Annotated in this window: 106 protein-coding genes and 4 pseudogenes (1 of these 110 only partly in view); 53 read left to right on the plus strand and 57 right to left on the minus strand. The window is 56.7% G+C overall.

Annotation, left to right across the window (positions count from 1 at the left end; genetic code table 11):
• A pseudogene (locus RUA4292_RS23930) lies at positions 1-617 on the minus strand (IS5 family transposase); the annotation flags it as partial.
• Positions 618-872: 255 nt separating this feature from the next.
• Positions 873-2,132, minus strand: a complete 1,260-nt coding sequence (locus RUA4292_RS06725; RefSeq protein ID WP_058276908.1) for a replication initiation protein — start codon at positions 2,130-2,132, stop codon at positions 873-875.
• 579 nt (positions 2,133-2,711) lie between these two features.
• Between RUA4292_RS06725 and RUA4292_RS06730 the strand changes: the two genes are divergently transcribed.
• From RUA4292_RS06730 to RUA4292_RS06745, 5 genes and pseudogenes are all read left to right on the plus strand, one after another.
• The gene (locus RUA4292_RS06730) at positions 2,712-4,097 is read left to right on the plus strand and encodes an AAA family ATPase (RefSeq protein WP_082637029.1); all 1,386 of its coding nucleotides are present in this window, start codon (positions 2,712-2,714) and stop codon (positions 4,095-4,097) included.
• A complete protein-coding gene (locus RUA4292_RS06735) occupies positions 4,090-5,157 on the plus strand; it encodes a ParB/RepB/Spo0J family partition protein (protein WP_058276909.1) in 1,068 nt (355 codons plus the stop codon). Before RUA4292_RS06730 ends, RUA4292_RS06735 begins: the two co-directional genes overlap by 8 nt.
• 252 nt (positions 5,158-5,409) lie before the next feature.
• Positions 5,410-5,765: pseudogene (locus RUA4292_RS25205) on the plus strand (DDE-type integrase/transposase/recombinase); the annotation flags it as partial.
• Between the two features lie 1,101 nt (positions 5,766-6,866).
• Entirely contained in the window at positions 6,867-7,277 is a 411-nt protein-coding gene (locus RUA4292_RS25630) for a DUF1254 domain-containing protein (protein WP_370737414.1), read from the plus strand.
• A complete protein-coding gene (locus RUA4292_RS06745) occupies positions 7,199-8,218 on the plus strand; it encodes a DUF1214 domain-containing protein (RefSeq protein ID WP_199519992.1) in 1,020 nt (339 codons plus the stop codon). The genes RUA4292_RS25630 and RUA4292_RS06745 overlap by 79 nt, the downstream gene beginning before the upstream one ends.
• A 625-nt stretch (positions 8,219-8,843) precedes the next feature.
• Here RUA4292_RS06745 and RUA4292_RS06750 read toward each other — a convergent pair.
• The 3 genes from RUA4292_RS06750 to RUA4292_RS06760 all read right to left on the minus strand — a co-directional run bounded on the left by RUA4292_RS06750 (position 8,844) and on the right by RUA4292_RS06760 (position 13,140).
• Positions 8,844-11,012, minus strand: coding sequence for a Tex family protein (locus RUA4292_RS06750; RefSeq protein WP_082637030.1), 2,169 nt, complete (start codon positions 11,010-11,012; stop codon positions 8,844-8,846).
• Between the two features lie 81 nt (positions 11,013-11,093).
• Complete coding sequence (locus tag RUA4292_RS06755) at positions 11,094-12,110, minus strand: Ldh family oxidoreductase (protein ID WP_058276911.1); 1,017 nt, start codon at positions 12,108-12,110, stop codon at positions 11,094-11,096.
• Between the two features lie 85 nt (positions 12,111-12,195).
• Positions 12,196-13,140 (minus strand): c-type cytochrome, encoded by a 945-nt coding sequence (locus RUA4292_RS06760; RefSeq protein WP_145974890.1) that lies wholly within the window; start codon positions 13,138-13,140, stop codon positions 12,196-12,198.
• Positions 13,141-13,158: 18 nt separating this feature from the next.
• On the opposite strand from RUA4292_RS06760, the gene RUA4292_RS06765 reads away from it, so the two are divergent.
• From RUA4292_RS06765 to RUA4292_RS06775, 3 genes are read left to right on the plus strand one after another with little or no spacing between them, the layout of a single operon-like run.
• Positions 13,159-13,761, plus strand: coding sequence for an RNA polymerase sigma factor (locus tag RUA4292_RS06765; protein WP_233493375.1), 603 nt, complete (start codon positions 13,159-13,161; stop codon positions 13,759-13,761).
• Positions 13,758-14,504 (plus strand): anti-sigma factor, encoded by a 747-nt coding sequence (locus RUA4292_RS06770; protein WP_058276912.1) that lies wholly within the window; start codon positions 13,758-13,760, stop codon positions 14,502-14,504. Before RUA4292_RS06765 ends, RUA4292_RS06770 begins: the two co-directional genes overlap by 4 nt.
• A gap of 59 nt (positions 14,505-14,563) precedes the next feature.
• Complete coding sequence (locus RUA4292_RS06775; RefSeq protein ID WP_199519993.1) at positions 14,564-15,643, plus strand: helix-turn-helix domain-containing protein; 1,080 nt, start codon at positions 14,564-14,566, stop codon at positions 15,641-15,643.
• Between the two features lie 31 nt (positions 15,644-15,674).
• Here RUA4292_RS06775 and RUA4292_RS24415 read toward each other — a convergent pair.
• Positions 15,675-15,830, minus strand: a pseudogene (locus RUA4292_RS24415) (IS5/IS1182 family transposase); the annotation flags it as partial.
• Between the two features lie 577 nt (positions 15,831-16,407).
• On the opposite strand from RUA4292_RS24415, the gene RUA4292_RS06785 reads away from it, so the two are divergent.
• Positions 16,408-17,088 (plus strand): IS6 family transposase, encoded by a 681-nt coding sequence (locus RUA4292_RS06785; protein ID WP_058276914.1) that lies wholly within the window; start codon positions 16,408-16,410, stop codon positions 17,086-17,088.
• A 130-nt stretch (positions 17,089-17,218) separates the two neighbouring features.
• Here RUA4292_RS06785 and RUA4292_RS06790 read toward each other — a convergent pair whose 3' ends face one another.
• The 9 genes from RUA4292_RS06790 to RUA4292_RS06830 all read right to left on the minus strand — a co-directional run bounded on the left by RUA4292_RS06790 (position 17,219) and on the right by RUA4292_RS06830 (position 27,419).
• Positions 17,219-18,871, minus strand: coding sequence for an NAD-dependent malic enzyme (locus tag RUA4292_RS06790; RefSeq protein ID WP_058277104.1), 1,653 nt, complete (start codon positions 18,869-18,871; stop codon positions 17,219-17,221).
• 405 nt (positions 18,872-19,276) lie between these two features.
• Complete coding sequence (locus RUA4292_RS24735) at positions 19,277-19,438, minus strand: hypothetical protein (RefSeq protein ID WP_158506979.1); 162 nt, start codon at positions 19,436-19,438, stop codon at positions 19,277-19,279.
• Positions 19,439-19,452: 14 nt separating this feature from the next.
• Entirely contained in the window at positions 19,453-19,734 is a 282-nt protein-coding gene (locus RUA4292_RS06795) for a hypothetical protein (protein WP_145974891.1), read from the minus strand.
• Positions 19,735-20,045: 311 nt separating this feature from the next.
• Positions 20,046-20,549 carry a hypothetical protein gene (locus tag RUA4292_RS06805; RefSeq protein WP_058276917.1) on the minus strand — a complete coding sequence of 168 codons (504 nt, stop codon included), beginning with the start codon at positions 20,547-20,549 and terminating at the stop codon, positions 20,046-20,048.
• A 54-nt stretch (positions 20,550-20,603) separates the two neighbouring features.
• The gene (locus RUA4292_RS06810) at positions 20,604-23,003 is read right to left on the minus strand and encodes a trimethylamine N-oxide demethylase (RefSeq protein ID WP_058276918.1); all 2,400 of its coding nucleotides are present in this window, start codon (positions 23,001-23,003) and stop codon (positions 20,604-20,606) included.
• Positions 23,000-23,371 carry a cupin domain-containing protein gene (locus RUA4292_RS06815; RefSeq protein ID WP_058276919.1) on the minus strand — a complete coding sequence of 124 codons (372 nt, stop codon included), beginning with the start codon at positions 23,369-23,371 and terminating at the stop codon, positions 23,000-23,002. Before RUA4292_RS06815 ends, RUA4292_RS06810 begins: the two co-directional genes overlap by 4 nt.
• Position 23,372: 1 nt before the next feature.
• Positions 23,373-25,355 (minus strand): ABC transporter permease, encoded by a 1,983-nt coding sequence (locus RUA4292_RS06820; RefSeq protein WP_058277105.1) that lies wholly within the window; start codon positions 25,353-25,355, stop codon positions 23,373-23,375.
• Positions 25,355-26,383: a quaternary amine ABC transporter ATP-binding protein gene (locus RUA4292_RS06825; protein WP_058277106.1), complete on the minus strand. Its 1,029-nt coding sequence runs from the start codon at positions 26,381-26,383 to the stop codon at positions 25,355-25,357. Before RUA4292_RS06825 ends, RUA4292_RS06820 begins: the two co-directional genes overlap by 1 nt.
• A gap of 82 nt (positions 26,384-26,465) precedes the next feature.
• Positions 26,466-27,419 (minus strand): ABC transporter substrate-binding protein, encoded by a 954-nt coding sequence (locus tag RUA4292_RS06830; RefSeq protein ID WP_058277107.1) that lies wholly within the window; start codon positions 27,417-27,419, stop codon positions 26,466-26,468.
• Between the two features lie 237 nt (positions 27,420-27,656).
• On the opposite strand from RUA4292_RS06830, the gene RUA4292_RS06835 reads away from it, so the two are divergent.
• From RUA4292_RS06835 to RUA4292_RS06855, 5 genes are all read left to right on the plus strand, one after another.
• Positions 27,657-28,592, plus strand: coding sequence for a LysR substrate-binding domain-containing protein (locus RUA4292_RS06835; RefSeq protein ID WP_058277108.1), 936 nt, complete (start codon positions 27,657-27,659; stop codon positions 28,590-28,592).
• Positions 28,593-28,775: 183 nt separating this feature from the next.
• The gene (locus RUA4292_RS06840) at positions 28,776-30,452 is read left to right on the plus strand and encodes a formate--tetrahydrofolate ligase (RefSeq protein WP_058276920.1); all 1,677 of its coding nucleotides are present in this window, start codon (positions 28,776-28,778) and stop codon (positions 30,450-30,452) included.
• A 57-nt stretch (positions 30,453-30,509) separates the two neighbouring features.
• Entirely contained in the window at positions 30,510-30,815 is a 306-nt protein-coding gene (locus tag RUA4292_RS06845; protein ID WP_058276921.1) for a chorismate mutase, read from the plus strand.
• 52 nt (positions 30,816-30,867) lie between these two features.
• Positions 30,868-31,758, plus strand: coding sequence for a bifunctional methylenetetrahydrofolate dehydrogenase/methenyltetrahydrofolate cyclohydrolase FolD (gene folD / locus RUA4292_RS06850; protein ID WP_058272291.1), 891 nt, complete (start codon positions 30,868-30,870; stop codon positions 31,756-31,758).
• A gap of 291 nt (positions 31,759-32,049) precedes the next feature.
• A complete protein-coding gene (locus RUA4292_RS06855; protein ID WP_233493376.1) occupies positions 32,050-32,712 on the plus strand; it encodes a LytTR family DNA-binding domain-containing protein in 663 nt (220 codons plus the stop codon).
• Between the two features lie 2 nt (positions 32,713-32,714).
• On the opposite strand, the gene pdeM is transcribed toward RUA4292_RS06855, so the two are convergent.
• The 15 genes from pdeM to RUA4292_RS06930 all read right to left on the minus strand — a co-directional run bounded on the left by pdeM (position 32,715) and on the right by RUA4292_RS06930 (position 47,995).
• Positions 32,715-33,377, minus strand: a complete 663-nt coding sequence (pdeM, locus tag RUA4292_RS06860; RefSeq protein WP_058276923.1) for a ligase-associated DNA damage response endonuclease PdeM — start codon at positions 33,375-33,377, stop codon at positions 32,715-32,717.
• A gap of 41 nt (positions 33,378-33,418) precedes the next feature.
• Positions 33,419-35,830, minus strand: coding sequence for a ligase-associated DNA damage response DEXH box helicase (locus RUA4292_RS06865; RefSeq protein WP_058276924.1), 2,412 nt, complete (start codon positions 35,828-35,830; stop codon positions 33,419-33,421).
• Between the two features lie 40 nt (positions 35,831-35,870).
• Positions 35,871-37,178, minus strand: a complete 1,308-nt coding sequence (locus tag RUA4292_RS06870) for a DUF8689 domain-containing protein (RefSeq protein ID WP_058276925.1) — start codon at positions 37,176-37,178, stop codon at positions 35,871-35,873.
• Positions 37,179-37,294: 116 nt separating this feature from the next.
• On the minus strand, positions 37,295-37,840 hold the full coding sequence (locus RUA4292_RS06875; RefSeq protein WP_058276926.1) for a prepilin peptidase: 546 nt from the start codon (positions 37,838-37,840) through the stop codon (positions 37,295-37,297).
• 3 nt (positions 37,841-37,843) lie between these two features.
• Positions 37,844-38,695: a tetratricopeptide repeat protein gene (locus tag RUA4292_RS06880; protein ID WP_058276927.1), complete on the minus strand. Its 852-nt coding sequence runs from the start codon at positions 38,693-38,695 to the stop codon at positions 37,844-37,846.
• Between the two features lie 30 nt (positions 38,696-38,725).
• Positions 38,726-39,133, minus strand: a complete 408-nt coding sequence (locus tag RUA4292_RS06885) for a tetratricopeptide repeat protein (RefSeq protein WP_306346060.1) — start codon at positions 39,131-39,133, stop codon at positions 38,726-38,728.
• A gap of 181 nt (positions 39,134-39,314) precedes the next feature.
• Entirely contained in the window at positions 39,315-40,295 is a 981-nt protein-coding gene (locus tag RUA4292_RS06890; protein WP_058276929.1) for a type II secretion system F family protein, read from the minus strand.
• 10 nt (positions 40,296-40,305) lie between these two features.
• On the minus strand, positions 40,306-41,274 hold the full coding sequence (locus RUA4292_RS06895) for a type II secretion system F family protein (RefSeq protein ID WP_058276930.1): 969 nt from the start codon (positions 41,272-41,274) through the stop codon (positions 40,306-40,308).
• A gap of 12 nt (positions 41,275-41,286) precedes the next feature.
• Entirely contained in the window at positions 41,287-42,732 is a 1,446-nt protein-coding gene (locus RUA4292_RS06900) for a TadA family conjugal transfer-associated ATPase (protein WP_058272282.1), read from the minus strand.
• Positions 42,733-42,756: 24 nt separating this feature from the next.
• The gene (locus tag RUA4292_RS06905) at positions 42,757-43,989 is read right to left on the minus strand and encodes a CpaE/TadZ family protein (RefSeq protein WP_058276931.1); all 1,233 of its coding nucleotides are present in this window, start codon (positions 43,987-43,989) and stop codon (positions 42,757-42,759) included.
• Positions 43,990-44,188: 199 nt separating this feature from the next.
• Positions 44,189-44,815 carry an OmpA family protein gene (locus RUA4292_RS06910; RefSeq protein ID WP_058276932.1) on the minus strand — a complete coding sequence of 209 codons (627 nt, stop codon included), beginning with the start codon at positions 44,813-44,815 and terminating at the stop codon, positions 44,189-44,191.
• Positions 44,816-44,832: 17 nt separating this feature from the next.
• Positions 44,833-46,239, minus strand: coding sequence for a type II and III secretion system protein family protein (locus RUA4292_RS06915; protein ID WP_058277109.1), 1,407 nt, complete (start codon positions 46,237-46,239; stop codon positions 44,833-44,835).
• 191 nt (positions 46,240-46,430) lie between these two features.
• Entirely contained in the window at positions 46,431-47,306 is an 876-nt protein-coding gene (cpaB, locus tag RUA4292_RS06920) for a Flp pilus assembly protein CpaB (protein ID WP_058276933.1), read from the minus strand.
• Between the two features lie 156 nt (positions 47,307-47,462).
• Complete coding sequence (locus RUA4292_RS06925; RefSeq protein ID WP_199519998.1) at positions 47,463-47,612, minus strand: hypothetical protein; 150 nt, start codon at positions 47,610-47,612, stop codon at positions 47,463-47,465.
• A gap of 152 nt (positions 47,613-47,764) precedes the next feature.
• Positions 47,765-47,995 (minus strand): Flp family type IVb pilin, encoded by a 231-nt coding sequence (locus tag RUA4292_RS06930; RefSeq protein ID WP_058276935.1) that lies wholly within the window; start codon positions 47,993-47,995, stop codon positions 47,765-47,767.
• A gap of 352 nt (positions 47,996-48,347) precedes the next feature.
• Here RUA4292_RS06930 and RUA4292_RS06935 point away from each other — a divergent pair, with 352 nt between their 5' ends.
• Positions 48,348-49,208: a lytic transglycosylase domain-containing protein gene (locus tag RUA4292_RS06935; protein ID WP_058276936.1), complete on the plus strand. Its 861-nt coding sequence runs from the start codon at positions 48,348-48,350 to the stop codon at positions 49,206-49,208.
• A 42-nt stretch (positions 49,209-49,250) separates the two neighbouring features.
• Here the strand turns inward: RUA4292_RS06935 and RUA4292_RS06940 are convergent, their stop codons facing one another.
• The 5 genes from RUA4292_RS06940 to tldD all read right to left on the minus strand — a co-directional run bounded on the left by RUA4292_RS06940 (position 49,251) and on the right by tldD (position 56,294).
• The gene (locus RUA4292_RS06940) at positions 49,251-49,877 is read right to left on the minus strand and encodes a CoA transferase subunit B (protein WP_058276937.1); all 627 of its coding nucleotides are present in this window, start codon (positions 49,875-49,877) and stop codon (positions 49,251-49,253) included.
• Entirely contained in the window at positions 49,877-50,581 is a 705-nt protein-coding gene (locus tag RUA4292_RS06945; protein WP_058276938.1) for a CoA transferase subunit A, read from the minus strand. Before RUA4292_RS06945 ends, RUA4292_RS06940 begins: the two co-directional genes overlap by 1 nt.
• A 103-nt stretch (positions 50,582-50,684) precedes the next feature.
• Positions 50,685-53,324: a type I DNA topoisomerase gene (gene topA, locus RUA4292_RS06950; protein ID WP_058276939.1), complete on the minus strand. Its 2,640-nt coding sequence runs from the start codon at positions 53,322-53,324 to the stop codon at positions 50,685-50,687.
• A 174-nt stretch (positions 53,325-53,498) separates the two neighbouring features.
• Positions 53,499-54,632, minus strand: a complete 1,134-nt coding sequence (dprA, locus tag RUA4292_RS06955) for a DNA-processing protein DprA (protein ID WP_058276940.1) — start codon at positions 54,630-54,632, stop codon at positions 53,499-53,501.
• A 240-nt stretch (positions 54,633-54,872) separates the two neighbouring features.
• Positions 54,873-56,294 carry a metalloprotease TldD gene (tldD, locus tag RUA4292_RS06960; protein ID WP_058276941.1) on the minus strand — a complete coding sequence of 474 codons (1,422 nt, stop codon included), beginning with the start codon at positions 56,292-56,294 and terminating at the stop codon, positions 54,873-54,875.
• A gap of 176 nt (positions 56,295-56,470) precedes the next feature.
• Here tldD and coxB point away from each other — a divergent pair, with 176 nt between their 5' ends.
• The 11 genes from coxB (at position 56,471) to RUA4292_RS07010 (ending at position 66,466) form a co-directional block, all read left to right on the plus strand.
• Positions 56,471-57,382, plus strand: coding sequence for a cytochrome c oxidase subunit II (gene coxB, locus RUA4292_RS06965; protein WP_058277110.1), 912 nt, complete (start codon positions 56,471-56,473; stop codon positions 57,380-57,382).
• A gap of 85 nt (positions 57,383-57,467) precedes the next feature.
• Positions 57,468-58,424 carry a heme o synthase gene (cyoE, locus tag RUA4292_RS06970; protein WP_058276942.1) on the plus strand — a complete coding sequence of 319 codons (957 nt, stop codon included), beginning with the start codon at positions 57,468-57,470 and terminating at the stop codon, positions 58,422-58,424.
• Positions 58,421-58,582 (plus strand): cytochrome c oxidase system small membrane protein, encoded by a 162-nt coding sequence (locus tag RUA4292_RS24925; protein WP_170561014.1) that lies wholly within the window; start codon positions 58,421-58,423, stop codon positions 58,580-58,582. Before cyoE ends, RUA4292_RS24925 begins: the two co-directional genes overlap by 4 nt.
• Positions 58,582-59,157: a cytochrome c oxidase assembly protein gene (locus tag RUA4292_RS06975; protein WP_058276943.1), complete on the plus strand. Its 576-nt coding sequence runs from the start codon at positions 58,582-58,584 to the stop codon at positions 59,155-59,157. The genes RUA4292_RS24925 and RUA4292_RS06975 overlap by 1 nt, the downstream gene beginning before the upstream one ends.
• A 22-nt stretch (positions 59,158-59,179) precedes the next feature.
• On the plus strand, positions 59,180-59,995 hold the full coding sequence (locus RUA4292_RS06980) for a cytochrome c oxidase subunit 3 (RefSeq protein ID WP_058272267.1): 816 nt from the start codon (positions 59,180-59,182) through the stop codon (positions 59,993-59,995).
• 170 nt (positions 59,996-60,165) lie between these two features.
• A complete protein-coding gene (locus RUA4292_RS06985; RefSeq protein ID WP_058276944.1) occupies positions 60,166-60,843 on the plus strand; it encodes an SURF1 family protein in 678 nt (225 codons plus the stop codon).
• On the plus strand, positions 60,840-62,228 hold the full coding sequence (gene thrC / locus RUA4292_RS06990; RefSeq protein WP_058276945.1) for a threonine synthase: 1,389 nt from the start codon (positions 60,840-60,842) through the stop codon (positions 62,226-62,228). The genes RUA4292_RS06985 and thrC overlap by 4 nt, the downstream gene beginning before the upstream one ends.
• On the plus strand, positions 62,225-63,487 hold the full coding sequence (locus tag RUA4292_RS06995) for a M16 family metallopeptidase (protein WP_058276946.1): 1,263 nt from the start codon (positions 62,225-62,227) through the stop codon (positions 63,485-63,487). Before thrC ends, RUA4292_RS06995 begins: the two co-directional genes overlap by 4 nt.
• Positions 63,487-64,071 (plus strand): GNAT family N-acetyltransferase, encoded by a 585-nt coding sequence (locus RUA4292_RS07000; RefSeq protein WP_058276947.1) that lies wholly within the window; start codon positions 63,487-63,489, stop codon positions 64,069-64,071. The genes RUA4292_RS06995 and RUA4292_RS07000 overlap by 1 nt, the downstream gene beginning before the upstream one ends.
• 122 nt (positions 64,072-64,193) lie before the next feature.
• Entirely contained in the window at positions 64,194-65,012 is an 819-nt protein-coding gene (locus tag RUA4292_RS07005; RefSeq protein ID WP_058276948.1) for an MBL fold metallo-hydrolase, read from the plus strand.
• Between the two features lie 38 nt (positions 65,013-65,050).
• Positions 65,051-66,466 carry an FAD-binding oxidoreductase gene (locus RUA4292_RS07010; protein ID WP_058276949.1) on the plus strand — a complete coding sequence of 472 codons (1,416 nt, stop codon included), beginning with the start codon at positions 65,051-65,053 and terminating at the stop codon, positions 66,464-66,466.
• Positions 66,467-66,500: 34 nt separating this feature from the next.
• On the opposite strand, the gene RUA4292_RS07015 is transcribed toward RUA4292_RS07010, so the two are convergent.
• Positions 66,501-66,983 (minus strand): fasciclin domain-containing protein, encoded by a 483-nt coding sequence (locus RUA4292_RS07015; RefSeq protein ID WP_058272260.1) that lies wholly within the window; start codon positions 66,981-66,983, stop codon positions 66,501-66,503.
• Between the two features lie 170 nt (positions 66,984-67,153).
• Positions 67,154-67,693, minus strand: a complete 540-nt coding sequence (locus RUA4292_RS07020; RefSeq protein WP_058277111.1) for an adenine phosphoribosyltransferase — start codon at positions 67,691-67,693, stop codon at positions 67,154-67,156.
• A gap of 56 nt (positions 67,694-67,749) precedes the next feature.
• Here RUA4292_RS07020 and RUA4292_RS24420 point away from each other — a divergent pair, with 56 nt between their 5' ends.
• Complete coding sequence (locus RUA4292_RS24420) at positions 67,750-67,941, plus strand: hypothetical protein (protein ID WP_145974892.1); 192 nt, start codon at positions 67,750-67,752, stop codon at positions 67,939-67,941.
• A gap of 73 nt (positions 67,942-68,014) precedes the next feature.
• Entirely contained in the window at positions 68,015-68,188 is a 174-nt protein-coding gene (locus RUA4292_RS24930) for a hypothetical protein (protein WP_199519995.1), read from the plus strand.
• 4 nt (positions 68,189-68,192) lie between these two features.
• Here the strand turns inward: RUA4292_RS24930 and RUA4292_RS07030 are convergent, their stop codons facing one another.
• Positions 68,193-68,822: a LysE family translocator gene (locus RUA4292_RS07030; protein ID WP_058276951.1), complete on the minus strand. Its 630-nt coding sequence runs from the start codon at positions 68,820-68,822 to the stop codon at positions 68,193-68,195.
• A 52-nt stretch (positions 68,823-68,874) separates the two neighbouring features.
• The gene (locus tag RUA4292_RS07035; RefSeq protein ID WP_058277112.1) at positions 68,875-69,891 is read right to left on the minus strand and encodes a DUF418 domain-containing protein; all 1,017 of its coding nucleotides are present in this window, start codon (positions 69,889-69,891) and stop codon (positions 68,875-68,877) included.
• Between the two features lie 211 nt (positions 69,892-70,102).
• On the opposite strand from RUA4292_RS07035, the gene RUA4292_RS07040 reads away from it, so the two are divergent.
• Positions 70,103-70,960, plus strand: a complete 858-nt coding sequence (locus RUA4292_RS07040) for an alpha/beta hydrolase (protein ID WP_058276952.1) — start codon at positions 70,103-70,105, stop codon at positions 70,958-70,960.
• A 9-nt stretch (positions 70,961-70,969) separates the two neighbouring features.
• Here the strand turns inward: RUA4292_RS07040 and RUA4292_RS07045 are convergent, their stop codons facing one another.
• Positions 70,970-71,842, minus strand: coding sequence for an S-methyl-5'-thioadenosine phosphorylase (locus RUA4292_RS07045; protein WP_058276953.1), 873 nt, complete (start codon positions 71,840-71,842; stop codon positions 70,970-70,972).
• A gap of 204 nt (positions 71,843-72,046) precedes the next feature.
• Here RUA4292_RS07045 and RUA4292_RS07050 point away from each other — a divergent pair, with 204 nt between their 5' ends.
• Positions 72,047-73,681, plus strand: a complete 1,635-nt coding sequence (locus RUA4292_RS07050; protein ID WP_058276954.1) for a SulP family inorganic anion transporter — start codon at positions 72,047-72,049, stop codon at positions 73,679-73,681.
• A gap of 29 nt (positions 73,682-73,710) precedes the next feature.
• Here RUA4292_RS07050 and RUA4292_RS07055 read toward each other — a convergent pair whose 3' ends face one another.
• Together RUA4292_RS07055 and RUA4292_RS07060 are read right to left on the minus strand one after the other, a co-directional pair.
• Positions 73,711-74,352 (minus strand): CatB-related O-acetyltransferase, encoded by a 642-nt coding sequence (locus RUA4292_RS07055; protein WP_058276955.1) that lies wholly within the window; start codon positions 74,350-74,352, stop codon positions 73,711-73,713.
• Positions 74,352-74,957, minus strand: a complete 606-nt coding sequence (locus RUA4292_RS07060; RefSeq protein WP_058276956.1) for a flavin reductase family protein — start codon at positions 74,955-74,957, stop codon at positions 74,352-74,354. The genes RUA4292_RS07055 and RUA4292_RS07060 overlap by 1 nt, the downstream gene beginning before the upstream one ends.
• Before the next feature lie 71 nt (positions 74,958-75,028).
• Between RUA4292_RS07060 and RUA4292_RS07065 the strand changes: the two genes are divergently transcribed.
• From RUA4292_RS07065 to RUA4292_RS07085, 5 genes are all read left to right on the plus strand, one after another.
• Positions 75,029-75,523, plus strand: a complete 495-nt coding sequence (locus RUA4292_RS07065; RefSeq protein ID WP_058276957.1) for a GNAT family N-acetyltransferase — start codon at positions 75,029-75,031, stop codon at positions 75,521-75,523.
• Positions 75,524-75,575: 52 nt separating this feature from the next.
• The gene (locus RUA4292_RS07070) at positions 75,576-76,319 is read left to right on the plus strand and encodes an EcsC family protein (protein WP_058272251.1); all 744 of its coding nucleotides are present in this window, start codon (positions 75,576-75,578) and stop codon (positions 76,317-76,319) included.
• A 124-nt stretch (positions 76,320-76,443) separates the two neighbouring features.
• The gene (locus tag RUA4292_RS07075; RefSeq protein ID WP_058276958.1) at positions 76,444-76,908 is read left to right on the plus strand and encodes an NUDIX hydrolase; all 465 of its coding nucleotides are present in this window, start codon (positions 76,444-76,446) and stop codon (positions 76,906-76,908) included.
• 71 nt (positions 76,909-76,979) lie between these two features.
• On the plus strand, positions 76,980-77,423 hold the full coding sequence (locus RUA4292_RS07080; RefSeq protein ID WP_058276959.1) for a DUF1178 family protein: 444 nt from the start codon (positions 76,980-76,982) through the stop codon (positions 77,421-77,423).
• A gap of 3 nt (positions 77,424-77,426) precedes the next feature.
• Positions 77,427-78,065 (plus strand): SDR family NAD(P)-dependent oxidoreductase, encoded by a 639-nt coding sequence (locus tag RUA4292_RS07085; protein WP_058276960.1) that lies wholly within the window; start codon positions 77,427-77,429, stop codon positions 78,063-78,065.
• Here RUA4292_RS07085 and RUA4292_RS07090 read toward each other — a convergent pair.
• Positions 78,059-78,412, minus strand: a complete 354-nt coding sequence (locus tag RUA4292_RS07090) for a hypothetical protein (protein WP_058276961.1) — start codon at positions 78,410-78,412, stop codon at positions 78,059-78,061. The genes RUA4292_RS07085 and RUA4292_RS07090 overlap by 7 nt on opposite strands.
• A gap of 165 nt (positions 78,413-78,577) precedes the next feature.
• Here RUA4292_RS07090 and RUA4292_RS07095 point away from each other — a divergent pair, with 165 nt between their 5' ends.
• The 6 genes from RUA4292_RS07095 (at position 78,578) to RUA4292_RS07120 (ending at position 87,361) form a co-directional block, all read left to right on the plus strand.
• Positions 78,578-79,816, plus strand: a complete 1,239-nt coding sequence (locus RUA4292_RS07095) for an aspartate kinase (protein WP_058272246.1) — start codon at positions 78,578-78,580, stop codon at positions 79,814-79,816.
• 46 nt (positions 79,817-79,862) lie between these two features.
• Positions 79,863-82,106 (plus strand): phosphoenolpyruvate--protein phosphotransferase, encoded by a 2,244-nt coding sequence (gene ptsP, locus RUA4292_RS07100; protein ID WP_058276962.1) that lies wholly within the window; start codon positions 79,863-79,865, stop codon positions 82,104-82,106.
• Between the two features lie 117 nt (positions 82,107-82,223).
• The gene (gene zwf / locus RUA4292_RS07105) at positions 82,224-83,669 is read left to right on the plus strand and encodes a glucose-6-phosphate dehydrogenase (RefSeq protein ID WP_058276963.1); all 1,446 of its coding nucleotides are present in this window, start codon (positions 82,224-82,226) and stop codon (positions 83,667-83,669) included.
• Between the two features lie 2 nt (positions 83,670-83,671).
• The gene (gene edd, locus RUA4292_RS07110) at positions 83,672-85,477 is read left to right on the plus strand and encodes a phosphogluconate dehydratase (protein WP_233493377.1); all 1,806 of its coding nucleotides are present in this window, start codon (positions 83,672-83,674) and stop codon (positions 85,475-85,477) included.
• Between the two features lie 3 nt (positions 85,478-85,480).
• The gene (gene eda / locus RUA4292_RS07115) at positions 85,481-86,113 is read left to right on the plus strand and encodes a bifunctional 4-hydroxy-2-oxoglutarate aldolase/2-dehydro-3-deoxy-phosphogluconate aldolase (RefSeq protein WP_058276965.1); all 633 of its coding nucleotides are present in this window, start codon (positions 85,481-85,483) and stop codon (positions 86,111-86,113) included.
• Positions 86,114-86,164: 51 nt separating this feature from the next.
• Positions 86,165-87,361 carry a pyridoxal-phosphate-dependent aminotransferase family protein gene (locus tag RUA4292_RS07120; RefSeq protein ID WP_058276966.1) on the plus strand — a complete coding sequence of 399 codons (1,197 nt, stop codon included), beginning with the start codon at positions 86,165-86,167 and terminating at the stop codon, positions 87,359-87,361.
• Here the strand turns inward: RUA4292_RS07120 and RUA4292_RS07125 are convergent.
• Positions 87,358-88,458, minus strand: coding sequence for a pyridoxal phosphate-dependent aminotransferase (locus tag RUA4292_RS07125; protein WP_058276967.1), 1,101 nt, complete (start codon positions 88,456-88,458; stop codon positions 87,358-87,360). The genes RUA4292_RS07120 and RUA4292_RS07125 overlap by 4 nt on opposite strands.
• Positions 88,459-88,553: 95 nt before the next feature.
• Here RUA4292_RS07125 and RUA4292_RS07130 point away from each other — a divergent pair, with 95 nt between their 5' ends.
• The 3 genes from RUA4292_RS07130 to RUA4292_RS07140 all read left to right on the plus strand — a co-directional run bounded on the left by RUA4292_RS07130 (position 88,554) and on the right by RUA4292_RS07140 (position 90,840).
• The gene (locus tag RUA4292_RS07130) at positions 88,554-89,624 is read left to right on the plus strand and encodes an SMP-30/gluconolactonase/LRE family protein (RefSeq protein WP_058276968.1); all 1,071 of its coding nucleotides are present in this window, start codon (positions 88,554-88,556) and stop codon (positions 89,622-89,624) included.
• Positions 89,625-89,689: 65 nt separating this feature from the next.
• Positions 89,690-90,472 (plus strand): crotonase/enoyl-CoA hydratase family protein, encoded by a 783-nt coding sequence (locus RUA4292_RS07135; RefSeq protein WP_058276969.1) that lies wholly within the window; start codon positions 89,690-89,692, stop codon positions 90,470-90,472.
• Positions 90,469-90,840, plus strand: coding sequence for a VOC family protein (locus RUA4292_RS07140; RefSeq protein WP_058276970.1), 372 nt, complete (start codon positions 90,469-90,471; stop codon positions 90,838-90,840). Before RUA4292_RS07135 ends, RUA4292_RS07140 begins: the two co-directional genes overlap by 4 nt.
• On the opposite strand, the pseudogene RUA4292_RS07145 reads toward RUA4292_RS07140, so the two are convergent.
• The 4 genes and pseudogenes from RUA4292_RS07145 to RUA4292_RS07160 all read right to left on the minus strand — a co-directional run bounded on the left by RUA4292_RS07145 (position 90,837) and on the right by RUA4292_RS07160 (position 96,077).
• Positions 90,837-91,169 (minus strand): annotated as a pseudogene (locus RUA4292_RS07145) (DnaJ family domain-containing protein). The gene RUA4292_RS07140 and the pseudogene RUA4292_RS07145 overlap by 4 nt on opposite strands.
• A 39-nt stretch (positions 91,170-91,208) precedes the next feature.
• Positions 91,209-92,372 (minus strand): benzoate/H(+) symporter BenE family transporter, encoded by a 1,164-nt coding sequence (locus tag RUA4292_RS07150; RefSeq protein WP_058276971.1) that lies wholly within the window; start codon positions 92,370-92,372, stop codon positions 91,209-91,211.
• Between the two features lie 137 nt (positions 92,373-92,509).
• Entirely contained in the window at positions 92,510-95,665 is a 3,156-nt protein-coding gene (locus RUA4292_RS07155) for a valine--tRNA ligase (protein WP_058276972.1), read from the minus strand.
• 151 nt (positions 95,666-95,816) lie between these two features.
• Positions 95,817-96,077, minus strand: a complete 261-nt coding sequence (locus RUA4292_RS07160) for a hypothetical protein (RefSeq protein WP_058276973.1) — start codon at positions 96,075-96,077, stop codon at positions 95,817-95,819.
• Positions 96,078-96,167: 90 nt separating this feature from the next.
• Here RUA4292_RS07160 and RUA4292_RS07165 point away from each other — a divergent pair, with 90 nt between their 5' ends.
• Positions 96,168-98,459, plus strand: a complete 2,292-nt coding sequence (locus RUA4292_RS07165) for a xanthine dehydrogenase family protein molybdopterin-binding subunit (RefSeq protein ID WP_058276974.1) — start codon at positions 96,168-96,170, stop codon at positions 98,457-98,459.
• Positions 98,437-99,513, plus strand: coding sequence for a T6SS phospholipase effector Tle1-like catalytic domain-containing protein (locus RUA4292_RS07170; protein ID WP_058276975.1), 1,077 nt, complete (start codon positions 98,437-98,439; stop codon positions 99,511-99,513). The genes RUA4292_RS07165 and RUA4292_RS07170 overlap by 23 nt, the downstream gene beginning before the upstream one ends.
• Positions 99,514-99,516: 3 nt before the next feature.
• Here the strand turns inward: RUA4292_RS07170 and RUA4292_RS07175 are convergent, their stop codons facing one another.
• Positions 99,517-100,227: a hypothetical protein gene (locus tag RUA4292_RS07175; protein WP_145974893.1), complete on the minus strand. Its 711-nt coding sequence runs from the start codon at positions 100,225-100,227 to the stop codon at positions 99,517-99,519.
• A gap of 158 nt (positions 100,228-100,385) precedes the next feature.
• A complete protein-coding gene (locus tag RUA4292_RS07180; protein ID WP_058277113.1) occupies positions 100,386-100,961 on the minus strand; it encodes a GcrA family cell cycle regulator in 576 nt (191 codons plus the stop codon).
• Positions 100,962-101,087: 126 nt separating this feature from the next.
• On the opposite strand from RUA4292_RS07180, the gene RUA4292_RS07185 reads away from it, so the two are divergent.
• Positions 101,088-101,891 (plus strand): ABC transporter permease, encoded by an 804-nt coding sequence (locus RUA4292_RS07185; RefSeq protein ID WP_058276977.1) that lies wholly within the window; start codon positions 101,088-101,090, stop codon positions 101,889-101,891.
• On the opposite strand, the gene RUA4292_RS07190 is transcribed toward RUA4292_RS07185, so the two are convergent.
• Positions 101,888-103,123, minus strand: a complete 1,236-nt coding sequence (locus RUA4292_RS07190; protein ID WP_058276978.1) for an MFS transporter — start codon at positions 103,121-103,123, stop codon at positions 101,888-101,890. The two genes, RUA4292_RS07185 and RUA4292_RS07190, sit on opposite strands and share 4 nt — an antisense overlap.
• Positions 103,124-103,235: 112 nt before the next feature.
• Complete coding sequence (locus RUA4292_RS07195; RefSeq protein WP_058276979.1) at positions 103,236-104,120, minus strand: DMT family transporter; 885 nt, start codon at positions 104,118-104,120, stop codon at positions 103,236-103,238.
• 286 nt (positions 104,121-104,406) lie between these two features.
• Between RUA4292_RS07195 and RUA4292_RS07200 the strand changes: the two genes are divergently transcribed.
• The 3 genes from RUA4292_RS07200 to RUA4292_RS07210 are packed head-to-tail and all read left to right on the plus strand — an operon-like array spanning position 104,407 to position 106,909.
• The gene (locus tag RUA4292_RS07200) at positions 104,407-105,609 is read left to right on the plus strand and encodes an aspartate aminotransferase family protein (protein ID WP_058276980.1); all 1,203 of its coding nucleotides are present in this window, start codon (positions 104,407-104,409) and stop codon (positions 105,607-105,609) included.
• Positions 105,610-105,622: 13 nt separating this feature from the next.
• The gene (argF, locus tag RUA4292_RS07205; protein WP_058276981.1) at positions 105,623-106,549 is read left to right on the plus strand and encodes an ornithine carbamoyltransferase; all 927 of its coding nucleotides are present in this window, start codon (positions 105,623-105,625) and stop codon (positions 106,547-106,549) included.
• 12 nt (positions 106,550-106,561) lie between these two features.
• Complete coding sequence (locus RUA4292_RS07210; RefSeq protein ID WP_058276982.1) at positions 106,562-106,909, plus strand: 5-carboxymethyl-2-hydroxymuconate Delta-isomerase; 348 nt, start codon at positions 106,562-106,564, stop codon at positions 106,907-106,909.
• 32 nt (positions 106,910-106,941) lie between these two features.
• Here the strand turns inward: RUA4292_RS07210 and RUA4292_RS07215 are convergent, their stop codons facing one another.
• Positions 106,942-107,499 carry a ferric reductase-like transmembrane domain-containing protein gene (locus tag RUA4292_RS07215; protein ID WP_058276983.1) on the minus strand — a complete coding sequence of 186 codons (558 nt, stop codon included), beginning with the start codon at positions 107,497-107,499 and terminating at the stop codon, positions 106,942-106,944.
• Positions 107,500-107,546: 47 nt separating this feature from the next.
• Positions 107,547-108,035, minus strand: a complete 489-nt coding sequence (locus tag RUA4292_RS07220) for a peptidase associated/transthyretin-like domain-containing protein (RefSeq protein ID WP_058276984.1) — start codon at positions 108,033-108,035, stop codon at positions 107,547-107,549.
• A gap of 187 nt (positions 108,036-108,222) precedes the next feature.
• On the opposite strand from RUA4292_RS07220, the gene RUA4292_RS07225 reads away from it, so the two are divergent.
• The 3 genes from RUA4292_RS07225 (at position 108,223) to RUA4292_RS07235 (ending at position 111,166) form a co-directional block, all read left to right on the plus strand.
• Entirely contained in the window at positions 108,223-109,062 is an 840-nt protein-coding gene (locus RUA4292_RS07225; RefSeq protein ID WP_058276985.1) for a phytanoyl-CoA dioxygenase family protein, read from the plus strand.
• Positions 109,063-109,173: 111 nt separating this feature from the next.
• A complete protein-coding gene (locus tag RUA4292_RS07230) occupies positions 109,174-110,124 on the plus strand; it encodes a pirin family protein (protein ID WP_058276986.1) in 951 nt (316 codons plus the stop codon).
• Between the two features lie 67 nt (positions 110,125-110,191).
• A complete protein-coding gene (locus RUA4292_RS07235) occupies positions 110,192-111,166 on the plus strand; it encodes a 2-dehydropantoate 2-reductase (RefSeq protein ID WP_058276987.1) in 975 nt (324 codons plus the stop codon).
• A gap of 11 nt (positions 111,167-111,177) precedes the next feature.
• On the opposite strand, the gene RUA4292_RS07240 is transcribed toward RUA4292_RS07235, so the two are convergent.
• The 3 genes from RUA4292_RS07240 to hrpB form a co-directional block, all read right to left on the minus strand.
• Complete coding sequence (locus RUA4292_RS07240; RefSeq protein ID WP_058276988.1) at positions 111,178-112,656, minus strand: inorganic phosphate transporter; 1,479 nt, start codon at positions 112,654-112,656, stop codon at positions 111,178-111,180.
• Positions 112,657-112,748: 92 nt separating this feature from the next.
• On the minus strand, positions 112,749-113,207 hold the full coding sequence (locus RUA4292_RS07245) for an NUDIX hydrolase (RefSeq protein WP_058276989.1): 459 nt from the start codon (positions 113,205-113,207) through the stop codon (positions 112,749-112,751).
• A 110-nt stretch (positions 113,208-113,317) separates the two neighbouring features.
• A protein-coding gene (hrpB, locus tag RUA4292_RS07250) for an ATP-dependent helicase HrpB (protein WP_058276990.1) crosses the window boundary here: on the minus strand, positions 113,318-114,387 show its 3' end. The gene runs 1,366 nt beyond the window's last position; only the last 1,070 of its 2,436 coding nucleotides appear in the window; its start codon lies beyond the right edge, outside the window — the gene reads right to left on this strand; the stop codon is at positions 113,318-113,320.

The following is a 114,387-nucleotide window of genomic DNA, read 5'->3' on the forward strand; positions in this document are numbered from 1 at the left end:
GCGTTTGTCATATTTGACGGCCTTGCTGCGTGACTTTCGCCCGGGGATGCAAGGCGTTATTCCCATATCTACAAGGGCTTCACGGAACCAATCCGCATCATAGCCACGATCCCCAAGCAGCCAGTCGGCTGCTGGCAGGCTACTGACAAGAGCTCTCGCCCCAGTGTAGTCGCTTACTTGACCGGCGGTCATGAAGAACCGAATGGGCCGCCCAACCGTGTCAGCCACTGCATGCAACTTTGTGTTCATGCCGCCTTTGGTACGCCCGATCAGGCGTCTGCGCCCCCCTTTTTGACCGACAAGCTGGAAGCTGTCCGGTGGGCCTTGAGGTAAGTCGCATCGATTGAAATCGTTTTATGGTCAGGGGCTTCAGCGGCAAGGCCCTCCATAATTCGGGCAAACACACCCATATCGCTCCACCGCTTCCAACGATTATAAAGCGTCTTAGGTGGACCATACTCCTTTGGTGCGTCGAACCAACGTAAGCCGTTGCGATTAATAAAGATAATACCACTCAATACCCGCCTATCATCGACGCGTGGCACACCGTGGCTCTTCGGAAAACAGGGCCGAAGCCGTGCCATTTGATCTTCGTTCAGCCAGTAAAGATTGCTCATATAACCCCCGCAGTTTGGGAGCTTGAATCACGCCGAACCGACAACCTCAATCAGATTAATAGGTCCTGAGCCTACAAAGCCTTCAGCGCGTCAAGGACAGGACGCCAAGGGTTAAAACCAATACTCATACCGCTCCAACAGAAATCAGGATCAATGCTCAAAAAAAGAGCGTAATGCGCACCACAACGCACTTGGTAAATCCTTTTAATCTGCGTTAAATGGCAATAGCATTAGTGCAAGCTTTTGGACAAACGCTCATGTGAATACCTCTGGTTCGAGCTCTTCCCAGAATTCGAAAATCTTTGTGGCGTTCAACCCTGATCGCCATCCATGAGCTCTGAAATGTTCTCGGTCGAGATCACTATCAAGGCCGGACAGAAAGAGCCTCTTATCCGCATCGCGTTGTGTTGGGTTTCGCCGCGAAACCAGGTCCTCAACAATTGCCAACCGCCGCGCACGTTCGGTTCGCTCTGCAGTCCTTGTTTCGTATTCCTTGTCCTGTTGCTCTTGTTCGGAAGTCCTGCGCTGTGCAACTTCACCCACTGATGGGTCTGGCACTGCCGACGTCTTACTTTCTGGCGCTTGATAGTTGTCCCGCAAGGCAGCGGACAGAAAACCAAGAGTCGATTTAACTCCATCCCTGCCCTTGGCATATTCGAGCTTCTCCCGAACATAGTCTTCGCCATGTTCAGAAATCCATTGTCGCGCCAACCTGTCGGACACACCTTGCTGGCGCAGCGTCTTGTAGATTGTCAGATTGCGAACGCCATCTTCATCATCAATCTCAAACATCGCTTTCTGCGGGTTACCCTTTATCAGGAACCGGATATCTGTAACTGTGCGGCCTTTCTTTTGGAATTCAGGCTCAATGAGAATATCAGAGCTTTTGTTAACTTCGGCGACAGCTGGTTTAATGATCTTGGCATTTAGGTGCTTGAAGCTGCCATAGTAATCGCTTCCGTCGACCCCCATGAGCTTTCTGAAGACTTCCAACGCCCACCAACCCGTCGATCCTGTCCGGACAAATCGATAGCAATTTTCATAAAGCGCTAAACCGTGTCCCGAACTAAAATTCCTCTGAATCTGGACATTTATTAACGCGTAGATCTTCGGATCATAGAGTTTCTGCGCCAATGCTGGTGAATATGCATATTCACAGATTCCATTCTTCAACTTTGCAAAACTCAGCAAAGATGAAACACCCCATTCCTGGCGTCCCTGCTCATCCAACATATCCCATTCAGCTACCGTTTCAGCCAGAGCGCGCAAGCTAGCTCGCAACGTGTCAAAGTCGTTTGAGTTATATCCAACCATCATCGCCAACGTCCGGGCGTCAACTGTATGGGTCGGGGCGGACGTCAGCGCGTCATATGCATTCAACAACAAAACATTCGACAACTTGCGTTGCAACAGCGTCAACTTCCCGCTGATGTGAATCGCGGCGACGTTTTTCTTAACTGTCTCCCGACGCAGCGCGCCTGAGAGGTTGTCCATGTTAACTTGTGTATCCGGCATGATTCTGCCTGGCTGCTCGTTTGCTCATTATTTGCATGATAGGTACCTAAGTTGCAATCTATTTTGGGTGCCTAAATACAGGATGACGCCAATCCCGTGGATGGGTACCTTTCGACGTAAGCCCGAAAGTTATCCACAGAAACGCATAGGAAAGATTCGCACGAAGCAAAAAACATGCAAAAATCTCGTGCCCTGAACCCCAATTTAGAGCCTTTTTTGGGGAAAATACTAGCGCCCTGAGAATCGGGACCCTTCTAACCGTATCTTGGTGCCAGACGTCCTGTACTTGGGTACTCAAAATCCCGTATGGGGGTCCCCTTGACCCTGTAAATGGTTACTCATCAATATGTAATCTGTTGTAATAAATACGTTTTTCTACCCTAAAGATTCCAAATTATACAAAATAACTAAACGATTTGTTGCGTTCTGCTTTATTGATTATTTAAGTTTCGTGGCGAAACCTAGTAGGAACTACAACTTCAGTGGAAAAAACGAAGAGGAAGGATAGCCTCTCATCTAAATGTTCGCTACATTGCGCTATATACGCCGCCAAGGCGAACATTACCTGAGGTACCGACAGTGAATAAGACCAACCAACCTCCCCTGCCCCCTTATCTCAATCTCGATCCGGAAAAAGCAGCGGCAAAGTTACCTGATCCTATTGGAACTTCACGATTCGCTAAAGCAGCCACTTTCTGTGCAAAAGGACGCGAGGATTTAGCCCGGAGAGGCTACGCACCCGACGGTGAAAAACGGTTACGTCGTTTCTCTATCTGGGAGATCACCAAATACTTAATTCCCGTAGCGCCAGCTCACCTAAGACGTGTTCTCAAATCAAATACTGAGCTACCACAAGGAGAGGGAGAAGCAGGGTCAAAGTGGTTTACTCTTGAAGAGGTTCTGACACTTAGAAAGCACTTTGCTGCGGAAGGTGTCAGTACCAAGGAATACTTGCCATACCGACCAGACGGCCTGCCAGCCAAAGTCGTATCAGTGGCGAACTTCAAAGGCGGCGTTGGCAAAACTTCAACTGCGGCTCACCTCGCTATGTCTGCAGCATTGGATGGGTACAAAGTTCTTGTAATCGATTTGGATAGCCAGGGATCGATGACGTCAATTCTTGGCGGAACAGTTGCGGACGAATGGCAAACGGTATTTCCGCTGATAGCCAAAGATTACGCAAGGGCCGTTCAAGAAGAGAACCGCGTCAGACAGGTTGGCGGGCAGGCCGAAATCCCTTTGGACGAAACACTGCAAGAGGCGCTAAATACAACCCCAACCGATGTTATTCAGAAAACCCATTGGCCCAATATTGACCTTATTGGTGCCCAACTGAATTTGTATTGGGCAGAGTTCCAGATTCCGGTGTGGCGTATGGGATTAAGAAGTTGGACATTGTGGGATGGCCTCACCAATTTCCTCGAGAATGAGGGTGTTCTCAACGATTACGACGTCGTCTTCATTGATACTCCTCCTGCACTTGGGTACCTAACTATCAACGCACTGGCTGCGGCTGACATCCTTTTGGTGCCGCTTGGAGCTTCGTTCCTGGAGTTCGATTCAACCGGCCGGTTCTTTGACATGCTCTATACGACATTCGCAAGTATTGAAGATGGGGAAAACACCGCCCAACGAGCAGCCGGATTGCCTGAGTTGAAATTCGAATGGGATGTCGTTCGGGCAATCATTACCCGATTTGATGCCAGTCAACAGACAGATATGGCGAACGTGATCCAGGCGTACTTTGGCGACTTCATGAACGCATACCGACAGGATTTCACCGCTTTGGTCGGGCAGGCGGGTGAACAGGTTAACGGGATTTATGAGGCTGACTACCGAGATTTTAACCGTGAAACCTATGTCCGTGGGCGTGAAACTTTTGATCGTACCTACGCGGAATTCAAAGAAGTTCTAATAGGTTGCTGGTGGCGAGATGCCCAGTTGAGAGGTGAAAATAATGGCTAAACGTAGAAGGCTTGCTGTTCCAAACACAGCGGAGTTGGAAGAGTTGGAGGCGGGTTTCGCGGCGAAACCTTCTTTGAATCCGTTTGAAGGTACAACGTCTACACCTCCGATCGCGCAAGTTGCAGCTGAAGCTGCTTCCTTAAGTGGGATGACAACTGTCACAGATCGTGTCGAATTGGCCAAGGATCAAAGCGACGCAGCAAGGTGGCGAAACGCAAAGGATGCTGGTTTGGTGGCTGAAATGCTGCCGATAGAGTTGATTGATGCCGAATATATTCGTCGAGATCGGATGGTCGAAGACGAAGAGGCTATGGCGGAACTCTTGGAATCTTTGAAAACAAATGGGCTGCGTACACCTATTGAAGTGACGCGTGAAGGCGAGAGCTTTGGTCTAATTTCGGGGTTCAGGCGCTTAGACGCGTTTAGACGATTGTCCAAAACTGATAATCTGTTTGCAACCATTCCTGCCTTCGTGAGAGGCGCCGGATCGGGGCAGGGGGTTTACGTATCGATGGTCGAGGAAAATGAGCTACGCTCTAACCTAAGCCCATACGAGCGTGGACGTATCGCAGTTCTGGCTGTTGGGCAGGGGATATTCGAGTCGACTGAGGCCGCGGTAGAAGTACTATTTGCGACTGCCTCCAAAGCCAAGAGATCGAAGGTTCGCAGCTTTGCCATGGTCCACGAAGCGCTCGGCGACCTACTGATGCATCCTGTGGCAATTTCGGAAAAAGCGGGTTTGAAACTCGCGGCGGCGCTGAGAGAGGGTGCCCAAAGCAAACTTCGCCAGGCTCTTGCAGAAGCTGAGGTTATTGACCCAAAATCCGAATGGGATGTTCTCGAAAGCGCAATGAATTCTTCTCGTTCACCCAAGGCCAAGAAGGCTCGTGGGGGACGCCCGCAGCTAGTGAAACCATTAACGCCGATTAAGTTGGCTGGAGGAGGGACACTACAGGCCGAGCTGTCACCAGACGAAGTTCGTATTAGGGTACGGTCGCCGGGAGTGTCAGAGGAAGATGCTCAGGAACTAATAGAACAGATTGCACGCCACTTGGGTTAGTTTCGTGCCGAAACCGGGAAAAACGCTTGTTTTTCTCTTTTCAGATTCAGGGCCAACATTGAAAAATTCATGCGACCGCCGGATTCTCGTTGTAGTAAGCATAAAGTGAGCATAATGATCACTAAATGAATTAGTTCTGCGTAATATAAATATATTTGGGACTACGGTGACACAGTAGCAAATTTTGACCATTGACCTTTGTGGCATAAGTACCTGCGCGGCGACCGGCGTTACCCAGTTGAAGGTTGATCCATGATTGCTTTCATAGGTGCGCAGTATCCAAAAGCAGTGATCCCGTTGGCAGTGTGTTTCCATGTTAGATACGGTGTCTGCTATCGAGATCTGGAAGAAATCATGGCCGAGCGCGGTGTTTCGGTGGACTGCACCGCGCTGAAACGATGGGTAACACGGTATTCTGGTGCATCGCTGAGGCAGCCCGTCGCCGCATAGCGCCATGTGACCGTTCTTGGAAAATGAGCACAACCTACATCAAAGTTAAAGGTGCGTGGGTTTACCCCTATCAGGCACACGTCTAATACGGCTAGACCCTAGAATTCATGCTTTCACGACGTCGAAACAAACCGGCCGCGACAAAATTAGTCACCCGGATGGTGGGGGGCAAGTTTTTCCCTGCACCGGCGACGCTAAACGGGATCGAAGTTGCGCATGAAATCCGCCAAGGCCAACTCATGTCTGGGCTCTGTCCGTTTCGGCAGCCCGCCGAGGGAGCTGTCTAACTTCGGTGTTATCTCAAGAACAACTGTGCACGTTCAGAACTTTGCAACAAAGCCTCATTGGCACATTTTCTTGTCTGGATTGAATATCACGCAGGATCTAACGATTGTTCTCTGGCGTGCTTCAGCATGATCTCTTCGAAATGCCGCGACTGTCCTAGGGGTGTCGTTTTGTATGTCGTGTATTTCTTCTTGTGATACGCAGTTTCCTCTCGAGATTTGGAGGAGATCCTAACCGAGAGCGGCGTCACCGTTGATCATGCGACGCTCCGCATTTGGGTGGTTAAACTCGCCCCGTTTGGTCGATTTCGAAGCGCACAAGCGAAAGAAAGCCTGCTCGGCTTCCTGACGCATGGGTGAAACCCATGTCAAAATGCTCGGCCAGTGGACGTGACTTTACCGCGCAGTCGTTCGCGATCTAGGAGCCGATATTCGCGCCGCAGGCGGCAAAATTGTGGTCTGAGCCCATCTCGATTGTACCGTATATTGAACGAACTAGTACATTGAACCCCTATACTTTCGCTCGCTTAGATTGAACTATTGGGCCATGATTTTTAATTAATACTTTGGCAAATTTGAATGCCCATTCTTGGGCAACTAATTTCGCCATAAAAGTTGTAGTATGTCCTACAGATCGTCGCGTATTGGGCGGATCCAGGTTCAGCTATAGGCAGGCAGCGAACCCTTCAAGAGCAGGTCATTTTGGGGCGTACTCGACTGGCGCAAGATTGGCAACCTTTCAACTGGAAAACAATTGTGATCGCTAGGGTAAGTTCCCCCTAAAAATTCATAGGCGAATGTAAAAACGGACTGAGTAACTGTCGTATTCTCTTCCAACGGACTAAGTGTAGAAAAACGTTTCGGAAATTCACAATCGTCGTTTCATTAGTAATACTCTGAGATGCACCCAAAGCCAGCGCGCAGGACACAATCGAAAACCAAATCCGGGAGTATCCAAGCCAAGAACAAACCCAAATGGTGAATCTCTGGTTGGAAAACAACGAAAAGGGAAGGCTCCAGTTTACAAGTCTTTTTGATCCCACCGATGACACTGTGATTGCACCACAGGCAACAGTGAATTATGGCTACAACTGGTTCAGCGTGTCTGATGGCCCAGCTATCATTCACGCGCCGACCTATGACAGGTTCTTCTCTATTTCGATCTTTGATTTGAACCACAACACCACTGCGGTCATTGTGAATCCCGACCTGCCTATTCTGATCACACGTCCGGGCAACCCGTTCCCAAGGGCTCATATGGCCACATCGTCAACCTCGAAACGGATCAGGGCCTCGTGTTTACCTGTATGTCGGTCTACGAAAACCTCGGCGAAGTACCGGGCCTTGGCAAATCCATCACAATGGACGGCGGTAAGGGGAACATGATTCGCAATGTTCAAAGGTTCTCGTCCGAAATTGAATGGCAAGCTTTGGAAATTATCTATGCGATTGTGTTGAATGGCGGCAGACCGAGTGTTTCTTTTGGCAAGAGATATGGAGACGTTGGGGAGTTGTCGCTCGCTGCCGGGGTCCAGCAAAGGCAGTTGGGCACGCCACCTGACGCCGTTGGTTACAATGCGCTCTTCACGGACATCCAAGGTGAACTGTTCAATGGAGAGGGCACGCACAAAGTAACGGTTCCGGCAGGAATAGTGCATGACGACGGATATCGTTCGATTACGGTCTACGGGTCCGACGACAAGCTTTTGATACCCAATGATCAAAACGGGTACGATCGGACGACCTTTTTGTCTGGAACCAACGAAGACGAAACCCACACCGTGACGCACAGCCCGGATGGCAGCGGCCAAAACGGCATCCCGACCAGGACGCCGATTTACGTTCTTCTGCGCGCCTATTTGCCTGTCGCCGGAGCAGTCATAGAAACTGTTGTGGAGAAGCAATATATGATCATGCATTTAAAACTATTTGCCTTGTCAGCAATTTGCAGCACTGTATTTTCCGGCGCTTGCATTGGCGGACAAATGCCCGTCACCCTCGACAACTACAAGGTTGCGGAAGCCGGTCTGAGTTTTTCTGATGCCGCCAAAATTGCTGGTGAATACAATGTTTGCTACCATCCCGATGGCTTGGTTGCGTTTGATGAGCAAGCGGTTGATCGGATGAACTGTGACACCGTTCGCTCAGCCTACGTCGCCGACGTCAGCAATGGTGGGACAATCACTTTGCGGGATGCTAGAGATCGCTATCTCTCGGCCATGGTTGTACAAATGATCACTATATCGATCAGGTTCTTTTGGAACCGGGCACCCACGAGATCAAATCCGAAACCGATTTTGCCCTCATTGTTGTCCACATCCAGATAGATGCCAACGACCCGTCTGATATTGAGAATGCCTGGAAACCGCAGCAACAGCTTGTTACAGAGACTGGAAGTCAGAACGATCCTGTCATTCCGGATTAAGATTTGGATGAGTTACTGGCTCTTCGTACCGAACTGCTCAAAGAAGGCTCGGTGCTTGGTTAGCTTGATGGGATGCAGTGCCCACGGGGGAGGTTGATGAGCAAAAGCATATTCTTGGCACCACAATGACCTGGGGATTGCTGCCACCTGAGAACGATCAGTATCTATCGTACTTTAGTAAGGAATACGTCTCTGAGCCGAACAATTGTTCGACGGCAACCTATGCACGACCACCAATGCTCGAAGGCGGCTTTTTTAAATCACTGTATGTCGTGAGGACGGCTATACCAACACTGAGAACGCCATACTGAATAGATATACTACTATGTTCAACGACGACGATACATTCACCGGCTCGATAGGAGACACCGTATCGAACAAAAAAACACATTGCGAACGGGTTCACCTCTTTTTGATACTGCGCACCTATGAAAGCAATCAAGGACCAACCTTCAACTGGTTAACACCGGTCGCCAAGCAGGAACTAATGCCGCAAAGGTCAATGGTCAAAAGTATGCTATGGAGTCCTAGCGTTCTGCTCCGCCATCCCTTCGCATGGTCAGAGCAATACGTTTGCGTTGCACGTCAACCTCGACCACGGTGACTTTGACTACCTGGCCCGTTTTCACCACCTCATGCGGGTCTTTGACAAACCTGTCCGCAAGCTGACTGACATGGACCAAACCGTCCTGATGCACGCCCACGTCGACGAAAGCGCCAAACGCGGCCACATTGGTGACTGTCCCTTCCAGCACCATTCCAGGTTTCAGATCGGTAATCTCTTCGACCCCATCAGTAAACGAAGCGGTCACGAAACTAGGGCGGGGATCACGACCTGGCTTTTCCAGCTCTGAGAAAATGTCTTGCACAGTCGGAAGGCCAAAATCTTCATTCACGAACTGTTCTACGCGCAGCCCTTTCAAGGCACCGTCATGCCCCATGATTTGGCGAATATCACGACCACAGGCAGATACGATCCGTTTCGCAAGTTTGTACGCTTCTGGATGCACCGAGGACGCGTCCAAGGGTTCCACGCCATCCCGTATCCGCAAAAAACCTGCGCACTGCTCATAGGCGCGCGGCCCAAGACGCGCGACGCGCAGCAACTCCTTGCGGGATTGGAACGCGCCGTTGAGATCACGATGCATAACAATAGCCTCCGCAAGGCCGGGTCCAAGACCAGAAACGTGTGAGAGTAGGGGGGCAGAGGCCGTATTCAGATCCACACCCACAGCATTCACAACGTCTTCGATTACGGAAGCCAGCGATTGTGACAGGCGATGTTGATCAACGTCGTGCTGGTATTGACCGACGCCAATGGATTTTGGTTCGATTTTTACCAGTTCCGCCAGCGGATCCTGCAAGCGGCGGGCAATCGAAACAGCGCCACGCAGCGATACATCCAGGTCTGGAAATTCACGCGCGGCCAATTCTGATGCCGAATAGACCGAAGCTCCGGCTTCTGAAACGACAACCTTGGTTGGGGCTTTGACGCCCTTCGGCAGCAGTTTTAACGTGTCAGCAACCATCTTTTCGGTCTCGCGGCTCGCTGTACCGTTGCCGATAGCGATGAGGTCGATCTTATGGGTTGAGATCAAGCGCAGGATCGCCGCCTGCGATCCGCGCAAATCATTCTTGGGTTGGAATGGGTGCAAGGTTTCCGTCGCAACCACCTTGCCTGTTGCATCAACGACTGCGGCTTTGACGCCGGTTCGGATTCCAGGGTCCAACCCCAAGGTAGCCCGCGCGCCGGCAGGCGCGGAGAACAATAAGTCTTTGAGATTGCGTGAAAAAACATGAATTGCTTCGTCTTGTGCACGGCTGCGTAAATCGGCCATCAACTCGACCATCATCGAAAGGGACAGTTTTACCCGCCACGTCCAGCCGGCAACTTTCCGCAGCCATTTATCACCGGGTGCATCGCTGCGTGTCTGCAGATGAGCAGCCACCATAGCTTCGGCTCGCGCGGCGCCAGCCTCGGGCTCGGGGGCGATGTCCAGCGTCACGATCCCCTCTTTCGACGCTCGTAACATTGCCAGGGCGCGGTGCGATGGGGTCTTGGCCCAAAGCTCCGAATGATCGAAGTAGTCGCTGAACTTGGCACCTTCTTGCTGTTTACCGTCGATCACTTTCGAGGTCAGCAAGGCCTCTCGTTGCATGAAATTTCGCAATTCACCCAGAAGGGCGGCGTTTTCAGTCAACCGTTCAGTGATTATGTCCCGAGCGCCATTCAATGCGTCCTTTGTCGTGGGAACCGCTTCACTAATGTAACCCTTTGCCAGCCCTTCGGGATCTGCGGAACGGTTCGATAGGATTGCATCGGCAAGCGGTTCCAGCCCGTTTTCGCGCGCAATCATCGCCTTGGTGCGGCGCTTGGGTTTATAGGGCAGGTAGATGTCTTCCAGTTGGGCTTTGGTGTCTGCCTGCGCGATGGATTTCGCCAACTCGTCAGTCAACTTGTCCTGATCCTTGATTGAACTCAGGATGGTTGCGCGCCGCGCCTCTAGTTCGCGCAGATAGGTCAAACGGTCCGACAAAGTTCGAAGTTGCGTGTCATCCAACCCGCCAGTCACCTCTTTGCGGTAACGCGCCACGAATGGAACCGTGGCCCCTTCGTCCAGCAATTTTACCGCTGCACCGACCTGTTCGGCGCGGGCGTTGATTTCGGTGGCGATGGTGCGGGCGATGCGGTCCAAGGGGGCCTCCTGAATTCAATTGGGAGGAACTTCTTAGCCAGCCGCACCGCTAAGGGAAAGAGAAGATCGCGGGCCTTACACCTATTCGGCCAAAACCAGCAAATCTTCGTACAGGGTTTTCGCGATCTCAACGTGTCCACGGGCGGTGTTGCGTGCGCGAGCAGCGAAACGTCTTTGCGACGGCAGGCGCGCACCCTGATCGACGATGTCGGCAAACAAGCGTTCGGCGCGCTCATCATTTGCTGCGGCACGACCACCGCTGAACTGGGCGGGGTCAAAAGCCAGAATGATCTCGCCGTGATAGGGCGCGCCGCCTTGGCCCTCGGCAAACTCCATGCTTTCCAGGCTGGTCAGGTCGTCGATCAACGGACCGGCCAACAGCTCGATCATGATTGACAGTGCAGACCCCTTGTAGCTGCCGAAGGTCAGCATCGCCCCCTCCATCGCAGTTTGCGGATCGGTGGTCGGATTGCCGTCCTTGTCTATCGCCACACCTTCGGGCAGGGGCTTACCCGCCCTGTGATAAAGCTCAATCTCACCACGGGCAAAGGCGCTGGTGGCAAAATCAAACGTGAATGGGTCTTTGCCCTGACGCGGCCAGCTGAAAGCCAGCGGGTTCGTACCCAGACTGCCACGAGTGCCCCCAGCCGGTGCGACCCAGCTGTGGCTGGGCACCATCGCCATCGCGGCCAGACCTTCTGAAGACAGGCTTTCCACTTCGGGCCAAAGGGCCGAGAAGTGAAAACAGCGGTTGATTGCCATTGCAGCGATGCCGTGGGTGCGGGTCTTTTCGATCAGCACAGGCAATGCTTCGCGAAAAGCCAGCAAAGACATGCCTCCGCGCGCATCGACACGAACAATGGCATTATCCGAAGGCGCAACAGCCGGGGCCACATGCCCGTCAATCTTGCCGGTTTTCATGGTGTCATTGCACATGAACAGGCGGAACAACCCATGAGATTGGCAATCGTCGACCTGGCAGGTCGTCAATACATTGGCAATGGCGGCCGCGTGTTCCGGGCCAAACCCCGACTTGATCAGGATGGACAGGCTGAGGTTCCGGATCTCGTCCAGTGTCAGTTTGACCGTGTCGCTCATGCCGCGTCTCCCTTGTCTGAGGTCAGGCAAGGGATAGCGCGGCGGTGCGTGTAAAGGGAACCCGCTTTATTGGATTGGTTCAGGTTTAACCCTGTGCTTCGGCTTGCAAATAGGCGATCACATTCACGATATCAGATTCCTTTTTCAGGCCGCGAAACTGCATCTTGTTGCCCGGAACTGTGCCTTTGGGATCCGCTAGAAAGGCGGTCAGGGTGTCAGTTGTCCAGACGATACCCGACCCCTTTAGAGGTTCCGAGAACTTAAATCCGTCAGCCTGACCCGCCGTAGCGCCGATAATGCGGTGAAGCGATGGGCCCACCGTATGGCGGTTTTCCTCCAACTTGTGGCAAGCGCTGCATTTGCGGAACACCTTCTTACCTGCTTTGACGTCACCTTCGATAACAACCACAGCAGTTACGGCGATGGCGGAAGGTTCCGCTTGGGCTTTCTTTTCATCCAGGTTGAATATCAGACGCGCTGTAATGGGTACGGTCCGGGTGATGCCGGACAGGTCGGCCAATTCCATCAACTTTTCCACACCAGCATCGACGCCTGCATCTTCTGTACTGATGAACACCATGTCATTTGTTGAAACCATGACTGATGTTTCAGACAGGCGCGCCACAAACATCTCGGCATCAAACGCTACATCTGTGCCTGCCAGCGAAAGCATCGCATCGACATCGACAATCGTGGTTTCGCCAACGCTCAGGGCCTTTACGTCTGCCATGTCGAACTGCGCCGTCAGCGATGCGCTGCCAGCTTTGCGGAACACGTAATCAACCATTCGTTCGTTGCGAATGTCGATATTGGTTTCCACCGATGACAGGTCAATTTCAATATCGGCTTTCCCGTCGGGTCCAACCTGACCGGAGAGACCTGTGAAAGAGTTTACCTCACCCACGGTGTCTTTTTTGATCGACCCATAGGCCAGATGCGAGCCTTCGGGGGCCAACGTCCAAGTTTGGGACAAAACAGGGGTTGCAACAATCGCCGACGCGATTGTGACTGCCTTCAACAGAAGTTTCATTTCTTTCCTCCTCGGGTTATGTCAGTCCTGGCCCCGCGGGCCCAGTCCGTGAAAAGCAAACACACACAGGTCGAGATTTATTCGATGAGTCCCGATATTTCCTCCGAACAGGCCGTGCGCGGCGCAATCCAGACGCATTCCAAACGGGTCTGGCGGTTTGGTCTTGCACTATCGGGGGCGTCGGATGTTGCCGATGATTTATTGCAATCGACGTGTCTGCGTGCGTTGGAGCGTCATCATCAGGTTACGTCGTATGATCGGCTGGACAGTTGGCTGATGACGATCTGCCGCTCGATCTGGCTGAATGAGGTGCGCGCACGCTCGGTGCGTAAGGCCCAGGCGCTGTCCGTAACGCCCGAGGCCGAATTGGTTGCGACCGGACCGGATTCAGAAACGAATATTTTCGCCGCTGAGGTGTTTACACAAGTAATGGAGTTGCCAGAAGCGCAGCGGGAGACAGTCATGCTTGTGTTTGTTGAAGGATACAGCTACCGCGAAGCCGCCGCGTTGCTGGAGGTGCCAATAGGCACTATCATGAGCCGGTTGTCCAACGCCCGGCAGAAACTGAAAAACGTGATGCAGCATGATGCGGCAGACACCGTTCGACGGAGTGGCAAATGAAGTTTTCCGACGAGACGCTGAGGGCGTATCTGGAGGGCAATGCGGATGCGGCCGAGGCCGCCGCAATCGAAGCGGCGATCGAAACCGATCTTGCGCTGGAACAACGCCTGATGACACTGGACCCGCTGGCACCTGTGGTGCAATCAGTGTTCGAAAACATTCCTGCGGATGCGCCGCAGCTTGAATTGCCGCAGCCAATGCAGGTCAGTACGGCAGACGCATCAGGCGGTCTCTGGCGCTTGATGGCAGTTGCCGCGTCAGTTGCTGTCGTGGCCGTGTCCGCAACTTTCTGGGCGACACGCCCAGAGCCAATGGGTTGGGCCGAACAGGCAGCAATCTATCAGTCGCTTTATTCGCCGGACACGATTGAATCGTTGGACAGTTCTCCGGTTGCGCTGGATGCGCAATTTGCGCGGGCTGAGGCACAGTTGGGCCGGTCGCTTAACCGGGACACACTTGAGACGCTGCCCGGGCTGGAATTGAAGCGCGCTCAGGTACTGTCCTTCAAGGGAAAACCTTTGATCCAGGTGGTTTTTGCGGATGATCAGGGCCAGCCGCTGGCCTTCTGCGTGATCCGCCAGGGTGAAGGTGCGCCGGCAAAGGATGTCAAACTTGCGGCGATAAGTGGTGTTGCCACTGCGACATGGGCGCAGGATGGATATGGCTATATGCTAATCGGCAGCAGCGAGCAGACCGATCTTGACCAGCAACTGAACATTCTGACCACAACATTCGCCGGTTGACCGGGGGCAGGGCGGAATACGTCTTGTGAACCGCACGAAATGTCCGAAATATAGTGGGCATGACGATGAAACCTGTGATGCCGGACCCGGATGAGGACGACGACGCGATCGGTCCTCCCAGCATCTATGACACCGACCCGGCTGAGGAAGACGATCTTTGGTTCCTCCCTCCCGATGAAGGTATGGCACAGGACGTATTTCTGCCCCCCGGTCCGGCGGTCGATCGCCGCCTTCTGTTTGACCCAAGGGATTGGCGCGCGGCGCAGGCCGAGCTGTCTTATGAACTGGCGGAACTGGCGGCCACGTTTGGGGCGTTGGACGAACGTTTGCGCGCAGGGCCGACAGGGTGGGGACACCGGCTGGCGCTGATGGATGTGTCTGATCTGGGTTGGTGGACAGGGGATAGGATCGGTGTCGACCGGCTTGCATTGTGGGTCGGATTACGGATTGGCGCAACCGGCGATGATGTCCAGGCGATGTTCCGGGCAGGCTGGGCCGTGCGCCGTCTGACGGCGGGGGCTGGCCCGGCAGAGGACGGCTGGGCCACTGGCCTGACCGCATTCCTTGATCGCATGTCACAGGGCATCGAAGACATGCCAGAGGCCATCGCCGATTTGGCTGAGATTATGCAGAAAGCAGAAGGCTTGCATCCCGTCACGCAGGCCGCAATCGGGTTTCATGCCTGGCGCGTCCTGTCAGAAGGCGTAGGTCAGGACACTGAGGCAGCAATTATTGCAGCTCGACATGCTGCTTCGATGGGGCGGGGTGGGGCGATCTTCATGCCGCTGGCGCTGTCAGGACCGGGGGCGTTGCGCGGGGTTGGCGAGCCGCAGGAGAAACTCTCGGCGTGGATCAGAGGGGCAGGGCAGTCGATTTTGGCGGCCTTGTTGCACCTGGATCGGGTCAGCGCCTGGGATCAGCGTGCCCGCGAGGCGACAAGTGACCTGAGCGGTCGCACGCCACCGCGCCTGATCGACGCGCTGACCGCATGGCCCATGGTGTCGGCGCCGCTTGCCGAGGACCTGACGCAGGCTTCGCGCGCTGCGGTGCAACGCAATATCGACCGTTTTATGGGGCGCGGTTTGATCCGAGAGGTAACGGGGCAGGGGCGTTACCGGGTCTGGACTGCTGCACTGTAATCTTTGAACAGCCTGCGAAATGCCCGGGCGGCAGGAAGACCTTTGGTAAACCGTCGTACCGTGTTGCGACGCGCCGCCAACTCGTCCGGTGTCCGAACATAAACTGGATGCGGTTTCGGCGTTTGGAACGCCGCTTGTCATATCGGACAGGCTTGTCGTGTGATTTTCGACCCCGGATACAGGACTTTTTAAAAAATTAGGTCGAAGGCGCGCTATCTGCTCGTTGGCCAACCGGAATAGATTGCTCATGGTACACCTTTGGAACTATGGGGCTTGAACTACGTAGACGAAATGGCGGCAACTAAATTCATGGGACCAGAACCTAGCCACTCTTATGTGCCTTTCCGTCAATATTACCGAGTTGACCTGCCCGCATTTGTTTGGCGCCGGGTGAAATGCTACAAAATAGGTGTTCTGGTGTATCCGCCCAGGGCTGTTCTGGGAAGAACAACACCTGATTGGTCACGTTGACCGGCCAGCTTGAGAGCGTGACCTGCGGATGGTCAAATTTACATGGCGCATATGCAGTCAGGAATCCCCTTGATCAGTGCAATTCCCCAGGAAAATCAAGCTCATGACCGGTCTAAGATCTCGATCATCTTGTGTTCGCAGGATACGGTAGTACGGCACAAATTGGTCGCCGCCAGGGCAAAGCGGCGTTATTGTAAGGAGGAAGCAATGGATCTGTTGCAAACTTTTGTGATTGACGCTTATGGAGATTGCGAGTGAATGGCTGCCGGTAAAATTAAGTCGAAAGCCAATTCATGATCTCTTTCAAAGGTGCTCAGTATCCGAAGGATGTTATCTTGTTCGCCGTGTTCTTCTATGTTCGATACGGAGTGTCATACCGGGATCTGGAAGAAATCATGGCAGAACGCGGCGTATCGGTTGATCATACGACACTGAACCGTTGGGTGACACGATACTCAGGCGAAATTGCTGATGTAGCGCGCCGCAGGAAAGGGCCATGTGATCGCTCCTGGAGAATGGATGAGACATACATCAAGGTGAAGGGTATGTGGGTCTATCTCTATCGGGCCGTCGATAAATACGGCAAGACGCTTGATTTCATGTTATCACCACGTCGAAACAAGCCTGCCGCGACAAACTTCTTCGCTCGGATGCTGGAGGTCAATGGTTTGCCACGGAAAATTGTCATCGACAAAAGCGGAGCTTACACGGCTGGCATCAAGGCCATAAACAAGATGCTGAAGGGCTTTGGTTGCCCGATCCCGATTGAGATGGTGAGGCGGAAATACCTGAACAACATCGTGGAACAGGACCATCGTTTCATCAAGAGACGCATCCGGCCAATGCTAGCGTTCAAGGCGTTTTCATCAGCGGCGGCAACCCTCGACGGAATCGAAGTGGCGCACATGATCCGCAAAGGTCAACTCATGCCCGGACTCTGTCCATTTCTACAGTTTGCAGAACTGGCGGCCTAACCCATCGGCACAAAAGCGGGTTTCCGGACAACCGCAAACTTTGCAACGGAACCGATTCATTCTCTATTTGGACGCGGTGGGTTCTGAATTCGCAATGTGAGACCTTCCGGTCACTCCAGCCTGATCTGCTTTAGGCAAGCTTCTCATAATGCGGGGTCCAGAACTTCGCATCTATTACCGCTTTCAAGTCATTCCCCGTGGATTTAGGCGCAACCCCATCCAACTGCGCCTGTTGACCAACGGCAAATGCGATAGCCTTGCTGACCTCGCGAATGTCCCCCACATCGGGCAGCAAGCTGGCTGTGCGATCGGACTTCGCAGGTGACACCGTGGCGAGCGCCTCGGCGGCGGCCATGAACATTCCGTCCGTGACGCGGCGCGCGCCTGACGCCAGCACGCCCAACCCCATACCGGGGAAAATGTAGGAGTTGTTGCACTGCGCGACATGATGCGTTTTGCCGTTGTAGACAACAGGATCAAACGGGCTTCCGGTGGCAACCAATGCATGACCATCTGACCAGCGGATAATATCCGCAGGCACAGCCTCAATTCGCGATGTCGGGTTCGACAGCGGCAATACGACAGGATGTTCTGTGTGAGCCGCCATCGCCCGAATGATCTCTTCAGAGAACAAGCCTGCCTGACCGCTGACACCAACCAATATGTTGGGTTTGGCCTGGTTAATCACGTCCAGCAGTGAAATATTACCATCGGACCAACTCTCCACTTTGGTGAGGGGTTGGACGATTTGCGTTTGGAACGGCAGGAGGTCTTTCATCGCATCGGTTAACAACCCATTCCGGTCCACCATGTAGATGCGGTCACGCGCCTCGGCCTCGGGTAATCCTTGGCGGACCATGAGTTGAACAAGTTGCTCGGCGATACCCACTCCCGCTGATCCCGCTCCAAGAAACGCGATGGTAGCGTCCTTTAGCGTTATGCCAGTGACATTCGAGGCAGCCAGCAAACTGCCCGCCGTTACCGCTGCGGTGCCCTGAATATCATCATTGAATGTACAGAGCTGATCACGATACCGCGCAAGCAGGGGTGCCGCATGTTGCTGTGCAAAATCCTCGAATTGCAGCAAAACATCCGGCCACTTGCGCTTTACCGCCTGTACAAAAAGATCGACAAAGTCAAAGTACTCATCCCCGCTGACGCGTTCATTCCGCCATCCGATATAGAGGGGATCTTCCAGCCGTTCTTTATTGTTGGTGCCGATGTCCAGTACCACCGGGAGCGTTACAGACGGGCTTATTCCGCCCGCAGCGGTATAAAGCGAGAGCTTTCCGATCGGAATTCCCATGCCGCCCGCGCCTTGATCGCCCAAACCCAAAATCCGCTCACCATCGGTGACGACTATGGCCTCGACAGAGGGCAGGACGGCATTCTCAAGCATGTCATCGATCCGGTCACGCTCGGGGTACGAAATGATTAATCCGCGCGGGTGATCGTAGATCTCACTGAACCTCTTGCAGGCGTCACCCACAACGGGTGTGTAAATTGTCGGCATCATCTCGGTTAGATGTCGCACCAATAGAGCGTAAAACAGAACCTCGTTGTCATCCTGCAGGCCACGCAGATAGACATGCTTATCCAGCGGCGTCTCCTCACGTTCAAAGGCGGCATAGACATGGTCAACCTGCGTTTCGAGCGTTTCGATGTGTGGCGGAAGAAGACCCAGCAATCCAAGCTTTTCTCGTTCGTGCAGAGAAAAGGCAGTACCTTTGTTCAGGAGCGGGTTTGTCACATAGTGCAAATTTGCAGGATCAGTATCGGCCATTGGATGCCCTTTCGGATCGGCACGCAAAGGTTGCACGCATCTATCCGGCAAGGTCAGCATTATACGACAACAAATGCAACGAGCTTGCGACTGGAACTTTTCCGCATTGGGCCAACACACTCGCGTGATGGCGTGCGCGAATAATTCGCGGCCCAAAGTCGCCATTCGTCTCAGTTGCTCACGCTGCTGTGCAGATTCCCCGAAGCGGACTTTGGCTGGGAATCTCATCCAACAGATAGGTCGCAAGCAGTTCGGAGTACTGCCAGTCTCTGGAGCCAGGGATAGTCAAAAGAGCCGTGTCCCAAATACGAAAATGTTAATCGGTCTGCCGCTTCCATTGTGCCCGCACTCGATACTGTGGAACGACGGACACCCACAATCAATTCGCACGGAAGATGCTAACCTTTAGGCTTTTTCCAACCGTTGCATTGACCAGCTAATGACCCCGCCCACCCAGATAAATCCGAGCAAAACACCAAGATAGACATTCATTGTTCCACCCGGTGCAATGAACCCGGAATGCCCGAAATTCGAGATGGTTTCGATGGTCTGTTCAACACCAAACACTATACAGAGCCAGGTCAACCAGGGTGGAATAATTTTGTTCTCACCAAATCCCAGCACTGCAACTGCGCTGCCCCTTCTGACAGGCCGTTTGGATCATAAGCCAGGCCAGCCCAAGTCCACGCCTGAACTTTTGCCGTCAGAGTGAAACCAAAGACGCCGGCAATAAAAACATAGCGATGAGGCACAGGAAGAAGGGCTGAGAACTGGCCAGCAAAAATCATCAGACCGAGGGAGACAAATGTTGGAGACCAATGCGTTGCCGAAGAAGATTGTGATCGACAAAACGGTGCCAACATTGCGAGCCTCAAGGCTACCAACAAATGCTGAAGAGCTTCGGTTGTACGATACCAATAGAGATGGTGAGCCGTTTCATGAAAGGATGATCTTGCTCAATGATGCTCTTCATGGATTTCCGCGGCTAGCTTTCGTCTATATCCGTAACACCTTTTACACGATGGCCTCGCCTCAGTGAGAGGGTAAAAAGCTTGCAACAAAGTCATTAAAGATCACGGCTTCTGACGCCGGACAGAACCCTTTTCACATTCAAGTTGGTTGTAGCAAACGCAGTTTTCAACGATCCCAATGGAACTGACGTCAAACAGTCGTCTCAGTTGTAGTTCTCGATGCTCAAGAAAACCAGTGTGCGCTTCTCTTGGCTCTTGTCTTTAATGGCAACCCGATAGACACGGATTCCGGCGTCCAATTCTCTAAGTTTATAGCTGTCGGGATGATTGACATGCGGATCGTTTGGAGCAGGAGTACCGTCTCGACAATGGGTTATTTCAGCCCATGTGTCGTCAAAGTAGCTTGCGGCCTCATCGCTTCTAAACTGAAATTCCCAATAGCACGAAACGCCGCGGGAATTACCTAAACCATCGAATGCCAGACATACCGACCCAAATGGCGCAACCCCGGTGTCATTATAGCTCTCAAGTGCAGACATTCGTGCGCATTCGGTAGCCAGTCCAATGGTCGGATGAACGAGTATAACCGTTAAAAGTGAAAGCCAAAAACACAACGAGACGCTATTGCGAGGTTCGATATCGGATGCTGGAGCGGGGCAGACAAAACTTTTGCTGTCGCGCAGTTTCAGCACGGCAATCAAACGCATACGATGCACCCTGACGGGAGACTCTTTGTGACCAACGGGTTTGTTAAGGACTCGTCATTCTGCTGCATCAGGAACATCAACAATTGAATAGTTGGCCTTTACGCGTTCCTTTGTCGGGTCAAAATGAGGGAAAGGCACTATTTTGGCTTTCAGACGCTTTTGTTGGCCGTCCAGTTGCCCGATTTCAATGTCAGCTCCGACGACGGCATGAGTGACCGAAACCCGGCCTAACGCAATAACCTTGCCCAGAACGGGTGATTTCATCGCGCTGGTAATCTCTCCAACCTGCGCCTTTCCTAAACGCACACAGTCGCCGGGCGAGGGGACCGTGCCGCCCTCAATCTCGAAACCGACCAGTTTGCGATGAGGATGGGTCTTGCGTTCTTCAATCGCTGCCCGCCCGATAAAATCGTCGGGCTTTGACTTCAGTGGAACGGTGAAGCCGATGCCAGCCTCGAAGGGATCGGTTTGATCGTCGAATTCGGATCCGGCAAAGATCAAGCCACCTTCGATCCGCACCATATCCAGTGCCGCAAGTCCAAGCGGAGCTATGCCATATTCCTGGCCAACCTCCCAGACGCGATCAAAGATCTCGACGGCATCTTTGGGATGGCAGAAGATTTCATATCCCAGCTCACCTGAATACCCGGTCCGAGAAATTACGACAGATGTCCCCTGCACATCACCAACCCGAGCCACGGTAAGCCGGAACCATGGCAGTTCTTCGATCGTCGGTTGCTGAGGCGGTGTCCAAAAGATCTTGGAAAGGATGTCGCGACTGTACCGCCCTTGAACCGCAATGTTGTGCAATTGATCAGTCGAATTGCGCACCCAGACATTCATATTGCGTTTGAGGGCCTGTTCCTGCAGCCACAATCCGCTGGTATCATTCCCGCCGATCCAGCGGAAATTCGTCTCACCCAAACGATAGACGGTGCCGTCGTCGATCATGCCGCCGTGCTCATAGCACATAGCCGTATAGACGACCTGACCAACGCTCAGCTTTTTCATGTTGCGGGTTACGCAAAGCTGCATCAGCTCTTCTGCGTCGGGTCCGACAACTTCGTATTTCCGCAAGGGGCTGAGGTCCATAACCGCCACCTTGTCGCGGCAGGCCCAGTATTCGGCAATCGCGCCGTGATTGGTCATCGTGTTGGGCAGCCAATAGCCGTTATATTCGACGAAATCACGGGTGTGCCGTGCAAAGCAGTCGTGAAATGCAGTTTTCTTGGTTTCTTCCACATCCGCCTCCGCAGATTTTCTATAGCCGTAGGATCTTTTGAAATCCTCGGTCGCCTTGTAGGTTCGCACCTGAATATCGGTTGGATTCCAGCCATTTGCTGGATCAATGTCGCAGGGACAGCCGGTGCTGACGCAGACCAGATCGGTCAGCGCGCGCAACAAGACGAAGTCACCGGGGCGCGACCAGGGGTCGTCCATGCCAATGGCGTTGGTGTCGTCCAGCATCGTGTTGAAAAAGAAGTTGATTGCAGGCCAACCACCACGTGGTTTGATGCCATACTGATCCAAGTCTTTATTGATATTGTCCGAGCAATTCACGTGGCCGGGGTAACCGAGATCTTCATAATACCGCGCCGTACAGGCAAGGCCAAACGTGTCATGGCGTCCGCACGTATCCTGAACGATCTCTATCAGCGGTTCCTGATCAACTGACCAATACTTCGAAAAAATCCCCGGTTTCGGATACAAGCTGCCCATCAGGCTACGCGTTGTTGTGGGATCAATCTCGCGTTCGATCCCCTGATCCAGTGCCCGTCGGCTGAAGGCCTGAAAATCCGAGCACTCACGCCCGCGAACATCGACAATCTGAATGAACTCACCGGCCCTGACCTCGTACGAGTGGGCATTGCCCGGCTGAATATTGAAGTCCCTGAGCGGATCGGCCAGCGGTTCGGGTGGTCCCACATCGGGTTTTTCCAAACCGGGTGCAGAGCGCTGAATGTACAGGATGATATCCGTGGGAGGGTTGTTATCTTCGGGGCGCATCGCCTTGCCGGGTGCAGCCACGATCAGAAGGCCCTCACATTCGGCGACGAAATGCACCATGTCACCGGGGCGCGACCCGTCGGTAAACGCCCGGATCGCGTCACCTTTTCCGATGTCAAATCCGGCAACTTCCAGAGCGCGCAGCACTTTCTTGCCAGACGGCGATCCATTGGCCAGCGTCGCAATCAATCCCTCCGGACGTCCATGTCCCAAAGCACCCAGCATGGCCGCATCAGAACTTCGGTCAGGGGCAAAGAAGACCATCTCGGCCTGTTGCATCCCGTCGCGGTCCAACAAGGTTATCGTATCACCTTTGGAAACCGGAACAGCGCGCGACCCCATTCCGGGGACCGGGTGGCGTTCCGTTCCATGTGGCAGGATCGGAAGGCCGGGGGCCAGAACTCCGCTGCGTTCGAACGGAACTTCGAATACCGGCTTCACATTCATAGTGCATCTTCCTGAATGATCTCGGTTGCACCGCGGTGGGTGACAACCAATAGGCATCCCGCCTCGGTTCGCGAATAGTGGCTGGACCCAGAAGCAAGACTGACAAAGTCGCCGCTGCGATAGCAAAATCCATCGTGATCTGTCAGATCGCCTTCGAGGATGAAGAACTCTTCTGGCCCATGGTGGATATGCGGGCTTGAACGCGTGCCCGCTGCCATCTTCATCAGATAACTGCCTTGCCCGGTTCCCTCATCAAAGCTGACATTCTTCCACCAGACTTGCTCGTCGGGTCGGCCTTCCATACGCATCCGGACAAATCCGGGATCGTCGAAACGGGTAACGGTGCGTGGGATTTGATACTGTGCCATCTCAATCAAGCCCCAACCGTTTTTTGCGTTTTTCAGCCCAACTGCTGATCGCCATGTCAAAGGTCAGCGCCATCAGGGACACGTTCAGGCCCAGCACAAAGTTCTTGCCCAGTTCGGTGCCCGCCAGTGTTCGCTGCAGCTCCTGCCCCAGATCCTGCGTGCCGATGAAAGCGGCAATGATAACCATGAAGAAGGCGAACATGATTGCCTGATTAAACCCGACCGCCATTGTCGGCAGTGCCAGCGGAAATTGCACCGACATCAGCTTTTGCCGACGGGTCGAGCCGGACATGTCTGCCGCCTCGGTCATTTCCGGCGGTACATTACTGAGGCCAATAATCGTGTACCGGATCAGCGGCACGGCGGCGAAGATCAGGATTGAGAACACAACTGCCACATCATTGACCCCAAACAGCATGATCGCGGGGATCAGGTAGATGAAGCTTGGGAAGGTTTGCGCGGTGTCGCAGGCCAGCAGGATGCTCTTGGACCAGCGGTTGGACCGGGCTGCAACAACGCCCAAGGGGATTCCGATCATAGTCGCCAGCGCGACTGCTGAAATCACAGTATAAAGCGTGATGACCGACCGATCCCACCAGCCCGAAAAGGCGACAATCGTAAAGAAGATCGCGGCGTAGATGCCGGGCTTTCGGCCACCGACCCAATACGCAAAGGACACAACCAGCAGGATAAAAGCAGGAGTCGGAATGGCAAGTAGCGTATTCCGGAACGGGATCAAAACCTTGACATTTAGGAACCAGCGCAGCCATTCGGTTGTGCCCTTGATCGCGTCTATGGCCAGGAACGACTTGATCACCACGTCGATTTCCTTGCCCTGGCTGAGATGCTGCTTGCGACCAACTTCAGCAAGGATTGGGAACGCCTGTGCCAGCAGAGTAAACCCAACAAACAGACCCAGCGCGACCAGCGAAATCTGGTGCCGTTTCCACCACGGTGTCCCGCGTTCGAAGTGCACCGGCTGCTTGACGACCCAAGCCTTTGACATCCGATCCAACGTGACAGCCAGAAGGACGATGGTTACGCCAATCTCGAAAGAACGGCCCAGTTTGAAACTACCCATCATCGCCAGCAGTTTCGCGCCAAGACCGGGCATTCCGATAAAAGCCGTCAGAACAACCATCGCAAGACACAGCATGATCACCTGATTGACGCCGACCAGAACCTCGGTGCGCGCGGCTGGAACGTAGACGTGGCGCAACATCTGCCAGCGTGTGCAGCCAGACATCTGGCCTGCTTCGATCACTTCCGGGCTGACCTTTTTCAGACCCAGAGTGGTCATCAGGATCATCGGTGGGATGGCAAAGGTAATTGTTGCGACGGCCCCAGCTGTCGGTCCGACCTTAAAGAAGATCACTGCTGGCAGGAGATACGTAAAGAAGGGCAGGGTTTGCAGTACGGACAGGATGGGTTTCAGCAACCGCTCGAACCAGCCGTATTTCCAGGCCGCGATGCCTAGTACCAGACCCAGCAAGAAAGCCAATGGTGCCGCAACCACGATGACGGACATCGTCTGCATGGCGATTTTCCACTGTCCGATTGCCGCGGTCCAGATGAAGGTGCCCGCGCCCAAGGCAGCCAACCGCCATCCACCAACGGCATAGCCGACGACGGCTGCCACAGCGGCAATCGCGGACCATGGGATCGGGCCCAGATAGGGCCAGCGACGCTTGCCCTCCAATAGGTTGGCCGAGGTATCCAGCAGAAACTCTAGCGGGCCTTCTGCAATAAAGCGGGTGACATAGATCAAACCGAGGTCATTTTGGATGAAGTTGAAAATCGCGTCCAAAACCTGTGCCGTTGGCGGGATTGCAGCCTCAGGAATGCGATTCAGCCACTCGGGCAGAATGCCAATTGCCTTAGCCAGGATCAGTGCAAGAGCGGTGACCAGCAGCGCGGTTAGGACTTTGGTTTGCCCCCACGGGCCGTCCCTTGTGTCCGATATGTCGGTGGACAGTGTCGCCATCATTCCGCCCCAAGCAGAACATTCAACGCGGTGTCACGTTCCAGAACCCCGGTGACAACGCCTTTGTCATTCGCGACCGGCAACAGGATGCGCTTGTCATTTACCAGTACCCGCGCCAATTCGTGAATAGTCGAGCCGCCATTGATCGGCGCGCCTTCCAAAGCATGACCATTCACGGGCTTTGCAAGCCCCTTCGCATGTACGACCCGGGCCTTGTCGACATCTTCGGTAAATTTGGCCACATATTCGGTGGCAGGGTTCATCACGATCTGGTCGGGGGTGTCACACTGTTCGACCGCGCCGTTGCGCATTATGGCAATCCGGTCGGCCAGGCGCAGCGCCTCATCGAAGTCATGCGTGATGAAGACGATGGTTTTGCCCAGCATTTCTTGCAGACGGAGGAATTCATCCTGCATTTCACGGCGGATCAATGGATCTAGCGCCGAGAAGGGCTCATCCAGAAACCAGATATCCGGCTCAATCGCCAGTGATCGGGCGATGCCGACCCTTTGCTGTTGACCGCCGCTGAGTTCACGCGGGAAATATTCTTCCCGACCTTCAAGGCCCACCAACTTGATGACCTCCAGCGCGCGTTCGCGCCGGTCGTAGCGATCTTGTCCGCGCATTTCCAACGGGAAGGCGACGTTGTCCAATACCGTGCGATGTGGCAACAGACCGAAGGATTGGAACACCATCCCCATCTTGTTGCGGCGCAGCTCAATCAGCTCGCGTTCAGTCAGGCTCATGATGTCCTGACCGTCAACTTCAATCGTTCCGCCTGTAATATCGTGTAGGCGTGAAAAACACCGCACTAGCGTGGACTTGCCTGATCCTGACAGGCCCATAATGACCAGCATCTCGCCACGAGCGACCTCAATCGAGACGTCCTTAACACCGGCGATGTACCCATCCGCGCGGATCTCATCGAAACTGCGGCCAGCGGCCAGAGATTTCAGATAGCTCTCTGGCGAGGGCCCAAACAGTTTCCAGACGTTTTTGGCTGAGATGACAGGCGCTGAGGCGGACATGGCTGCCTTTCTTTCGTGTTGAGCGCGGCCTTGCATCGCTGAGATGTTCAAGGCCGCGCCAGTTTCGGTGGATGCAACCGGATTATGTACTGCAGGCACTGATCCAAGGATCAATGACGGCGCGGTTGGCGTCCAGCCATTCTTCGGCTGCCTCTTCCGGCTCAAGCTCATCAGTGTCGACCAGCTTCGCCATCTCAGCAATCTGCGGGTTGGTGAAAGAAATCTCGGTCAGGGCGCAATACGCGGCCGGCCACTTGTCTTTCATGCCATCCCAAGCCGCCTTTTTCAGGTAACCCTCGGCAGGGTTGCCACAATCATACAGCGCTTCCGGGTTGGGACCCTTGGCTGGATCCTTGTCGCACCCATCTTCCCATGCCGGGAATTCAACGAACTCACCTGGCCAAACAGCTTCGGCGAAGTTTGGCGTCCAGTTAAAGACCAAAACCGGCGTTTTGTCGGCCTCTGCCGCGCCAATCTCAGCCCAAAGGGCTGCGGCTGAACCCGCATTGATCACCGTAAAGTTCAGATCCAGTGCTTCGGCGCGTTCTTTACCATGCTTCAACCAGTCGACCGGCCCATCCAGATAACGGCCCTTGTCACCGGTTTCGGCTGTGGCGAACAGGTGCGCACAGTCGTTCAGTGCCTGCCAGTCAGGCAGGCCCGGGCAGGATTCCTTGGTCCACATCGGATACCACCAATCCTCGCGCGTGACCGCATCGTGATCGCCAGCGTCATGCAGACCGCCTTTTTCCAGCGCCGCGCGGTAGGATGCACCAAACGCACCTTCCCAGACTTCCATCTCCAGCGCGACATCGCCCAAACGTACCGATTCATAGACGGCCTGACTGTCGGTGGTGACATATTCTACGTTGTTGCCCATCTCTTCGAAGATCAGGCCTACAACGTTCGACATCACGATCTGGCTGGACCAGTTGTGAATGGGGATTACGATCGGGTCGCTGCTGTCTTCGGCAGCCGCGCCAGTTCCCGCTACTGCTGCCAAGGTTGCAGCAGAAAGTAGGTTTGTAAGTTTCATGTTTGCTCCCTGAGTGACATTCATTTTTGAGTTGAGGACTCTTCCGGCCCCGAATTCATGCATTCTGCCCAAGATCGTCTAATGTGCAGAACAGAAATTTGAGGGGCTTTGACCATAATTTCTTGAGGCTAATCCGACTTTTTGCTATCTTAACAGACAGTTGCCTGATCGAATGTTGCCAGATGCGGGCAAATGTTTTTGATCGCGCCGTCGTCCAGCTCGGGAAAAGGCCCCCAAATGCCAAAAAAAGCGCCAGTCACCGGGAAAGTCTTGCCGCCGCTAGACTATTTGTTGGCATTTGAAGCCGCTGCCAAGGCACAGAGTTTTGCGCAAGCCAGCAAGGTGCTGAACATCTCAGAGACCGCAATCAGCCGCAAAGTACGCTTGCTGGAACAGCACTATGACGTGCCCTTATTCGTAAGGGGTCATCGTTCTGTTTCCCTTACTCAACAGGGTGCCATCCTGTTGGCGACCGTGGAAAAATCACTGGACCTGATGCGGGATGTCAGCCGAGACATGCTGGCCAAGCATCAGGCAAATACGGTTTCGATCTCGGCGACCAATTCTGTTGCGTCTCTTTGGCTGATGCCGCAACTTCGCAAGTTCAACAAATCCAATGGCCGAATACGTATCTCTTTAGTGTCTTCTGACAGTGACGCAGAATGCCTGTCAGATTCTATGGACCTGACAATTCTGCGGGGGGATGGCGACTGGCCGGGGTACGAGGCAAAGCTTCTGTTCGGAGAAACCGTTTTTCCGGTTTGCAGCCCCGAGTACCTCAAAAGTAATCCCAATGCCGCGGATATTTCTGCGTTACCGGAACTTGACCTTATTGAGGTCACCAGCGCGCATGCAGAATGGATGACGTGGCGAGCGTGGTTCAGCGGCAATGGTGTATCAACATCATCAATGGAACAGGCAGTCGCGTTCAACACTTACCCATTGTCAGTACAGGCAGCGGTTGATGGATTGGGCATTGCGTTGGGCTGGGCCCATCTTGTTGACCCATTGCTTGAAAGCGGCGCTTTGGTCAGGCCAGTCCAGGGCGCATCGGTGCGAACTGAGTCGGGATATTACCTGCTGAAAAGGCCTTTCAACAGTGCTTTTCCAGAGCAGTTGATAGTCGAAGATTGGCTGCTGGGTCTTAGTGAAGGTCGGAAAAGATACGCCTGAATTGGGTTGTTGGTGGCTGGGCATTGATGGTGAGTTTGGCTGTGGGCTGTTTGGCAACTACAACTCGCGTATTGACCCAGGGGAATAATTATTTACCTTAAAGAAAAATAAACGAATCTGGGTTGGTGCGCTGCCGATCCGGCCAAGACGTTGTCAGACTTTTCCAACCGGGGGTTTTGCCCAATGAGCTATAAATCGGACATTGAAATTGCGCGCGAGGCGCAGAAGAAGCCTATTCAGGAAATTGGCGCTAAGATCGGCATCGATTCTGCTGATCTGCTGCCCTATGGCCATGACAAGGCGAAGGTGAGCCAGGAGTTCATCAACTCGGTTCAGGGTCGAGAAGACGGCAAGCTGGTGCTGGTCACCGCGATCAACCCGACGCCTGCGGGTGAGGGTAAGACGACCACGACCGTTGGTCTGGGTGATGGTCTGAACCGCATCGGCAAGAATGCGATGATCTGCATTCGCGAAGCCTCGCTGGGCCCGAACTTCGGCATGAAGGGCGGCGCTGCAGGGGGCGGTTACGCGCAGGTTGTTCCGATGGAGGAAATGAACCTGCACTTTACCGGGGATTTCCACGCGATCACCTCGGCGCATTCGCTGCTGTCGGCGATGATCGACAACCACATCTACTGGGGCAATGAAGCCGAGATCGATGTACGCCGCGTCGCATGGCGTCGCGTGGTCGATATGAATGACCGTGCCCTGCGTCAGATCACGGCGTCCCTGGGTGGTGTGTCGAACGGCTTCCCGCGCGAAACCGGCTTTGACATCACCGTGGCGTCCGAGGTCATGGCGATCCTGTGCCTGTCCAACGACCTGAAGGATCTGGAAAAGCGTCTGGGTGACATCATCGTGGCCTACCGCCGCGACAAGACCGCTGTTTACTGCCGCGACATCAAGGCCGAAGGCGCGATGACCGTGCTGCTGAAAGACGCGATGCAGCCGAACCTGGTGCAGACGCTGGAAAACAACCCGGCCTTTGTCCACGGCGGCCCCTTCGCGAATATCGCGCATGGCTGTAACTCGGTCATTGCCACCAAGACTGCTTTGAAAGTGGCTGACTACGTTGTGACTGAGGCCGGTTTTGGTGCCGATCTGGGCGCCGAGAAGTTCATGAACATCAAGTGCCGTAAGGCGGGCATCGCGCCGTCTGCAGTGGTGCTGGTTGCCACCGTGCGTGCGATGAAGATGAACGGCGGCGTTGCCAAGGCCGATCTGGGCGCGGAAAACGTCGACGCGGTCAACTCGGGCTGTGCCAACCTGGGCCGTCACATCGAGAACGTGAAATCCTTTGGCGTGCCGGTTGTGGTTGCCATCAACCACTTCGTCACCGACACCGATGCCGAAGTGCAGGCGGTCAGCGACTATTGCGCCGAGCATGGGGTTGAGGCGGTTCTTTCGCGTCACTGGGAGCTGGGCTCGGAGGGCTCTGCGCCGCTGGCCGAGAAGGTTGTCGAGATCGTCGAAGGCGGCAGTGCCAACTTCGCACCGATCTACCCCGATGACATGCCGCTGTTCGAGAAGATCGAAACCATCGCCAAGCGCATCTACCGCGCCGACGAGGTTCTGGCCGACAACAAGATCCGCAACCAGCTGCGTGAATGGGAAGAGGCCGGATACGGCAATCTGCCGGTCTGCATGGCCAAGACGCAGTATTCGTTCTCGACCGATCCGACCTTGCGCGGCGCGCCCACCGGCCATTCGGTTCCGGTGCGTGAGGTGCGCCTGAGCGCGGGGGCCGGCTTTATCGTGGTTGTCTGCGGTGAGATCATGACCATGCCCGGTCTGCCACGCAAACCGGCTGCGGAAACCATCTGCCTCAATGACGCAGGTGAGATCGAGGGCTTGTTCTAAGCCGCCGAATAGGACATCTCGTGGTCCGGGGTTTTCCCGGGCCATGAGGAGATCGCGATGCCCACTCTGACACCGCCGCAAGACTGTGCAACGATGCAGGATCTGCGGGTTCAGATCGACAAGCTGGACCGCCAACTGATCGAAATGTTGGTGGCGCGCGCAGGCTACATTGACCGCGCGTCCGAGCTGAAGCCGGGCGAGGGCCTGCCTGCCCGTATCCCGGACCGTGTCGAAGACGTGGTGCACCGCGTGCGCGCAAGCTCGGCCGAGCTGGGAATGGATCCGGATTTGGCCGAAGGAATGTGGCGCATGTTGATTGACTGGTCGATTGCACGTGAGGAACGTGTTCTCGGCCCGGACTGAATGACCGGGCGCTTCACGCGCCCGATCCGTTTTTGAAAGAAGGGATCAAAGGATGGTAGCGCAGGTTATCGACGGCAAGGCCTTTGCGGCCAAGGTCCGTGCGCAAGTGGCCGATCAGGTTGCAAAGCTGAAAGAGGAAAACGGCATCACCCCCGGCCTGGCCGTGGTTCTGGTCGGCGAAGACCCGGCCAGCCAGGTCTATGTCCGCTCCAAGGGCAAGATGACCGTCGAGGTCGGCATGAACTCGTACGAGCACAAGCTGGATGTCGATACCTCGGAAGAGGACCTGCTGGCGCTGGTCGAAAAGCTGAACAACGATCCGGCTGTGCACGGAATCCTGGTTCAACTGCCGCTGCCCAAGCATCTGAACGAGGACCTGGTGATCAATTCGATCGACCCGGCCAAGGATGTGGACGGGTTCCATATCTCCAACGTGGGCCTCTTGGGCACCGGTCAGAAATCGATGGTGCCCTGCACCCCGCTGGGCTGTCTGATGATGCTGCGTGACCACCATGGCTCATTGTCGGGCATGGATGCGGTTGTGATCGGACGCTCGAACATCGTTGGCAAGCCGATGGCGCAGCTGCTGCTGGGCGACAGCTGCACCGTGACCATCGCGCACAGCCGCACCAAGGATCTGCCCGACGTGGTCCGCCGCGCCGACATCGTTGTGGCCGCCGTTGGCCGCCCCGAAATGGTGCCGGGCGACTGGATCAAGGAAGGGGCGACCGTCATCGACGTGGGCATCAACCGCATTGAACGCGACGGCAAGAACAAACTGGTCGGCGACGTCGATTATGCCAGCGCCGCAGCACGCGCCGGCGCCATCACCCCGGTCCCCGGCGGCGTCGGCCCCATGACCATCGCCTGCCTGCTGGCCAACACCCTCACCGCCTGCTGCCGCGCCAACAAACTGCCAGAACCAGAAGGCCTCACAGCCTGACCTGTTTCGCTGGGGCGCAAAAAATGCGCCCCAACGCACCAATAAACTGTCCAAGCGGCAAATTTGACCATGATGTCAACGGGCTAAATTCCCCCCTTTAAGGTTTGAATGTCTGAATGGGGCGTGGTAGCCGGGATATCCCAGCCGTTTACAGTGTGTGAATGTTAGCTTTCCGGGGCTTTTGGCTGCGTCCCTGAAAGTGGTTTTTGATATGGTATCACTTCAAAGCTAAGACCCATCTTAAGCCTGTGCAGCCCACAACGTGTGGTGGCCGGAGCGTTCTTCCTTCCTATGCTGGCTTACGCTTTTCCGCCGTTCCAGATGTCTGATTTGCCGTTTGCCATAAGGTTCTTGTTTTGGTTCGGAGTGATGGGCATCGCTGTTACTTCGACCTGGATGGCACGAAAGCTGATCCGCGAAACCGGGACTGTTCTGAACCTGCCAGTGCGTGACCTGGCAATCGCCCTGTTTGTTTTGCTGTTGTTTATCCCGTCCCTTTGGGTGCTGGCCGTGGTTCTGTTTTCCATTGGGGGCCACTCCGCACCCGGCATCCCGCGGGTTATTGGGTATAGCGCCTTGTTTACCGCTGGCCTGATTCTGACCAGCCGGGCGGAACCCAAAAGCGCTCCACCACCATCCCCGGCACCGCGGCTTGCGCGACGGTTGCCTGCGTCTTTTCAGGGGCAGATTTATCGCCTGAGCTCGCGCAATCACTATGTGGATGTGGTCACATCAGAGGGTACCTTTGCGATCCGGTTACGACTCTCTGATACGGTTGGGGAAATGGAGCCCTTGCGCGGGCATTGTGCGCACCGGTCCCATTGGATCGTGGATGACGCAGTCATAGGCACTGAGAAGGTGGCCGACAGAATCTATTTGAAGCTGGTGAATGGTGACCTGATACCGGTCAGCCGGAAGTACAAGCCGATGCTTGAAGACGACGGGTTGATATGATCTCAGCGTGGCATTGGGATGAATTGTGGATGAAGGCCGGTCAGGATGGCCATTGCCCGGTCGCTCATCAAGTCACTTAGAGCTTTCTCGGAACTTCGTAGCCCGCCTGTATAGGTGCCATAGGCCGGTAGGATAAGCCGTGCATTATCCATCAAAAACGCCGGGCGTGTGATCGTCCGACCGCGTGCCCTAATGCACGTCTTGGGATGATAGTGCCCCGAGATTTCGCCGTGATCACCGGGTTGGGCGATATGCCGAAAAACCAGCGGACCTACCGCGTATTCAGCCAGATGTGTTCCGCCCAGGTCTATTGGACCCGGGTCGTGGTTTCCTTCGATCCAAATCCATTGTCGGCCTGCTTGCAGGGCCGTCAACGAAAGCTTCTCGGCGGTGCCCAACGCCGTCAAAGTATCCAAATCGTCAAAGCTGTCGCCCAGGCAGATGACAGTTTGCGCGCGGGTTCTGTCGATGTCGGCTGCCAGCCGGGTCAGGGTGTCCTGACTGTCATAGGGCGGCAAAGAGGGACCACCGCGCCGCGCCATACGTTCGGATTTGCCAAGATGCAGATCGCTGACGCATAACAGTTTCCGGCTTGGCCACCACAACGCACCAGATCCAAATGCGCGCAGGTCTTGTTCAGCAAAGGAAAACGCCAACTCGTTCATGGTACGTTCTTTGCCTGTTTTGGCCGCTGGCGCAAGCTGAATTACTTTGCGTCTAGTCCCGCAGCCTGTAGCAACCGGGCGCTTTCCTCGGCCAACAGGCGTTCTTCGGCGGCACCTTTGACCGGTACTTTGCCAACCTCCAGAAACAACGGCGCGGCGAGGGGAGAGACCCGATCCAGCCGAACCAGATCTATCCGGTCACCAATTCGTTCAATCATTGTCTCGATACGTCCGAAATCTACTAGTCCGCGCATTGCTTCCTCGCGGGTGATCTGCATCAGAAGGTGGTTGGGGTCATATTTCAGCAGAGTGTCGTAAAGAATATCCGAAGAAAACGTAGCCTGACGCCCGCTTTTGCGTTGCCCGCCCGTATTGCGCTCGATCAGGCCTGCGATGGTGGCCGAAGCGCGAAAGGTGCGTTTCATGACAGCGTTACCCGCCAGCCATGTCTCAAGCCCGTCACGCAGTTTGTCCAATTGGAGCAATGGGCTTGGGTCGGTTACAGCATCCAAGCCCCAAATCAGCGTCGCATAGTCGGTGGCGACAAAACCAAGCGGCGCCAACCCGGTTTCCTCCATCCGTTTGGTCAATAAAAGCCCAAGGGTCTGTTGCGCATTGCGCCCAGCGAAGCCGTAAACACACAGGTGTTCACGACCGTCATTGGGAAAACTTTCGATCAGCAAGCGATCCCGTTGAGGCAATCGGGACATATCCCGCTGCAACGCTAACCATTCGGCCGTGTGGGCAGGTAGTTGTGGCCACTCCGGCTGAGCGAACATGCGCAGGATACGGTCGCTGAGTTGGGTCGAGGTCGCGAACTTGCTGCCCGAAAATGTAGCGATCTTGGGCTTCTTGTCCGCCCGGCGGCTGACTTCGACCACCATTTCTCGCAGTCCCTCGTACCGTACGATCTGTCCGCCGATCAGAAACGTATCTCCGGGCGTCAGAGAGGCTGCAAATGCCTCCTCGACCTCACCCAGCGGTTTGCCCCCGCGATTGCGCTTTAAGCGGACTTTCAGCGTGTCTGTGTCCTGTATCGTGCCCAGGTTCATACGAATACGCTGTGTTGCCCGTGGGTCTCTTAGCTGCCATTTCCCGTCTGGCCGCTGCAAAAGCCGCTGCCAGCGATCATAGGCGCGCAGCGCGTAGCCGCCGGTTGCACAGAAATCCAAACAGGCGTCGAACTCAGCGCGGCTGAGATCGGAATATGGCCCTGCTGCCGTCAATTCGGTGAACAGGTCATCTGTATCGAACGGGCCTGCCGCAGCGGCGATGAGTACATGCTGGCACAAGACGTCCCTTGGGCCCGGTCCGCGCGGTTCGCCATCCAGATCATGGGCCTTTGCCGCCGCCAACGCGGCGACGCACTCGACCACTTCAAACCGGTTCGCTGGCACTAATAGGGCTTTGGACGGGGCGTTGTAACGGTGGTTGGCACGACCAATGCGCTGAACCAGACGTTTGACGTTCTTGGGCGCGCCAATCTGGATCACCAGATCCACATCGCCCCAGTCGATGCCCAGATCCAGACTGCCGGTGCAAACAATGGCGCGTAGGTCACCACGGACCATTGCAGCCTCGACCCGTTCGCGTTGTTGCCGATCCAGGCTGCCATGGTGAATGCCAATGGGCAGCCCGTCATCATTGGCAAGCCAAATGTTGTGAAAGAATATTTCGGCCTGCGCGCGGGTGTTGTGAAAGATCAGCGTGGTTTTGTGTTGTTTGATCTGATCCAGCACCGCAGGGATCGAATAGGCCGCCCCTCCACCGGACCAGGGCGGCATCTCTTGCGTCTCAAGCATTTGGATATCGGGGTCGGGGCCGGGATCAGCCTGAATGATCTTGCAAGGATCGGGGTGGCGGGCCAAAAACTGCGCGATGGCATCAGGGTCTTCGACTGTGGCCGACAGGCCGACGCGTCGCAGGTCAGGGCACAAGCTCTGCAAACGGGCCAGCGCCAACATCAACTGATCGCCTCGTTTGCTTTCGGCCAAGGCGTGGATTTCGTCCACGATCACGCGTTGGACGCCTGCAAACATCCGCGGGGCGTCTTCGTACGACGTCAGTAAGGCCAGGCTTTCAGGCGTGGTCAGCAGGATGTGCGGAGGGTCCACGCGCTGACGTTTCTTTTGCGTGGCCGATGTATCGCCTGTTCGGTCTTCGATGCGGATGGGCAGGCCAATATCGTCCGCCGGGCCGCGCAGGTTGCGGCGGATATCGGCGGCCAAAGCCTTGAGTGGGGAAACATAGAGCGTGTGCAGGCCGGGGCGATCATTTTCCGCCAGCTCGGCCAGTGTCGGCAGGAAACCGGCCATCGTTTTGCCACCGCCGGTCGGCGCAATAAGCAAAGTGGCCGGGTCCGCAGCCCGGTCAAACATCTCTTGCTGATGTGGATGGATGGACCAGCCTTTGGCGTCAAACCAATCCGTGATCCGGAGGGGAATCTGCGTCATGAACGCAGACTACCCGGCCTGTCCCGGAAATGGCACGGCGTTAATTTACGATTACCTCGTCTTTGACGAACATGTTGGCCCAGGCCCTGTCGATCAGGTCGGGGCTCATCTGATAGGGGATGCCCTCGAATTCGCAGATCGAGATCATTTGGTCGATCAGGAAGATCGGCTGATAGTTGGCATAAACGTTGTTGATGGTCGGGTACTTGACCTTCAGCAAGTGCACCAGAGCGGATTCATCCAGCGGCATGCCGCGTTTCCGCGCCACCATTGCAAAGATTTTTAGGAAGTCTTCTTGAACGGGACCACCGATCTTGATCTTGAAGAAGATCCGGCGCAGGGCCGCTTGGTCGAATATCTCATTTGGGTGGAAGTTGGTCGAGAAGATAACCAGTGTGTCAAAAGGCACTTCGAACTTTTCGCCAGACTGCAGGCCAAGAATGTCCTTGTTCTCTTCCAAAGGAACAATCCAGCGGTTGATCAGCGCCTGTGGCGGTTCCTGCTGACGACCAAGGTCGTCCACGATGAAGATGCCACCGGTTGATTTCAGCTGCAGGGGCGCCTGATAGGTACGTGCAGTCGGGTTGTAGACCAGATCCAGCATTGAAAGCGAAAGTTCACCGCCCGTTACCACGGTCGGGCGTTCGCACTGAACATAGCGTGTGTCGAACCGCTTGCGACGGCGCAGGCTGTTGGGGTCATCCGCCTCTTGCTCGATCGCAGTGTGGACGATCGGATCATAGACCGTGATGACCTGACCTGCATACTCGATGGCACTGGGAACATAGACGTTGTCCCCCAGCGCGTCGCGAATACCGTTCGAGATTGAGGATTTACCGTTACCCGGAGGGCCATACATCAGAATTGACCGGCCGGCGCTGACTGCGGGGCCCAGATGGTCCAGTAGGCTGTCGGGCAGAACAAGATGTCCCATCGCACCAGTTAGCTGATCGCGGGTCACCTGAATGTTTCGGATTGACTGACGCTTGACCTGTTCCCGGTATACGTCCAGCGGAACCGGCATAGCGCCGAAGTATTCAGATTGGCTCAGCGCGTCCAGTGCACGGGCTTTGCCGGCATCGGTAAGCTGATAGCCCATCTCGTTGCCACTGTTGGCGTTCAGTGTGCCCGTCGCTTCGAGCAGTTTCTGTTCGCGTGCGATGTCTACAAGTTCTTGCGTGACGGCACCCGGCAAGCAGATCGCTTCCGCGATTTCCGTGACCGTATCCACGTTCTTTCGGAATATCGTCTTAAGCAGAATGTCCCGCATCATCACGATGGGCAGTTTCATTTCGGCCATACCCTTGGGGGCAGGGGGGGCCATAACTGAGGTCGTCTGCATATTCATGAGCGTTGCCCGTCTATCCACTAATCACGCCAAAAGCCCCATAAGGGCTGCTTGGATAAAATCTTAACCTGATTTGTGTCAGCACAAAGGCATTGAAGAGGCGGGCTGATGATAGTTTATGAGCCGGAAACAGTTCCGAAAATCAAATAGATCGCCAAACTGGCCCCTAACGGAAAACCCATCGGAAATTTCTTGCCCCGATCCCAGCTCTCCCAGTCCGGGGCGATCGCCCGAAGGCGTGTGTGCTTGGCCAGCCTGTGCGTCACATATGCACCAAGCATGGCGCAAGTGGCGATCAGCGTCATAAGCAGATAGTCACCGGCCCAGACAAAGGCTGAGGCGGCAGCCAGAAACTTGGCATCACCAGCCCCCATGACGCCGGCCGCGTTCAACAGGATGCCGAAAAACAAAACGACCACGATGTGCAGCAATTGCCATAGATAGGGCGGAAGTGTCAGGGCAATCGGACCCACGCCGCCGGTCGTCCACTCGGTGGCCCAGGGTGGCAGTACAATCAACCCGACAACAGCAAAAACCGCGGCCAAAGCGATCACGGCATGATTCTTGATCAGCATGCTACGCAGATCGGTGAAGGCCACGTAAAAGCAGATCGGCAACACAAATGGTAAAAACCATGCGGCTGCCGTCGCAGGGATATTCATGAATCAGGCCTCTTCAAGCGCGCGAAGCGATCGAACGGCTTCCTCATAGTGCTGCGGGTGGGTTGCGATGGCTTCGCGGAACAGGTTCTTGGCCGTTGTGATGTCGCCTTGTTTGATCGCAGAAATACCCATTGTATTCAGCAGCATGGCCCGCTCAACCTGCGTCAGAGGAACAACCGGCATGTTATAGTTGCCCTGCGCGGCCCTGGCCAACACGAGGTTGTTCTTAGCGGTGAACAGCGACTTGTCCTGACGGATTGCTTCGGAAAACAATCTTTCAGCATCGGCGTAGTCACCGCGCGACAGCTTTGAGTAGCCCCAGTTGTTCATTACGCTGCCAGGGCGCGTGGTCAGACCGACGGCTGTTTCGTAAAAGTGATCCGCGCGTTTCCAGTCTTTACTGGAGTCTGCAACGACCGCCTCAAGACGGTAACGTTGGAACGTTTCATAGGTTGGTGGAACAGAATCCAGCGTCGACTTGGCTGTTGGCCAGTCACCTGCGCGGACCGAAGCGGCGGCGTATTCGACCCGGTCGACGTTGCTTGCGCCCTTCATCGAGGTCACTTTTTTCCACGCCGAAGCGGCCTCGGTTGTGCGCTTGGCACGGGTAAGAGAAATAGCAAGACCCCGCTGCAGGTCGATCCGACCAGGGTTTTTCGCGGCGGCCCCTTTGAAGTAGGTCACAGCCTCGTTCGGATCAGCCGCGGTCAGAAGAACCTCGTTCAGGTTGGTTTCGTCTATGACGTTCACTTCCTGATAGGTGCGTTCGACCTTTTCTTCTTCGGTTTCCTTTTCGCAGGCGGACAGAACCATCCCGCAGATCACCATCGTCGGAATCAAGAATTGTTGGCGCATTTTTTGCGTCCCTTACTGCTCTTGCCAATGTTACGGGAGCTTGCGCAGCATGAATTGCCCGTCGCCTTGCTGCTCCAGTGTATATTCCTGTTTTTCCGGGGTAGTATTAACAGGATTTTCCATTTTTGCGAGTGCTAAGCGCAGATTGTCCAAGATTGCGTCACTTTCGCCATTGTCCAAAGCAAAGGCGCGCCTGAACATCTGCTCAGCCTCTGGGTATTCCGCCTTTTCCATTAGCACAACACCCAGATTATTCCACGCAATGGGCCAAGCGGATTCATCCTCTATCGCTCGGCGCAGCAGTTCTTCTGCTTGCCCCAAACGCCTGAGACCCAGGTTTGCAGTTCCCATTGAGGTCAGGAGTTCCGTTGTCATCCCTTGATCCAGCGCGGCGCGGGAAAAGGAAGTCAGCGCCAGCTCATATTCGCCCGATGCCATCAGTCGGTTCCCGACCGTAATCGGATCAACAGCTTCGGCTTTGGAGTCAACGCCCGGAGCGTCCAGACCGTTTGAAAGGCCCGTTTCTGTACAAGAGGCCACCATGGCAAGAACCAAAGTGGCCTGAAACATGTGGCGTAGCCTGAACCGGATACACCTGAAGTTTAATGCCATCGGGATGCTATCCCCCACTTGCAAAGTCCGCGATGCCTTTCGCCGAGGGTCCGACCAAAATGACCAGCAATGGCGGCACAGTCAGCATCATTGTGGCAAGTGTCATTTTGGTTGGCAACTTGTTCGCAGCCTCTTCGGCGCGCATTACCCGCTTATCACGCATTTCACCGGCATAAACCCGCAGGGCTTCGGCGATTGACGTACCAAACGCGGCCGACTGGATCATAACAGTCACGAACGAGCTGACATCCTGAACACCGCACCGCGTGCCAAAGTCTCTGAGAACACTGTCCCTGTCCTTACCTGCTTTCAGTTCGTGCGCGACGACTTCGAACTCCAAGGCGATATCCGGGTATGAGACCTTCATCTCTGCCGCGACCCGAACGATTGCCTGATCCAGTGACTGACCCGCTTCTACGCAGACCAGCATCAAGTCCAGAGTATCGGGAAACCCTGCGACGATGGCTTCTTCTCGCTCGGCTACGCGCCGCGTGATCCAATAGCGGGGTAGGAAGTAGAACGCACATGCCGGGATCAAGACGCGGGTGGCCGTTTGGGTCGGTGTAAATTCCTGACCAGCGGAAAAAACCGTGACTAACAGAACACCAATCGCCACACCGACCAAACCAAGGGCAAATTGGGCAAAGTGGAAAAAGCGGACTGCGTCCTTGGACTGATATCCCGCCTGGCGCAGTTTGAGTTCCATCGCGGAAAGCTCTTCCTGATTCTGCGGTTCCAGGAAATTCGCGAATTTCTGAAGTTGCTCGTTGCGACTGGCTTGTCGCAGTTTGTCTTTCTTGCCCTTTTTGCTGTCCTTGGGCGCCGCATTTGAACGCTGCAGTTTCTTGAGAGGGTCCTCTGGCTGGTTCAGTATCAGTGGCAAAGCCACCAGGATCATAAACAACCCCAGAACACCAACTACGATAAGTGGTCCGAAAGGCCCCAAATGCTCGGTTAGGACTGCATTGATTTGGGTCAAAAATTCCATACTCAAGCCCTCAGACTTTGATATTCGTAAGAATGCGCATGACGATCAGGTTCAGTGTCAGCATGATGCCAACAAAGAAACACATGGGAATGAACAACTCGTGGTCAACAACGTCGTCGTAGTAACCCGGATCTTTCACCAAAATGAACAACAGGCAGAATAGGGGGAAGCCAGACAGGAACTTGCCGGACCATTTGGCTTCGGCCGTGATCGCCTTAACGCGGCGGAACAGACGGAACCGAGCACGAATAACCTGGGCCAGGCCCGCCAAAATCTCGGCCAGGTTACCACCGGCCTGTTGCTGGATGCCGACAGCGACAGACAAAAAGCGCAGATCCTGCATTCCCAAGCGTTCGGCCATGTCCTTCAGGGCGTCACCCACGTCACGACCATAGGCGCATTCGTCAGCAATCACGCCAAATTCCGTTCCAAGAGGATCCTGCACCTCATTTGCAACAATTTGAATTGTCGAGACAAATGGGTTGCCAACGCGAAGAGAGCGCACCATCAACTCAACCGCGTCGGGCAGTTGTTCTTCCATCAAACCCATGCGTTTCGAAGCTTTATGGTTCACCCAAGCATATACGCCACCGACGCCAATTCCGATCGAAAGCGCAATCCGCAACACGACCTCCGTTCCTGTGCCGATGCTCAAGCCCACATAGGCAAATCCAGAAACCAGCATCATGATCATGATCAATTGGCGAGGTGAAAAGGCGATAGCAGCTTTTTGTGCCTTGTCGGCCAAAAGCGAATAGAGCGGGATGCTCTGGGATTTCATATGCTGCTGCATTTCCTTGCGCAGCTGTTCCAGAACCTGTTCGCGTCCGACGCCTTTTTCCAGCATATCCAGACGCCGGTTCACACGGCTGTTCAGGCTGATGGACTTGCCAAATGCCACAAGATAGATGCCCTCGACCAGGAGAAGAACTCCGACGAAGATCACAACATAGATAAGAGCCTCTACGGGCAGTTGCATTTCCGGATCTCCTTAGACGGTCGTAGGTTCGTAGATGGATGACGGTAGATCAAAGCCCCACAGACGGAAGCGTTCGGAATAGTGGCTGCGCACTCCGGTCGCGGTGAAATGGCCAATGATCTTGTTGTCCGGCGTTAGTCCAACGCGTTGAAACTTGAAAATTTCCTGCATGGAAATCACGTCACCTTCCATCCCCGTAATCTCAGTGATCGAGGTCATCCGACGTGAGCCGTCCTGCAGGCGGCTGGCCTGTACAATCAGGTTCACAGCGGATGAGACTTGGCTGCGTACCGCTTTGATAGGCATCTCGATCCCGGCCATCGCAATCATGTTCTCGAGACGCGAAATCCCGTCACGCGCCGAGTTGGCGTGGATCGTGGTCATCGAACCGTCGTGGCCGGTGTTCATGGCTTGCAGCATGTCGATCACCTCGGCGCCACGCGTCTCGCCCACGATGATGCGGTCAGGACGCATACGAAGAGCGTTTTTCAGACAGTCGCGCGGGCTGACTTCGCCTTTGCCTTCGACGTTGGGGGGGCGGCTTTCCATCCGTCCCACATGGGTCTGCTGCAGCTGAAGTTCCGCAGTATCCTCGATGGTCAGGATGCGTTCGGCGTCATCAATAAAGCTGGACAAGGCATTCAGCGTCGTCGTTTTACCCGAGCCAGTACCGCCCGAGACAATGATATTCAGGCGCGTTGAAACAGCTGCCTGCAAATAGGCGGCCATTTCCTCTGTGAAAGCGCCGAAATTGACCAGATCGTCGATGGCAAGCTTGTCTTTTTTGAACTTACGAATGGAAACCAGTGACCCGTCAACGGCGATAGGTGGCACCATTGCGTTGAAACGCGATCCGTCAGCCAGGCGGGCGTCAACATAGGGGTTGGATTCATCGACCCGGCGACCCACGGCGGATACGATCTTGTCGATGATCCGCATCAGGTGCTTTTCGTCCTTAAACGTGACGTCGCTGATTTCAAGCTTGCCGAACCGTTCGACAAAAATCTGCTGAGGACCGTTTACCAAGATATCGTTGACACTGTCATCTTGAAGCAGCGTCTCAAGGGGCCCCAGACCAGTGACTTCGTCATACAGCTCTTTGTTAAGCTGTGACCGGTCTTCGCGGTTCAGAACGATATCGCGGGATTCGAGGATTTCGCTCGAGATCGCGCTGATTTCCGCCCGCAGTTCAGATTCTCCGGCCTTTTCAAGGGCCGCAAGATTCAGGTTTTCCAGCAGTTCCCGGTGCATCTCGATCTTGATCTCACCCAAGCGCTCTTTGCGCTTGCGATCCCGGTCCGATCCGACCGGTTCAGCAGCCTTCTTTTGAATTGGGCGGCGTGCGACGGCGTTGTCAGTGGATGCTTTTTTCGGAGCAGGCGTTTGCGCCGCAGCTTCAGGCGCTGGAGCAGCCTCGACCGGCTGCGCTGCTGGCTGCTTCTTGTATCTTGAAAACACGGCGACTACCCCTCTGAAATACGGTTACGCGGCCTCGGCGCTGCTGCTGCCCAAGCTGTGAAGCGATTTTGCAAGTTTTGCGATTTCCCGCCGCAGCGGGTTCTTGGCGGCGGATTTGGCCAGCGGCAATCCGTGATCACCGCTTTGCATGACGGGTTTGCCGCCATCCGGCAATTGCAGGTCAATTGAAATGCCTAGGCTTTCGCCCATGCGCTTGACCCGGCCTTTGCCATTCAAGTCAGTGAATTTCGGGGCTCGGTTCAGAGCGAACCGGAGTTTGTTGAACGGCAGTTCCTCGGCCTGGAGGGCGCGTTTCAACCGCAGCGCATTCTGAGCGGATCGCATGTCCAGCTCGATCATGGCAAAGTACACATGCGCAGCCTGAAGAACCGTTTCCGACCAATGAACAAGGGTCGTCGGCATGTCGACGACCACGTAGTCGAATTTCCTGCGGGCAATTTCGATGACGCGCTCGATGTCATCGGGTGTGATCAGGTCCAACGGAACCATATCGGACGGTGCAGTCAGAACCTCAAGCTTTTCCTCATAGGTTTGTAAGGCCTGCGAGAAGACATCGTCATCCATCAAAGTAGTGTCTGACAGCATCTCAAATATGGTTTCGCGTCGGGGAAGGTCCAGATATGTCGACACGCTGCCATATTGCAGATCCAGGTCGATGACGCACACAGACGGCGCCTCTTTGTCTGACGCTGTTGCCAGCTCCCAGGCGAGGTTAACCGCCATGGTCGTTGATCCCACACCGCCTGCCAGCCCATGGACCACAAACAGCGCGCCTTCTTTCGAATCACCCTGGGCGACCTGAGCGGCCACTGCAGTCGCCGCCACCGGTTCAGGTTTGTTCATGCGCTCGATGGCTTCCTGCAACTCTCCTTCGGGAAGAGGGTAGGGGACAAACTCGTCCGCGCCCTTGCGAAGCAGTTGGTGCAGAGACGCAGGTGTGACGTCTTCGGCAATCAGAACGATCTTGATCTTTTTCTGTTTGGCCTGGGAGATGATTTCGCCCATCAGCGAAAGGTTGTCCTCATCTTCTCCGTCAATAGCAAGCGCAACGAATTCAAGGCTTTCCGCCTCTGCCTGGCTGAAAAAAGCCAGAGCTTCGGCAAAACCAAGGTCGCCCCAACGTTCACCCAAAATGGTTTCCATGTCCTCGATCAGAAGATCAAAATTTTGGACGTCACGGCTGATCGTGCAGGCCAGAATGGCAGTTCCGTCATCATGCGTTTTGGCGCTGGTCATTCACACAATCCTCGTCGTCTGGGCCTGCTCGCTGCCCGAACATGTTTGGTTCGGTTCAGTTCGCTGTTGCCCGGTCGCGGCCAATTCGGACCGCACTTCACCTAATTGTTGAAAAGATGGCTTGGAACTTAGGCAAGATTTTGGCGCAAAAGAACCAATTGTAGGGAAATGGGCGACGATGCCGCCCATTTCTTATGGATTATTCAGAATCGCTGCCGCCAACATCGTCACGCTGGATGTAGCTCTCTCTCGTAGCGCTGGCGACGTATTCGCGATAGATGATAGCAGCGTACTTGCCATCCAGCACCAGCGGGTTACGCTCCATGAAACCGGACACTTCAGTCACCGTACGCCTGTTGCGACGATCTCGGTTCGGAGTGTCGATTAGAGGCTGTGTTTTCCCAAAGGAAACAACGGCTTCCAAGCGTGAACGCGAGACTCCCTGCTGCGTCAGGAATGCAACAGCGGCGTTTGCGCGGCGTTGCCCAAGCGACTGGTTATACCCGGTAGAGCCTACAGCATCGGTATGGCCGTAAACGCGGAACCTAACTTCGGGGAACTGCTTGATCCACGCCGCTTGCCGCAACAAAACTCGCTGTGCCTGAGCGTCCAGCTGAGAACTGTTAAACGCAAAATTAATCTGCGTCGGCACCTCTGCGGCAAACCGCCGGCCCAGGATTTGGGCGTATGTCAGCTCACCGTTCATGACCTGAACGTTGTTTAGCGTTGCGTTGCCAAAAGCGCCTTGGTCGATTTCGTACCCCGCTTCACGCGTACACGCGGCAACGGCTACCGACAGACCCAGTGTTATGATCCACTTCTGCATTGGTCCTATCCTCTCAATCATTCCAGGATGTAGCCGTATGAGCTGCCAAAGTCTTGTTTGGCGACTTCAGACGCGCCCCCCGAACCTACCCGTGTGGTTCGGGCCGTTTTCCCGTTCAGGAACAAGTCAAACTCGGTAGGCGGTTTGACGCGGTCTGTCGGCAGAGCAAGAGCTTCACCGCGTGTGGGTGATACCAGATGTGCTGTGACGATGACGACCAGTTCAGATTGCTCACGCTGGTATTCCGCGCTGCGGAATAAAGCACCCAGCACAGGAATGTCGCCGACCCATGGGATTTGGCTATTCAGGTCCGCGAAGTTGTCCTGAATCAACCCTGCAATCGCAAAGCTCTCTCCGTCTCGCAATTCAACTGTCGTCTTTGTTTGACGCGAGATAAAAGTGGGCACGTTGTTGCCTGCAATTGAAAAGTTGGAGTTCGGGTCAATAGTTGAAACTGATGTACCTAACTCAAGGTTAATCAGATCACCATCCACCACGCGGGGGGTAAAGAGAACCTGCACACCAAAATTCCGATATTCGATTGCAATGTTGCCGTCGTCCGCAGGAACAGGAATCGGGACTTGGCCACCCGCCAGGAATTCAGCTTCCTGACCCGACAGCGCTGACAGGTTGGGCTCCGCAAGCGTTCGGGCAAGCCCTTTAGTTTCAAGCGCTTCTAGCAGCAAGCGTACTTGCGTGGAACCAGCACCAAAGCCAAACAGAATAGCACCTGTGTTTGTCTGTTGGATGGGAATGTTGTTGTTCAGTGCATTGGCCAAAGCGCCTGCGCTGTTCAATGTGTTGAAACCACCTGTCGTGTCGCCGCCACCAAAGCCCAACGATGCGGTCAAGCTTTTGGCAACCGACCGGTTCATTTCTGCAAAGCGAACTTTCAGCATGACCTGCTGAACACCGCCAACGGACATCAGGTTCGACACCCTCTCGGGCGCGTACCGTTCTGCAAGTTCCAGAGCGCGGGCCAATTTGGCCGAACTGGAAATCGTGCCAGAAAGAACGATGCCGTCGTTGGCAGTGCGCACTTCGATTGGCTCGCTCGGCAGAATCTGTCGCAACCTTTCTTTGAACTCAGACACATCCGGCGATACACGGACCCGAACATTTGCCAGCAGGTTGCCGGCTCCGTCGAACAAAGTCAGCGTGGTCAGGCCAGGTGCCTTACCCAATACATAGATGGTACGATCAGAAAGCGACGAAATGTCAGCGATGCCTGCGTTGGCGATGCTTAATTCCGCAAATGGTGTTTCGCTTTCAACGACAATTGCGCGGTTCATCGGAACGTCCAGCGTTTCCGCCGTACCGTTCTTAACCACGCGAAGTGTTTCAGCCTGGACAGCAGTGCTGGCCGAACTGATAACTAACGCCAACCCCAGAAGGGTTGCGTTGAACCAAGATTTTATTTTCATGTGACCTGCCTCTCCGATCACGCCTCGTTTTAGGTCTAACGCCTTATGTGTGACAACACTGCGCGAATTACGATTTTATTGCAATAATCAATGGTTTCTGTAATTTTCCTTATGTGGGCAATGCGCAACAATCGAAACGAAACAAGCCGCGCTGATGGCGCGGCTTGTGGCTTTAACATTTTGATTTTACGCTAGTTTGTGCAGGGTGTAACTATTCCTGTATCGACGATCTCGCCGCCGCGACGCGCTTTGACTGTACAAACCCTTTTCTGGACTTTGACTGGCGCGGGTGCTGCTTCTTCGATTCCCAGCAGTTTTCTTTGGTCGACTTCAATTGCTGTTGCTATGGTCTCATCCTGGACACCAACCAATGCCAATGACAACCTACCCGTATTCTGGGCTTGGGCAAGAGCTGCGACCTGTTCAGGAGTTATAGCCACTGTAACCGTTCTGGCGATAGTTGTTCCAGTCAAGTCTGAACCTGCGGTCTGGTCGACAGCAATCAATTCAATATTGTTCTGGATAAGCCGCGTGATCTCACCTTCACCACCAGTACCCCTCAGAGATCCGGTCCAGTAAACGTCAATGTTATCGCCTGGGCGTAAGAAGCCCGATACACCAGATGCAACATCTACACTGATTGCGAAGGCGCGCATGCCTTTCTCAAGGCGAGACGTCAGCCCGGCAGATTCCCCGGGCTGAGTGATTTTGACAGTCAGAAGGGCCTCGTCTTTTTCCATTGCGCGCAGGACAAAGCGGTCGCCTCTTGCATTCTCTGGGAACAGTACGGCCATATCGGAAAAAGTTCCTTCGGGAATCGCGTCCTCAGGCCACTGCACGACGCGTACATCTTCCTGCGCAAGACGCTCTCCATATTTCATGACCCGGTTTGCGACCATCACTGGGACAGTCGGAATGGTCTTAACATTTGCGAGCGCATTTTGAGTCGCTAGCCTTTCTCTCTCAAGTTTTGCTTGGGTTTGACTGATGTAGTCCTTTGCCAAGTAGACGGCCCCACCGGCCAAAGCGACCCCAACAATCAGGACAAGTCCAAATACTAGCCGCATTCGCGTCCCCTCTTAGTTATTCTATCTAGGTTTGTTCGCCAAAGATTTACGACGAAGATCAACTTTGATTAAAGGGAGATTGTGTCGAAAAGGGGGACAATATCTGAACTATTGTGCGTCCATTAGGTTTTTTTGGACATATAGGCAATTGCGAGTTTACGAGTCTGGCGCGTCGAAACGCACAGAAATCTCGTCCGCAACATCAATCCCACTCAGGGCTGCACCTGATTTGGCATCCAGGTCTCGGACCGGTTGGTGAAATACAACGAAAACACCGGCGGCAATTCCCACGATTGCGGCTGTCAAAACAACCCAGTCAACCGTCACGGCCCCGTCTTCAAACTTGCTGAATACGCATATTCTTTTGAGCATATCGTTTCCAATTTTGGGCCATGAATGATTTCGGGGCCGGGTCAAACAACCCGGCCCCGAAAAAGAAAGTCAAAGTGACAATTTGTTTAGCCGCCGGATGTGGTTGTGCCGCCCGGGGTGACTGGGATGACGTCTGCTGTAGCTGTCGCTGCGCCTTGCAGGGCTGCGCCAACTTCGTTCGAAACTGCCTGAGTGCCGTTACCAATTTGTGTGTAGGCGACTGATGCCAGGCCAACGATTGCTGCGGTCAGAACGACCCAGTCTACTGTTACGGCGCCGTCTTCATCTTTGCGGAAGTTCTTGATGAACTTGATCATGTTACGTCCCTCCTAAAGGATCAAAAAAGTCAATTAAACCTCGGCGTCTATCAGAGCATTCTCTCTCAGTCCGCTCCCGATCGTCTCGGTATGGCACTATGATTGACCGCTGTGCATGGCAGGAATTGGGCCAAACCCCATTTTTTTTTGGTGAAGTTTAACTTTTTGGTGGTTATTTTCATAAGTTATTGAAAAAAATAAACAAAAAAGAAAATCTAACAGAGGTTGTCCGTTCGCCCCGATGCAAATTTGCGGCAAATGAGGCGAATTTGCCCCATTTCGCATTGTTTTTCTGGCCTTGCGGGCAGATTCGAGGTTCAACTCAACCAAAAGAAAAACATGAGGCAGGCAAATGAATCTCCGGCTCGCAATGACTTGCGCCGGTTTGGCGGCGTTGATGTTGTCTGGCCCAGTGCCAGTCGTGGCGAACGAGGTTGAGCCAAGAGGCGTCTACAAACGGGTCAAGGCCCCACAGCCTGGCACGCGGCCGCGCGTCACGGTCCAGATTACGCCCGATGAGCATGCGCAGACCCCTTCTGCCCCTAGTACAGGCGTAGAATTAGTCGAACCTGAAATCATCGCGCGCACGCGTGTCGTACCGCCAACTCTTCCCGGTGCGAGCAAAAAACCGGTTGGTTCGTACAAGGCTTTCTGGGAAAGGGTGTCGCCGTCATTGAACGAGGCCGGGTCCGGGCGGCTGCACGATGCCATGAATGCACTGGCTGCGATCAATGTCGCGGCACCCCGTTTACAGACCCTGCAAAACATCGCCCAACAGCGTCGCGTGGATATTCTGCGCTCGACCGTTGGAACAAATGTCTCTCCGGCATTGGTTCTGGCGGTCATTTCCGTTGAGTCCGCTGGGCGCACCGACGCTGTAAGCTCGGCAGGGGCACAAGGATTGATGCAGCTGATGCCTGCAACCGCCAAACGTTTTGGGGTTCAGGACAGTACGCAGCCGTCGCAAAACATCGCGGGAGGTGTGAAGTACCTGAACTGGCTGATGGAAGAATTCGGTAACGACCCGATCCTCGTCCTTGCAGGGTATAACGCTGGGGAAGGGGCCGTACGTAAGCACGAGGGCGTCCCACCTTACGCAGAGACCCGTGATTACGTACCCAAGGTTCTTGCAGCGTTTCAGGTGGCGCGGGCGTTGTGTTCGACACCGCCTCAGCTGATTACGGATGGGTGTGTATTCCAATCGTTGAACTGAAAATGGCCCACCCGAAACGGTGGGCCTTTTCATTGGTGTGAATTAGTTGACGATGTTGGCTTCGGTCGCAGCGCGGATCTCGTCTTCGGTCACGCCTTCGGCGATCTCGATGATCTTCAGGCCGCCATCAACCACGTCCAGAACGCCAAGGTTGGTGATGATGCGGTTCACCACCTTCTTGCCAGTCAGGGGCAGGGTGCACTTCTTCAGCAGCTTGGACTTGCCGTGCTTGTTGGTGTGGTCCATCACGACGATCACGCGACGAACACCTGCAACCAGGTCCATCGCGCCGCCCATGCCCTTCACCAGCACGCCTGGAATCATCCAGTTGGCCAGATCGCCTTCTTCATCGACCTCCATCGCGCCCAGAACGGCGGCCGCGATCTTACCGCCGCGGATCATGGCAAACGATGTGGCACTGTCGAAATAGGCGGTGCGGGACAGCTCCGTGATCGTCTGCTTGCCAGCGTTGATCAGATCCGGGTCTTCTTCGCCTTCAAAGGGGAAGGGGCCCATGCCCAGCATACCGTTCTCGGATTGGAGGGTGATGTCCTTGTCACCAACATAGTTTGCCACCAGCGTCGGAATACCGATGCCGAGGTTTACATACATGCCGTCTTCCAGCTCTTGCGCCGCACGTGCGGCCATCTGATTGCGATCCCAGGGCATTATGCTTCCTCCTTCTTACGGGTGGTGCGTTGTTCGATGCGCTTTTCGTGCTGACCCTGAATGATGCGATGCACGTAGATGCCGGGCAGGTGGATCATATCGGGGTCCAGCGAACCACGCGGCACGATTTCCTCGACCTCGGCGATGCAGATTTTGCCACAGGTCGCAGCAGGTACGTTAAAGTTGCGCGCGGTCTTGCGGAAGATCAGGTTGCCGGTGTCATCGGCCTTCCAGGCTTTGACAATGGCCAGATCGGCAAAGATGCCTTCTTCCAAGATGTAAGTCTCGCCATTGAAGTCTTTGTGCTCTTTACCATCGGCGATCACTGTGCCCACACCGGTCTTGGTATAGAACCCGGGGATGCCTGCACCACCAGCGCGCATGCGTTCGGCAAGGGTTCCTTGCGGGTTGAATTCCAGCTCCAGCTCTCCTGCTAGGTACTGACGCATGAACTCGGCGTTTTCACCGACGTAAGAGCTGATCATCTTTTTGACCTGCTTGGTCTGCAACAGGATGCCGATGCCGAAATCGTCAACGCCGGCGTTGTTCGAGGCAAACGTCAGATCTTGAGCGCCCGAGTCCTTGATGGCCTCAAGCAGCAATTCGGGAATACCGCATAGGCCGAAACCGCCCGCCGCGATCATCATGCCGTCCGAAATCACTCCATCGAGCGCTTCGGTGGCATTGGCATAGACTTTCTTCATGGAAAACTCCCCCAATGACATGGTGATGGCGCAGGTTGTGCCGCCACGTCACGGGGAAGTCAATGAAACCAAGGGGTAGGTGGTATTTCTACCTAGCCAGTCGTCAGGTGGCCGCCTTTTTGGTCGTCTTCTTGGCAGCAGCTTTCTTTTTCGGAGCCGCTTTTTTCTTGGTGCCCTTTTTGGCTGCGCGTTCGTTGACCAGTTCAATGGCCATTTCCTGTGTCACATCCTCGGGCTTGATATCTTTTGGAATGGTCGCGTTGACCTTTTCCCATTTCACGTATGGCCCATAGCGCCCATCCAGAACCTGCATCGCGCCGCCATCTGGGTGCTCGCCCAATTCCTTCAACGCTTTGGCCGCTGCGCGACGGCCCCGCCCGGGGTTGGCGCGCTTTTCAGCCAGCAACTCGACAGCGCGGTTCATGCCGATCTCAAACACGTCGTTGGGGTCTTTGAGGTTGGCGTAGACCGGCTTGGCCTCATCCGCCAACTGATGCATCAGATAGGGACCAAACCGCCCAAAGTTCGAGCTGATCATGCCACCCTCTGGGTGTTCGCCAATCTGGCGGGGCAGGGACAACAGCGTCAGCGCCTTGTCCAGATCCATGTCATCCTTGCGCCAGCCACGCGGCAGTGAGGCGCGCGGTGGTTTCTTGTTCTCAGGCGTTGGTTCGCCGCGCTGAACATAGGGGCCAAAGCGGCCGGACTTCAGCCAGATATCTTCCCCTGCATCTTCGCCCAGAAGACGTTCCTCGCCTTCGGCACCTTCGCCGGCGATGGGGCGGGTATAGGTGCATTCAGGATAGTTTCCACACCCAACGAACCCGCCGGTTCGCGACGTTTTCAGGTGCAATTGACCCATTCCGCATTTCGGACAGACACGCGGGTCCGAGCCGTCTTCACGCGGCGGATAAAGCTGCGGCGCCAGGGCTTCGTCGAGTTTGTCCAGAACCTCGGAGATCCGCAATTCGGACGTCTCGCCGATAGCAGCCGAGAAATCGCGCCAGAACTTGCTCAGCAACTCCTTGTAGTCTCGCCCACCGGCGCTGACGTCGTCCAATTGTTCTTCCAGATTGGCGGTGAACTCATACCCCACGTACTGCCGGAAGAAATTCAGCAGGAAGATCGTAACGATCCGGCCCTTCTCCTCGGGGATCAGCCGGTTCTTGTCTTTGCGCACATATTCCCGGTCCTGAATCGTGGTCACGATCGAGGCATAGGTCGACGGTCGCCCGATCCCCAGTTCTTCCATCCGCTTGACCAGCGTAGCCTCGGTGTAGCGCGGTGGCGGTTGCGTGTGGTGCTGCAGGGCCAGTACAGATTCGTTCTCGGACAGAATGGCCTCTTTCGCGGCCTTTTCAGTGCCCTCGCTGGTCGCTTTGGTGAACTGATCGCGCATGGATGTTTTGGCAAACCGAGCTGGATCGCCCTGCATGATTTGCGGTAGGCGCTTTTCATCATCATCGGCCACGTCGTCGCGGCCTTCTTCATAAACGCGCATGAACCCGTCGAACAGAACAACCTGACCGGTGGCGCGCAGGCCGACCTGGCCGTCATCGCTGCCAATCTCGACCGCCGTGCGCTCCAGCCGGGCCGCAGCCATCTGGCAGGCAATGGTACGTTTCCAGATCAGGTCATACAGTTTGCGCTGATCCTCATCTGTGACCTTCAGCGCCTTGGTATCGCAGGACATATCCGTCGGGCGGATACACTCGTGCGCTTCCTGGGCGTTCTTGGCCTTGTTTTTATAGATACGCGGGCTGTCTGGCACGTATTCTGCACCGTAACGGTCTGCGATGGTATCGCGAGTGGCCGCCACGGCCTCGGGCGCCATGTCAATGCCATCGGTCCGCATATATGTGATGTAGCCCGCCTCGTAGAGGCGCTGCGCCACTTGCATCGCGTGGCGCGCACCCATGCCAAACTTGCGGCTTGCTTCCTGCTGCAAGGTAGAGGTCATGAAGGGCGCACTGGGGTTGCGCGCCGCAGGCTTAGCCTCGACCGAAGTAACGCTCAGCGCGCGGCTGGTGATGGCCTGCACCGCCAGTTCGGCCTGCGTGGCGTTGGCCAGATCATGTTTGTCCAGTTTTTTACCGGTCAGCGTGACCAGGCGCGCCTCGTAAGCCTGGCCGCGCGGTGTTTCGAACACTGCCTTCACAGACCAATATTCGACTGGTTTGAACGCTTCGATTTCCATCTCGCGTTCAACGATCAGGCGCAGACAGACTGACTGAACGCGACCGGCAGACTTCGCGCCGGGCAGCTTGCGCCACAGAACCGGTGACAAGTTGAAACCCACCAGATAGTCCAGCGCGCGGCGGGCCAGATAGGCCTCTACCAACGGCATGTCGACCTGACGCGGGTTCTGCATCGCCTCGGTCACTGCATCCTTGGTGATCGCGTTGAAGGTCACGCGGCTGACAGGCGTATCTTTCTTGATCGAGCGGCGCTTGGTCAGGGCTTCTTGCAGGTGCCAGCTGATGGCCTCACCCTCACGATCAGGGTCAGTCGCGAGAATCAGAGCGTTGTCTTCTTTCAGCGCATCGGCGATGGCTTTGACATGTTTGCGGCTGTCGTTGCCGACCTCCCATTTCATCTCAAATTCATGCTCGGTATCGACTGATCCGTCCTTGGGCGGCAGGTCCCGGACATGGCCATATGAGGCCAGCACCGTGTAGTCGGGGCCAAGATATTTGTTGATTGTTTTGGCCTTGGCAGGGGATTCTACAACAACTACAGGCATTTAAGGGAAAACCTCGCTCGACGGAATTGGCGCCTTCTATGATCGTGCAAGATGTGGAGGGCAAGGGCGAATTGTCAATGCGTTCCTTTGAACACAGGAATTATGTGGTAATTTCAATCACGTAACCTGTGCATAAAAAGGACTTGGGCAGAAACCAGGCCTCAGCGATGCAGATTATGGTGACAGCGACAGGAGGCCGCCGGGCTGGCGCTGGATCTGTCCCTCGAGTTCCAGATCAATCAACGCCGGCCCGATTTCTCCGGCCGTTGCGGCAATGTCGCGGATCAACTGATCCTCTGCAATCGGGGAGGGGCCCAGTCGCGACAGGATTTCACGATGCAGTGCGGTACCTGCGATCACCGGTTTGGCTACAACGTCGGGCACGGCGGGGGTCTCGACTTGACCTGTAGGTGCCCGTTTTGGAAGCGCCTCAATGACGTCTTCGGCGGCTCGCACCAATATCGCGCCGTCCCGGATCAGCATGTTGCACCCGGCAGCGCGTGCATCGAAAGGGTGCCCGGGTACGGCCAGAACCTCGCGCCCCTGATCCAAGGCGTCCCGCGCAGTAATCAGACTGCCGGATTTTGCGGCAGCTTCGACGACGACAACCGCCTGCGCCAGACCTGAGATAATCCTGTTTCTGCGCGGGAAGTGCCGGGCCTGCGGTGTGATGCCCATGGGCTGTTCCGAGACACGCAACCCGGTTTGGCCAATCTTTTCCGCCAAAACAGTGTTTTCGGTGGGATAAACGACATCCACGCCGCCTCCCATTACAGCGACGGTGCCTGTTTCAAGCGCGGCCATATGGGCCGCTGTATCAATGCCGCGTGCCAGGCCGGACACAACGACATAGCCTTGCATGCCGAGATCTGTGGCAAGCCCCCGCGCCATCCGCGCCCCCAGGGACGAACAATTCCGCGCGCCGACCAGTGCAATCGACCGGCGCTGAAGCAGAGAGCTATCTCCAATCGCCCAAAGCATTGGTGGGGCGTCGGAAAGATCATGCAAGGCATCTGGATAATCGGCGGAGCCAAGGCACAAAAGGTGCGCGTTCGCGGCTTTTGCGGCCTTGAGTTCCGCCTCAATCACGCCGGGGGGGCAAACTTCGTACCCATCAATTCCGGCAGCGCGTGCCATTTCCGGCAGCGCGGCCAGCGCGTTCTGCGCCGAGCCATGTTCCCGTAGCAACCGACGAAATGTCGCCGGACCAACCTTGCGAGAACGCAACAGACGAAGCCAAGAAAACCGATCCTCTTCCGTGGTGCGTGGGAGTGTGGGGTGATAGGAAGAATGCTGCTCTTCGGTCATCCGATGCTCCGCCTGATTGCAGAACTGGTTTACGATTGCTGGGGTTAACAGCTCGTGAATCTCTTCAAATTATCCGGATAATTTTCGGCGTTTGTAATTGAGAGTTATCTAGTGCGTTTAAATGTATGGAATAAAAAAAACTGCCTTCAACGCGCTCGCCTGACAGGATGTTAAGGCGCCGGCGGGCTGGAAGCGCAGCGTTAACCCTGCGCTCTCGATTTCCCGCCAAGCGATTCCCGGCTATGCGGCCGATCCGCCGACTGTCAGGCCATCCATCAGAACGGTAGGCTGGCCAACGCCGACCGGCACCCACTGGCCGTCTTTGCCACAGGTTCCCATGCCCGGATCCAGCGCCATGTCGTTACCCAATCCCCGAATGCGTTTGAGGGCGGATGGGCCGTCGCCGATCAGGGTCGCGCCTTTGACGGGTGCCCCTATTTTACCGTTTTCAACGCGGTACGCCTCGGTGCACGAAAACACGAATTTGCCGTTGGTGATATCCACCTGACCGCCGCCGAAACCAACGGCCCAGATACCGTCCTGGATGTCCGCAACCAAAGAGGCCGGATCAGCCTCACCACCCAGCATCACAGTGTTCGTCATCCGCGGCATGGGTTTGTGCGCATAGCTTTGACGCCGCCCGTTTCCGGTGGAGGCCACGCCCATCAGGCGCGCGTTTTGGCGATCCTGCATATAGCCGGTCAGGACGCCATCTTCGATCAAAACTGTCCTTGAACTGGGTGTGCCTTCGTCATCCAGAGAGATCGAGCCGCGACTATCCGGGATTGTGCCGTCATCAACAACGGTCACGCCTTTGGATGCGATCTGCTGTCCCATCAAACCGGCAAAGGCCGAGCTTCCCTTGCGGTTAAAGTCCCCCTCCAAACCGTGTCCGATTGCCTCGTGCAAGAGGATGCCCGGCCAACCGGGGCCAAGCGCGACCTCCATCACGCCGGCAGGGGCCGGGATCGCGTCGAGATTGACCAAGGCGATCCGCAACGCCTCGCGCGCTTTGTCCTGCCAATCCGACGGATCGATCAGACCATCTAGCCCGACGCGCCCGCCACCCCCGGCCGAGCCACTTTCGCGGCGACCGTTCTGTTCGACGATGACCGAGATATTGAGGCGGGTCATTGGCCGCACGTCTCGCATCAGTACGCCTTCAGGGCGCAAAATCTCTACTTCTTGCACGGCTGCGGCGATTGTCGCGCTAACCTGCACGACGCGGGGATCCATGTCGCGGGCATAGGCGTCGATCTCGCGCAGTGTTTCGATCTTGACCGGGAAATCAGCGGATTCAATCGGGTCTTCGTCCGTATAAAGGCGGGTATTGGTAGCGCGGGGACCATCGGCCAGCGTGCCGCCGCCGTCGCCAACAGCCAGGCGCGCGGTCTCAGCTGCCCGCTTCAGCGCCGGAATTGAGACGTCGGTGGAATGCGCATACCCAGCAACTTCGCCCTGCACCGCCCGCAGGCCAAACCCTTCGGAGGCGTCATAAGATGCTGTCTTCAAGCGCCCGTCATCAAAAACCAAAGCCTCGGATTTCCGCCGCTCGACAAACAGCTCACCGTCTTCTGCTCCGGAAGTGGCGGATTGCAAAACCGCAAGCGCTTCGTCATGCGGAATAGCGCTATCAAATGGGCGAAACGGGTCGTTGGACATCTGTTGGGACCTTCCGAGTTTGATCCAGATCAAAAATAGCGTCTGTTTGACGCAAGCATTTTGCTTTATCTACCCGACGGAATATGGTTTTTAACTCGGCCAAAGACAACGGGAGAGGTGCGACTGATTCACACCTTTTCGCCAGAGAAGCAAAGATCAGACGATCAGGACAGAAAATGAAGAATGCTTTGATGCTTTCGGGGTTGATGACAGCCCTCTCCAGCCTTCCCGCAATGGCTCAGGAGCTTGAGATTATTGGTAAGCCGGTTGATGGCGGCCTTGGGTTCCAGCCTGCTGCCACCAGCCTGGCCTTGGGGATTCAGCGGCTGGATGATATGATTCTGGTGATCATCACCGCGATCTGCCTGTTTGTTGCGGGTCTGCTGATCTACTGCATCATTCGCTACAATTCGCGTAACAACCCTGAACCGGCGCGATTCTCGCACTACACCCCGGTTGAGATTGCCTGGACCCTTGGCCCGATCCTGATTCTGGTCTTCATCGGTGCCTTCTCGCTGCCAGTTCTGTTCAATCAGCAGGAAATCCCCGAAGGCGACATCACCATCAAAGTCGTTGGGAACCAGTGGTACTGGACCTACGAATACGTTGATCACGATTTCGCCTTCGACAGTTATCTGCTGGGCCATCCGGCCACATTGGATGAAGGCGCACGCCCGGCTGATGCGGATGTGACCCCATTTGTTCTGAATGATGCCATGCGTGCCAAACTGGCGGATGCGGGCTACAGCGATGACGAATGGCTGCTGGCCACTGATACCGCCGTTGTGGTTCCGGTTGGCAAGGTCATCGTCATGCAGGTTACCGCTTCGGACGTGATCCACTCGTGGACTATCCCGTCCTTCGGCGTAAAGCAGGACGGTGTTCCGGGTCGACTGGCCGAACTGTGGTTCGAGGCCGAAAAGGAAGGCATCTATTTCGGTCAATGTTCCGAACTGTGCGGCAAGGACCACGCTTACATGCCAATCACCGTCAAAGTGGTCAGCGAAGAAGCATATGAGCAGTGGCTGCAAGGCGCGCTGGAAGATTATGCAGGTCAGCCCGCAGCCTATCAGGTTGCATCCAAGTAATGACCCGCGCGGGCTGAAAAGCTCGCGCCAAAGGTAATGCAGGCTGCGCGGTATCCGCGCAGCTTTCGCCCCAGAAGGACCGGAAATGAGCGACGCAAGCATCAATGCCAGCACAGTAAGCGCCCAATCCCACGCGGATGAGGCCAGCTTTGGCGATTTCTTTGCCTTGCTGAAGCCGCGCGTGATGTCGCTGGTCGTGTTCACCGCTTTGGTCGGCCTTCTTGCGGCACCGGTCCCTGTTCATCCATTCGTTGGCTTTTGCGCCATCCTGTTCATCGCCATTGGCGGCGGCGCATCCGGCGCTTTGAACATGTGGTGGGACGCCGATATCGACCGCGTGATGAAGCGGACCAAAGGCCGCCCGATCCCGTCTGGCAAGGTCCAGGAGGGTGAGGCGATGGCAATCGGGCTGGCCCTGTCCGGGCTGTCCGTTATTATGCTGGGTCTGGCAACCAATTGGTTTGCCGGCGCTTTCCTGGCCTTCACGATCTTTTTCTACGTTGTCGTCTATACGATGTGGTTGAAACGCTCGACGCCGCAAAACATCGTGATCGGCGGCGCGGCAGGGGCATTCCCGCCGGTCATCGGCTGGGTTGCCGCAACGGGGTCTATGTCCATCGAGCCGTGGTTGATGTTTGCCCTGACCTTCATGTGGACCCCACCGCATTTCTGGGCGCTGGCGCTGTTCATGCGATCGGATTACGACGATGCGGGTGTTCCGATGCTGACCGTCACACATGGTCGCCGCGCCACGCGCTGGCACATTCTGGTCTATACCGGGCTGCTGGCCATGCTGGCTGTTGGAACCGCATTCTCGGGTATTGGCGGTCCGATCTACCTGGCCGTCGCTGTGGTGTTGAACGCGCTGTTCCTGCGCGGCGCGTGGCAGATTTCGCGCCGGAACGAGGATGACTCCGAGGCCGACAATTTCAAGGTCGAACGCGCGTTCTTCAAGCTGTCGTTGCTGTATCTGTTCCTGCATTTCGGTGCTATCTTGGTCGAAGCACTGCTGAAACCCTATGGGTTAGGAGGTTGGTCATGAGCCTGCGCAAGAGCCACGAACTTCACCAACGCCGGTTCAGCCGTAACCTTGGGGTCGGCCTGACGCTGGCCGCCTTTATCGTGATCATATTTGGTCTGACGGTCGTAAAGGTTTCAGGAACAGATTTCAGCTTGGCGACGCAAGAGGTACAGAACTGATGGCGCTGACAGGTCCTCAGAAAACTGTTGCGCAGACAGTTGGCGTGGTTGTCCTAATGGGCAGCCTGGCGTGGGCATCAGTCCCGTTTTACGATTGGTTCTGCCGCGTCACCGGTTTTGGTGGCACCACCGGTGTTGCTGCGACTGCGCCCGAGGATATTCTGGATCGCAAGGTCACCGTCCGCTTTGACGCCTCGAAGGCAAAAGGCATGGAATGGGAATTCAAGCCGGTCGCTCGCGAGATGGAAGTGCGTATTGGTGAAACCGGGCTGGCCTTTTATGAAGCCTACAACCCGACCGACCGCCCCATTGCCGGGCAGGCGTCCTACAACGTGACACCGTATTCGGCCGGCGGGTACTTTCAGAAAATCGCCTGTTTCTGCTTTGAAGAGCAGGTGCTGCAACCCGGTGAGCGTGTTGAGATGCCGGTCACCTTTTTCATCGACCCTGAAATGGTCGAAGATCTTGAAGCTAAGTATGTTCATACGATTACACTGTCGTATACATTCTACGAAATTGACCTGCCCGAGGGCTTTGCCGCCCTTGAGACGCAGGCTGATATAACAACGAACTAACGCCTGTAGGTGAGGGACGCTGATGGCACACGCAAAAAACCATGATTATCACATTCTGGCCCCGTCGATCTGGCCTCTGATCGGCGCGATCGGCGGCTTTGTGATGCTGTTCGGAGCCGTCCTGTGGATGCACGGGGTTACCTCGTGGATGTTCTGGGCCGGTCTGGTGGCCGTTCTTTACACCATGTTCGCATGGTGGTCCGAGGTTGTGGTCGAAAGCCGCCAGGGAGATCACACACCGGTTGTCCGCATCGGCCTGCGCTATGGCTTCATCCTGTTCGTAATGTCCGAGGTGATGTTCTTCTTTGCCTGGTTCTGGTCGTTCTTCAAACATCGCATGTACCCGATGTACGACTATGCCGGTACCGAATACATCCAACCTGACATTCATGCTGTTGACCCGTTCCACCTGCCGCTGATCAACACACTGGTCCTGCTGCTGTCGGGCTGTGCAATCACCTGGGCGCACCACGCGCTGGTGCACGGCAATGATCGCAAGGCGCTGGTGCAGGGGTTGGCTATCGGTATCGCTCTGGGCGTCGCATTCACAGGTCTGCAGGCATTTGAATACTATGAGCTGCTGGCGCATGAAGGCTGGAAATTCGGCGGTGATCAGTTCTATTCGAACTTCTTCATGGCAACCGGCTTTCATGGGTTCCACGTTCTTATCGGTACCATCTTCTTGTCAGTGTGCTTAATCAGGGCGCTCAAGGGTGACTTCACGCCTGAGAAACACGTCGGGTTTGAGGCGGCTGCCTGGTACTGGCACTTCGTTGACGTTGTCTGGCTGTTCCTGTTCTTCGCAGTATACATCTGGGGCCAGGCGCCGTTGATGTAGCGCCAGACGGGCGAACAAACTGCAAAAGCCGCCCTTTCGGGGCGGCTTTTTCTCTATTCTGGGCGCAAGATTGCGCCCCATACAATTGCAAGGTTGCCTTTCTGCGGCTGCAGCCCTTAACAAGACGCCGGCTCTTGCAGAGCCTTCGAACAACACAACCTGGTCCTGACATGCGCCGCATTCTCTTTCTGATGATCTTTGGCATTGCCGGTCTGGCGATCCTTGTGTCGCTGGGTGTCTGGCAAATGCAGCGGTTGGCGTGGAAACAAGGCGTTTTAGCCGAAATCGAAAATCGGATTTCAGCCGACCCGGTTGATTTGCCTGACACCGTGTCGCCTGATGCTGATAAGTATCTGCCGGTCACGATTGCGGGCGAGATCGAGCCGGGCGAGATCCACGTCCTTGTCTCGGTCAAACAGGTTGGGGCGGGCTATCGCATCATCCAATCTTTCAGCACAAATGACCGGACAATTCTTGTGGACCGGGGCTTTGTTCCTGTGACCGCGAAGCACGATCAAAGGCTGAATGGACCGATGGAGATCACTGGAAATCTGCACTGGCCGGACGAAATTGACGGCTACACGCCTGAGCCGGATATTGACGACAATATATGGTTTGCCCGCGATGTACCGAACCTGGCCGCCGCACTTGGGGCTGAGCCTGTTCTGCTAATCGCGCGGTCGCAAACCGACCCCAACATCACACCCTTGCCTGTTTCGGTGACGGGTATCCCGAATGATCACTTGCAATATGCAATAACATGGTTTGGCCTGGCTTTGGTTTGGGCCGCGATGACCGGATATTTTCTGTGGCGCAGCCGCGCCCCTTCTGAGAGTGACGCGACATGAAATACATCTCGACCCGCGGGCAGGCGCCCGAACTGACGTTTGAAGAGGCGATGCTGACCGGATTGGCTCGTGACGGTGGTCTGTACCTGCCTGCCGAGATCCCGGTGATGACGCAGGATGAGATCGCAGCACTGGCCGGACTGTCCTTTGAGGAAATCGCGTTCCGGGTGATGTGGCCCTATGTCAGCGGATCTTTCGGTGAGAGTGAGTTCAAGGAGATCATCGGCCGCGCCTACGAAGGCTTCGGCCATGACGCCCGCGCGCCATTGAAGCAGTTGAACGAAAACCACTTCCTGTTGGAGCTGTTCCACGGGCCGACCTTGGCCTTCAAAGACTTCGCCATGCAACTGATCGGTCAACTATTTCAGGTGGCGCTGAAGCGCCGTGGCGACCGTGTGACCATCGTTGGCGCGACCAGCGGTGACACCGGATCGGCTGCGATTGAAGCGTTCCGGGGGCTCGACGCCGTGGACGTGTTCATCCTGTTCCCGCATGGCCGAGTTTCGGAAGTGCAGCGTCGGCAGATGACGACACCTTCGGACAGCAACGTGCATGCGTTGGCCGTGGACGGCGATTTTGACGATTGTCAGGCCGCGCTGAAGGACATGTTCAACGATTTCGACTTCCGCGACGGCGTGAAGCTGGCAGGCGTGAATTCGATTAACTTTGCCCGTGTTCTGGCGCAGATCGTCTACTTCTTCTCCGCTGCTGTCAGCCTCGGCGCGCCACATCGCAAAGTCAGCTTTACGGTGCCGACCGGCAATTTCGGTGACATCTTCGCGGGCTACCTTGCAAAGCGTATGGGCCTGCCAATTGACCGTCTGGTTGTCGCCACCAACCAAAACGACATCCTGCATCGTTGCCTGTCGGGCGAGGGGTACTTCAAGGGCGACACCATCCCCTCGATCAGCCCGTCGATGGACATTCAGGTCAGTTCGAACTTTGAGCGTGCGCTCTACTATGCGTATGGCGAGGATGGCGGCGCCGTCGCGCAGTTGATGGATGAATTGAAGAACGGCGGCTTCAATGTCAGCCAGGGCGCAATGGAAGCGCTGCGCGAAAGCTTTGACTCGGGCCGTGTATCCGAGGATGAGACGCTGGCGACAATCAAGTCCACTCTGACCCATAGTGCGGAACTGGTTTGCCCGCATACCGCCGTGGGCATCAAGGTTGCAGAAGAGCATCGCTCGACCGACGTTCCGATGATCACACTGGCCACCGCACATCCCGCAAAATTCCCGGCAGCGGTCGAGAAGGCGAGCGATGTACATCCGCCCCTTCCATCCCGCATGTCTGATCTGTATGAACGTCCGGAACGGGTGACCCGTATTGCAAACGATTTGGGTGCCCTCGAGGATCATATCAAAAGGCATATTGCTGAGTGACTGTCAGACAAGACCAACTGAAGAACGGATTTCGTATCGTCAGTGAACATATGCCGGGGTTGCAATCGGCGGCCATCGGCATCTGGGTGACCGCCGGTGGGCGGCACGAGCGGATTGAACAAAACGGTATCGCGCATTTCCTTGAGCATATGGCTTTCAAGGGAACCAAGCGCCGTTCGGCTTTGCAAATCGCCGAGGCGATCGAGGACGTGGGCGGGTATATCAACGCCTACACGTCGCGCGAGGTGACGGCTTATTACGCGCGTGTTCTCAAAGACAATGTGGCGCTGGCGATGGATGTCATCGGTGACATTGTTCTGAACCCGATCTTCGACCCGCGTGAGATCGAAGTTGAACGCGGTGTGATCCTACAGGAAATCGGTCAGGCCTATGACACGCCCGACGATGTGATCTTTGATTGGTTGCAAGAGCAGAGCTATCACGATCAACCGCTGGGTCGAACCATTCTGGGTCCGACCGAACGAGTCAGTGCGTTTTCGCGCGAAGATTTGTCCGGGTTTGTGGCTGAACACTATGGTCCCGAACAGATGATCCTGTCTGCTGCTGGTGCCGTTGATCATGATGCGTTGATGAAAACCGCTGAAGCGTTGTTTGGCCATCTTAAACCCCGCAAAGGGCTGATCCCAGAAACCGCCCGTTTCACCGGCGGCGAAGCCCGGCAGGAGAAAGAGCTGGAACAGGCCCATTTCGCGCTGGCGCTGGAAAGCCCCGGCTATCGCGACGATGCGATCTATACCGCACAGATTTATTCGACGGCGCTGGGCGGCGGCATGTCCTCTCGCCTGTTCCAGGAAGTGCGCGAAACACGCGGGTTGTGCTACACGATCTTTGCGCAGACCGGAGCTTATGCCGATACCGGCACGACGACGATTTACGCCGGAACGTCAGCAGATCAGGTCGCAGAGCTGGCCAGCATAACGATTGATGAGATGAAGCGCGCTGCCGAAGACATGAGCGCCGAAGAGGTCGCTCGCGCCCGCGCGCAGATGAAAGCCGGTATGCTGATGGGGCTGGAAAGCCCGTCGAACCGGGCGGAACGTCTGGCGCGTTTGGTGCAGATCTGGGACCGGGTTCCCTCGCTTGAGGATGCCGTGGCCAAGATCGACGCCGTCAGCACCGAAGATGTGCGTGCCTTCGCCGAACAGATGGCAGTGCAGGCCCCAGCCGCGCTGGCGCTTTACGGTCCTGTCTCGGGCGCACCCACGCTGGCGCAATTGCAGGAGAGGCGTGCGGCGTGATGCTGTTGGGCAGACGCAAGCTGAAACTTGAAACCGAGCGCCTGAGCTTGCGCCCGCCCGCGCATTCCGACTTTAACGACTGGGCGGCGCTACGGCGCGCGTCACAGGAATACCTAACGCCGTGGGAGCCGATCTGGGCCAAGGATCACCTAAGCCGCAAGTCCTTTACCAACAGGGTTTATTGGGCGCAGCGCTCCGTGGCCGGTGGGACGGCGATCCCAATGTTTTTGTTCCGTCGCACGGATGATGTGCTTTTGGGGGCCATCACGCTGGACAATGTCCGTCGCGGCCCGGCGCATGCAGGAACCTTGGGATATTGGACGGGCCAGTCTTTTGCCCGTCAGGGTTACATGCGCGAGGCCATTGGTGCGATCGTTCATCACGCCTTTACCCGACTGGACCTGAGTAGGATTGAGGCTGCCTGCCTGCCCGAGAACAAACCATCACGTGGGTTGCTGGAAAGTTCGGGGTTCAAATACGAGGGCGTGGCGCAGTCGTATCTGCAGATCAACGGGCGGTGGCGGACGCATGTGCTGTATGCCAGCTTGCGCTCGGACCGGCGCGGAAAGACCGACGCGGGGTAGGCGCCGTTGCGGTGTCCTTGGGGGCTCTGCCCCCGTCGCGGCATGCCGCGTCTTCCCCGGGGTATTTTTAGCCAGATGAACAAGGGGCATGACTTAGCGAGCGCTTGCGCTACAGTCCGGGCATGCGGTGGATTGTTGTAGGGCTGATGATGATTGCGGGCGGGGCTGTGGCGCAGGAGCGGCGGCCGAGCCATTGTATTGCCATCGCGGATGCCGCACCGGGGATTGAGTATATTCACAAAGCCGCCTGGCAGGATCCGGTGCCGGAGTTTTCGGTTCGGATCAGCTATATCGCTCATGCGTCGTTTATGATTCAGACGCAGGGCGGGTTGAACGCGGTGACGGACTTCACCGGCTTTATCGGCAGTGCCGATCTTATCCCGGACGTGGTGACGATGAACCATGCCCACGGCACCCATTGGACCGCCCATCCGGATCCTGCCATCCCGAATGTGTTGCCGGGGTGGGGCGAGTTCGGGCAGGGGATCGAACACTATCTTGATCTGGGAGAGATGCTGATACGCAATGTCTCGACCGATATTCGATCCTCTTATGGCGGTGTGGAAGAGCGCGGGAATTCGATCTTTGTGTTCGAAGTTGAAGGGCTGTGCATAGGCCATCTGGGTCATCTGCATCATGTGCCGTCGGATGAACAATTTGCCGCCTTGGGGCGTTTGGATGTTGTGATGGCTGCGGTGGATGGTGGAACGACAATGCCGTTGCCGGAAATGATCACGGTTTTGAAGCGGCTGAAAAGCTCGGTCATTATTCCGATGCACTGGTTTTCCAGCTTTTCGCTGGACCGGTTTCTGGTCGATATCCGCGAAGATTTTCCGGTTGAGCGCAAGGGCGTGTCCGAGATCACAGTGTCCTTGCGCACGTTGCCCGATCGCCCGACTGTTGTTGTGCTTGAGCCTCAATACCTCATTGAACTGGAATAGGGCTTGTGGGATCGCGGTTGCTTGGGCAAGGAAAGGGTATGAAACTAAACCCTGCCGATGACAATTTTGCCCAATCAATCCGCACTGTGCTGGGCGATGATATTCTGCACCCTGTCGAGGAACGATACCTGGAAGAGCCGCGCCGCAGGTTCGCAGGCCATGTCGGCGTTTTGGCGCTGCCGAAGTCGGTAGAACAGGTTTCGACGCTCGTTCGGCTCGCTTCAGATGCTTCGGTTCCCGTCGTGCCTTACGGCGGCGGCACCGGATTGGTCGGCGGGCAGGTGATGACCGACGGCCCGGCTCCGTTGCTTGTTTCGCTGGAGCGGATGTCAGCCATCCGGGCGGTTTATCCGACCGAGAACATTCTAATCGCCGAGGCCGGTGCCATTCTGACCGATGTTCAAGCTGCTGCAGAAGAAGCTGATCGATTGTTCCCGTTAGCATTGGCGGCGCAAGGATCTTGCCGGATCGGTGGAAATCTTGCGACGAATGCGGGTGGGGTCAATGTATTGCGCTATGGGAATGCGCGCGATCTGTGTCTTGGGTTGGAAGCAGTTCTTCCGAATGGTGAAATCTGGCACGGCCTCAGCCGTTTGCGCAAGGACAACACTGGGTATGATCTGCGCAACCTGCTGATCGGGGCGGAAGGTACACTGGGGATCATCACAGCTGCGTCGTTGAAGCTGTACCCGCGTCCGGCCGAGACCGGCACCGCGATGTTCCAGGTGGCCTCTCCGGATGCTGCCATTGAATTGCTGGCGCTGGCACGCGATCAGGTGGGCGAGGGGGTCAGCACCTTTGAGCTGATCCACAAGCAAGGTCTGCAATTCTTGTCCGAGGTTTTGCCCGATATCCGCCAGCCCTTTGACGTCCAGCCTGAATGGATGGTGCTTATTGAATTGGGCCTTTCTGGCGGTGCGTCACCGTCAAATGCGCTGATGGCGCTGTTCGAGGCTGCAGAAGTGCGCGGGTTTGTAGCTGATGCGGTCGTAGCTCAAAGCGAAGCGCAACGAATGGAACTTTGGGCGGTGCGTGAGCTCATTCCCGAAGCCAACCGGTTGATCGGTTCGGTCTCGAGCCATGATATCTCGGTCCCGATCTCGCAAATCCCCGAGTTCATACTGCGAGGGTCCGAAATCGTGCGCGGGTTTGGGGATTTCCGGATTAACTGTTTTGGGCATCTTGGTGACGGCAACCTTCACTACAACGTATTCCCGCCGCAGGGGCATAGCCGTTCAGAGTATGACGCACAGCGGCATACGGTAAAGCGCGTGGTGCATAATTTGGTGCACGAGTTCGGCGGATCGATTAGCGCTGAACACGGCATAGGGCGTTTGAAAACGGATGATCTTAGCCGCTATGGCGATCCGGTAAAGCTGTCGGCGATGCGCGCGATCAAGACCGCAATCGATCCAAAAGGGATCATGAATCCGGGTGCCGTTCTAAAGGCGTAGGCGCGGCCCATTCAATACAGGCCGCGCGTTGAGTTCACGATGCGGGCAGAATAACTTTGTCAATCACGTGGATGACACCGTTCGATGTTTCGATGTCTGCCTGAACAACGTTCGCATCGTTGACCATTACGCCGTTATCAAGGTCAATTTTGACTTCTCCGCCTTGTACGGTCGCGGCTGTCATGTCATCGGACAGATCGCCTGACATCACTTTCCCGGGCACCACATGGTAGGTCAGGATGGCAACCAGTTGATCCTTGTTCTCGGGCTTCAGAAGGGTTTCAACCGTGCCTTCGGGCAGAGCGGCAAAGGCGTCATCAGTGGGGGCAAAGACGGTAAATGGGCCTTCACCTTTCAGTGTATCGACAAGCTCTGCGGCCTGAACGGCGGCGACGAGAGTTTCAAAGCTGCCTGCACCGACTGCGGTGTCGACAATATCCTTGGAGTGACCATCAGCATATGCGGCCGTTCCTACTAGAAAGCTTGCGACACCGGCAATTGCGAGTTTGCGAAACATGGTATGATATCCCTTGTTGGAATGCCCTTGGTGGCATCATTCGAGATACGGGGCGGCATCAAAGGGAGATCACTGAATATGTCGAAAAGTTCGGGTTGATCCAATGAAAAACCGCGCTAAGCCAGCGCGGTTTCAGGTTTCCACTCACGATCTTGTGAACACGCAGCCTGTCAAAGGCCTTCGAATTCGCACAGGACGTGGACGTCCATGCCCATATCTTCCAAAGCCTTGCGCCCACCCAATTCGGGCAAGTCGATAATGAACGAGCATGCGACGATCTCGCCGCCCAGTCGTTCGATCAGTTTGATTCCGGCAGCTGCGGTGCCACCTGTTGCCAGCAGATCATCGACCACGAGGATTTTTTCGCCCGGTTGAATGGCGTCATCATGAATCTCTACAATCGCCTCGCCGTATTCCAGCTTGTAGTCTTGGCTGATGGTAGTACCCGGCAGCTTGCCTTTTTTGCGGATCGGCACAAAGCCGACACTCAACTGGTGCGCGATGGCGCCGCCAAGGATGAAGCCGCGCGCCTCGAGGCCTACAACCATGTCGATCCTTTCACCGGCGTAAGGGTGCAGCATCTGATCTATCGCCATGCGGAAGCCGCGCGGATCCTCGAATAAGGTCGTAACGTCCCGGAACATGATCCCTTCATGTGGGAAATCCACGATAGTGCGAATGTAATCCTTGACCGACTTGTTCCTGGACATGGCCATCCCCTCTGGCGTCAAAACACGCTGGGGTGTTTGGCTCATCGGTGCCAGTCATGCAAGGAAAGATTGCTGTCGAGCTTCTTGTGATGCTTCAGCGTTGCCTTCGGCAGCCTGCAGCAGCGGCACAGCAGGGCAAGCCATCACGGCGGAAGTGGATTGCGCCCTTTGTGGTGCTCTTTCCGAAGAAACGTCATGGCGGCATGAAGGTACATTGCCATAACCTTCTTTTATTGCTAGTTGCTTGAGAATTACAAACTCTATGCAATGTATATTCAAGGGCTAGCCGATGGACCAAAAATCTTGTTGAGAACAGGGCGCGTGGAAGCAAAAGACGGCAGGGTTTCGACCAAGAAAAACAGCCAGTTGGTCTTGCGTCTGGATAAGGATGAGCGGGACGCGTTCGTTCAGCTATGCAAAGAGCTGGACACGTCAGCTGCACGAGAAATTCGTCGGTTCATTCGCGCTTTCATGAAAGAACACTCCGAGGACTGAGCCATCAGGCCGGGCAGCGCAGGACAGCCGTGGCCACACCCATCCCGATCAACGTCACCCCTCCGAACCGTGTCATAGCAGTGATGACGCCCGAACGACCTATCATCTGTCGCAAGCGGTCTGCCAAAAAGGCATATGCCAACGCATTCAACCATGCCAGACCCACGAAAGTTGCGATCAGGATGAAGAATTGCGGCCCAAGTGGGTCAGCCGGGCGCAGAAACTGGGGGACGAAGGCGATAAAGAATGCAATGGATTTTGGGTTCAGTGCGGTGACCGCGGCGGCATGGCCAAATACGCTGTGGGCGGTGACATCGCGTCCGGTCTCCACAGTCTCCAGACCACCCGATGGCGCGCTGCGCAACAATTTGATCCCCAGCCAGACCAAATAGGCCGCCCCGACCCATTTAAGGGCCGTGAACATCGTAGCTGATGCTAGAACCAATGCGCCCAGTCCCAATAGCGAGGCCGTCATGGCCACCAGATCGCCAACAGCCACGCCCGTGGCCGAGGCCACGGCCACGCTGCGCCCTTTGGACAAAGCATAGCTGAGCACCAGCAAGACGGTCGGGCCCGGGATTAGCAGGAGGGCGGTGGAAGCAGCGACAAAAGCGAGCCAAAGATCAAGGGACATTGGAAATCCTGTGAATGCGTTTTTCGCAGCAAGCCCGGACCGGCGCGCAAGGTCAAGCCCGGCGCGTCTGTGTGGTCAAACGCATCAAAGCTTCTAGCGGGCCGCTTTTGAACTTTCGAGACCACAAAATCGCAAAGCCCGAGGATGCCGCGCAAAACGCAAACGCGCAGCCCACGATTTGAGGGGCGTTCAGTGATCCGTTCAGCAAACCCGCCTCTTCTAATATGCCCATGCCGATCAGGATGTGCGCCATATAGAGCGTCAGGCTATGCCGACCGGGCGCAGTCAGGGCGGGGCCGATGCGCAGCTTTTCGATCTTTGGCCACAGCTTCAGCAGCAGTCCGATCACAACACAAGCCGACCCTGTACCGGCAATGATGTAGAACGGCCCCGGCGGGATGGATGCAGTCCCCAAATAGGCGGCCAGATCAGGGTCCGTGACCAGCATTTGCGGGAAATGGGCAAAAACAGCAGCTCCGAACCCCCACATGATCAGCCTGTGTCGAATGCAAATCGTGTGCAACTCTGACCGCCCGATGGCCATGCCGATCAACAGGAAAGCTGCCCAAGGCAGGACAGGGTGCCAGCCGTTGAAGAAAAGGTTGCGCAAGAAGCCGGGCAGGGTCCAAAGGTCGGTGTATGTCAACGTGTCCCAATCCCAGCCAAGGTCATAGTTGAATATCATAACCGCCAGAACCGCCAATGCCATCACACTGACAGAACCCAGCCACAAGCCGCCAGTTGGGGCCGCCAGGAAAGCTGCGCCGACGACAAAGTACATCGCATAAAAATGCAGGATGTCGGCGTCAAATACGGTCATGTTAATCAGACCGAGTACGAACAGAAACGCCGCCCTCCGCAGCAGTATCGAGGCCGAAATTGAAGACAATCCAATTCCGATTCCGGCCAGAATCACAAACAACGCGGCCGCACGGCCTTCGAGCGCATCGATCAAGATCGAAGCCCAGTCATTACCAGGTGCGACCTGAGCTGCGATGCGGAAATTCACCAAAACCATTCCGCAGAATGCCAGAAACCGGGCCGCGTCCAATGCCTCAAGTCGCTTCATGCCATTTCTCTGTTTTGTCAGTGTTCTGGTGGTGTGTCCGAACCACAGATCGGTGCAATGCATGCGCAGTTTCAAGATGTTGCGCCAAAAAGAACCTTGGTCTTGCAACGCGGCAACAAGTTTTAAGATTGAATTAAGTGTGCACCGTTCCGCTTGAAACAAGTTCGTGCGCCACCAACGTTGGACCGGACGCAATGCTTCGGAGAGACTGATGATTCAAGCAGATCAAACCAGCGCACCTGAAACCAACCACTCGCGGCTTGCTCGTGTAAAGGGCGTGCTGATCCTTTTGGTGCCGGTCTTTGCAGTAATCTACGCGGGCATCGTGGGGTACATGTATGTGAACCAGCAATCGCTGTTGTTCAAACCCGAGGGCGAATTGCCCGCGCCCAATTCCGTGGGGTTGGCCGATGTTGATCCTGTCTCCCTAACGATGTCCGATGGTGTCACGTTGACTGCGTGGTCCGCCCCGCCTGCGACCGATGGCGCGCCGACGGTTTTGTTCTTTCACGGCCAAACCGGTAATCTGGGAGATCGGGCCGACCGGATGAGAGAGATCCTCAACAGTGGATTTGGCCTGTTGGCCCCCAGCTATCGCGGCTACCCGGGCAGCGAGGGTGAACCGTCCGAGATGGCGCTGATTTCCGACGGAATCCAGATGTATGACCAGCTGGACCGCCAAGGCGCGGACGTTGTGTTGCACGGCCAAAGTCTTGGAACAGCCGTTGCGACCGCGGTGGCTGAACAACGCCCAAATGCACGGCTGCTGGTGCTTGAGGCACCCTTTACTGCCACAGTGGACGTTGCGGCGGAAAGATATCCCTGGCTTCCTGTACATGCCCTGATGCGGGATCAGTTCGCGACCCGTGATTTGATCGGGAACGTCACCGTTCCGACTTTGATCTTCCACGGGACCGAGGATGAAACGGTTCCATTGCATCACGGCGAAGCTTTGGCCGCGATGGCCGGGGAGACGGCGCAGATCTATGTCATCCCGGACGGCACACACAACGACCTCTGGTCGCACGGATTGTGGGATCAGGTTCAACAGTCTTTGCCAGCCAACTAAAGTTGCCGGTCAGAGAATCCGACCAGCAACAGCATCCAATTTTGCCAACACGGTGGGATCACGTTTCTCCGGTGCGGTCAGGATGGCATATTCCAGTGCCCGGTCGCAGCCATGAGGGCAGGGCGCGCGATCAGCGCCCAGCAGATCGGGCAGACCTTTGACAAGCGCACGGCCTTTCTCGGCATTGCCGGTTAGTGTGGCGATGATGGCGCTGACGTCCACCTCGCCGTGGTCCGGATGCCAGCTGTCGTAATCGGTGACCATCGAGATCGAGGCATAGCAAAGCTCGGCCTCGCGGGCTAGTTTGGCCTCGGGCATGTTGGTCATGCCGATTACGTCGCAGCCCCAGTGTTCGCGGTACATCTTGGATTCCGCCAGTGTCGAGAATTGCGGCCCCTCCATCGCAAGATAGGTGCCGCCGCGATGGGTGGTTATTCCTGCCGCGCGACCGGCAGTCTCACACGCGGCCGACAGGCGCGGGCAGGTGGGGTGCGCAACACTGACATGGGCGACGCAGCCGGTGCCAAAAAAGCTCTTCTCGCGCGCAAACGTCCGGTCGATGAACTGATCGACGATCACGAAATCGCCCGGCGCCATGTGCTCGCGAAACGATCCGCAGGCCGAAACCGAGATCACATCCGTCACGCCCAGTCGCTTCAGCGCGTCGATATTTGAGCGGTAAGGCACTTCAGTAGGGGAATGCACGTGGCCGCGCCCGTGACGAGGCAGAAAGGCCATCTCAACGCCATTCAGTGATCCCGTCAGGATCTGATCCGAAGGATCGCCCCATGGGGTTTCGACCGTGACCCATTCCGCATTTTCCAAACCGTCGATGTCGTAAATGCCTGATCCGCCGATGATGGCGATTTTGGTTTGGGTCATGGCTGCTCTCCACAAGAAAAAAACTGTCTGGGAATTTCTGCGTGGCCGTTGCGGGTTTGGCAAGTGGGTTCAAGGGTTTGTGTAACTTGCTTGCCAGCTATGCGGTTTGCGCATATCAGGGTCCCGGTGGGTGCAGTATCTAATGTCAGATATGACAGGTAAAAGGCATCTTTCGCGCGAACAAACAACCCCACAGGACGTCTCATGCCCCGAGCCATGCTGGCAAGCTTTGCCAATCGTATAGCCAAACCTGATCTCCGCTGGATGCCGGATGAGGGGCTGACCGTCTCGCGCCTGCGGATTGAGCTGTTGTCTGGTCTGACCGTTGCGCTGGCGCTGGTCCCTGAGGCGGTGGCGTTTGCCTTTGTCGCAGGTGTGCACCCGTTGGTCGGACTGTATGCCGCGTTTATGGTGGGCTTGATTACGGCGCTGATCGGTGGTCGGCCGGGCATGATCTCCGGCGCAACCGGCGCTCTGGCTGTTGTGATGGTGGCGTTGGTGGCTGAACACGGGGTGGAATACCTGTTCGCAACCGTGGTTCTGATGGGTATTTTGCAGGTCATTGCAGGCGCGATGCATTGGGGCCGGTTCATACGACTGGTGCCGCATCCGGTGATGCTGGGGTTTGTGAATGGTCTGGCCATCGTGATTTTTCTGGCCCAGATGGGTCAGTTCAAGGTTCCGGGCACCATGGAAAACACCGGCCACGGCCTAAGCGGTGGCGAATGGCTGTCGGGCCTGCAGCTTTACACGATGTTGGGTCTGGTTGCCCTGACGATGGCCGTTATCTGGGTCATGCCGCGTATCACGCGTATCGTGCCCGCACCATTGGCCGGGATTTTTGTTGTGGCTGCGCTGGTGATTGGTTTTGGACTTGATGTGCCGCGTGTTGGTGATCTGGCCTCAATTGAGGGCGGCCTGCCGGCGTTTCACATCCCGATGGTGCCGCTGAACTGGGAAACCTTTGAGATCATCCTGCCTTACGCTGTCATTCTGGCCGCCATCGGCTTGATTGAATCCCTGCTGACCCTGAACCTCGTTGGTGAAATCACCGGCAAGCGCGGAGGGGCCTCGCAAGAATGCATTGCGCAGGGTGTGTCCAATGTAGCTACTGGATTCTTCGGCGGCATGGGCGGTTGTGCGATGATCGGTCAGTCGATGATCAATGTAAAATCCGGCGGTCGTACCCGCATCGCCGGGATTGCTGCGGCCCTGTTCTTGTTGGTGTTCATCTTGTTCGCGGCACCGCTGATTGAGCAGATTCCGCTGGCCGCGCTGGTTGGTGTGATGTTCATGGTGGTGATTGGGACCTTTGCCTGGAATTCGTTCAAGATCATGCGCAAGGTGCCCCTGATGGATGCGTTCGTCATTGTTCTGGTGACTGTTGTGACCGTGATGGAAGACCTTGCGGTTGCCGTGGTTGTCGGTGTGATTGTCTCGGCGCTGGCCTATGCCTGGAACAATGCTAAACGCATTCACGCAGTCACGCGGGACTCGGCCACGGAAGAGGGCGCAAAAGTCTATGAGATTCAGGGGCCTTTGTTCTTTGGTTCGTCCGACGGATTCATTGAACTGTTTGATATTCAGAACGACCCTGACACTGTAATCGTGGACTTTGCCGAAAGCCGCGTCGTGGATCAATCCGCGCTGCAAGCCATCGAGAACATCGCTGGAAAATACGAGGCTGCGGGCAAACGCGTCATGCTGCGCCACCTCAGCCGGGATTGCCACAAACTGCTGAACAAGGCCGGCCACCTTATGGTCGATAGCGACGATGACCCGGACTACGAACTGGCCGTCGATTACTCGGTCCGCACGGGTGTGCTGGGCGGGCATTGATTGCAAAAGGCGGCCACTTCGGCCGCCTTTTACTTTGGAGCAATCCGTTCCAATTCTTCAATATTACCGGACATAAGCGCCTCTTCGGCTTCGGCGATCTTCTCGGCGGGCCAATCCCACCAGTTCAATGCTAAAAGCCGGTCGATGGTGTCCTTTTCGAACCGGAACCGCCGCACTTCGGCAGGGTTTCCGGTGATGATCGCATAGGGCGGTACGTTTCCGCGAACAACAGACCCGGCACCAATAATTGCCCCCGAACCGATCTGCGCACCGGGCAGGATCATTGCGCCATAGCCAATCCAGACATCGTGGCCGATGAGAGTGTCGCGCGTGTCCGGCTGAAACCCGGTCATTCCGTCCGGGTCAAACACTGGAAACGGAAAGCACGTCAATCCATCCATTGAATGATTGGCCGATGATGTGAGGAAACGTACGCCATGGGCGATCTGACAGAACTTCCCCAGCACCAGCTTTTCTTGCGAAAACGGAAACAGGTAGGGGGCAAGTCGTTGCGCCCAATCGTCTGACGGCTCAAAATCCGATGCGTAGCTGTATTCTCCGGCCTGAAACCTGGGATGGTCAATCGCTTCAGACAGGAAAACCGTGCCCTTGTGATCAGAGCCATCAGGGAACGTGATCGGGTATCTGCGCAAGGGGTCAGGAAGCGGCATTAGTCATCCGGTCTTGAAAGGCTGAACAGCTCGGTGACCACTGAATAGTCCCGGTACCCAAGCCTTGCCAGTGGTTGGAATGTCGTGACGTCGAACATGCCGTCTTTCAGGCAATCGTCGCGCAGATGTACGCCGGTTACTTCTCCGAACACCACCCGATTGGCCTCGCCTGGAAGGGACACGATCTGGGTTAGCTTGCATTCCAGCGCTGCCGGAGCCCCATCGATCCGGGCGCAGGGGATGGTTTCGCATTCTACCGGCGAAAGCCCGGCATGACCGAATTCGTCCACGTCCTTGGGAAGACCAGCTGAGCTTGCGTTCATCGCATCCCGATGTGCATGGGCCACAACGTTGACGCAGAACGCCCCGGTGGCCTCGATATTGGCGAGGCTGTCTTTTGTGCCGTCCTGATCGTGTTTGGTTCCGGTTGAGGCGAACATGACCTGCGGCGGCGTATATGCAACCCCGTTGAAAAACGAATAGGGCGCCAGATTGTTGACGCCATCCTTGTCACGTGTCGAGATCCAGCCAATCGGCCGCGGCGTGATAATGGCGTTGAATGGGTTGTGCGGCAGGCCGTGGCCGTCTTCGGGGCGATAGAACATAAGATCTCCAAGCGTTTGCCCAAGGCGTACCGAAGTGCTAGGGCGATTGCCAGCTAGGAAAAGAGGGCAGGGTGCAGCAGTTCGTGATCAGGCCGGAAGAGCCGGATGATTGGTGGGAGGTCGAGGCACTTTACGACCTGTGCTTTGCGCCGGGGCGTGAGGCGCTGTCCTCGTATCGTCTGCGCGATGATGTTCCACCCGTGTCGGGCCTTTCGCTTGTTGCGCGCGACGGGCAGGGCATTCTGGCCGGGGCGATCCGTTTCTGGCCCGTGCATGTGGGCGATCACGACGCTTTGTTGCTGGGCCCCGTGGCGGTGCACCCGACCCATCAAGGCGAAGGTTTGGGGGGATTCCTGATCCATCAGGGGCTTGAGGCCGGTCGCGAAATAGGCTGGCAAAGGGCGATGCTGGTGGGCGATGCGCCTTATTATGCGCGTTTCGGGTTCACACGACTTTCCGGTGTGGAAATGCCCCCGCCAACAAACCCAGACCGGGTCTTAGGCGCGGAATTGAGCCCCGGTGAATGGTTGAATGTGCGTGGCGAGGTGACCCGCTGGACGCGCTGAGCTATTGAAACCCTGCCGTTCAGCCCCGATGTTTAACGTCAGGAGGGCTTATATGCAGGACGTGCTTCTAGTCGAAAAGCTGGATACCGATGCCGAATTGGATCGGTTGGCCAAGTATTACAGAACCGCCGGAGGTCCCGGCGTTAAACTGTTGAACAGTTTGGGGGGGTCGGCGGAATCGCTACTGGAACAACTTCCTGTATCTGTGCGGGAGGGGCTGACAGGGGCCACAGAGCAGGCGCTTTGGCTAGCGATGCACGCAGCCGAGGGTTCGCGTCGCGCCGTTCCGGATCAAAAACCATGGGTGAACACGGCTGTCGCAACGGCGATGGGGGCGGCCGGTGGCATGGGTGGCGTGTCGACTGCCCTGATGGAATTGCCTGCAACAACGGCCATGCTATTGCGTGCCATTCAGGGTGCGGCGTTCCGCGAAGGATTCGATCCGTCCGAGGAAGGCGTCAAATTTGATTGCGTTCGGGTCCTGTCTGCAGCCGGACCACTGTCTTTTGACGATGGCGCAGATCTGGGCTTCTTTTCGGTCCGCCTGACGTTGACTGGCCCAGCGATGCAAAAGCTAATTTCAGCGGTAGCGCCGCGTCTGTCCATTGTACTGGGCCAGAAGCTGGCGGCGCAATCGATACCAGTTCTGGGTGCGATCGCAGGTGGTGGTACGAACTACGTCTACACCCGGTACTATCAGCAGGTGGCCCGAGTTCACTTTGGGCTGCGGCGACTGGCAATCGATGCCGATATCCCGCATGAAGATCTGGTTCGGAAGCTGGCTGCCCGCGTTTGAAACCGGCCTAAATGCTTGGAAGAAACCGCACCATATGGTATTCTGACCCCAGCCGGCCGCTAAATGTATAAAAACCTCAAAGGTCGGCGATTGAGGATGAAAGCAGTTTGAAAGGTGGTGAGGCGTGATCGGTGCGAGGCAACCGACGTGTCTGCGGGGAAGCGAACAGCACCTGCGGCTTAAGCATCAATCGGCAGCCCTGTGCTATCGCATCAAACACGGAAAGCTCAGGGTTTTGCTGATAACAACGCGCAAATCCAAGCGCTGGATCATACCGAAGGGCTGGCTGATCGAGGATATGACACCGTCGCAAACCGCCAGACGAGAAGCTTGGGAAGAGGCTGGGGTTAAAGGCAATTGCGCAAACAATCCGATGGGTCGTTTCTCATATTTGAAACCCCGCTCCAGTACGAACCCCGTATTGTGTCTGGTGGATGTCTTTCCCCTCTGTGTTACGTCGATTGCGACTGAATTTCCTGAACAGGCCCAACGAAAGCGAAAGTGGGTTTCGCCTAAAAAAGCGGCCTCTCTGGTGAAATCGCGGGAACTGTCCCTTTTGTTACGCCGTCTTGGCCCGATTCTACACTGACTCGCCTTGCGAAGGGCTTGATCTTGCCATGTCTGTCGGTATCTATTTGCCTACCGGAAAATGGACGGACCATGATTCAATATTCGCTGAAATGCAGCCGCGACCATACATTTGACAGTTGGTTTCAATCGGCCGCCGCTTACGACAAACTCGCCTCCGCAGGTATGGTGAGCTGCGTTGTGTGTGGTGACGCGCAAGTAGATAAGGCTATCATGACCCCTCGCGTTCGTCCGGCTCGCAATGCTCAGACAACTGAACCACAAAGCAAACAGGTGGATGTCGCGACCCAGTCGCCAGATATCGAGAAGGTGCTGGCCGATCTGCGCCGCAAGGTCGAGGAAAACTCGGACTATGTCGGTAAGGATTTTGCCAAAGAAGCGCGTAAGATCCATTTGGGCGATGCGCCCGAACGCGCGATTTATGGCGAAGCCAAGCCCGATGAAGCCAAAGCGCTGATCGAAGACGGCGTGCCGGTTTCGCCGCTTCCATTTCTTCCCACCCGTAAAACGAACTGACCCATGCATATCGTTATCACCGGGGCTAATCGCGGAATTGGGCAAGCTCTGGCAGATCGTTATCGCGCCCAGGGCCAGGACGTTACCGGAACCGCACGGGATTCCAGTGCGCAGCTTGTACTGGATGTGACTGATCCGAAACAGCAGGCCGCCATGGCACAAGGGCTTACGGGTCGTCCGGTTGATCTGTTGATCTGCAACGCCGGGGTCTATTTGGACAAAGGCCACGGCATAGACGGCTATCCGGCCGACATGTGGGCGCAGAGTTTTGCGACCAACGTCACGGGCGTGTTTTTAACCGTGCAGGCGCTTTTGCCCAATCTTCAGGTAGCGCAAGGCAAAGTTGTGATCCTGTCGTCGCAGATGGCGTCGCACACACGCGCGCCCGGTGGCAGCTATATCTATCGCGCGTCCAAGGCGGCGGCCCTGAATCTGGGGCGCAATCTGGCGACGGATCTGCGCGCGGATGGCGTCGCCGTGGGTATCTATCATCCGGGTTGGGTACAGACGGATATGGGGGGCATTCAGGCTGCGATCACTGTTGATCAGGCTGCCGACGGGCTGCTTGACCGCTTTGGGGCATTGTCACTTGCCACAACCGGGTGTTTTGAAACCTGGGACGGTCAGCCGCACGCTTATTGACGTTTCAAAGCTGCCGTGGGGATTTCGTAAACTTCATCCGGATCGATGAAGACCACCGTCAAGTCTCCCCGCGTTTCATGGCTGATCCGGGCAGGTGAGCTGCTGGAGGTCGGTACGCCATCGGTGAAATAGATGCTGCGTACTTCGGCGCCGCCCAGTCCCACTGCCAGGGTCGTGGTCCCGTCGTCATGGTGTCGCAGCTCGGCGTGGCAGTTGCTTAGCGCTGCACCGGCCTTGGCACAGGGCACCGTGCCCAAAGCATTCTTGCCGTCGGTTGCAGCCAGCGTAGAGACCTGCGCAACGGCGGATGAAGACAAAAGGGCGAGGGTTGCGGCAACGCGGAACATGGATAACCTCTGGGAATAATTTCGGGATGCAGGCTGACAGCCTCTGTGTCGGTTGTAAAGCGGTCAGATGCGGCCATCCGACCGGTTTTGAACTCTTGCCCTAGCGGCCCCCCTCGCATAAGACGCACGAGACCAGAAATCCAAGGCGCGGAGACACTTGCCCCCATGCCCTTACTCGTGATGAAATTTGGCGGCACTTCGGTTGCCAACCTTGACCGTATCCGCCGCGCAGCCAAGCGCATCGGCGTCGAAGTGGCGAAGGGCTATGACGTGATCGTCATCGTCTCGGCCATGTCCGGCAAGACAAACGAGCTTGTGGGCTGGGTCGATGAAACATCACCGTTGTACGATGCGCGGGAATATGATGCCGTCGTGTCCTCGGGTGAGAATATTACCGCTGGCCTGATGGCGTTGACGTTGCAGGAAATGGATGTCCCGGCCCGGAGCTGGCAGGGCTGGCAGGTTCCGCTGATGACCACCAGCGCCCACAGCCAGGCCCGGATCGAAGAAATTCCGACCGATAACCTGAACCAGAAGTTTGGCGAGGGCATGAAGGTTGCCGTCGTCGCCGGGTTTCAGGGCATCAGCCCAGAAGGCCGTATCACGACCTTGGGCCGGGGTGGGTCAGACACCACCGCCGTCGCGTTTGCCGCCGCCTTCGGTGCCGAGCGGTGCGACATCTACACGGACGTTGATGGTGTCTATACCACGGACCCGCGCATCTGCGAGAAGGCACGCAAGCTGGACCGCATTTCGTTCGAGGAAATGCTGGAATTGGCCTCGCTGGGGGCAAAGGTGCTGCAGACCCGCTCAGTCGAATTGGCGATGCGCTACAAGGTAAAACTGCGCGTTCTTTCAAGCTTTGAGGAACAATCCGACGAGGCCGGTACGCTGGTCTGCGATGAGGAGGATATCATGGAATCCAATGTTGTGGCCGGTGTGGCCTATTCCCGCGACGAAGCCAAGATGACTGTTGTCTCGGTGGCTGACCGCCCGGGCATCGCGTCGATCATCTTTACCGCGCTCAGCGACGCGGGCGTGAATGTCGATATGATCGTGCAGAACATCTCGGACGAAGGGCGCACGGACATGACCTTTTCCTGCCCCACCGATCAGGTGGCCCGCGCCGAACAGGCCTTGCTGGCAATCAAGGACGCGGGCGAGCTGAACTACGCCGAACTGGTCGCGGATCAGGATGTCTGCAAGGTCTCGGTTGTGGGGATCGGTATGCGCTCGCAGTCGGGCGTGGCGGCCAAGATGTTCAAGATACTCTCGGATGAGGGGATCAACATCAAGGTCATTACAACCTCTGAGATAAAAATTTCCGTCCTCGTCGACAGGAAATACATGGAACTTGCTGTTCAGGCACTGCATGATGCCTTTGAATTGGACAAGGCGGCCTGAGCATTTCAGCTAAAGGTCTCGCCTGATTCCGTAATTTGGGTGGGATATGGCGGAAGGCACCGAAACTGAATCCCGCAAGCTGCTGGGGCGGCTGCGCGAAGAGATGGCGAGCGAAGCCGCCGGTCAGGAACGCCTTGACCGGATCACGCATCTTATTGCCGACAGTATTCGAGCCGAGGTGTGCTCGGTCTACCTGTTCCGGGATGCCGACACCCTTGAGCTTTGCGCGACTGAAGGGTTGTCGCCAGAGGCGGTTCACAAAACACGTATGCGGTTGGGTGAAGGCCTTGTGGGTCATGTCGCGCAATCCGGCAAGGTCGTGAATACTGCAGACGCGCCTTCGACCAAAGGGTTTCGGTACATGCCAGAAACCGGCGAAGAGAGGTTCTCGTCCTTCATCGGGGTGCCGATCCAGCGTTTGGGTGAAAAGCTGGGCGTACTGGTCGTGCAATCCCGTGAAGCGCGCGTGTATTCTGCTGACGAGGTCTATGCGTTGGAAGTGGTCGCCATGGTTCTGGCCGAGATGACCGAGCTTGGTGCCTTTGTGGGCGAGGGCGCAGCGCTTTCACCCCGGCACCAGCAATCGGTGCAATTTGAGGGGGGACCGGCACAGGAAGGATCTGCCGAAGGGCATGTCTGGTTGCATGAACCCCGTGTTGTCGTCACCAACCCGATTGCTGACGATCCCCACCGCGAACGTGAACGTCTGAACGAGGCCGTGGATGAGCTGCGCGTGGGCGTCGACAAGATGCTTGAGATTTCGCAGGGCGGTGACAAGGAACAATTGCAGGTTCTGGAAGCCTATCGGATGTTTGCCAACTCGAAAGGTTGGATGCGTCGGATGGAAGAGGACATTGCCCTAGGCCTTAGCGCCGAAGCGGCAGTTGAGAAAGAGCAATCGCAGGCGCGGGCGCGCATGGGGCAGGTTACCGACCCCTATCTGCGGGAACGGCTGGCAGATCTGGATGACCTCAGCAACCGGCTGCTGCGCATTCTGACCGGGCAGGGGGGCACCAACGGGGCCGACCTGCCACCGGATCCGATCCTGGTTGCCCGAAATATCGGGCCTGGGGATCTGTTGGAATATGGTCGTTCGTTGAAAGGGATCGTTCTTGAGGAAGGCTCGGTCGGTAGCCACGCAACGATTGTGGCTCGCGCCCTGGCAATTCCACTGGTGGTTCACGTTGGGCACATCACGACCGAGGCGTTGAACGGAGATCATATTCTGGTCGATGGCGATCAGGGTATGGTCCAACTGCGTCCGGAAGATACAGTTGTCTCCGCGTTTCGCGATAAAATCGCAATGCAGGCCAAAGCGCAGGAACGCTATGCCTCGATCCGCGATACTCCGACAGTGACGCGCGATGGTGAACGGATCAATCTGGTTATGAACGCGGGCCTGATGGCGGATCTGCCGTCGCTGGGCAATTCTGGGGCCGAGGGTGTGGGCTTATTCCGCACCGAGCTTCAGTTCCTGATCCGCAATCAGATGCCCAAGCGGTCCGAGCTTGTGACACAATATCAGCGCGTCATGGATGCTGCTGGCGACATGCGCGTGGTGTTCCGCACACTGGATATCGGGTCGGACAAAGTTCTGCCCTACATGAAGCACGTCGAAGAGCCCAACCCGGCTTTGGGCTGGCGCGCTATTCGCGTTGGTCTGGACAAGCGCGGCGTTATGCGGATGCAGTTGCAGGCGTTGATGCGTGCGGCCAATGGGCGGCCTTTGACAATCATGTTCCCGTTTGTGGCGCAGGCCGAAGAATACCGGGAGGCACGTTGGGAAGTGAACAAGACCATCGAACGCGAAAAGCGCCTTGGTCATGTGCTGCCAGAATCGATCGAAGTTGGCGCAATGCTGGAAACGCCGTCTCTCGCCTTTGCCCCGCAGAAGTTCTTTGACGAGGTTGATTTCGTCTCGATCGGGGGCAACGACCTGAAACAGTTCTTTTTTGCCGCTGACCGCGAAAACGAGCTGGTTCGCCGACGCTATGACACGCTGAATGTCAGCTTCCTCTCCTTCATCGAACGGATTGTCGAGCGCTGCAATATCTCGAACACGCCGTTGTCTTTCTGTGGCGAGGATGCCGGGCGACCGGTTGAGGCGCTTTGTCTCGCAGCCATGGGTATTCGGACTTTATCCATGCGCCCGGCGTCGATTGGCCCGGTCAAAAGCGTGTTGTTGCGCGCTGACCTGCAGTCACTGCGTAAGATCATCGCTGACGCCCGCCATCGTGGAGATCAAACAGTTCGATCCTCGGTAATGGAGTGGTTAAGGAATCAGGGTTGATTTTCCAGTTGCGCTTCCCTATTCAGTGCCTGAATGTTAGCGATAACAATGCTTGCATCACAGGGACCAGTGATAACTGCGCCTGAGTGATGCCAGCAGATTTGAAGGAGCCCATAGATGGTTTCACGCGTAATCCCGGTAGACCCGTTTGATCTGGTGCTATTCGGCGCGACCGGCGATCTGGCGCAGCGCAAGATCTTGCCCGGGCTCTATCACCGGTTCGAAGTTGGCCAGATGCCCGAAGACGCAAAGATCATCGGCACGGCGCGGTCCGACATGGACAGCGACGGGTTCCGGGACCAAATACGCGCCTCGATGAAAGAATTTGCGCCTGCGTTCAAAAAGGACGTTCTGGATCAGTTTCTGAGCCATGTTGAATATGTTCCCGTTGACGCACTGGGAGACTCCGGCTGGAAAGACCTTGCCAATAGCTTGCGTCCTGACGTTGTACGCGCGTTTTATCTGTCAGTTGGCCCCAGCCTTTTCTCCGGTATCGCAAAAAGGCTCAGCGATCATGGCATGGCGACGCCCGACAGCCGTATCGTGGTCGAAAAACCCTTTGGCCACGACCTCGCCTCGGCCCAGGCGCTGAACTCCGGGCTGCGAGCCTGCTTTGAAGAACATCAGATATATCGGATCGACCACTATTTGGGAAAGGAAACGGTGCAGAACCTGATGGCGCTGCGCTTTGCCAATTCCCTGTTCGAACCTCTCTGGAACGCGACGCATGTCGATCATGTTCAGATTACAGTGGGAGAGACCGTTGGCGTCGAAGGGCGCGGAGCCTATTACGATCAGTCCGGTGCAATGCGGGACATGGTGCAGAACCATCTGGTTCAGCTCTTGTGCCTGACTGCGATGGAACCTCCGTCCAAATTTTCGCCCAACGCCGTGCGTGACGAGAAGGTCAAGGTGATCGAAGCGCTGGAGCCCGTTGCGCCGTCTGACATCGCACGCGGCCAGTATCGTTCGAGCAAAGTTGGCGACGGTTACTTGGATCATGTTGGCAACCCCGCGAGCCGCACCGAAAGCTACATCGCTCTTAAGGCCCATATCGGCAACTGGCGCTGGGCCAGTGTGCCGTTCTATTTGCGAACTGGAAAACGCCTGCGGGCTCGCGAATCCGAAATCGCGGTGTTTTTCCGGGATCCGCCGCATACGATCTTCCCCAATGTCGGCCCGCTGCACGGCAACGTGCTGGTGATCCGCCTGCAACCGGACGAAGGTATTACCCTGCGAACAACGATTAAAGAACCGGGGCAGGGCGGGTTCCGCCTGTCAGATGTTGCACTGGACATGAGTTTTGCCGAGGCGCTTGGGGATGAGGCGCAATCGCCAGATGCATATGAACGTCTGGTTATGGATGTCATTCGCGGCGATCAAACCCTGTTCATGCGCGGCGACGAAGCCGAAGCCGCCTGGGCCTGGGTTGATCCCATTATTCACAGTTGGGAAGAGCGTGGAGATCGCCCCGCGAAATATGATCAGGGCAGTTCCGGCCCAGAAGAAGCGCTGATGCTGATGCATCGCGATGGGCGCCGCTGGCGTCAGATCGGAGGGTAATCATGGTACATTCAGCCATCACTGACGTCACTCAACGCATTATCGACCGCAGCGCCGAACTGCGCGGCCCGCATATTGAGCGTATGGAACATGCCCGATCCAAGGGACCGGCGCGCGCGCATTTGTCTTGCAGCGGTCAAGCCCATGCCTATGCCGGTGCGGGTGAGGACCAGCAAGCTATGGCCACTGATACGGCCGGTAATCTGGGCATCGTCACCGCCTATAACGACATGCTTTCTGCCCACCAGCCGTTTGAGCGATATCCCGGCCTGATCCGCGATGCGATCCGAGCCGCAGGTGGCACTGCACAAGTTGCGGGTGGCGTGCCAGCCATGTGTGACGGTGTCACCCAAGGCGAGGCGGGGATGGAGTTGTCTCTGTTTTCGCGTGACGTCATTGCCCTGGCGACCGGAGTGGCGCTGAGCCATAACACCTACGATGCGGCCGTTTTCCTGGGCGTCTGTGACAAGATCGTACCCGGTTTGATTATCGGCGCACAGGCGTTCGGCCACCTGCCCGCTGTGTTCCTGCCAGCCGGACCGATGACCAGCGGTCTGCCCAACGATGAAAAAGCCAAGATTCGCCAGAAATTTGCCGCAGGAGAGATCGGCCGTGACGAGCTTATGGCCGCTGAAATGGCCGCGTATCACGGACCGGGCACTTGTACTTTTTATGGCACCGCGAACACCAATCAGATGCTGATGGAATTTATGGGCCTGCACCTGCCAGGCTCCAGCTTTGTGAATCCCAATACGCCTCTGCGGGATGCGCTGACCGAGGAAGGCGCGCGCCGAGCCCTGTCGCTGAGTGCGCTGCGCAACCACTATACACCATTCTATCAGGTACTGGATGAGCGGGCGTTTGTGAACGGCATCGTGGGTCTGATGGCCACGGGTGGGTCGACCAACCTGCTGATCCATTTGATCGCAATGGCGCGCGCAGGTGGTATCGTACTGGATTGGCAGGATTTTTCTGACATTTCCGCCGTGGTGCCTCTGGTTGCGCGGGTTTATCCGAACGGTCTGGCAGACGTGAACCACTTCCACGCAGCGGGTGGTCTTGGGTACTGCATTGGAACGCTACTGGAAGACGGGCTGCTGCACCCTGACACTCTGACCGTCGCGGGGCAGGGTCTGCAGAATTATACCAAAGAACCGAAGCTGAAGAACGGTGAGCTGGTTTGGGAAGACGGGGCTGGCCACAGCCTGAACGAAAAAATCGTCCGCCCGGCGAAAGATCCGTTCCAACCCACTGGTGGGTTGTCGCGCCTGACTGGCAATTTGGGCACCGGCGTGATGAAGGTTTCGGCCGTCGCCCCGGAACATCAGGTTGTCGAAGCGCCTGTACGCGTGTTCCATGATCAGGAGGAAGCAAAAGCCGCGTTCAAGGCCGGAGAGTTCACCGGCGACGTCATCGTTGTTGTCCGGTTCCAGGGACCCAAAGCAAATGGCATGCCCGAGCTTCACTCGCTGACACCGATCCTGTCGATCTTGCAGGGCCGTGGGCAAAAGGTGGCGCTTGTAACCGATGGTCGTATGTCCGGCGCGTCCGGCAAAGTCCCTGCGGCGATCCATGTCTGCCCCGAGGCGCTGGATGGCGGGCCGATCGCTTACCTGCAGGATGGCGACATCTTGCGCGTCGATGCGGTGAAGGGTGAGTTGGAGATTCTGACCCCCGGGGTTCTGGACCGTGCCCCTGCCACTGCTGATCTTTCGGCCAACCAACACGGCGTGGGGCGTGACCTTTTCGCTACCTTCCGCCAAAATGTCGGATCAGCAGACACCGGCGCCAGTATTTTCGGAGTTTGACCCATGTCCAAAACCCAACGCACGCGTGAAATCTGCGCACTTGCGCCCATTGTTCCTGTCCTTGTCGTCGATAACGCGGCTCAGGCGCGCTCTTTGGCCGAGGCGCTTGTCGCAGGTGGCCTCCCCGCGCTTGAGGTTACTCTGCGCACACCCGCCGCGTTGGACGCGATCCGCGCGATGGCGGATGTGCCGGGCGGCGTCGTCGGCGCAGGAACTTTGGTGACGCCCGAAGATGTGCGCGCCGCGAAAGAGGCAGGCGCGCAATTCGGGGTCTCGCCCGGTGCCACCGACATTCTGATCGCGGCCTGCGAGGCCGAAGGCCTGCCCTTGTTGCCCGGCGCCGCCACAGCCAGTGAGGCGATGCGTCTGTTGGAAAAGGGCTATGACATGCTCAAGTTCTTCCCGGCCGAAGCATCGGGTGGTGCACCGGCGTTGAAGGCGATCGGCGCGCCGTTGCCGCAAATCAAGTTTTGCCCGACCGGTGGTGTGTCGCCCGAAAATGCAAAGGATTACCTGTCCTTGTCCAATGTGGTTTGCGCGGGCGGAAGCTGGGTTGCGCCGAAAAAGATGGTCATTGATGGGGATTGGGCCGGTATCGAAAACCTTGCGCGCGCGGCCTCCAAGCTGATGGATTGACGCCGCTTAAAGCTGCGCTAGGGTGGGCATCAATTCATACAGGTTGATCCCATGAAAAACTCCATTTCCCTGGCGCAAGGGCGCGAATATCTGGCGATTCCAGGACCTTCGGTCATTCCAGACGCGGTGTTGCAAGCCATGCACCGCCCGTCACCGAATATCTACGAAGGCGAGCTGATCGAGATGATGCCGTCGCTGACCCGCGATCTGTGTCGCATGGCGCGGACCGAGCATAATGTTGCTATCTATATCTCTAACGGCCACGGCACGTGGGAAGCCGCGCTGTCCAACGTCATCGCACCCGGTGAAACGGTTCTAGCCCCCGCATCTGGCCGATTTACCCATGGCTGGGCCGAGATGGCCGAGGGTATCGACGCCAACGTTCAATTGATCGACTTCGGCTCGTCCTCGGCCTGGGATTTTGACCGTATTGCCGAGGCATTGCGTGACGACAAAGCCCACATGATCAAGGCGGTACTGGCCGTTCATGTGGACACCTCAAGCTCAATCCGGAACGACATTCCAGCACTACGTGCCTTGTTGGACGATTTGGGGCACCCGGCGCTTTTGATGGCGGATTGCATTGCCTCGATGGGGTGTGACCGGTTCGAAATGGATGCCTGGGGCGTCGATGTTACTGTCACGGCTTGTCAGAAGGGGCTGATGACACCCGCTGGCACCGGCTTTGTCTTTTTCAATGACAAGGCACAGGCCAAACGGGCCGCTATGCCACGTGTTTCGCAGTATTGGGACTGGCAGCCACGATCCAACCCCGAGCTGTTCTATCAGTATTTCAACGGCACCGCGCCGACCCATCACCTCTACGGTTTGCGCGCGGCCTTAGACATGATCCATGCCGAGGGGATGGAACAGGTTTGGGCGCGTCACGAGAGGCTAGCCACGGCCATCTGGGAAGCATGTGAAACCTGGGCGCAAGGTGACGCGTTGCATCTGAATGTTGCGGAGCGTCAACATCGCAGCCATGCTGTCACCGCCTTGCGACTGACCGAGGGACGCGGCACACCATTACGCAAGTTTTCTGAAAACCAACTGGGCTTGACCCTTGGCATTGGTCTGGGGATGGACGACTGGGAAGGATGCTTCCGCCTTGGCCATATGGGTCACATCAACGGCCAGATGGTTATGGCAACTTTGGGCGGTGTAGAAACAGCCATGGCCGCGCTGGATATCCCTCGCGGTAAAGGCGCGTTAGAGGCTGCAGCTGCGGTGCTTGCGTCGAAGACCTAACGCCGTGCCTCTGCAAGCGCTTTTGGCAACGCTGCGGCAAAGGCATCCAAATCGGCCGCTTCACCGCAGCTTACGCGGATGCACCGATTTTGCGGCGCGGCAAAGGGCATTCGCACGAATATGCCCTGCGCGACCAGCGAGTCCAAAACAGCCTTTGCAAAGGTCCCATCCTGCCCGCAATCAATGGCGACGAAATTGGTTGCCGAAGGAAGGGGCTCCAACCCGTTCTTGCGGGCAATCTGGCTGATCCGATCACGCGCTTCGGTAATCTTGGTCTGAACATGATTTAGCCACTCGGCATCCTTCAGTGCGGCCAGCGCACCGGCCTGCGCGGCTCGGTTCATTCCGAAATGGTTGCGCACCTTGTTGAAGGCCGAAATCAGGCCGGGGGCGCCGATGGCATAGCCAACCCGCGCGCCCGCCATGCCATATACCTTGGAGAAAGTCCGCATCCGGATCACCCGCGGATCATCTGCTGCCACAGCGGCGGCGGTGCCTGCAGGCGCACATTCCACATAGGCCTCGTCCAATACAAGCAAGCACCCATCAGGCAGATCGTTTAGCGTTGCCACGATATCCGCTCCGGAATGCCAGCTACCCATCGGGTTGTCAGGATTGGCCAGATAAACCAGCTTGGCATCCACATCACCCGCCTTGGCAAACAGGGCAGCAGGGTCTTCGTGGTCGTCGCGATACGGCACTTTGTGGAGCATTCCGCCGAACCCAGCCACATGGTAGTTGAAAGTCGGGTATGCCCCGTCTGAGGTGACGACCGCGTCTCCGGATCCGACCAGTAGCCGCACCAGGTAACCCAACAGCCCGTCAATGCCTTCGCCAACCACGATGTTTTCCGACCCGACTCCATGGTGATCCGCCAATGCGGCGCGCAGATCGTGGTTTTCCGGATCGCCATACATCCAGATCCCCGTTTCTGCCATTGCCGCTATGGCGTGCGGAGAGGGTCCAAACACGCTTTCATTTGCGCCCAGCCGCGCCACAAATGGCGCGCCACGCAGGCGTTCCTGCGTTTCGGGGCCAACAAAAGGCACGGTTGCAGGCAGGGATTGGGCAAGCGGGGTATAGCGTGGCTCTGTCATGGGGGCAGATAAACGTAAGGTCATACGACAGGCAAGCTTGCGTTGCAGGATGCTGCTCCGCATTGTTCACGTAACGATTAAAGGGAGGAGCGCGCATGCGCATTGTTTTGGGCTTGTTGATTGTCGGTCTTGCCTATCTGGTTTTCTGGCCGGTCCCGGTTGAACCGGTGGCATGGACCCCGCCCGAAGCACCGGGTTTTACTGGTGACTTTGCGGAGAACAATGCGTTGGACCAGCTGGAGCTGATCTCGTTGCCTGACGGCGAGAAAGGCCCCGAAGACATTGCCATCATGCCCGACGGCTTCGTCTATACGACCAGCTTGTCCGGGGCTCTGTACCGAATAGACGACGAGGACCCGGTGAAAGTTGACGACCTCGGCGGTCGGCCCTTGGGGCTGACGGTCGGTCCGGATGGGGTGCTTTACATCGCCGACAGCTTCCGAGGCATCATGCGATGGACCGGCCCCGGTACGCTGCAGCCAGTGGTGTCCGAGATAAACGGCGCGCCGGTGATCTATGCAAATCAATTGGACGTGGCGCAGGATGGGACGATCTATTTTTCAAACTCGTCCGATCGGTTCGATCCCGAAACGATGGGCGGGACCAAACCGACCTCGGTACTGACCATCTGGGAGCAATCGGACACAGGTTACGTTGCCCGCCACGCGCCCGATGGCACGACCGAGAAACTGGCCGAAGGCTTTGTCTATACGAACGGCGTCGCGTTGTCGCCGGGTGAGGATTTTCTGCTGATCGCTGAAACCGGGCGCGCCCGGGTGCACAAGCTTTGGCTGACCGGCCCGAAGGCCGGGCAGCAAGAGGTCCTGATGGACAATCTGCCCGGTTATCCGGACAACATCGAGGCACAGGGCGATGGCACGTATTGGATGGCCTTTGCCAGCCCGCGCGTGCCAAGCGAGGCACTGATGCCATACCCGTTCTTGCGCAAGGTGATCTGGCGACTGGGGCCGACGGTGCGGCCTGCGCCGATCCATCGCGGGATGATGGTGCAGTTTGACGGCGACGGGAACATCCTGCAGACCTTGCAAGACCCCGGGGGTCGGTTGGGCATCACCACGGGTGGCAAGGTGGCTGGGGGACATTTCTACGTCATGACATTGGATTCGCCCTGGTTCGGGCGCATGCCTGCGTCAAATCTGCACTAACGTTGAGGTGGAACTGCCCGATCCATCGGGGCATTGTACCCCTAACCGGAATTGAGAGGCCTGAGATGTCACGTGTATCCGTCGAATACAAAAACCACATCGCGCACGTAACTCTGACGCGCGGCGACAAGATGAATGCGCTGGATGATGCGATGATAAAGGCCGTCATTTCTGCGGGGCAGGAGGTCGCTGCCTCGGATGCCCGTGCGGTGGTGCTGTCGGGTGAAGGCAAAAGCTTTTGCGCGGGTCTGGACATGGCCAGCTTTGCGAGCATGGCGCAAACGGACCCGACCGAATGGTTGATGACCCGCAGCCACAACGACGCCAATGAAGTGCAGGAAGTTGCCTTGGTTTGGCAACGCGTGCCCGTTCCCGTCATTTGTGCCATTCAGGGTGTTGCTTATGGCGGCGGTTTGCAACTTGCGCTGGGCGCTGACATCCGGATAGCACACCCCGAGTCTAAACTCGCCGTGATGGAGATAAAGTGGGGTCTGATCCCCGACATGGGCGGGATGGTTCTGCTGCCCAAGCTGGTCCGGTCGGACGTCTTACGCCTGTTGACCTATTCGGCCCGCCCCATCGGTGCCGCGCAGGCGGCGGACTGGGGGCTGGTCACCAAACTGTCGGACGACCCACTGACCGAGGCATTGGCCTTGGCCGAAGACATCGCGGGCCAAAGCCCTTCGGCCATCCGCGCGGCCAAGCGCCTGATCGAGGTTGCGGAAGCCAAACCTCGCACAGAGGTGCTGCTGGAGGAGTCATCAGAGCAGGCGGAACTGATCGGCAAGCCTGACCAGATGGAGGTCATTGCGGCGAATTCGCAAGGTCGCAAGCCAGAGTTCAAATGATCTCGGCACCTGTCACACGATTGATCCTGGACGCCAAGGATATCGACAAGATGGTGCATTTCTATGAGACGCATTTTGGCTATGTAGCGCGCCGACTCAAAGGGGACCGGATTGTAGAGCTTGTGCCTGACGGTGACGGGCTGCGCCTGTTGTTGCATCCGGCCAGCAAGGCCGCCCGTCAGGGGCAAGCGGCGGTCAAAATCGTTTTTGATGTCGCGGACGTTGCCGGGTTTTGCAGACAAGCCGCGCAGCACGGGCTGAAATTTGGTTCGATCCACACGGCGGACGGCTACAGTTTCGCGAATGCCAAGGATCCGTCGGGAAACTCGATTTCCGTGTCAAGCAGGGCATTTGCGCCCGATAATTAACGCATAAAAGCCCATCGTGCATCACGGGCCATATTGTATCGCATCTCAAGCTCGGCGATCTTAGCCATAATCACCTTACGCTCGTCAGCATCGGACTGCGACGCATAGGTTTAGCGAGCGGCATCTAGTTCTTTCTTGATGCTGAACTCTTCGGGTAGAACGCCCGCTTGCGCCATGATCCGATGACCGGCGGCGACGGCCGGATCGGTCTGAGCCTCGGACGAACGGTCAGGCAGCGGCTGGCCTTCGCCTTCCAGCCCCTCTAGCTGACCTTCGGCTTGCGCCTTTTTGATCTGGCGTTCGACCAGTTTTCCGAGCGATCCAAACATAGGTTCGTAGTACCCGACCAGCACAGCGGGGGAAAGCTGTCATCTGGATCGGTTGGTAACCAGATAGGCGATACCACCTGCGGCCAAACCCCAGACTGCAGCGCCCAGGCCGAAGACGGTGATTCCTGATGCGGTTATGGCGAATGTCAGAATCGCCGCTTCGCGTTCGGCGGGAACCTCTAATGCAGCAAAGGTCGCATTTGCCATCACACCAATCAGGGCAATGCCGGTCAGTGTACCCATGAGCAATGGGTCCGCGTGGGCCGCGAACCCGGTGATTGCCACGGCAAAGACGCCAAATACGCAGTAAAATAGGCCTGCCATAACCGCTGACCAGTAACGCTGGTTCGGGTCCGGGTAGCTGTCTTCGTTTGAACACATCGCAGCGGTAATCGCGGCAAGGCACGTGGCCGGAGCGCCAAAGGGGGCAGACAGAATACTGGCTCCTCCGACGGCAGAGAACAGCTTTCCAGCAATTGGCGTATACCCAAAGCTGCGCATGACGGCGATGCCGGGTATGTTTTGCGTAGCCATGGTGACGATGAACAGGGGGATACCGATCCCGATCGCCGATGCGATCGAGAATGTCGGAATGGTCCAGACGGGGGCGGCGACCAGATGCTCGGGTCGGACCGAACCGTCACCGGCGTTCAATACAACGACGATTGCCGCAGCGACCACTGCGGCAGGAACCGCAATCAGACGATTGATCCGCCCGGCGATAAACCACGTCAAAATGATCGGCAGCGCTTGCCAGGGCAGCTCAACTGCCGCCTTGAACGGAATGATGCACAAGGGCAGCAAAACCCCGCCCAGCATGGCCTGTGCAAGTGTTGTCGGGATAGCGGCCGCAAGCCGTCCAAGCGGGCGCCACATTCCGGCAACAACAGTCAGAGCTCCGGCGCAAAGAAATGCACCAACTGCATCAGAAAACCCGACCAATGGGGTCGCCGAAACCGCCAGCAGGGCGGCACCAGGTGTTGACCATGCCACGCTGATCGGCTGCCGGTACCAAAGGCTGACCACAATCGCCGTCACCCCCATTGCAACCGCGGCCATCATCAAACCAGAGGCCGCCTCAGCCTCCGAGGCGCCCATTGCAATAAGGCCCTGCAGCACAATCGGGAAAGAGCTGAAAAACCCAACGACCGCCACCACAAGCCCGGTCGAAATTGTCTGCACAGGAGGGAAAGGGCGCGCCATGACTTCCTCGGAGTTGTCTGCAGAGATTGCTAACAATCGCAAGCGGATAGAAACAAGGTGAAATGCGTCACCGCACAAAAAAACCCGCCGGGTGAGCGGCGGGTGTTAGATTTTGAGTATTTGCGAAAAGACGAGGATCAGGCGATTTCGGCCAAACGGGCGAGGGCCTCGTTCAGTTTCGCCTCTTCTTCTTCGCGGGCGGCAAGGTTGGCTTTGGCTTCCGCGACGACCTCTTCCGGGGCCGAGGCCACGAATTTGGGGTTGTTCAGACGTCCGCGCAGACCGCCCAATTCCTTGGCCAGCTTGCCCTTGGCTTTCTCCAACCGTTCCTTTTCCGCTCCGATATCGATGATATCCGCCAGCGGCAGGCCGAAAGATGCGCCGGGGGCGGCAATCGAGATCGTACCTTTAGGCAGCTCATCCGCTTTGGTCAGGCTGTCGATCCGCGCCAGACGTTTAATCAGCGCCTCGTTGCGGTCCCACGCGGCTTGGCCATTGGCGTCGATCTCGGTCACCAGCATCGGCACATAGAGGCCGGCTGGAACCCGCATCTGTGCACGGGCCGAGCGGGTGTTTTCGATCACCGAAATCACCCAGTTCATCTCAAGATCAGCATCGGCATCGATCAGATCAGCGGCGGCGTAGGTTGGCCAGTCGGCGTGGACGACCATTTTGGCGCGGTCGCCGGTCAAGCCCCACAGCTCTTCGGTGATGAACGGCATGATCGGGTGCAGCAGGACCATGCATTGGTCCAGAACCCAACGCATCGTGGCGCGGGTTTCGGCCTGAGCCTCGGCATCGTGCCCTTGCAGCAGTGGCTTGGACAGCTCCACGTACCAGTCGCAAACCTTACCCCAGACAAAGGCATAAAGCCCGTTGGCCGCGTCGTTGAAGCGATAGCTTTCCAGCGCCGCGTCGACCTCTTCCCGCACACGTGCGGTTTCGCCGATGATCCAGCGGTTCACCGCAGCTTTGGGCTTCAGGTCAGCCACATCCAGTTGAGGGACGGCGTCGGTAAAGACCTCGTTCATTTCGGCAAAGCGAACGGCGTTCCACAGTTTGGTACCGAAGTTGCGGTAACCGGTGATGCGTTCACGGGACAGCTTCAGCACGCCGCCAATTGCCGCCATCGAAGCGTTGGTAAAGCGCAGCGCGTCGGCGCCGAATTCGTCCACGATTTCCAGCGGGTCGATGACGTTGCCGGTGGTCTTGGACATCTTCTTGCCCTTCTCGTCGCGAACGAGCTGGTGCAGGTAGACGGTATGGAACGGTATCTCGTTTACCACGGCCAGTTGCATCATCATCATCCGGGCGACCCAGAAAAACAGGATATCTGCGCCGGTGATGAGCACATCAGTTGGGAAATAGCGCTCCATCTCTTCGGTCTGTTCGGGCCATCCCAGCGTGCCGATCGGCCATAGGCCGGAGGAGAACCAGGTGTCGAGGACGTCGGGGTCGCGCCAGACCGGATAGATCAGTTTGGTTGGGTCTTGTTCGACCGCATACTGAGCGAGACTTTCAGCAAACCGATGGATCGCCTCATATTTGTCTGCAACTTCCACAACTGTTGCGTGGCTCAGCGGGCTGGGAATGTTGGCGTTGTCGTCCAGGAACTTCTCGGTGACTGCATCCAAGCTGGTTGCGCATTCCATGACATTGCCACGGTGCAGCATGCCACCTTCATTCAGCAACCGGCCCAGTTCAACCAGATCCAGGTCACCATCATCTTCGTCATCGATGAAGTCTTCTGCGGACAGGTCGAGACCATACCAAACCGGTATCTGGTGCCCCCACCACAACTGGCGCGAGATGCACCAGGGCTCGATGTTTTCCAGCCAGTGGTAATAGGTCTTCTCGCCCGACTCAGGGATGATCTTGACCGTTCCGTCCTTCACCGCATCCAGCGCGGGGCCGACGATCTTTTCGGCATCCACGAACCACTGATCGGTGAACATTGGCTCGATCACAACTTTCGAGCGGTCGCCGAAGGGCTGCATGATCGGTTTGCTCTCGACCAGCGGCACCAGTGCAGCCGGGTCGTCATCTTCGCCCAGCTTGGTGCCCAGAACTGGATCATCCGCACGGGTCATCACGGCCAGACCGTCGGCGTTAATCTCTTCCACCACTTTCGCGCGCGCCTCAAACCGGTCGAGACCGCGCAGGTGATCGGGGACAAGGTTGATCGCGTCGATCTCGTTCTCGGTAAACTGACGCCCGCGTGCGTATTCCTGCGCCTTGCCCGCCTCTTCGGCGTAGGGCGCGCCATCGGCCCGCATCGCGCCTTTGGTATCCATCAGGCGGTACATCGGAATGCCGCCGCGCTTGGCGACCAGGTTGTCGTTAAAGTCATGCGCGCCTGTGATCTTCACCGCACCCGAGCCGAAATCGGGATCGGGGTATTCATCGGTGATGATCGGGATTTGACGGCGGTGCTCTTTCGGGCCAACCGGAATTTCGCAGAGTTTCCCAACGATTGGCGCATACCGTTCATCCGACGAATGAACCGCAACCGCGCCGTCACCCAGCATGGTTTCGGGGCGGGTCGTGGCAATCGAAATGTAATCGCGTTCTTCTTCGAAAACGACGTTCCCGTCCTCATCCTTCTCGATATAGGTGTAGGTTTCGCCGCCCGCCAGCGGGTATTTGAAGTTCCACATGTGGCCGGCGACTTCGATATTCTCGACTTCCAGATCCGAGATCGCGGTCTCGAAATGCGGGTCCCAGTTGACCAGCCGCTTGCCGCGATAGATCAGGCCCTTTTCATACATGTCGACGAAGACCTTGATGACCGCGTCGTGGAAGTTGGCCGAGTTTTCATGCCCGGTGCGCGGATCGCGTGGTGCGCCCGCCATGGTGAAGGCGTTGCGCGACCAGTCACAGGAGGAGCCAAGACGTTTCAGCTGCTCGATGATCGTGCCGCCGTATTCGCCCTTCCATTCCCAGACCTTGTCCAGAAAAGCCTCGCGTCCCAGCTCGTTTCGGCTGGGCTGTTGGGTGGCGGCCAGCATCTTTTCGACCTGCATCTGGGTGGCGATACCGGCATGGTCCTGACCGGGCTGCCAAAGCGTGTCGAAGCCGCGCATCCGGTGCCAGCGGATCAGGATATCCTGCAAGGTGTTGTTGAACGCGTGGCCCACATGCAATGCGCCCGTCACGTTGGGAGGCGGGATCATGATGGTAAAGCTTTCGTCGCGCGATCTGTTCGCGCCTGCCTTGAAGGCCCCGGCCTGTTCCCAGGCCTCATAAATGCGGGCCTCAGCCTCGGCCGCGTTGAATGTCTTTTCCATCGCCATTGGATGCGTCCTGCGTCAACAAATTCGGGTCAGCGCCTGCAATAGCGAATGCGTAAGGGAAGGGGAAGGGTTGTATGCTATTCGGCTTGGGCAAAGCGCGCGCGAAAATAGTCCTGAACACGCTGGTAGGCCGGTTGATGAAAATCCAGAGTCAGCAATGAGTGGTCGTTACCGCCAATTCCACCGTCTCAAGATGATCACCGAAAGCATCCTTCAGGACGCCCATATGCCGCTCTGACGCAAGTTTGTCATCGGCGTAGCGCATGACGAGGCCGGGGCCGTTCCATACCATGCCCGCGCGGGCGTCGGCACCGACATACACGTCGCGGGTGGCTTCGCCGCCGCTGGTCAGCAGGGCGGTGAACGGAAATACGCTGCCATGTGCCCATGTGATGATCTGTAGGTTAACCAAAAAATGACTGGCAAGACACGAGGAAGCTGTCCGTTCGACTGGACATCGCCTTGGGCTGGGCTACGGTCGCCATCGCAGGAGGATCATCGCATGGAAAAATTCGGCAAAAGCCAGCCCGTCAAACGGACAGAAGATCAGCGGTTTCTGACCGGGCACGGACGATACATGGACGATGATGTACCCGGAGATGCTCTGTTCGCAGCTTTTTTTCGCAGCCCGGTTGCCCATGGTCGGATCACGGCGCTGGATTTGGATGCCGCGCGTGAAGCGGAAGGGGTGCGCCTTGTCATGACGCTGGATGATCTCTCGACGGCTGGGATCGACACTGTGATGAACGCAGCAATTGTGCAGAACCGCGATGGCTCTCAGACCCTTGCGCCCGACAGGCATATGCTGGCCCAAGACCGCGTCCGGTTTGTTGGCGAACCTGTGGCTGTCGTGATCGCAGACACGCTGTTGCAGGCGCGAGATGCGGTTGAGATGATCTGGATGGACACAGATGATCTGCCCGCAAAACTGGATGTCGAAGCCGGTGGTGAACCACTGCATGATCAGGTCGCCGACAATCGTGCTTTTGATTGGGGGTTGGGGGATGAAGCAGCAACCGATGCCGCCTTTCAGGCCGCCGCGCATACCGTTTCGCTGGATGTGGCCGACAACCGCGTGATCATTACCTCAATCGAGCCACGGGGATGTCAGGCCAATTGGGTCGATGGACGTTTGCACTTTGCCTATGGTGGGCAAGGCGTCTGGGCGATGCGGGGGCAGTTGGCGCAAAAGCTGAAGCTGGAACCCGAGGCGATCCGTGTCACTACTCCGGATGTGGGTGGCGGATTCGGCATGAAGGTCATGCCGTACCCTGAGTATTTTTGCGTCTCAGTTGCAGCGATGAAACTCGGGCAGCCGGTTCATTGGATGTCTGACCGATCCGAGGCGATGCTGTCGGATCATCACGGTCGCGACCTGACCTCATTGGCTGAGCTCGCCTTTGACGAGGACCTGAAAATCACGGCCTACCGTGTGCACAGCAAGGTAAATCTGGGTGCGTATAGCAGTCATTTCGGGCAAGCGATCCAGACCAGTCTTTTCAGCAAGGTGTTGATGGGGGTTTACGACGTTCAAACGACGTATCTGCGGGTTGAGGGGTTCTATACCAACACCACGCAAGTCGACGCCTATCGGGGGGCAGGGCGGCCCGAGGCGATCTATGTTCTGGAACGTGTCATGGATCGCGCCGCGCGCCAACTGGGCGTCGATCCTTGGGAGTTGCGCCGCAGGAATTTCATCCTGCCGGAAAACTTCCCCTACAAAACCGCGACCGGCGAAATCTATGACGTAGGTGATTTCGATATGGTCCTGTCCCGTGCTTATGCCCAGACCCAGGGGTTCACGACGCGAAAAACTGCAGATGCGGAACGTGGCCTGATCCGGGGGCGGGGCTTGTGTTACTATATCGAAAGCATTTTGGGTGACCCTTCGGAAAACGCGAAAGTCGAGTTCTGCGAGGATGGCACGGTGAACCTTTATGTCGGCACCCAATCGAACGGGCAGGGGCATGAGACGGTCTATGCGCAATTCCTGGCAGACCAAACCGGAGTTCCAATGGACCAGATCAATGTGGTCCAGGGTGACAGCGATCAGTTGCCACATGGTGGCGGGACTGGCGGGTCACGTTCGGTCACGGTGCAAAGCACGGCCACGTTGGCGACAATAGATGTCATGATCGCCGCATTCACGCCGTATCTGGCGAATAAGATGGGGGTGGAGGAAAGAGATGTGCGTTTCGACCATGAAACCTTCCGCGCGCCGGGATCAAACCTGACGCCGACGCTCACCGAGGCTGCGGAGATGGCCCGCGCCGATGGGCGCGCCGACCTGCTGAGCCATGAAGCCAGCGCCAATCTGGATGCGCGCAGCTATCCCAATGGCGCACATGTTGCCGAAGTCGTGATTGATTCTTACACCGGTGAAACCTGGGTGGATCGCTATACTGTCGTCGACGACTTCGGTAATCTTATCAACCCGATGCTGGCCGAAGGGCAGGTGCATGGCGGGGTGGCACAAGGTATCGGTCAGGCATTGACGGAGCGTGTTGTGCATGATGCGCAGGGGCAACTGCTCACGGCTTCGTTGATGGATTACGCCTTGCCCCGCGCGGCCGAGATACCCATGATTAAGTTTACCTCGGCGCCGGTTCCGTCAACTTCCAACCCGATGGGGATGAAAGGATGCGGAGAGGCCGGCACCGTGGGCGCGCTGGCCGCGGTGGCAAACGCGGTTCAGGATGCGCTCTGGGATTACGGGGTGCGGCAGGCGGACATGCCTTTCACACCTCATAAAGTATGGGAATTGTTGACGCATGGTTCTGTCGCGGCTGAGTAGAAAGGTACTGGGATGGCTCGGACGACCCTTACGGTCCGAGCATTCCGCCGAGGCGCTTCACCGCGAGCCCGTCAGCCACGTGATTATCTTGGACGGCACCATGTCGACGTTGGAGCCGGGCTATGAAACCCATGCGGGCCAGACCCTGCGACTATGCCGCGAAATGGGCAGCAAAGTGTCCGTCTTTTACGAATCTGGTGTGCAATGGGAAAACTGGAAGTCCTCGCTGGACGTGATGATGGGGCGGGGCATCAACCGCCAGATCCGCCGCGCATATGGCTATCTCGCTTCACGCTACAAACCCGGCGACCGTATCTATTTCATCGGCTATTCACGCGGCGCTTACGGTGTGCGCAGCTTGGCTGGTGTGATTGACATGATCGGTCTGCTCAAGGCCGAACATGCCACTGTGCGCAACATCAAACAGGCCTACCGGCACTATGAATGCAATGCCAGCGGGTCGGCTGCGGCCGAGTTCCGGAGGCAATTTTGTCACGAAGATGTGGCGATTGAGATGGTTGGCGTCTGGGATACGGTCAAAGCGCTGGGCATGCGTCTGCCGCTACTGTGGCGCTGGGCCGAGGAGCGTCACGCCTTTCACACCCACCAGCTTGGACCGGCGACGCGCCACGGGTACCACGCAATGGCACTGGACGAGACTCGCGAAGTGTTTGAGCCGGTCTTGTGGAAATGTACGCCCGAATTCAAAGGCCATGTCGAACAAGTTTGGTTCCGTGGCACTCACGGTGATGTGGGTGGCCAGTTGAACGGCTTTGAAGAGGCCCGTCCCCTCAGCAACATTTCTCTGGTCTGGATGCTGGATAAGGCAGAACTGCATGGTCTTCCGCTACCTGAGGGTTGGCGTGATCGGTTCCCGACGGATACCTCCGCCCGTTCTGTCGGAACCTGGCGTGGCTGGGGCAAGATTTTCCTACTGCGCAAGCACCGCAAGGTGGGCCGCGACCGGTCAGAGAAGCTCCATGTCTCAGTCTCGCCGGATGAGTTACCACGCTGGGTACCAATGCCGGATTTGCCGTCGCATCCGGCGCAGTAGAACTTACTTTGCGCCGCAGACGTTTCTGACCGGTTCGATCAGTGCTTCCGGGCGTTCTACAAGATCGAATCGCCAATGTCTTGGAGACCAATTGTAAACCCTTTGATCGTCCGGATGATCTACGATCATCAAACCGTGAAAGTACCATTCAGACGTCGATTTGTACCCGGTTTTTGTTGTGTAGAATGAGAATCCACGTAGCTCGTGCAGGGTTTCGATCGGAGAATTCTCTGAATGCTCGGCGATGCAATAGGGTGAACCGTCCGCGATCAACCGTGCTTGAAACAAGAGCATCGGAATCGTCAGCAGGGACCAGAGCGCGATCAGAGTCGAGATCGATATCCCGATTTTCGCAGTCCGTGATGGATTTGGTTTCCCATCACGACCCGACCAAATGAGAAAGCTCGATGCAATCGCGATCGTTAAGCTGATCCCATGCAATAGCTGAGTGTCCGAAAATAAGGCGAGCACGCCGGATGCCAGTGTCAGCAGTAGTCCAATCACTACTGACGAGATCGCCAGAAATACTGCTAGAAGACGCGGGATTGGACACATCCCCAGCAAGGCAAGTCCACCAATGCACATGGGTGCGGCTGGGATGAGCCAAACGAGCAGAAACAAGCCTTGAATGAACAATAAGAGGGCTTTTCTGTCCGTGTTTGGTTCGAACAATTGCGGATCTAACGGCTGCATGTAGGCAATAAAGATCAGCACAGCATAGGCGAAGAATAGGACTTTGTATCTCAATCTTGGTGGAATAGCAGAATCTCTCTGGTCAAAAAATGACTGACCACCCGCCTTTCGATGGGTGGTCAGTTAAGAAAACAAGTCGCTCGTGTCACACTAAGAGACCAGCGCGCACGCCTTAGAGTTTACCGCCGCCGTTCGCGACGCGAGCTCATTGGCTGGAAGGCTACGCCAACATGCGCTTCGCAATAAGGTTTACCCGCTTCAACCGGCAGGCCGCAGAACCAGAAATCCTCGGTCGCGGGGTCGCCTACGGGCCATTTGCAGGTCTTCTCGGTCAGTTCCATCAGCGTCAGCTTCTTGGCCTTCTTCTCGATCTCGTTGACCTTAGCCAGCGCCTCGGGGCTGATTTCGTTGGCCGAAGGTTGCGGCGGCAGTGGCTGACCCGCCGGGATGATCTGGCGGCGCGCCGGAACGGCCGGTTTTGTCTCGGCTGCAGGTGCCGGCGTTGGGCGCGCCGGTTCGGTCTTAGGCGCGGGCCTTGGCTTGGCCTCGGCCTTGGGCGCGGGTGCCGGTTTGTCTTTAGGTTCGGATTTGGCCGGAGAGGCACCGGTTGCGCGGTTCGACAGGCCCAGACGGTGCACCTTGCCGATCACCGCATTGCGGGTTACGCCGCCCAGTTCCTTGGCGATCTGGCTGGCCGACTGGCCCTCGCCCCACATTTTTTTCAGCAGTTCTACGCGCTCGTCAGTCCAGGACATCATTTGCCTTTCAAAAGCGGAAAGCGGCCCTGGATTCAGGCCGCCTTGGGAATTCGTCTCAGCCCCCTATTTTAATCACTGCGAGCCGAGTTACAAGCGGTTCTCGAATCAGGATGAGGGCAGGTGATGCAGATTTCCGCAGATCAGAGCGAACGGCGTTTCGGAACAGTAAACTGGATGGGGCTTTACACGCTGGCCCAGCGTGAAACACTGCGGTTTCTGGCGGTCTGGACGCAAACCCTGTTGGCGCCGCTTGTGACGGCCGGGCTGTTCCTGCTGATCTTCAATATCGCCATAGGTCCGGGGCGTCCGGATGTGATGGGGGTGCCGTTCCTGACCTTTCTGGCGCCCGGCATTATGATGATGACCGTGATCCAGAATGCGTTCGCCAACACTTCTTCGTCGATGGTGATCGCCAAAGTGCAGGGAAACATCGTCGATACGTTGATGCCGCCTTTATCACCGCTTGAGATCCTGTTGGGCTATCTGGCCGGTGGCGTCGCACGCGGCGTTCTGATCGCTTGTGTGGTTGCGGTCGCACTTGCGCTGGTTTTGGGCATATACCCGCAAAACCCGTTGTTTGCCCTGCTTTTTGTAGTTCTGGGTGGCGCATTCATGGGGGCCTTAGGTCTGTTCGCCGGTATTTTTGCCAACAAGTTTGATCAGATGGCGGCCATCACGAATTTCATCGTGACACCATTGGCTTTCCTGTCGGGTACGTTTTACTCGGTCCAGGCGCTGCCTCCGATCCTGAACCGCCTGAGTCATGTGAACCCGGTTTTCTATCTGATCGACGGCTTGCGCTATGGGATGATCGGCGTGTCCGACAGCTCACCCTGGTTGGGTATTGCGGTATGCACCGGTGCCACGCTGCTGGTCGGTGCGCTGACCTGGCAGATGCTGCGAACGGGGTATCGCCTTAAGGCTTAACCCGTCTCGGCCAGTGAACCGGGTTGAAAAGTCATTCTGGGCTTTCCCAATCGGGGGTGCAGATTTGCGGCCACGGCCCAGGCCCCGAACAGAGCTAACCCTCCGACCGCGAACACCCCGGCGACGGGTGAGATCAGAAGGACCAGTGATGCAACTCCGGGTGTCAGAATGCCGGAAACGTCGCGGTAGCTGGAGTAGATCGCTGACATTTCAGTGCGTTCGGACGGTTTCACTGCCATGAGGAATGGCAGCCCTGCGCAAATGTCCAGAACGATCAGCCAGATGGACCCAAGAACCAACGCCGCAACCGCCGCGATCGGCCAACCTGCGATTGCCCCAGCAGTGACAAAGCAGGTTCCGCAGGCAGCAAAACCCACGCGGACTGCTGTGCGAATCGAACGCCCCTGCACCCAGCGCAGAATAAGCGGAGCTGCGAACAGCATCGCGTTGGTGGTGGACAGAAGGATGCCACCCAGTTGCTCACCCAGCCCGTTTTGAATTGCGAAAATGGGTAGATACACCACGTAGATCCACCAGCCGCAGGATCGGATCATGGCGAAAAGATATCCCGCGACCAGGCGGGGTTGCGCAAAGAAGCGTGGCAGAAAGGCCAGCGGGTTTTTTGCGGTGCCTCGCGCCTTGGTGATCAACTTGCCATTGCCCAACCGCATGCGCCAGAACTGGATCAGCATAACCGCACCTGCCAAGGCGCTGATGACAAAGGGGGCAGGGGCCCAGACCTCCAGCAGTAAGACGCCGGCCATCGGTCCGCCTGCCCAGCCCAGCGCGCTATAAAACATGCGGCTGGTCTCACATTTGCCCAGCTCGATTTTGCTGATGTAATCCAGGACATAAGCATTGAAGCAAATGAATGTGACCACTGTCGCGACCGTGTTCAGGGCAAGGGCACCTACCACTGCCGCCGGGCTGCCCTCAATCGCCAGAAGGGCACCGCCGATGAACATGAGGCAACCAACAGTATACGCCCATCTGCGCGGTATGAAGCGGATCAGGAACGGCACCATCAGCCCCGCAACCAACGAGATAACGCCGACCAGAAAATACAGGAATGATACCGAAGACGCATCACCCAATGCTCGGTACATGGCCAGTGGAAAGACCGATATCAGAATGCCGCGGACAATGGCCTCGAATCCGGCCAGGATGCCGAAATCGCGGACTGAAGGTGCTGGGGCATGGCGCACCCATTCGGGGATACGGCGTTCGTGCATGGGTAAACTCTCAAATCAACTGAGGTTACGTTGCGCCGGATCAATCCGCGTTCTTCCGGGTTTGCGACATACAGGTCGCCCCCGGCCCATGTCAGGAAAACTTTTTAGAGTTTCAGGCCTGCCGCGCCCGCGCTTCTCGCCAGACAAGAATAAGTCCGCCGGTCAAAATTATGGCTGAGCCGATCATGCTGATCCCGTCCGGAATCACGCCGAAAATCACGAAATCGTAGAAAGCGGCGAAAATCAGCGTCGCATAGCTGATTGGGGCAACAAATGAGGCATCCGCCCGGGCCATGCCGTTCACAAAACACGCCTGCGCGCAGGCCATCAGCGCGCCAATACCCGCCAGCGCTGCCCATTGTTCTAAAGTTGGCATCTGGAATACAAAGCTCACCGCGACAGAGGCAATCGTCAGGCCCATTGCGTTGTTGATCAGCAAGATCTGGATCGGGATTTCTCGACCCGAGAGTTTCTTGATGAATATCAGCTCCATCCCGATGACTGCGGCTGCGGTCAGTGCCAACAGGGCTGCTGGCTGAAAGCTATCGGGTGTCGGGCGCAACAGTATCAGCGCCCCAGCCAGCGCCACCGCTGCCGCCAGCCAGCGCCAAGGGCCGACGCCTTCTTTCAGCAGCGGGATTGCCAACACCATTGCAAAGACCGGGTTCAGAAAGGAAATCGCCGTCGCATCCGCGATCGGGATGAATGCCACCGAGGCGAACATCAGCGTAATACCGACCCAGCCGAAACTTGTACGCCCAATATGCAGCCCCCAATGCGGACGTTGCAAGCGGGGCCGCATCACGCCTACGGCGGTGGCGATCACGATAAAGGCAAACAGAAACCGCCCATGACTGATCTGCATTGGATGCAGCGCAGGACCCAACGTGTCCGTTCCCAAGGCTTTGGCCAGCAGGGTGGTCCCGGCCAGCAACGCACTGGCGGCGGTGATCAGCACGGCCGCAAGAGGCGGATTGTGGGCTTTGGCGACAAACATATGTCAGCGGTGCGTCAGCGCATGTCAAATGGCAAGCGGCAAATGCGTCGACCCAAGTATTTTCGCTGGTTGCCAATTTCAGGGTTTTCAGATGCTTCGGGCAGCGCTATACGGCGGCTTATGATCAAAAACGCACATATCCTGCGACTCCGACGCTTCGCCGCGTAACCGGCCTCTTTGATCTATTTGCGCTGTTCAAATCGGCGCAATTTCCACCAAATCAGTTGACGAACACAGGCCGAGTGTATCACTCACAAGGCTCAAACTACCTGAAAAGGATGATCCCATGATCCCGTCCGTTCTGCCGACCTATAACCGCGCGCCCCTGACTTTCGTGAAGGGTGAAGGCGCCTGGCTGACCGAGGCGGATGGCCGACGTTTTCTGGACCTGGGCGCTGGGATCGCCGTGAATGCGCTGGGCCATGCACATCCCGCACTGGTCAATGCCCTGACCGAGCAGGCGCACGCGCTGTGGCATGTTTCAAACCTTTACCACATCCCACAGCAGCAAGCCCTGGCAGACAAACTGGTCGAGCACACCTTTGCTGATACAGTTTTCTTTACAAACTCGGGCACAGAATCTTGCGAACTGGCCGTGAAAATGGCCCGCAAGTACTTCTATGACAAGGATCAGCCTGAACGGGTCGAGATCATCACCTTTGATGGCTCGTTCCACGGCCGGTCGTCGGCTGGTATTGCCGCTGCCGGGTCTGAGAAGATGACCAAGGGCTTCGGTCCACTGCTGCCGGGCTTTGTTCATGTCACGTTTGGCGACCTCGATGGCGTCACCAATGCGATCACCGATAAAACCGCCGCGATCATGATCGAACCCGTGCAGGGCGAGGGCGGCATCCGTCCGGTTCCAGACGCGGAACTCAAAGCCTTGCGCCAAATTTGCGATGACAACGGCCTGCTTTTGATCCTCGATGAGGTGCAATGTGGAGTAGGTCGTACCGGCAAGCTGTTCGCCCATGAATGGGCTGGAACTACCCCGGACATCATGATGGTCGCCAAAGGCATCGGCGGTGGCTTCCCTCTAGGGGCGGTTCTCGCCACGGAAGACGCCGCCAGCGGTATGACGGCAGGCACGCATGGCTCTACCTATGGCGGCAACCCGCTAGGCTGTGCCGTGGGCTGCGCCGTTATTGATCAGGTGGCAACGCCTGCATTCCTGGAGGGCGTCAACCGCAAGGCCGGGATGCTGCGCCAGAAGCTCGAAGGGCTAATCGCCGAGCACCCGGAGGTCTTCGAAGAAGTGCGCGGAACAGGACTGATGCTGGGCCTGAAGTGCAAAGCGCCCAATATCGACATGGTCAACGCCGGCTATGATAATGAGGTCATTACCGTCCCCGCAGCCGATAACGTGATCCGCCTGCTTCCGCCGCTGACATTGACCGAGGATGACATCGCCCAGGCCGTGATCCGCCTCGACAAAGCCGCTGCGCAGGTCGAAGAGTCAATGGCTTCGGCTTACGACACACCCGAATGAAAAGTGAACTGAAATGAACCATTTCCTCGATATCCATAAAACCGACGCGGGCGATCTGCGGACCATGATTGATCAGGCGGGTGCTATGAAACAGGCGCGCCTGGGCCGCCCAAAGGCAGCACTTGACGACGAACAGCCTCTGAAAGACCGCATGGTCGCGCTGATCTTCGAAAAACCATCCACCAGAACGCGCGTGTCCTTTGACGTGGGCGTGCGCCAGATGGGCGGGCAGACCATGGTGCTGTCGGGCAAGGATATGCAACTGGGCCACGGCGAAACCATCGCCGACACCGCCCGCGTCCTGTCGCGCTATGTCGACATGATCATGATCCGGACCTTCGATGAGACCATTCTGACCGAGATGTCGGAATACTCGGACGTGCCAGTCATCAACGGCCTGACTGACCGCACCCATCCCTGCCAGATCATGGCGGATGTGCTGACGTTTGAGGAACACCGCGGCCCGATTGCAGGCAAGAAAGTAGTCTGGACCGGCGACGGCAACAATGTTTGCGCGTCGTTCCTGCATGCCGCGGGGCAGTTTGGGTTCGATTTCACCTTCACCGGCCCGGCCCAGCTTGATCCGGAAGAAGAGTTTATGGGGCTTGCCCGTCAAAAGGGCTCGAAAATCGTGGTCGAACGAGACCCGTATAAAGCGGTTGAGGGTGCCGATCTGGTGGTCGCCGATACCTGGGTTTCAATGCACGATTCCCAGTCCGCCAAGGAACGTCGCCACAACATGCTGCGCCCCTATCAGGTCAACGCCGAGCTGATGTCACATGCAAAATCGGACGCGCTGTTCATGCACTGCTTGCCTGCCCACCGCGAAGAAGAAGCGACATCCGAAGTGATGGACGGCCCCAACTCAGTCATCTTCGACGAGGCCGAAAACCGTCTGCACGCGCAAAAGGCTGTGATGCGCTGGTGTCTGGGCGTCTGAACGGAGTCCATCATGCCCCATGTCACATTGGAGTTTTCGAAAGGCATAGAGCAGATCCATGATGTTCAGGCAATTTGCGATCAGCTATTTGCCTTGCTGGCTGAACATCGTGAATTCGACGCTGAAACGATAAAAGTCCGCGCCATTCCGATAGAATACTACCGTATCGGCACTGATCCCCAGAGCTTTGTCCACGCCACGCTTCTGCTGATGCAGGGTCGTGACGAGGCGACGCGCTCTGAGCTTAACGCGGCCATACTGGAGTTTCTGTCGGCGGCCTTGCCCGAGGTTGGCAGCATCACAGTGCAAGACGTTCAGATGAACCGCACTTCCTACGTTAAACGGCTGGCCGGGCCATAGCCAGTGTCCGGTTGTCACAGATCCTGTGTTGTTCAGGTGGGTCGCCTGATATCCCAAATCTGAAATTTGGCGAGCGTCGCGACGCTCGCCAACACGACCAGACCGCACAACACCCACTTGGTCATGACCTCCATGGTACCTTCAATCATCAGGGCATGTACGACACTGCCAATAATGGTGATGATCGCAAGGCTCGCATGACCCAACCTCCAGACGCGAAACCTTAAGCCAAGGCGCTTGCGAGAAAGACCTAGAAACGCGGCTCCGAACGCGGCCCACAGCGCAATCACACCCCAAGCCGAAAACGGTGTCGGTGAAACAAATAACAGAGCGTCAATAACGTCGGGCGGGCTGGTGATCCACAAACCACCGACATGGATCAGAATGGCTGCAACTAATGCTAGCCCACACCACCTATGCCAATGGCGGCTGGCAACCGGGGTCAGCCCTGGCAACAAACGGCCCGCAAGTAGCGGCTGCATCAACAGCAGGCACATTGAAATAACACCGGCAAATCCGGCCGTGATGTAGATCGGTTCACGCCATGCCAGCTGAGGGCTCGCCGCAGCCGCGATAATCGGTACGGCCATGGCAAGGATCACAAAGGTCCAGATTACTAGGCTTCGACGCACTGTCGTTAGGCAGGCTGCAGAACGAAATGCGCGGCCAAGGTTTTGTCCTTGGAGCTGCCCATAATTGGGCGCAGGAAAACCGTTTCGAACTCACCACTGTCATAAGCTAGATGGCCGTGTGGCTGGCCAAAGGCGGGTACGATCTGCGGCATCTCCAGTCGGAACTCGCCATTGGCATCGGTCAGAGTTGCGCCGTGGCTCTGCGGATCGCGTTCGTGGCCTTCTGTCGTATGCGCCCAGATCTGGATGCGCTGACCGGGCAGGGGTGCACCGTCCCCGGCGCGTCGCACTGTTCCGGTCATCCAGAACCCGCCGCCGCCAATCCGGTCAACGATGGGCGCGCCGGGACGGTAATTGTTGGACCCTCCGCGCATGGATGCGGTGGGGGCCACACCACTTGCGCGCGCTGGCACCAAAAAGCCTGTCGCACCCGTTGCCAGAACAGCCCCAGACGCCAAAACCAAAGAACGACGAGAGAACTTAAGACCAGGCATGCAAACCTCTCTTTTCAAGTGTTTCACCACGCCTCGACAATGCCGGGCATCCTTTCAGCGGAAAGATAGCACGATTGTTTCAGTTTCCGAGGGGGCGCGCGGCGGGGGTGACAAATTGTGAATTCCTTTGACCGTGCCCCCGCGCAGGTGCCATCCTGAAATCCGTCAGTTCGGGGAGTCCTGCACTATGGTTGTCGAAGACGTTGTCTCAGACGAAGAAATCAAGGCGTTCAAGCGCGACGGTGCGGTTGTGCTGCGCTCTAGGTTCTCAGAGGATTGGCTGGCACTTTTGCGAGACGGCATCGACGCGGATTTGGCCCGCCCAACCGATAATTTCACCCGCCATACCAAGGACCCCCGCGCACCTGCCTATTTCGAGGACTACTGGGCTTGGAATAAAATCCCGCAATTCACGCAATTCGTTCACAATTCACCTTGTGCTCCGCTTGCCGCACAGTTGCTGGGTGCACCATCGATCAATCTTGTCATGGACAACTGGTTCCTGCGCGAGGCTGGATCAACTTCGCGTCCTCCGTTTCATCAGGACCTGTCCTATTTCGACTTCGAAGGCACGATGTTAGTCCTGTGGTTGCCGCTTGAGCCGGTTACCAAAGAAAACGGTATCGCCTTCGTCAAAGGCTCGCATCTGTGGGACAAGCTGTTCATGCGGGTCAGGTTCGCCGACGGGCATCCCAGCTACGAACCCACCGAGGTTGCAGGGTTGACCTATCACCCGCCGCCTGACGTCAATGCCGATCCGGATGCATTCGATCTTTTACAATGGGATATGAATCTGGGCGACTGCATCTTCTTCGACATGCGCACCTTGCACGGTGGGCTGTCATCAGTCACCCCAACGGAAACGGTACGCCGGTTTACGCTGCGGATGACCGCTCCGGATGGCAGGATCCGGTATCGGGGGGATTGGGCCAAGGATGAACGGGCGCAGTTCGAAGCCGAAGGATATCGCGAAGGTGATCGAATTGATGGGGCGTTTTTCCCGCAGCTTTGGCCGCGCCGTGCCTAATGTATGGTCCGGGTCCGCACCCGTTCTGTGCGTTTCTGCAAATTGAAAGGCGAGTATTTCAGGCCTAACCTACATCAGTGAACCGAATGAACTGATCGTGGGAGAGCAGGCATGAGTTGGAATCCTACCCAAAACCCCGAGAATTCGCCTCTGGAGACACTGATCATCCCTCGTGCCCGTGATCTGGGCGGTTTCGAGGTGCGGCGCGCGTTGCCCTCGCTCAAACGGCAACTGGTCGGCCCTTTCATCTTTTTCGATCAGGTGGGCCCCGCCGAGTTCATCACTGACGGTGGCATCGACGTGCGGCCGCACCCTCATATCGGCTTGGGTACAGTGACCTACCTGTATCAGGGCGAGTTTGAGCACCGCGACAGCCTTGGCACGCATAAGATGATCTATCCAGGTGAAGTGAACTGGATGGTGGCTGGCCGCGGCGTGACCCATTCGGAACGTACCAGTGAAGAAACGCGGGCTAAGCGGCACAGCCTGTTCGGTGTTCAGACCTGGATTGCACTGCCTGAGATGTACGAGGACATGGCCCCGGATTTTGAGCACCACAAGCAGGGCGCGCTGCCGCATATCCAAGACAACGGCGTCAGCGCGCGGCTGATCCTTGGTTCGGCTTATGGCGAAACCAGCCCGGTGACGATGCTGTCGGAAACCTTCTATCTGGACATGCAACTTGAACCCGGCGCCGCCTTTCCATTGCCCGACGACCACGAAGATCGCGGGGTTTTTGTCATTCAGGGATCGGTTGAGATTGCGGGCGACACGTTCGAGGAAGGTCGCATGATGGTGTTCCGCCCGGGCGATCGCCTTTCGGTCAAGGCGGGTCCGTTTGGCGCGCGGTTGATGCTGCTGGGCGGGGCCACACTGAACGAGGATCGCTATATCTGGTGGAATTTCGTGTCCTCTTCGAAGGAAAAAATTGAAAACGCCACTCGCGAATGGAAAGCCGCGGATTGGGCCAACGGTGCCTTCCACCTGCCCCCCGGCGATGATCAGGAGTTCATTCCGATTTCCGACGAGTTGGAGCGCACAAGCCCAAGACGGGCACGTTAACCAGACGTCAGGGGGCCTTGTCCGAACTTGCGATACCGGCAATCCTCGCCTCAACGGGAGGGTTGCCATGAAGATCATAATCGCAGGCGCGGGCAGCATTGGATGTTATTGCGGAGCCTTTTTGGCTGATGCCGGTCACTCGGTCACGCTGTTGGGTCGCCCACGCATTCTGGACCCAATCCGTGAGGAGGGCCTGACCGTCACTGATTTTTCCGGCCTGCACCTTCATGTGGCGGCCGAGACGCTGACGATGTCCGAAACCCCGGATTGCCTGAAAGACGCAGAGTTGGTGATCGTGGCCGTCAAGGCCGCGGCCACGGCGGATATGGCAGAACAGATCGCGCGGTTCGCCCCGGCCTCTGCGCCGGTGTTGTCCTGGCAGAACGGGATGGAAAACGCCCGGGTGCTGCGGGCGGCGCTTCCGGATCACGACGTTCGCGCGGGAATGGTGCCCTTCAACGTCGTGCCGCCTCAACCCGCCAGCTTTCACCGCGCCACCTCCGGCGATATCGTGATCCAGTCCGGCCCGGGCCGTTTGGAGCAGGCACTTAGCTCACCTAACCTGCTGGTGACCGAAAGCGATGAGATTGAAGCTGTGCAATGGGGTAAGCTGGTGATCAACCTGAACAACGCACTCAACGCGTTGTCGGGGCTGACGTTGAAAAATCAATTGCTGGACCGTAAGTGGCGAAGCCTGATGGCCGACCAGATGGCTGAGGCTTTGAGGGTACTTCAGGCCGCACGCCACCCTGTTGCTTCAACCACACCTTTGCCTGCCTGGATGACGCCGCATATCCTGCGTCTGCCAACGCCATTGTTCACCCGGATTGCCGCGCGCATGCTGACCATCGACCCAAGCGCGCGCACGTCAATGGCCTATGATCTTATGGCGGGGCGCGTGACGGAAATCGACAGTCTGCAAGGTGAGATTGTCCGACTGGGCAAGCAATATGGGCGGCCTGCACCGATTTGCGCAAGGGTACAGGCTCTGATCGAACAGAAGCCGGATGTAAGTCTGTCACCGGATCAGATCATCCCGTGATCTGACCACATTCAGGTGAATGCGGTCAGTATCCAGAAGATAACGGCTGACATTGCAGCCGCGGCCGGGACGGTAATCACCCAAGCGGCAATAATGGTCATGAAATGCGACCGCCGCACCAACTTGCGCCGCCGCTGCTCTTCACGGGCCAGCCGCAACTCGGGCGGACGGCGATCATTACTTTGCTTGCGTCGGCGATCCTGATTCCATTCACGGTAAAACCCGACGCCGAACACCGCTCCTACCGCGATGTGGGTCGAACTGACCGGCAACCCAAGCCAGCTTGCAACGATCACTGTGATCGCCGCCGACAAAGCGACGCAGAAGGCGCGCATCGGGTTCAGTTTGGTGATCTGGCTACCCACCATCCGGATCAGCTTGGGGCCAAACAGGAACAGGCCGAACGAAATCCCAAAGGCCCCGATCACCATTACCCATGTCGGTATCGTGACTTTCGAGGCAAAGTCGCCAAATTCAGCGGCGTGCACGATTGCGGCCAGCGGGCCGACAGCATTGGCGACGTCGTTGGCACCATGTGCAAAGCTCAGAAACCCGGCCGAGATGACCAGAGGCAACCCAAACAGAACTTTCAGAGATTTGGTGCGGTTTTCCAGCCCTTCGGATTTACGTCGTACCCAAGGAACAGTCATGGCCCAAGCCAGAATGCCCGAGGTCAGACCGATCAGTAGCGCGATTTCCAGATCGATTTTCACGATCCGCTTCAGGCCTTTGACAGAGAGATAGGTGGCAAATGCGCCAGCCATCACAGCCACCAGAATAGGCACCCAGCGACGGGCCGCCGCGATCTTGTCGTCCTGATACTGGATTTTCGCCTTGATCAGCGCCAGAAATCCCGCAGCAATCGCGCCGCCCAGAACCGGAGAGATCACCCAACTGGCGGCAATCGCGCTCATCGTGCCCCAGCTAACTGCGCTGAGACCTGCTGCAGCAATTCCAGCGCCCATCACCCCGCCCACGACCGAGTGCGTGGTGGAAACAGGCGCGCCGACCCATGTGGCTAAGTTGACCCACAGCGCCGACGATATCAGTGCTGCCATCATCGCCCAGATAAAGACATTGCTGTTCTGGACCGAAGCTGGGTCGATAATGCCCTTAGAGATGGTCGAGACGACGTCGCCGCCCGCCAGCAGAGCCCCCGCGCTTTCCGCGACGGCCGCGATGGCGATTGCCCCACCCATGGTCAGGGCGTTGGCACCAACCGCAGGGCCCATGTTGTTGGCTACGTCGTTAGCGCCGATGTTGATCGCCATATAGGCCCCAAAACCGGCAGCCGCGATGACGATCAGCCCGCCGTCTGCCCGACCGAATAGTATCGCAGCAATCAATCCGGCAATGACTATGAAGGCCAGCGCGATGCCCGGCGCAAGCAGCGGCCGCGCCACGTGCACGTTCGCATGCTCAAGGCGGGAAATTCGGTGCAGATCGCTGTCCAGGGCTTGCCAGCGGTTTTTATTGTTGGTGTTCGACATCGGTTTTCTGTGGGTGATACGGTTTAACCGGCGCGGTTAACGGTTGCCCGGTCTTGTGGCAACCGGCCTCACAGAAGTTTGTTGCGAAAGCGTTACATTTGCCGCAGCATTTCGCGCAGTTCCGGCTCTTGCACCAGCTCTGCGGCCTCTTTCGGCGAGAACCAGCGCCGTTCACGTTCGCTGACCTCGGGGAATTCCTCGGCCAGATCTTTGACATCTATGCGATACACATTGGTGCGCACGGGTTGGGCCGTTCCGTCATCCAGGATCTTGTCATAGGTGAAATGGCCCACCGCCTTGCGGCCTAGGTGTTTCACTTTTACGCCGGCTTCTTCCCATGCTTCTTCTTTGGCAGTCTCGGCCCCGTCCATGCCGTCAATCGGCCATCCCTTTGGGATGACCCAGCGACCTGTGCCACGGCTGGTGATCAATAGAACTTTTCTGTCGTCGCCAGTTCCGCGCACGCACAAGGCTGCAAACTGTACCCTGTGTGGGCGTTGGAAGAAGGGTTTGCCAACTTCTTCCCAGATATTGTTCAGCCAAGATGCCATCGATTAAGTGCCAGTACTTTTCTTAGGTTCAAGGAAAAGTGACATAACAACTATAAACCGGGTCTTCAATGCATCTATTGAGCGAACGCATTTTCTGAAGCAAACGAACGTCAGGTCCGCCGCTTGGCCCGCAAGGTTGGATCGGCCTGCGTCGGATCCTCGGGCCAGGGGTGTTTGGGATATTGCGCGCGCATGTCCTTGCGCACATCGGCGTAAGATCCAGCCCAAAATCCCGGCAGATCGCGCGTGATCTGGATTGGTCGCCGCGCAGGGGACAGCAGAGTGATCTTGAGTGCCTCGCCCCCGATAACCGGATGCCGGGTGACACCGAACAGTTCCTGCAGGCGGACCGAAATCTCGGGCACCGATCCGCCATAATCAATCGGCACATTGCGGCCCAGTGGTGTTTCAAATGATCCCGGCGCGCGGCGGTCCAGCTCCTGCGTTTGGGACCAGTCCAGCCGGGCGCGCAGAGCGGGCAGCAGGTCGAACTTTTTCCAGTCGTCTGCACTGCGCTGACCTGACAGCATGGGTAGCAGCCAGTCGTCCAGAGCGGCCATCAGCCCGCCCAATGAAAAGTCCGGCAGGTCGATCCCTTCGGCGCGTACCAGTTCCACCCGTGCCGCCAATCGTGCCGCGGCCCCGTCCAGCCGCAATCCCAGATCACGCACTCCGTCCAGCATGGCGCGGGCGATGGCCTCGTCCGGCGCGTCCTTCCAGATACGGTCATCCAGAGTGATCGCGCCAAGGCGTTCCTGCGTGCGCGCAATGACTCGGCGTTCGCGTTTCGACCACGCGCAGCTGTCTACCCATTCGATCTGATCCGCGAACAGGTCCCGGATTTCACGCTCTGAGATTTGTGCGGCCATGCGCACCTTGGCCTCGCGCGGGTTTCCGTCCGTATCTGTCACCACAAGATAGGGCGCGGCCGCCAATGTGTCACCGTTGTCCAGCACGACGCCCTTGCCGCCGGACAGAACGTAACGCGGCACATCGCCTTTGCGGCGTTGCCCAATGCGATCGGGATAGGCCAATGCGGCCATCGCGGCTGGGCTCAGGTCTGTCTTGCTGCTTCGAGTCTTCAGCCGCTTGCTCTCGGCTTTGATCCGTTCCAACGCGCCCATGTTGATCTGCCACACCCGGTTGCGTTGAAAGGCGCGGGTATCGCGCAATGCCTCGA

The sequence above is a fragment of the Ruegeria atlantica genome (assembly GCF_001458195.1).
GTDB classification, from domain to species: domain Bacteria; phylum Pseudomonadota; class Alphaproteobacteria; order Rhodobacterales; family Rhodobacteraceae; genus Ruegeria; species Ruegeria atlantica.

What these genes read in the sequence shown, in the direction of transcription:
- RUA4292_RS06765 (WP_233493375.1), top strand. Translation starts at nt 13,159, where the DNA reads ATGTCAGTCCTGGCCCCGCGGGCCCAGTCCGTGAAAAGCAAACACACA.
- RUA4292_RS07030 (WP_058276951.1), bottom strand. Translation starts at nt 68,822, where the DNA reads ATGTCCCTTGATCTTTGGCTCGCTTTTGTCGCTGCTTCCACCGCCCTC.
- cyoE (WP_058276942.1), top strand. Translation starts at nt 57,468, where the DNA reads ATGAGCGACGCAAGCATCAATGCCAGCACAGTAAGCGCCCAATCCCAC.
- RUA4292_RS07200 (WP_058276980.1), top strand. Translation starts at nt 104,407, where the DNA reads ATGATCCCGTCCGTTCTGCCGACCTATAACCGCGCGCCCCTGACTTTC.
- RUA4292_RS25630 (WP_370737414.1), top strand. Translation starts at nt 6,867, where the DNA reads ATGGTGAATCTCTGGTTGGAAAACAACGAAAAGGGAAGGCTCCAGTTT.
- RUA4292_RS06905 (WP_058276931.1), bottom strand. Translation starts at nt 43,989, where the DNA reads ATGACCAGCGCCAAAACGCATGATGACGGAACTGCCATTCTGGCCTGC.
- RUA4292_RS07180 (WP_058277113.1), bottom strand. Translation starts at nt 100,961, where the DNA reads ATGTCCTGGACTGACGAGCGCGTAGAACTGCTGAAAAAAATGTGGGGC.
- RUA4292_RS06910 (WP_058276932.1), bottom strand. Translation starts at nt 44,815, where the DNA reads ATGCAGAAGTGGATCATAACACTGGGTCTGTCGGTAGCCGTTGCCGCG.
- RUA4292_RS06940 (WP_058276937.1), bottom strand. Translation starts at nt 49,877, where the DNA reads ATGCCCTGGGATCGCAATCAGATGGCCGCACGTGCGGCGCAAGAGCTG.
- folD (WP_058272291.1), top strand. Translation starts at nt 30,868, where the DNA reads ATGGTAGCGCAGGTTATCGACGGCAAGGCCTTTGCGGCCAAGGTCCGT.
- RUA4292_RS07080 (WP_058276959.1), top strand. Translation starts at nt 76,980, where the DNA reads ATGATTCAATATTCGCTGAAATGCAGCCGCGACCATACATTTGACAGT.
- RUA4292_RS07010 (WP_058276949.1), top strand. Translation starts at nt 65,051, where the DNA reads ATGAAACTAAACCCTGCCGATGACAATTTTGCCCAATCAATCCGCACT.
- argF (WP_058276981.1), top strand. Translation starts at nt 105,623, where the DNA reads ATGAACCATTTCCTCGATATCCATAAAACCGACGCGGGCGATCTGCGG.
- RUA4292_RS07060 (WP_058276956.1), bottom strand. Translation starts at nt 74,957, where the DNA reads ATGTTCTATCGCCCCGAAGACGGCCACGGCCTGCCGCACAACCCATTC.
- RUA4292_RS07035 (WP_058277112.1), bottom strand. Translation starts at nt 69,891, where the DNA reads ATGAAGCGACTTGAGGCATTGGACGCGGCCCGGTTTCTGGCATTCTGC.
- RUA4292_RS24925 (WP_170561014.1), top strand. Translation starts at nt 58,421, where the DNA reads ATGAGCCTGCGCAAGAGCCACGAACTTCACCAACGCCGGTTCAGCCGT.
- RUA4292_RS06760 (WP_145974890.1), bottom strand. Translation starts at nt 13,140, where the DNA reads ATGAAACTTCTGTTGAAGGCAGTCACAATCGCGTCGGCGATTGTTGCA.
- RUA4292_RS06885 (WP_306346060.1), bottom strand. Translation starts at nt 39,133, where the DNA reads ATGGCATCGGGCGAATATGAGCTGGCGCTGACTTCCTTTTCCCGCGCC.
- RUA4292_RS07040 (WP_058276952.1), top strand. Translation starts at nt 70,103, where the DNA reads ATGATTCAAGCAGATCAAACCAGCGCACCTGAAACCAACCACTCGCGG.
- RUA4292_RS06845 (WP_058276921.1), top strand. Translation starts at nt 30,510, where the DNA reads ATGCCCACTCTGACACCGCCGCAAGACTGTGCAACGATGCAGGATCTG.
- RUA4292_RS06820 (WP_058277105.1), bottom strand. Translation starts at nt 25,355, where the DNA reads ATGGCGACACTGTCCACCGACATATCGGACACAAGGGACGGCCCGTGG.
- RUA4292_RS07125 (WP_058276967.1), bottom strand. Translation starts at nt 88,458, where the DNA reads ATGACAGAGCCACGCTATACCCCGCTTGCCCAATCCCTGCCTGCAACC.
- RUA4292_RS07090 (WP_058276961.1), bottom strand. Translation starts at nt 78,412, where the DNA reads ATGTTCCGCGTTGCCGCAACCCTCGCCCTTTTGTCTTCATCCGCCGTT.
- RUA4292_RS06895 (WP_058276930.1), bottom strand. Translation starts at nt 41,274, where the DNA reads ATGCAACTGCCCGTAGAGGCTCTTATCTATGTTGTGATCTTCGTCGGA.
- RUA4292_RS06830 (WP_058277107.1), bottom strand. Translation starts at nt 27,419, where the DNA reads ATGAAACTTACAAACCTACTTTCTGCTGCAACCTTGGCAGCAGTAGCG.
- RUA4292_RS07150 (WP_058276971.1), bottom strand. Translation starts at nt 92,372, where the DNA reads ATGGCGCGCCCTTTCCCTCCTGTGCAGACAATTTCGACCGGGCTTGTG.
- RUA4292_RS06985 (WP_058276944.1), top strand. Translation starts at nt 60,166, where the DNA reads ATGCGCCGCATTCTCTTTCTGATGATCTTTGGCATTGCCGGTCTGGCG.
- ptsP (WP_058276962.1), top strand. Translation starts at nt 79,863, where the DNA reads ATGGCGGAAGGCACCGAAACTGAATCCCGCAAGCTGCTGGGGCGGCTG.
- eda (WP_058276965.1), top strand. Translation starts at nt 85,481, where the DNA reads ATGTCCAAAACCCAACGCACGCGTGAAATCTGCGCACTTGCGCCCATT.
- dprA (WP_058276940.1), bottom strand. Translation starts at nt 54,632, where the DNA reads ATGACCGAAGAGCAGCATTCTTCCTATCACCCCACACTCCCACGCACC.
- edd (WP_233493377.1), top strand. Translation starts at nt 83,672, where the DNA reads ATGGTACATTCAGCCATCACTGACGTCACTCAACGCATTATCGACCGC.
- RUA4292_RS07155 (WP_058276972.1), bottom strand. Translation starts at nt 95,665, where the DNA reads ATGGCGATGGAAAAGACATTCAACGCGGCCGAGGCTGAGGCCCGCATT.
- RUA4292_RS06735 (WP_058276909.1), top strand. Translation starts at nt 4,090, where the DNA reads ATGGCTAAACGTAGAAGGCTTGCTGTTCCAAACACAGCGGAGTTGGAA.
- RUA4292_RS06915 (WP_058277109.1), bottom strand. Translation starts at nt 46,239, where the DNA reads ATGAAAATAAAATCTTGGTTCAACGCAACCCTTCTGGGGTTGGCGTTA.
- RUA4292_RS07225 (WP_058276985.1), top strand. Translation starts at nt 108,223, where the DNA reads ATGGTTGTCGAAGACGTTGTCTCAGACGAAGAAATCAAGGCGTTCAAG.
- RUA4292_RS06890 (WP_058276929.1), bottom strand. Translation starts at nt 40,295, where the DNA reads ATGGAATTTTTGACCCAAATCAATGCAGTCCTAACCGAGCATTTGGGG.
- topA (WP_058276939.1), bottom strand. Translation starts at nt 53,324, where the DNA reads ATGCCTGTAGTTGTTGTAGAATCCCCTGCCAAGGCCAAAACAATCAAC.
- RUA4292_RS07045 (WP_058276953.1), bottom strand. Translation starts at nt 71,842, where the DNA reads ATGACCCAAACCAAAATCGCCATCATCGGCGGATCAGGCATTTACGAC.
- RUA4292_RS06785 (WP_058276914.1), top strand. Translation starts at nt 16,408, where the DNA reads ATGATCTCTTTCAAAGGTGCTCAGTATCCGAAGGATGTTATCTTGTTC.
- RUA4292_RS06930 (WP_058276935.1), bottom strand. Translation starts at nt 47,995, where the DNA reads ATGATCAAGTTCATCAAGAACTTCCGCAAAGATGAAGACGGCGCCGTA.
- RUA4292_RS07240 (WP_058276988.1), bottom strand. Translation starts at nt 112,656, where the DNA reads ATGTCGAACACCAACAATAAAAACCGCTGGCAAGCCCTGGACAGCGAT.
- RUA4292_RS06825 (WP_058277106.1), bottom strand. Translation starts at nt 26,383, where the DNA reads ATGTCCGCCTCAGCGCCTGTCATCTCAGCCAAAAACGTCTGGAAACTG.
- RUA4292_RS06815 (WP_058276919.1), bottom strand. Translation starts at nt 23,371, where the DNA reads ATGGCACAGTATCAAATCCCACGCACCGTTACCCGTTTCGACGATCCC.
- RUA4292_RS07165 (WP_058276974.1), top strand. Translation starts at nt 96,168, where the DNA reads ATGGAAAAATTCGGCAAAAGCCAGCCCGTCAAACGGACAGAAGATCAG.
- RUA4292_RS07015 (WP_058272260.1), bottom strand. Translation starts at nt 66,983, where the DNA reads ATGTTTCGCAAACTCGCAATTGCCGGTGTCGCAAGCTTTCTAGTAGGA.
- thrC (WP_058276945.1), top strand. Translation starts at nt 60,840, where the DNA reads ATGAAATACATCTCGACCCGCGGGCAGGCGCCCGAACTGACGTTTGAA.
- RUA4292_RS07120 (WP_058276966.1), top strand. Translation starts at nt 86,165, where the DNA reads ATGAAAAACTCCATTTCCCTGGCGCAAGGGCGCGAATATCTGGCGATT.
- RUA4292_RS06795 (WP_145974891.1), bottom strand. Translation starts at nt 19,734, where the DNA reads ATGTTGGCACCGTTTTGTCGATCACAATCTTCTTCGGCAACGCATTGG.
- RUA4292_RS06805 (WP_058276917.1), bottom strand. Translation starts at nt 20,549, where the DNA reads ATGCGTTTGATTGCCGTGCTGAAACTGCGCGACAGCAAAAGTTTTGTC.
- RUA4292_RS07245 (WP_058276989.1), bottom strand. Translation starts at nt 113,207, where the DNA reads ATGGCATCTTGGCTGAACAATATCTGGGAAGAAGTTGGCAAACCCTTC.
- RUA4292_RS06945 (WP_058276938.1), bottom strand. Translation starts at nt 50,581, where the DNA reads ATGAAGAAAGTCTATGCCAATGCCACCGAAGCGCTCGATGGAGTGATT.
- RUA4292_RS07070 (WP_058272251.1), top strand. Translation starts at nt 75,576, where the DNA reads ATGCAGGACGTGCTTCTAGTCGAAAAGCTGGATACCGATGCCGAATTG.
- pdeM (WP_058276923.1), bottom strand. Translation starts at nt 33,377, where the DNA reads ATGAACGAGTTGGCGTTTTCCTTTGCTGAACAAGACCTGCGCGCATTT.
- RUA4292_RS06975 (WP_058276943.1), top strand. Translation starts at nt 58,582, where the DNA reads ATGGCGCTGACAGGTCCTCAGAAAACTGTTGCGCAGACAGTTGGCGTG.
- RUA4292_RS07230 (WP_058276986.1), top strand. Translation starts at nt 109,174, where the DNA reads ATGAGTTGGAATCCTACCCAAAACCCCGAGAATTCGCCTCTGGAGACA.
- tldD (WP_058276941.1), bottom strand. Translation starts at nt 56,294, where the DNA reads ATGTCCAACGACCCGTTTCGCCCATTTGATAGCGCTATTCCGCATGAC.
- coxB (WP_058277110.1), top strand. Translation starts at nt 56,471, where the DNA reads ATGAAGAATGCTTTGATGCTTTCGGGGTTGATGACAGCCCTCTCCAGC.
- RUA4292_RS06875 (WP_058276926.1), bottom strand. Translation starts at nt 37,840, where the DNA reads ATGAATATCCCTGCGACGGCAGCCGCATGGTTTTTACCATTTGTGTTG.
- RUA4292_RS07170 (WP_058276975.1), top strand. Translation starts at nt 98,437, where the DNA reads ATGGTTCTGTCGCGGCTGAGTAGAAAGGTACTGGGATGGCTCGGACGA.
- RUA4292_RS07095 (WP_058272246.1), top strand. Translation starts at nt 78,578, where the DNA reads ATGCCCTTACTCGTGATGAAATTTGGCGGCACTTCGGTTGCCAACCTT.
- RUA4292_RS06870 (WP_058276925.1), bottom strand. Translation starts at nt 37,178, where the DNA reads ATGAATATGCAGACGACCTCAGTTATGGCCCCCCCTGCCCCCAAGGGT.
- RUA4292_RS06865 (WP_058276924.1), bottom strand. Translation starts at nt 35,830, where the DNA reads ATGACGCAGATTCCCCTCCGGATCACGGATTGGTTTGACGCCAAAGGC.
- RUA4292_RS07190 (WP_058276978.1), bottom strand. Translation starts at nt 103,123, where the DNA reads ATGCACGAACGCCGTATCCCCGAATGGGTGCGCCATGCCCCAGCACCT.
- RUA4292_RS07050 (WP_058276954.1), top strand. Translation starts at nt 72,047, where the DNA reads ATGCCCCGAGCCATGCTGGCAAGCTTTGCCAATCGTATAGCCAAACCT.
- RUA4292_RS07085 (WP_058276960.1), top strand. Translation starts at nt 77,427, where the DNA reads ATGCATATCGTTATCACCGGGGCTAATCGCGGAATTGGGCAAGCTCTG.
- RUA4292_RS06855 (WP_233493376.1), top strand. Translation starts at nt 32,050, where the DNA reads ATGCTGGCTTACGCTTTTCCGCCGTTCCAGATGTCTGATTTGCCGTTT.
- RUA4292_RS06935 (WP_058276936.1), top strand. Translation starts at nt 48,348, where the DNA reads ATGAATCTCCGGCTCGCAATGACTTGCGCCGGTTTGGCGGCGTTGATG.
- RUA4292_RS07215 (WP_058276983.1), bottom strand. Translation starts at nt 107,499, where the DNA reads ATGGCCGTACCGATTATCGCGGCTGCGGCGAGCCCTCAGCTGGCATGG.
- RUA4292_RS06725 (WP_058276908.1), bottom strand. Translation starts at nt 2,132, where the DNA reads ATGCCGGATACACAAGTTAACATGGACAACCTCTCAGGCGCGCTGCGT.
- RUA4292_RS06840 (WP_058276920.1), top strand. Translation starts at nt 28,776, where the DNA reads ATGAGCTATAAATCGGACATTGAAATTGCGCGCGAGGCGCAGAAGAAG.
- RUA4292_RS07210 (WP_058276982.1), top strand. Translation starts at nt 106,562, where the DNA reads ATGCCCCATGTCACATTGGAGTTTTCGAAAGGCATAGAGCAGATCCAT.
- RUA4292_RS07135 (WP_058276969.1), top strand. Translation starts at nt 89,690, where the DNA reads ATGTCACGTGTATCCGTCGAATACAAAAACCACATCGCGCACGTAACT.
- RUA4292_RS07000 (WP_058276947.1), top strand. Translation starts at nt 63,487, where the DNA reads ATGCTGTTGGGCAGACGCAAGCTGAAACTTGAAACCGAGCGCCTGAGC.
- RUA4292_RS07185 (WP_058276977.1), top strand. Translation starts at nt 101,088, where the DNA reads ATGCAGATTTCCGCAGATCAGAGCGAACGGCGTTTCGGAACAGTAAAC.
- zwf (WP_058276963.1), top strand. Translation starts at nt 82,224, where the DNA reads ATGGTTTCACGCGTAATCCCGGTAGACCCGTTTGATCTGGTGCTATTC.
- cpaB (WP_058276933.1), bottom strand. Translation starts at nt 47,306, where the DNA reads ATGCGGCTAGTATTTGGACTTGTCCTGATTGTTGGGGTCGCTTTGGCC.
- RUA4292_RS06880 (WP_058276927.1), bottom strand. Translation starts at nt 38,695, where the DNA reads ATGCGCCAACAATTCTTGATTCCGACGATGGTGATCTGCGGGATGGTT.
- RUA4292_RS24420 (WP_145974892.1), top strand. Translation starts at nt 67,750, where the DNA reads ATGCAAGGAAAGATTGCTGTCGAGCTTCTTGTGATGCTTCAGCGTTGC.
- RUA4292_RS06810 (WP_058276918.1), bottom strand. Translation starts at nt 23,003, where the DNA reads ATGAATGTGAAGCCGGTATTCGAAGTTCCGTTCGAACGCAGCGGAGTT.
- RUA4292_RS06835 (WP_058277108.1), top strand. Translation starts at nt 27,657, where the DNA reads ATGCCAAAAAAAGCGCCAGTCACCGGGAAAGTCTTGCCGCCGCTAGAC.
- RUA4292_RS07005 (WP_058276948.1), top strand. Translation starts at nt 64,194, where the DNA reads ATGCGGTGGATTGTTGTAGGGCTGATGATGATTGCGGGCGGGGCTGTG.
- RUA4292_RS07235 (WP_058276987.1), top strand. Translation starts at nt 110,192, where the DNA reads ATGAAGATCATAATCGCAGGCGCGGGCAGCATTGGATGTTATTGCGGA.
- RUA4292_RS07020 (WP_058277111.1), bottom strand. Translation starts at nt 67,693, where the DNA reads ATGTCCAGGAACAAGTCGGTCAAGGATTACATTCGCACTATCGTGGAT.
- RUA4292_RS07130 (WP_058276968.1), top strand. Translation starts at nt 88,554, where the DNA reads ATGCGCATTGTTTTGGGCTTGTTGATTGTCGGTCTTGCCTATCTGGTT.
- RUA4292_RS07220 (WP_058276984.1), bottom strand. Translation starts at nt 108,035, where the DNA reads ATGCCTGGTCTTAAGTTCTCTCGTCGTTCTTTGGTTTTGGCGTCTGGG.
- RUA4292_RS06745 (WP_199519992.1), top strand. Translation starts at nt 7,199, where the DNA reads ATGTCGGTCTACGAAAACCTCGGCGAAGTACCGGGCCTTGGCAAATCC.
- RUA4292_RS06770 (WP_058276912.1), top strand. Translation starts at nt 13,758, where the DNA reads ATGAAGTTTTCCGACGAGACGCTGAGGGCGTATCTGGAGGGCAATGCG.
- RUA4292_RS06980 (WP_058272267.1), top strand. Translation starts at nt 59,180, where the DNA reads ATGGCACACGCAAAAAACCATGATTATCACATTCTGGCCCCGTCGATC.
- RUA4292_RS07195 (WP_058276979.1), bottom strand. Translation starts at nt 104,120, where the DNA reads ATGTTTGTCGCCAAAGCCCACAATCCGCCTCTTGCGGCCGTGCTGATC.
- RUA4292_RS07140 (WP_058276970.1), top strand. Translation starts at nt 90,469, where the DNA reads ATGATCTCGGCACCTGTCACACGATTGATCCTGGACGCCAAGGATATC.
- RUA4292_RS06790 (WP_058277104.1), bottom strand. Translation starts at nt 18,871, where the DNA reads ATGGCCGATACTGATCCTGCAAATTTGCACTATGTGACAAACCCGCTC.
- RUA4292_RS06755 (WP_058276911.1), bottom strand. Translation starts at nt 12,110, where the DNA reads ATGAGCGACACGGTCAAACTGACACTGGACGAGATCCGGAACCTCAGC.
- RUA4292_RS07055 (WP_058276955.1), bottom strand. Translation starts at nt 74,352, where the DNA reads ATGCCGCTTCCTGACCCCTTGCGCAGATACCCGATCACGTTCCCTGAT.
- RUA4292_RS06775 (WP_199519993.1), top strand. Translation starts at nt 14,564, where the DNA reads ATGACGATGAAACCTGTGATGCCGGACCCGGATGAGGACGACGACGCG.